At 61.7% G+C, this 115,343-nt stretch carries 98 protein-coding genes, 1 tRNA gene and 1 riboswitch (2 of these 100 running past the window's edge); of the genes, 59 read left to right on the forward strand and 40 right to left on the reverse strand.

Annotation, left to right across the window (positions count from 1 at the left end; genetic code table 11):
- From MTP16_RS22535 to MTP16_RS22555, 5 genes are all read left to right on the forward strand, one after another.
- Positions 1-743: the 3' portion of a TlpA disulfide reductase family protein gene (locus MTP16_RS22535; protein ID WP_243514305.1), read on the forward strand. 403 nt of this gene lie to the left of the window's left edge; only the last 743 of its 1,146 coding nucleotides appear in the window; the start codon falls outside the window, past its left edge; its stop codon occupies positions 741-743.
- 201 nt (positions 744-944) lie between these two features.
- Positions 945-1,424: a DinB family protein gene (locus tag MTP16_RS22540; protein ID WP_243514308.1), complete on the forward strand. Its 480-nt coding sequence runs from the start codon at positions 945-947 to the stop codon at positions 1,422-1,424.
- A gap of 84 nt (positions 1,425-1,508) precedes the next feature.
- Positions 1,509-1,898: an SMU1112c/YaeR family gloxylase I-like metalloprotein gene (gene gloA2 / locus MTP16_RS22545; RefSeq protein ID WP_243514310.1), complete on the forward strand. Its 390-nt coding sequence runs from the start codon at positions 1,509-1,511 to the stop codon at positions 1,896-1,898.
- Positions 1,899-1,961: 63 nt separating this feature from the next.
- The gene (locus tag MTP16_RS22550) at positions 1,962-3,305 is read left to right on the forward strand and encodes an alpha-amylase family glycosyl hydrolase (RefSeq protein ID WP_243514313.1); all 1,344 of its coding nucleotides are present in this window, start codon (positions 1,962-1,964) and stop codon (positions 3,303-3,305) included.
- 55 nt (positions 3,306-3,360) lie between these two features.
- Positions 3,361-4,323: an aldo/keto reductase gene (locus MTP16_RS22555; RefSeq protein WP_243514314.1), complete on the forward strand. Its 963-nt coding sequence runs from the start codon at positions 3,361-3,363 to the stop codon at positions 4,321-4,323.
- Positions 4,324-4,506: 183 nt separating this feature from the next.
- Here MTP16_RS22555 and MTP16_RS22560 read toward each other — a convergent pair whose 3' ends face one another.
- On the reverse strand, positions 4,507-5,532 hold the full coding sequence (locus MTP16_RS22560) for a transglutaminase-like domain-containing protein (protein WP_243514315.1): 1,026 nt from the start codon (positions 5,530-5,532) through the stop codon (positions 4,507-4,509).
- Between the two features lie 214 nt (positions 5,533-5,746).
- On the opposite strand from MTP16_RS22560, the gene MTP16_RS22565 reads away from it, so the two are divergent.
- Both MTP16_RS22565 and MTP16_RS22570 read left to right on the forward strand, forming a co-directional pair.
- The gene (locus tag MTP16_RS22565; RefSeq protein WP_243514316.1) at positions 5,747-6,607 is read left to right on the forward strand and encodes a helix-turn-helix transcriptional regulator; all 861 of its coding nucleotides are present in this window, start codon (positions 5,747-5,749) and stop codon (positions 6,605-6,607) included.
- A gap of 139 nt (positions 6,608-6,746) precedes the next feature.
- On the forward strand, positions 6,747-7,187 hold the full coding sequence (locus MTP16_RS22570) for a DUF983 domain-containing protein (RefSeq protein WP_243514317.1): 441 nt from the start codon (positions 6,747-6,749) through the stop codon (positions 7,185-7,187).
- 83 nt (positions 7,188-7,270) lie between these two features.
- On the opposite strand, the gene MTP16_RS22575 is transcribed toward MTP16_RS22570, so the two are convergent.
- The 3 genes from MTP16_RS22575 to MTP16_RS22585 all read right to left on the reverse strand — a co-directional run bounded on the left by MTP16_RS22575 (position 7,271) and on the right by MTP16_RS22585 (position 10,333).
- Entirely contained in the window at positions 7,271-9,262 is a 1,992-nt protein-coding gene (locus MTP16_RS22575; protein WP_243514318.1) for a M1 family metallopeptidase, read from the reverse strand.
- A gap of 78 nt (positions 9,263-9,340) precedes the next feature.
- Positions 9,341-9,700 (reverse strand): hypothetical protein, encoded by a 360-nt coding sequence (locus MTP16_RS22580; RefSeq protein ID WP_243514320.1) that lies wholly within the window; start codon positions 9,698-9,700, stop codon positions 9,341-9,343.
- Positions 9,701-10,333, reverse strand: a complete 633-nt coding sequence (locus tag MTP16_RS22585) for a hypothetical protein (RefSeq protein WP_243514322.1) — start codon at positions 10,331-10,333, stop codon at positions 9,701-9,703.
- 67 nt (positions 10,334-10,400) lie between these two features.
- Between MTP16_RS22585 and serA the strand changes: the two genes are divergently transcribed.
- Positions 10,401-12,302, forward strand: coding sequence for a phosphoglycerate dehydrogenase (gene serA, locus MTP16_RS22590; RefSeq protein ID WP_243514325.1), 1,902 nt, complete (start codon positions 10,401-10,403; stop codon positions 12,300-12,302).
- Here serA and MTP16_RS22595 read toward each other — a convergent pair.
- Entirely contained in the window at positions 12,299-12,643 is a 345-nt protein-coding gene (locus tag MTP16_RS22595) for a hypothetical protein (RefSeq protein ID WP_243514327.1), read from the reverse strand. The two genes, serA and MTP16_RS22595, sit on opposite strands and share 4 nt — an antisense overlap.
- 169 nt (positions 12,644-12,812) lie before the next feature.
- The gene (locus MTP16_RS22600; protein ID WP_243514340.1) at positions 12,813-14,681 is read right to left on the reverse strand and encodes an FG-GAP-like repeat-containing protein; all 1,869 of its coding nucleotides are present in this window, start codon (positions 14,679-14,681) and stop codon (positions 12,813-12,815) included.
- Positions 14,682-15,048: 367 nt separating this feature from the next.
- Here MTP16_RS22600 and MTP16_RS22605 point away from each other — a divergent pair, with 367 nt between their 5' ends.
- Positions 15,049-16,287 (forward strand): YHYH protein, encoded by a 1,239-nt coding sequence (locus tag MTP16_RS22605; RefSeq protein WP_243514343.1) that lies wholly within the window; start codon positions 15,049-15,051, stop codon positions 16,285-16,287.
- Positions 16,288-16,296: 9 nt separating this feature from the next.
- Here MTP16_RS22605 and MTP16_RS22610 read toward each other — a convergent pair whose 3' ends face one another.
- On the reverse strand, positions 16,297-17,697 hold the full coding sequence (locus tag MTP16_RS22610) for a D-alanyl-D-alanine carboxypeptidase (RefSeq protein ID WP_243514345.1): 1,401 nt from the start codon (positions 17,695-17,697) through the stop codon (positions 16,297-16,299).
- Between the two features lie 304 nt (positions 17,698-18,001).
- Here MTP16_RS22610 and MTP16_RS22615 point away from each other — a divergent pair, with 304 nt between their 5' ends.
- Positions 18,002-19,108 (forward strand): NADH:flavin oxidoreductase, encoded by a 1,107-nt coding sequence (locus tag MTP16_RS22615; protein ID WP_243514347.1) that lies wholly within the window; start codon positions 18,002-18,004, stop codon positions 19,106-19,108.
- Between the two features lie 113 nt (positions 19,109-19,221).
- Here the strand turns inward: MTP16_RS22615 and MTP16_RS22620 are convergent, their stop codons facing one another.
- Positions 19,222-20,085, reverse strand: coding sequence for a hypothetical protein (locus MTP16_RS22620; RefSeq protein WP_243514350.1), 864 nt, complete (start codon positions 20,083-20,085; stop codon positions 19,222-19,224).
- A 249-nt stretch (positions 20,086-20,334) separates the two neighbouring features.
- Entirely contained in the window at positions 20,335-21,525 is a 1,191-nt protein-coding gene (locus MTP16_RS22625) for a trans-sulfuration enzyme family protein (RefSeq protein ID WP_243514353.1), read from the reverse strand.
- 141 nt (positions 21,526-21,666) lie between these two features.
- A riboswitch (SAM riboswitch) is annotated at positions 21,667-21,781 on the reverse strand.
- A gap of 101 nt (positions 21,782-21,882) precedes the next feature.
- Here MTP16_RS22625 and MTP16_RS22630 point away from each other — a divergent pair.
- Positions 21,883-22,152 (forward strand): YidH family protein, encoded by a 270-nt coding sequence (locus MTP16_RS22630; protein WP_243514355.1) that lies wholly within the window; start codon positions 21,883-21,885, stop codon positions 22,150-22,152.
- A gap of 18 nt (positions 22,153-22,170) precedes the next feature.
- On the opposite strand, the gene MTP16_RS22635 is transcribed toward MTP16_RS22630, so the two are convergent.
- The gene (locus MTP16_RS22635) at positions 22,171-23,781 is read right to left on the reverse strand and encodes a Na+/H+ antiporter (protein ID WP_243514356.1); all 1,611 of its coding nucleotides are present in this window, start codon (positions 23,779-23,781) and stop codon (positions 22,171-22,173) included.
- Between the two features lie 102 nt (positions 23,782-23,883).
- Positions 23,884-24,054 (reverse strand): hypothetical protein, encoded by a 171-nt coding sequence (locus MTP16_RS22640; protein WP_243514361.1) that lies wholly within the window; start codon positions 24,052-24,054, stop codon positions 23,884-23,886.
- A gap of 237 nt (positions 24,055-24,291) precedes the next feature.
- On the opposite strand from MTP16_RS22640, the gene MTP16_RS22645 reads away from it, so the two are divergent.
- The 4 genes from MTP16_RS22645 to MTP16_RS22660 all read left to right on the forward strand — a co-directional run bounded on the left by MTP16_RS22645 (position 24,292) and on the right by MTP16_RS22660 (position 30,207).
- On the forward strand, positions 24,292-25,746 hold the full coding sequence (locus tag MTP16_RS22645; RefSeq protein ID WP_243514363.1) for a T9SS type A sorting domain-containing protein: 1,455 nt from the start codon (positions 24,292-24,294) through the stop codon (positions 25,744-25,746).
- Between the two features lie 197 nt (positions 25,747-25,943).
- Positions 25,944-27,590 (forward strand): CTP synthase, encoded by a 1,647-nt coding sequence (locus MTP16_RS22650; protein WP_243514366.1) that lies wholly within the window; start codon positions 25,944-25,946, stop codon positions 27,588-27,590.
- Positions 27,591-27,809: 219 nt separating this feature from the next.
- A complete protein-coding gene (yidC, locus tag MTP16_RS22655; protein WP_243514368.1) occupies positions 27,810-29,591 on the forward strand; it encodes a membrane protein insertase YidC in 1,782 nt (593 codons plus the stop codon).
- Between the two features lie 106 nt (positions 29,592-29,697).
- Entirely contained in the window at positions 29,698-30,207 is a 510-nt protein-coding gene (locus MTP16_RS22660; RefSeq protein ID WP_243514369.1) for a DUF6438 domain-containing protein, read from the forward strand.
- Positions 30,208-30,273: 66 nt separating this feature from the next.
- Here the strand turns inward: MTP16_RS22660 and MTP16_RS22665 are convergent, their stop codons facing one another.
- Both MTP16_RS22665 and MTP16_RS22670 read right to left on the reverse strand, forming a co-directional pair.
- Positions 30,274-31,125, reverse strand: coding sequence for an alpha/beta hydrolase (locus tag MTP16_RS22665; RefSeq protein WP_243514370.1), 852 nt, complete (start codon positions 31,123-31,125; stop codon positions 30,274-30,276).
- 30 nt (positions 31,126-31,155) lie between these two features.
- Positions 31,156-32,850: an ABC transporter substrate-binding protein gene (locus MTP16_RS22670; protein ID WP_243514371.1), complete on the reverse strand. Its 1,695-nt coding sequence runs from the start codon at positions 32,848-32,850 to the stop codon at positions 31,156-31,158.
- Positions 32,851-33,029: 179 nt separating this feature from the next.
- On the opposite strand from MTP16_RS22670, the gene MTP16_RS22675 reads away from it, so the two are divergent.
- From MTP16_RS22675 to lepB, 7 genes are all read left to right on the forward strand, one after another.
- Positions 33,030-33,836: a ParA family protein gene (locus tag MTP16_RS22675; RefSeq protein ID WP_196286563.1), complete on the forward strand. Its 807-nt coding sequence runs from the start codon at positions 33,030-33,032 to the stop codon at positions 33,834-33,836.
- 17 nt (positions 33,837-33,853) lie between these two features.
- Entirely contained in the window at positions 33,854-34,228 is a 375-nt protein-coding gene (locus MTP16_RS22680) for a hypothetical protein (protein ID WP_243514372.1), read from the forward strand.
- Between the two features lie 22 nt (positions 34,229-34,250).
- On the forward strand, positions 34,251-34,592 hold the full coding sequence (locus tag MTP16_RS22685; RefSeq protein ID WP_243514373.1) for a hypothetical protein: 342 nt from the start codon (positions 34,251-34,253) through the stop codon (positions 34,590-34,592).
- 194 nt (positions 34,593-34,786) lie between these two features.
- On the forward strand, positions 34,787-35,767 hold the full coding sequence (locus MTP16_RS22690; RefSeq protein ID WP_243514384.1) for a ParB/RepB/Spo0J family partition protein: 981 nt from the start codon (positions 34,787-34,789) through the stop codon (positions 35,765-35,767).
- 67 nt (positions 35,768-35,834) lie between these two features.
- A complete protein-coding gene (locus tag MTP16_RS22695; RefSeq protein WP_243514396.1) occupies positions 35,835-36,566 on the forward strand; it encodes a DUF5683 domain-containing protein in 732 nt (243 codons plus the stop codon).
- A 136-nt stretch (positions 36,567-36,702) separates the two neighbouring features.
- Positions 36,703-37,422, forward strand: a complete 720-nt coding sequence (dapB, locus tag MTP16_RS22700) for a 4-hydroxy-tetrahydrodipicolinate reductase (protein ID WP_243514398.1) — start codon at positions 36,703-36,705, stop codon at positions 37,420-37,422.
- A gap of 128 nt (positions 37,423-37,550) precedes the next feature.
- Positions 37,551-38,714 (forward strand): signal peptidase I, encoded by a 1,164-nt coding sequence (gene lepB / locus MTP16_RS22705; protein ID WP_243514401.1) that lies wholly within the window; start codon positions 37,551-37,553, stop codon positions 38,712-38,714.
- A gap of 386 nt (positions 38,715-39,100) precedes the next feature.
- On the opposite strand, the gene MTP16_RS22710 is transcribed toward lepB, so the two are convergent.
- Positions 39,101-39,763 (reverse strand): uracil-DNA glycosylase, encoded by a 663-nt coding sequence (locus MTP16_RS22710; protein ID WP_243514403.1) that lies wholly within the window; start codon positions 39,761-39,763, stop codon positions 39,101-39,103.
- Positions 39,764-39,874: 111 nt separating this feature from the next.
- Between MTP16_RS22710 and apaG the strand changes: the two genes are divergently transcribed.
- The gene (apaG, locus tag MTP16_RS22715) at positions 39,875-40,261 is read left to right on the forward strand and encodes a Co2+/Mg2+ efflux protein ApaG (RefSeq protein WP_196286557.1); all 387 of its coding nucleotides are present in this window, start codon (positions 39,875-39,877) and stop codon (positions 40,259-40,261) included.
- A 114-nt stretch (positions 40,262-40,375) separates the two neighbouring features.
- Complete coding sequence (locus tag MTP16_RS22720; RefSeq protein WP_243514406.1) at positions 40,376-41,155, forward strand: O-methyltransferase; 780 nt, start codon at positions 40,376-40,378, stop codon at positions 41,153-41,155.
- A gap of 315 nt (positions 41,156-41,470) precedes the next feature.
- Here MTP16_RS22720 and kdsA read toward each other — a convergent pair whose 3' ends face one another.
- A complete protein-coding gene (gene kdsA / locus MTP16_RS22725; RefSeq protein ID WP_243514408.1) occupies positions 41,471-42,328 on the reverse strand; it encodes a 3-deoxy-8-phosphooctulonate synthase in 858 nt (285 codons plus the stop codon).
- A gap of 6 nt (positions 42,329-42,334) precedes the next feature.
- Entirely contained in the window at positions 42,335-42,943 is a 609-nt protein-coding gene (locus MTP16_RS22730) for a methyltransferase domain-containing protein (RefSeq protein ID WP_243514410.1), read from the reverse strand.
- A gap of 126 nt (positions 42,944-43,069) precedes the next feature.
- Between MTP16_RS22730 and MTP16_RS22735 the strand changes: the two genes are divergently transcribed.
- Positions 43,070-44,020 (forward strand): hypothetical protein, encoded by a 951-nt coding sequence (locus MTP16_RS22735; RefSeq protein WP_243514412.1) that lies wholly within the window; start codon positions 43,070-43,072, stop codon positions 44,018-44,020.
- A gap of 294 nt (positions 44,021-44,314) precedes the next feature.
- Here the strand turns inward: MTP16_RS22735 and MTP16_RS22740 are convergent, their stop codons facing one another.
- The 5 genes from MTP16_RS22740 to MTP16_RS22760 form a co-directional block, all read right to left on the reverse strand.
- Positions 44,315-45,322 carry a hypothetical protein gene (locus MTP16_RS22740; protein ID WP_243514414.1) on the reverse strand — a complete coding sequence of 336 codons (1,008 nt, stop codon included), beginning with the start codon at positions 45,320-45,322 and terminating at the stop codon, positions 44,315-44,317.
- A 258-nt stretch (positions 45,323-45,580) separates the two neighbouring features.
- The gene (gene cphA, locus MTP16_RS22745; protein WP_243514416.1) at positions 45,581-48,217 is read right to left on the reverse strand and encodes a cyanophycin synthetase; all 2,637 of its coding nucleotides are present in this window, start codon (positions 48,215-48,217) and stop codon (positions 45,581-45,583) included.
- Between the two features lie 160 nt (positions 48,218-48,377).
- Positions 48,378-48,448, reverse strand: a tRNA-Cys gene (locus MTP16_RS22750).
- A gap of 140 nt (positions 48,449-48,588) precedes the next feature.
- Complete coding sequence (gene rpsA / locus MTP16_RS22755; protein ID WP_243514418.1) at positions 48,589-50,514, reverse strand: 30S ribosomal protein S1; 1,926 nt, start codon at positions 50,512-50,514, stop codon at positions 48,589-48,591.
- A gap of 165 nt (positions 50,515-50,679) precedes the next feature.
- Complete coding sequence (locus MTP16_RS22760; protein ID WP_243514421.1) at positions 50,680-51,240, reverse strand: hypothetical protein; 561 nt, start codon at positions 51,238-51,240, stop codon at positions 50,680-50,682.
- A gap of 151 nt (positions 51,241-51,391) precedes the next feature.
- Between MTP16_RS22760 and MTP16_RS22765 the strand changes: the two genes are divergently transcribed.
- Positions 51,392-52,228, forward strand: coding sequence for an alpha/beta fold hydrolase (locus tag MTP16_RS22765; RefSeq protein WP_243514423.1), 837 nt, complete (start codon positions 51,392-51,394; stop codon positions 52,226-52,228).
- 72 nt (positions 52,229-52,300) lie between these two features.
- Here MTP16_RS22765 and MTP16_RS22770 read toward each other — a convergent pair whose 3' ends face one another.
- The 5 genes from MTP16_RS22770 to tsaD all read right to left on the reverse strand — a co-directional run bounded on the left by MTP16_RS22770 (position 52,301) and on the right by tsaD (position 56,621).
- On the reverse strand, positions 52,301-53,368 hold the full coding sequence (locus tag MTP16_RS22770; protein ID WP_243514426.1) for a fatty acid desaturase family protein: 1,068 nt from the start codon (positions 53,366-53,368) through the stop codon (positions 52,301-52,303).
- A 61-nt stretch (positions 53,369-53,429) separates the two neighbouring features.
- Positions 53,430-53,921, reverse strand: coding sequence for an HNH endonuclease (locus tag MTP16_RS22775; protein WP_243514429.1), 492 nt, complete (start codon positions 53,919-53,921; stop codon positions 53,430-53,432).
- 190 nt (positions 53,922-54,111) lie between these two features.
- Positions 54,112-54,903 (reverse strand): C40 family peptidase, encoded by a 792-nt coding sequence (locus MTP16_RS22780; RefSeq protein WP_243514432.1) that lies wholly within the window; start codon positions 54,901-54,903, stop codon positions 54,112-54,114.
- A 127-nt stretch (positions 54,904-55,030) separates the two neighbouring features.
- The gene (smpB, locus tag MTP16_RS22785) at positions 55,031-55,492 is read right to left on the reverse strand and encodes an SsrA-binding protein SmpB (RefSeq protein WP_243514435.1); all 462 of its coding nucleotides are present in this window, start codon (positions 55,490-55,492) and stop codon (positions 55,031-55,033) included.
- 109 nt (positions 55,493-55,601) lie between these two features.
- Positions 55,602-56,621 (reverse strand): tRNA (adenosine(37)-N6)-threonylcarbamoyltransferase complex transferase subunit TsaD, encoded by a 1,020-nt coding sequence (gene tsaD / locus MTP16_RS22790; RefSeq protein ID WP_243514439.1) that lies wholly within the window; start codon positions 56,619-56,621, stop codon positions 55,602-55,604.
- A 363-nt stretch (positions 56,622-56,984) separates the two neighbouring features.
- Here tsaD and MTP16_RS22795 point away from each other — a divergent pair, with 363 nt between their 5' ends.
- Positions 56,985-61,598 carry a translocation/assembly module TamB domain-containing protein gene (locus MTP16_RS22795; RefSeq protein WP_243514441.1) on the forward strand — a complete coding sequence of 1,538 codons (4,614 nt, stop codon included), beginning with the start codon at positions 56,985-56,987 and terminating at the stop codon, positions 61,596-61,598.
- 136 nt (positions 61,599-61,734) lie between these two features.
- Here MTP16_RS22795 and MTP16_RS22800 read toward each other — a convergent pair whose 3' ends face one another.
- Positions 61,735-62,322 carry a hypothetical protein gene (locus MTP16_RS22800; RefSeq protein WP_243514444.1) on the reverse strand — a complete coding sequence of 196 codons (588 nt, stop codon included), beginning with the start codon at positions 62,320-62,322 and terminating at the stop codon, positions 61,735-61,737.
- 192 nt (positions 62,323-62,514) lie between these two features.
- Between MTP16_RS22800 and MTP16_RS22805 the strand changes: the two genes are divergently transcribed.
- The 19 genes from MTP16_RS22805 to MTP16_RS22895 all read left to right on the forward strand — a co-directional run bounded on the left by MTP16_RS22805 (position 62,515) and on the right by MTP16_RS22895 (position 85,360).
- Positions 62,515-63,399 carry a cell division protein FtsX gene (locus MTP16_RS22805; protein WP_243514445.1) on the forward strand — a complete coding sequence of 295 codons (885 nt, stop codon included), beginning with the start codon at positions 62,515-62,517 and terminating at the stop codon, positions 63,397-63,399.
- 99 nt (positions 63,400-63,498) lie between these two features.
- Positions 63,499-63,843 (forward strand): DUF3098 domain-containing protein, encoded by a 345-nt coding sequence (locus MTP16_RS22810; protein WP_243514446.1) that lies wholly within the window; start codon positions 63,499-63,501, stop codon positions 63,841-63,843.
- 78 nt (positions 63,844-63,921) lie between these two features.
- On the forward strand, positions 63,922-64,752 hold the full coding sequence (locus MTP16_RS22815; protein WP_243514447.1) for an undecaprenyl-diphosphate phosphatase: 831 nt from the start codon (positions 63,922-63,924) through the stop codon (positions 64,750-64,752).
- Complete coding sequence (gene truB, locus MTP16_RS22820) at positions 64,749-65,597, forward strand: tRNA pseudouridine(55) synthase TruB (protein WP_243514448.1); 849 nt, start codon at positions 64,749-64,751, stop codon at positions 65,595-65,597. The genes MTP16_RS22815 and truB overlap by 4 nt, the downstream gene beginning before the upstream one ends.
- A gap of 164 nt (positions 65,598-65,761) precedes the next feature.
- Positions 65,762-66,709: a bifunctional riboflavin kinase/FAD synthetase gene (locus MTP16_RS22825; protein ID WP_243514449.1), complete on the forward strand. Its 948-nt coding sequence runs from the start codon at positions 65,762-65,764 to the stop codon at positions 66,707-66,709.
- 33 nt (positions 66,710-66,742) lie between these two features.
- Complete coding sequence (locus MTP16_RS22830; RefSeq protein ID WP_243514450.1) at positions 66,743-67,990, forward strand: carboxypeptidase-like regulatory domain-containing protein; 1,248 nt, start codon at positions 66,743-66,745, stop codon at positions 67,988-67,990.
- A 224-nt stretch (positions 67,991-68,214) separates the two neighbouring features.
- A complete protein-coding gene (locus tag MTP16_RS22835; RefSeq protein WP_243514451.1) occupies positions 68,215-70,077 on the forward strand; it encodes a WG repeat-containing protein in 1,863 nt (620 codons plus the stop codon).
- On the forward strand, positions 70,071-71,360 hold the full coding sequence (locus MTP16_RS22840; protein WP_243514454.1) for a carboxypeptidase-like regulatory domain-containing protein: 1,290 nt from the start codon (positions 70,071-70,073) through the stop codon (positions 71,358-71,360). The genes MTP16_RS22835 and MTP16_RS22840 overlap by 7 nt, the downstream gene beginning before the upstream one ends.
- A gap of 31 nt (positions 71,361-71,391) precedes the next feature.
- Positions 71,392-72,093: a CoA transferase subunit A gene (locus tag MTP16_RS22845; RefSeq protein WP_243514457.1), complete on the forward strand. Its 702-nt coding sequence runs from the start codon at positions 71,392-71,394 to the stop codon at positions 72,091-72,093.
- Between the two features lie 60 nt (positions 72,094-72,153).
- Positions 72,154-72,495 (forward strand): hypothetical protein, encoded by a 342-nt coding sequence (locus MTP16_RS22850; RefSeq protein WP_243514459.1) that lies wholly within the window; start codon positions 72,154-72,156, stop codon positions 72,493-72,495.
- The gene (locus MTP16_RS22855; protein WP_243514464.1) at positions 72,488-72,733 is read left to right on the forward strand and encodes a hypothetical protein; all 246 of its coding nucleotides are present in this window, start codon (positions 72,488-72,490) and stop codon (positions 72,731-72,733) included. Before MTP16_RS22850 ends, MTP16_RS22855 begins: the two co-directional genes overlap by 8 nt.
- A gap of 19 nt (positions 72,734-72,752) precedes the next feature.
- Positions 72,753-74,165: a serine hydrolase domain-containing protein gene (locus tag MTP16_RS22860; protein WP_243514466.1), complete on the forward strand. Its 1,413-nt coding sequence runs from the start codon at positions 72,753-72,755 to the stop codon at positions 74,163-74,165.
- A 98-nt stretch (positions 74,166-74,263) separates the two neighbouring features.
- Positions 74,264-74,920 carry a 3-oxoacid CoA-transferase subunit B gene (locus tag MTP16_RS22865; RefSeq protein ID WP_243514467.1) on the forward strand — a complete coding sequence of 219 codons (657 nt, stop codon included), beginning with the start codon at positions 74,264-74,266 and terminating at the stop codon, positions 74,918-74,920.
- A 69-nt stretch (positions 74,921-74,989) separates the two neighbouring features.
- A complete protein-coding gene (locus MTP16_RS22870; RefSeq protein ID WP_243514468.1) occupies positions 74,990-76,150 on the forward strand; it encodes a hypothetical protein in 1,161 nt (386 codons plus the stop codon).
- 359 nt (positions 76,151-76,509) lie between these two features.
- Positions 76,510-78,048 (forward strand): carbon-nitrogen hydrolase family protein, encoded by a 1,539-nt coding sequence (locus tag MTP16_RS22875; RefSeq protein ID WP_380287005.1) that lies wholly within the window; start codon positions 76,510-76,512, stop codon positions 78,046-78,048.
- A gap of 171 nt (positions 78,049-78,219) precedes the next feature.
- Positions 78,220-79,383, forward strand: coding sequence for a DUF4394 domain-containing protein (locus MTP16_RS22880; RefSeq protein ID WP_243514470.1), 1,164 nt, complete (start codon positions 78,220-78,222; stop codon positions 79,381-79,383).
- Positions 79,384-79,564: 181 nt separating this feature from the next.
- Complete coding sequence (locus MTP16_RS22885) at positions 79,565-80,278, forward strand: SDR family oxidoreductase (protein WP_243514471.1); 714 nt, start codon at positions 79,565-79,567, stop codon at positions 80,276-80,278.
- A gap of 365 nt (positions 80,279-80,643) precedes the next feature.
- Positions 80,644-83,826: a SusC/RagA family TonB-linked outer membrane protein gene (locus tag MTP16_RS22890; RefSeq protein ID WP_243514472.1), complete on the forward strand. Its 3,183-nt coding sequence runs from the start codon at positions 80,644-80,646 to the stop codon at positions 83,824-83,826.
- Positions 83,827-83,839: 13 nt separating this feature from the next.
- Positions 83,840-85,360, forward strand: a complete 1,521-nt coding sequence (locus tag MTP16_RS22895) for a RagB/SusD family nutrient uptake outer membrane protein (RefSeq protein WP_243514475.1) — start codon at positions 83,840-83,842, stop codon at positions 85,358-85,360.
- A gap of 85 nt (positions 85,361-85,445) precedes the next feature.
- On the opposite strand, the gene MTP16_RS22900 is transcribed toward MTP16_RS22895, so the two are convergent.
- Complete coding sequence (locus MTP16_RS22900) at positions 85,446-86,165, reverse strand: RDD family protein (protein WP_243514477.1); 720 nt, start codon at positions 86,163-86,165, stop codon at positions 85,446-85,448.
- Between the two features lie 131 nt (positions 86,166-86,296).
- Here MTP16_RS22900 and MTP16_RS22905 point away from each other — a divergent pair, with 131 nt between their 5' ends.
- The 13 genes from MTP16_RS22905 to MTP16_RS22965 all read left to right on the forward strand — a co-directional run bounded on the left by MTP16_RS22905 (position 86,297) and on the right by MTP16_RS22965 (position 100,384).
- Entirely contained in the window at positions 86,297-87,256 is a 960-nt protein-coding gene (locus MTP16_RS22905; protein ID WP_243514479.1) for a stage II sporulation protein M, read from the forward strand.
- 17 nt (positions 87,257-87,273) lie between these two features.
- Positions 87,274-88,230 (forward strand): hypothetical protein, encoded by a 957-nt coding sequence (locus tag MTP16_RS22910; RefSeq protein WP_243514482.1) that lies wholly within the window; start codon positions 87,274-87,276, stop codon positions 88,228-88,230.
- Between the two features lie 42 nt (positions 88,231-88,272).
- Positions 88,273-89,283, forward strand: coding sequence for a hypothetical protein (locus MTP16_RS22915; RefSeq protein WP_243514486.1), 1,011 nt, complete (start codon positions 88,273-88,275; stop codon positions 89,281-89,283).
- Between the two features lie 64 nt (positions 89,284-89,347).
- A complete protein-coding gene (locus tag MTP16_RS22920; protein ID WP_243514488.1) occupies positions 89,348-90,181 on the forward strand; it encodes a DUF4129 domain-containing protein in 834 nt (277 codons plus the stop codon).
- Entirely contained in the window at positions 90,181-91,683 is a 1,503-nt protein-coding gene (locus MTP16_RS22925) for a DUF4350 domain-containing protein (protein WP_243514491.1), read from the forward strand. Before MTP16_RS22920 ends, MTP16_RS22925 begins: the two co-directional genes overlap by 1 nt.
- On the forward strand, positions 91,680-91,952 hold the full coding sequence (locus tag MTP16_RS22930) for a hypothetical protein (protein ID WP_243514493.1): 273 nt from the start codon (positions 91,680-91,682) through the stop codon (positions 91,950-91,952). Before MTP16_RS22925 ends, MTP16_RS22930 begins: the two co-directional genes overlap by 4 nt.
- A gap of 132 nt (positions 91,953-92,084) precedes the next feature.
- On the forward strand, positions 92,085-93,077 hold the full coding sequence (locus MTP16_RS22935) for an AAA family ATPase (protein ID WP_380287003.1): 993 nt from the start codon (positions 92,085-92,087) through the stop codon (positions 93,075-93,077).
- Between the two features lie 122 nt (positions 93,078-93,199).
- Positions 93,200-93,751 (forward strand): NADAR family protein, encoded by a 552-nt coding sequence (locus MTP16_RS22940; protein WP_243514497.1) that lies wholly within the window; start codon positions 93,200-93,202, stop codon positions 93,749-93,751.
- Entirely contained in the window at positions 93,748-95,097 is a 1,350-nt protein-coding gene (locus MTP16_RS22945; RefSeq protein ID WP_243514499.1) for a DUF58 domain-containing protein, read from the forward strand. The genes MTP16_RS22940 and MTP16_RS22945 overlap by 4 nt, the downstream gene beginning before the upstream one ends.
- Positions 95,098-95,214: 117 nt before the next feature.
- Positions 95,215-97,257: a beta-N-acetylhexosaminidase gene (locus MTP16_RS22950; protein WP_243514500.1), complete on the forward strand. Its 2,043-nt coding sequence runs from the start codon at positions 95,215-95,217 to the stop codon at positions 97,255-97,257.
- Positions 97,254-98,744 carry a hypothetical protein gene (locus MTP16_RS22955; RefSeq protein ID WP_243514501.1) on the forward strand — a complete coding sequence of 497 codons (1,491 nt, stop codon included), beginning with the start codon at positions 97,254-97,256 and terminating at the stop codon, positions 98,742-98,744. Before MTP16_RS22950 ends, MTP16_RS22955 begins: the two co-directional genes overlap by 4 nt.
- Positions 98,745-98,886: 142 nt before the next feature.
- The gene (locus MTP16_RS22960) at positions 98,887-99,507 is read left to right on the forward strand and encodes a 3'-5' exonuclease (RefSeq protein ID WP_243514502.1); all 621 of its coding nucleotides are present in this window, start codon (positions 98,887-98,889) and stop codon (positions 99,505-99,507) included.
- 10 nt (positions 99,508-99,517) lie between these two features.
- On the forward strand, positions 99,518-100,384 hold the full coding sequence (locus MTP16_RS22965; protein WP_243514504.1) for a hypothetical protein: 867 nt from the start codon (positions 99,518-99,520) through the stop codon (positions 100,382-100,384).
- On the opposite strand, the gene MTP16_RS22970 is transcribed toward MTP16_RS22965, so the two are convergent.
- The 12 genes from MTP16_RS22970 to MTP16_RS23025 all read right to left on the reverse strand — a co-directional run.
- Entirely contained in the window at positions 100,381-104,235 is a 3,855-nt protein-coding gene (locus MTP16_RS22970) for a hypothetical protein (protein WP_243514506.1), read from the reverse strand. The two genes, MTP16_RS22965 and MTP16_RS22970, sit on opposite strands and share 4 nt — an antisense overlap.
- Positions 104,236-104,313: 78 nt before the next feature.
- Positions 104,314-108,150 carry a sensor histidine kinase gene (locus MTP16_RS22975; protein ID WP_243514509.1) on the reverse strand — a complete coding sequence of 1,279 codons (3,837 nt, stop codon included), beginning with the start codon at positions 108,148-108,150 and terminating at the stop codon, positions 104,314-104,316.
- A 226-nt stretch (positions 108,151-108,376) separates the two neighbouring features.
- Positions 108,377-108,772 (reverse strand): DUF983 domain-containing protein, encoded by a 396-nt coding sequence (locus tag MTP16_RS22980; RefSeq protein ID WP_317244082.1) that lies wholly within the window; start codon positions 108,770-108,772, stop codon positions 108,377-108,379.
- 4 nt (positions 108,773-108,776) lie between these two features.
- Positions 108,777-109,031, reverse strand: a complete 255-nt coding sequence (locus MTP16_RS22985; protein WP_243514514.1) for a hypothetical protein — start codon at positions 109,029-109,031, stop codon at positions 108,777-108,779.
- A gap of 67 nt (positions 109,032-109,098) precedes the next feature.
- Complete coding sequence (locus MTP16_RS22990) at positions 109,099-109,668, reverse strand: DUF420 domain-containing protein (protein WP_243514517.1); 570 nt, start codon at positions 109,666-109,668, stop codon at positions 109,099-109,101.
- Positions 109,652-110,326 (reverse strand): SCO family protein, encoded by a 675-nt coding sequence (locus MTP16_RS22995; protein ID WP_243514519.1) that lies wholly within the window; start codon positions 110,324-110,326, stop codon positions 109,652-109,654. Before MTP16_RS22995 ends, MTP16_RS22990 begins: the two co-directional genes overlap by 17 nt.
- Before the next feature lie 3 nt (positions 110,327-110,329).
- A complete protein-coding gene (locus MTP16_RS23000; protein WP_243514521.1) occupies positions 110,330-110,674 on the reverse strand; it encodes a cytochrome C oxidase subunit IV family protein in 345 nt (114 codons plus the stop codon).
- A gap of 88 nt (positions 110,675-110,762) precedes the next feature.
- Positions 110,763-111,536 carry a cytochrome c oxidase subunit 3 gene (locus MTP16_RS23005; RefSeq protein ID WP_243514522.1) on the reverse strand — a complete coding sequence of 258 codons (774 nt, stop codon included), beginning with the start codon at positions 111,534-111,536 and terminating at the stop codon, positions 110,763-110,765.
- A gap of 22 nt (positions 111,537-111,558) precedes the next feature.
- Positions 111,559-112,149 (reverse strand): cytochrome c oxidase subunit 3, encoded by a 591-nt coding sequence (locus tag MTP16_RS23010; protein WP_243514523.1) that lies wholly within the window; start codon positions 112,147-112,149, stop codon positions 111,559-111,561.
- A gap of 111 nt (positions 112,150-112,260) precedes the next feature.
- Positions 112,261-113,112: a heme o synthase gene (gene cyoE, locus MTP16_RS23015; protein WP_243514524.1), complete on the reverse strand. Its 852-nt coding sequence runs from the start codon at positions 113,110-113,112 to the stop codon at positions 112,261-112,263.
- 69 nt (positions 113,113-113,181) lie between these two features.
- Positions 113,182-114,336 (reverse strand): COX15/CtaA family protein, encoded by a 1,155-nt coding sequence (locus tag MTP16_RS23020; protein ID WP_243514526.1) that lies wholly within the window; start codon positions 114,334-114,336, stop codon positions 113,182-113,184.
- An 84-nt stretch (positions 114,337-114,420) separates the two neighbouring features.
- Positions 114,421-115,343 carry the final stretch of a cytochrome c oxidase subunit I gene (locus MTP16_RS23025; RefSeq protein ID WP_243514527.1) on the reverse strand. Its footprint extends 961 nt past the window's final position, so only the last 923 of its 1,884 coding nucleotides appear in the window; its start codon lies beyond the right edge, outside the window; the stop codon is at positions 114,421-114,423.

Here is a 115,343-nt window from a genome sequence, read left to right on the forward strand (position 1 = left end):
TGGACGCCCGGTACGAGGCCTACATCAAAGACTACCGCGCCCAACCCGAAGCCACCCGCAAAGACCCGGCCTACATCAAGCAGCTCGAAGCCAAGCTCGACCCCATCGAGGCCGAGCAGAAGGCCATCCGGACGGCCTATGTGAAGGCTCACCCCGACACCCGCTACAGCTTGTTTGTGCTGCAGGACGTGGGCGGCTCGGTGCCCGAAGTGACGTCGTATGCCGCGCTCTACCAGGGCCTGAGCCCCAACCTGCGCAACTCGGTGCGGGGCCAACGCATCGACGAGCAAATCAAGCGCCTGCAAAAAGTGGCCATCGGCTCCGTGGCCCCCGATTTCACCCAAAACACGCCCGAAAACGTGCCCGTGAAGCTGAGCAGCCTGCGCGGCAAGTACGTGCTGATTGACTTCTGGGCCAGCTGGTGCGGCCCCTGCCGCCAGGAAAACCCCAACGTGGTGAAGGCCTATAACGCCTATAAGGACAAAGGCTTCACCATTCTGGGCGTGTCGCTCGACAAGGAAGGCGCCCGCGAAGCGTGGATGCGCGCCATTGAGAAAGACGGACTGGCCTGGACGCAGGTGTCGGACCTGAAGTTCTGGAACAACGCCGCCGCCCAGGAATACGGCGTTCAAGCCATTCCGCAAAACTTCCTGCTCGACCCGCAGGGCAAAATTGTGGCCACCAACCTGCGCGGCGAGGAGCTGCAAAGCACCCTCGGCAAGCTGCTGAACAAGGTGAACTAAGCGTTTTTATTGGCTGATGCGTTCGCCGCAAATCAGGGCTTTTTCTTTCGGGATGCGGCGCTGGTTTGCGGCGTTTCTATTTATTATCTGTCATCCTGAGCGCAGCGAAGGACCCTTTCACATTCGCACAAAGCTTTCAAACGTGAAAGGGTCCTTCGCTGCGCTCAGGATGACAGACGTTCCAGGTTTCAAGCCGATTATATGGACCCTGTCTTCTCCCAACAATACGACCTGATTCGCGGGGCCCGTGCGGCGCTGCTGCGCTACTGCGCCACGCTCAGCCCGGCGCACTTTGTGGCGCCGGTGGCTGGCTTCAACCACAGCAGCATCCGCGACTTGCTGGTGCACGTGGCCGAGTGCTACCAGGCCTGGCTGGGCGAGGTGGGCCTGGGCCGGCCGCAGGCGCGCCAGCAGCCGGAAAAGGTGCTGGATGTGGCCGCCGTGCGGGCGCTCTTTGCAAACGTAGACGCGCTGGCAGCTGAGTTTGGGCAGCATTTTGCCGGGCAGTGGCTAACCACGCAGCGGTTTGCTTCGGCGCGCCACCCGGCACCCTTGCAGCTTTCGCCGCTGCAGCTGTTCACCCACGTCATCACCCACGAGTTTCACCACAAAGGCCAGTGTCTGAGCATGAGCCGGCAGCTGGGCTACGTGCCGGTCGATACCGACGTGATTCGGACCTAGCACTTCCGACAACCTAACAGCCGGCGAGCCTTCCGAAAGCCAATAGCGCCCTTGCTGCAATCTTTCTTTCTAACGAATTCTGCTATGCTGTCTTTACTCGGCCTGCACCACGTAGCCCTTATCTGTTCCGATTACGCCGCCTCGAAGCGGTTTTATACCGAGGTTCTCGGCTTGGAAATTCTGGCTGAAACCTACCGCGCGGCGCGCGACTCCCACAAGCTCGACCTGGCCGTGAACGGGCAGTACATTATCGAGCTGTTTTCCTTTCCCAGCCCGCCCCCGCGCCCCAGCTACCCCGAAGCGGCCGGCCTGCGCCACCTGGCTTTTGCGGTGCCCGATGTGGCCGCCGCCATCCGGCACCTGGAGCAGCACGGCGTGCCTTGCGAGCCCGTGCGCGTGGATGAGCTGACGGGCCGGCGCTTCACCTTTTTCAGCGACCCCGACGGGCTGCCGCTGGAGTTTTACGAGGTGTAAGCGTCGGCAACCGTCAGCAAGCAGGCCGCGTAGCGAAACATCGTCGCTACTTCTCCCTTCTCGATGCCTGACCACCCGCTTGCCTCGCGCTTCACCGTGCCCCACCCCGAGTGGGCGGCACACGCCACCATTTACGAAGTCAACGTTCGGAATTTCACCCCGGAGGGCACTTTTCGGGCTTTTGAAGCGCACCTGCCGCGCCTGCAAAAAATGGGCGTGAGCATTGTGTGGCTCATGCCGGTGCACCCCATTGGCGAGGTCGGGCGCAAAGGCTCGCTGGGCTCGCCTTACGCCGTGCGCGACTACTTGGGGGTGAACCCCGAGTTTGGTACGCTGGCCGACTTGCGCCACCTGGTGCAAACGGCGCACGCGCTGGGAATGAAGGTAATACTCGACTGGGTGGCCAACCACACCAGCCGCGACAACGCCCTCATCACCGAGCACCCCGACTGGTACCAACACGACGCCGACGGCCAGTTGGTGCCGCCCGTGCCCGACTGGACCGATGTGGTGGCCCTCGACTACACCAACCACGCCATGCGCCGCTACATGACCGAGGCCCTGGCTTACTGGCTGCGTGAAGCCGACATCGACGGCTACCGCTGCGACGTGGCCGGCCTGGTGCCTACCGACTTTTGGGACGAGGCCCGGCCCGAACTCGACGCCGTCAAGCCGGTGTTTATGCTGGCCGAGTGGGACGAGCTGTACCCCTCGGGCGGGCTGACCTGGGAAGAATTCAACTCCGACACCCGGCTGCTGGAACGGGCTTTCAACATGAGCTTCGGCCTGCGCCTGCACCACCTGCTCGACCGCATTGCCGAGGGCCACGCCGCCCTGGATGACATTGACGTTTACCTGGCCGCCGAGCGCGAGAAATACCCGCCCAGCGTGTACCTGATGCACTTCACCAGCAACCACGACGTGAACACCTGGGACGGCACCGAGTATGAGCGCCTCGGGCCGCTGGCTCTGCCTTTCGCCGTGCTCACAGCTCTGCTGCCGGGCATGCCCCTGCTTTACTCCGGCCAGGAAGCCGCCCTGAACCGTCGGCTGGCGTTCTTCGACCGCGACACGATAGCCTGGAATGACTATCCGCTACAGAATTTTTATACCCGCCTGTTTCAGCTCAAAAAGACACACCCCACTCTGCGCAACGGCGACCCTACTGCCCAGTTCCGGCGCCTGCCCGGCCCGGCCGAAGTGTACGCTTTCCTGCGAAGCAAGGGCGACGCGGCCGTGCTTTGCGCCGTCAATACCGCAGCTGAAACGCGGAATTTGCCCGCCGCGGCCGGCCAGTGGCGCGACTTGTTCAGCGAAGAAACCGTAACGCTGCATGAAGGCCAGCCGCTGCTGGTACCGGCCCACGGCTGGCGGGTGCTGGTGTCCGAAACCGATGGTCTGGACTAACCTTCGGGGCCATTTTTCGGTTAGCAAATCTCATTCTTTGACGCTTCAAACTGCTATGCAAACCCGTGAACTGGGCCGCTCCGGCCTGCAGATTTCGCCCCTCATGCTGGGCGGCAACGTCTTTGGCTGGACCATCGACGAGGCTACCTCCTTTGCCGTGCTCGATGCCTTCGTAGCCAACGGAGGCAATGCCATTGATACCGCCGACGGCTACTCGGTGTGGGTGCCGGGCCACGTGGGCGGCGAGTCGGAAACCATCATCGGCAAGTGGCTGCAGCGGCGCGGCCGGCGCGACGACGTGGTCATTGCCACCAAAGTGGGCTGGGAAGTAAACCCCGAAAACAAGGGCCTCAAGAAAGACTACATCCTGCGCGCCGTGGAAGGCTCGCTCCGTCGCCTGCAAACCGACTACATCGACCTCTACCAGTCGCACAAGGACGACCCGACCACCCCCGTGGAGGAAACCCTGGAAGCCTACGCCCAGCTGGTGAAAGAAGGCAAGGTGCGGGCCATTGGCGCCTCCAACTTCACCGCCGAGCGCCTGCAGGAGTCGCTGGCCGCCAGCCAGCAGCACGGCTTCCCGCGCTACGAGACGCTGCAAAATCTCTATAATCTGTACGACCGGGAGGATTTCGAAAAGAACCTTGCGCCGTTTCTGCTGAAGGAAAACATCAGCGCTATTCCGTACTACGGCCTGGCGGCGGGCTTCCTCACCGGCAAGTACCGCGACCAGAACGACCTGCAGAAAAGCCCGCGCGGCGCCGGCGTGGGCCAGAAATACCTGAACGAAAAGGGCCTGGCCCTGCTCACCGCCCTCGACGCCGTGGCCGACCGCCAGCAGGCCACACCCGCCCAGGTGGCCCTGGCCTGGCTGATGCAGGCGCCCACCGTCACGGCTCCCATCGCCAGCGCCACCAGCGTGGGCCAGGTCACGGAACTGCTCGAAGCCACCGAGCTGCGCCTGACGACCGACGACCTGCAAACGCTGGAGCAAGCCCAGCCGGTGAAGGCGGAATAGTGTTTTGTTCTACCGGAGCGCCTTACCCCCCGGCCCCTCTCCCAAAGGAGAGGGGGAGCCAGACGTCAGCTAAGAGTTAATAGTTAGGCCAATGGCTGCTTTCAACTTCAATCTGAGCCCGAACCGGTGCCCCCTCTCCCTTTGGAGAGGGGGTCAGGGGGTGAGGCCCCACGCTAGAACAACCTATTTCGGCACATCCGCAAACTCATACGTGCGGGCCACTTCCAGCGGTTTGCCGTCGGCTTCGGCGTAGGGGTACACGAAGTAGTTGAGCGGCGGGCCGGCTTGTTTGGGGGCCAGCTCCACGTCGCGGCCGCGGGTGAATTCCACGCGATTTTCATCGTGGGCCCCGAAGAAGTAGTTGCGCTTATCCGGATTCTTGGCGGCTTCGGAGGCATCGACGGGCACCCAGCCGGTTTCCTTGGTGTAGAATTCGGCCCAGCAGTGGTAGCCTTTGATTTCGCCTTTGCCCCGGTCGGCGGGCAGCGGCAGGCCGATGCTGAAGCGCGCCGGGATGCCCAGGCTGCGGCAGTAGCCGATGACGATGGCGTGAAAATCGGTGCAGTTGCCGCGGCGGGCGTCGCAGGCGTAGTAAATGTCGCCGCGGCCCCAGCCCTGGCCGGTCTTGTCGTAGGTCACGGTACTCACCACATGCTCGTAGATGGCGCGGGCCTTCTCCAGGTCGGTTTTGGCGCCGGCCTTGGCCACCACTTCCTGAGCCTGCTGCTTGATTTTGGCGTCGAGCGGCACGAGGCGGTCAGGGCCGAGCCAGCGGGCCAGGTTGGGGTCGGGCTTCTCCTTGACGGCTTTGGCCGTGGGGGCATTGGCGCGCAGGTTGAGGTGCTCGCGGCGCGTGATTTGAGCTGTGAGCTTGACGGTGAGCGATGCCGTGGGCACCGTGGCGGGGCGTAGGTGCAACATCTCGTTGCCGAAGGCGCCTTTCTCAATCTTGTAGGGCACCGGCGACTCTATTTTCAGGTCGCGCACGTCCTGCGAGGCGTCGGAATGCGGGATGGGCAGCCACAGGTCGAGGGCCTGGGTGCCGGCGGGCGCCGCGGGCACGGTGGCCGTGCTGGTGAGCGTGAAGGTGCGGCTGCGCGGGGCCGCGGCCCGGGGCGAAGGCTCGGCGGTGCCGAAACCGGACAGCACCGCGCAGGCGCCCAGCAGCCCGGCCCATCCGGCCGAGCGGTTCAACAAGGAAATGTTCACGAGAACGGGGCAACAAGTCGCTGCTGGTGGGCGTCAATCGAGCTGGATTGCAGCCAAAAAGGCTTCAACTCAACGGCCAGCGCCACGTGCGATGCCCGTTGACGCGACGCCCCGAAAAGCGTCCGCCAGTCAGGGCCAACCAGACCCCAGCAGTGGTTCAAAGGTACGACCGGCGGCCGCGTGGCTACTTTCGCCCGCTAAACCGTCGTTCTATATGAAAGCTACTGGCCTGCCGGTGCTGGCCCTGGCGTCGTTTCCGCCGGCGCAGGCGCCCGTGCCCTACTACGCCGAGCGGCTGGAAACCCACGTGGTGCGGTTTCCGCACGTGAACGTGCCGCACGCCCACGATTTCTACCTGTTGCTCTACGTCACCGAAGGCACGGGCACGCACACCGTCGATTTGGTGACGTATGAGCTGCAACCGGGCAGCGTGTTTTTTCTGGCGCCGGGGCAGGTGCACCACTGGCAGCTGGGGCCCGAGGCGCGGGGGCTGCTGGTGTTTTTCAGCGCCGATTTCTATCTGTTTCGCTACCCCGGCAGCGGCCTCTACGCCTACCCGTTTTTCGACAGCGCGCACCCGCCGGTGTTGGTCCTGCCGCCCGCCGAAACGCAAATCAAGCCGCTGTTTGAGCACCTGCTGACGGAATACCAAACGCCGCACGCTAACCAGGCCGAGGTGTTTCGCAGCTACCTGCACCTGGTGCTGGAACTGGCGGCACGCTACTACCCAGCCCAGCCGGCGGCCGATGCCAGCCTGCCCCTGCAGCAAATCCGGCAGTTTGGCGCGCTGCTCAACGAGCACTACCGCACCAAGCGCAGCGTGCGCGACTACGCCGACCTGCTGCACCTGTCAGCCAACCACCTCAACGCCCTCTGCCGCCGCGTGCTCAACAAAACGGCCAGCGCCCTCATCCACGAGCGGGTTGTCACGGAGGCGCAGCGGCTGCTCAGCCACTCGGCGCTGGGCGTGGCGCAAGTGGCCTATGAGCTGGGCTTTGAGGATGCGTCGTACTTCGTGCGCTACTTCCGCAAGTACGCCGGCACCACGCCCGAGGCGTTTCGGCAGCAGCGTTGATTTGTCCTGTAAGACCCCGAAAGCGGGCTGCGAAGGCGCGCGCAGGGCCCGGTAATTTTGGGGTATCAATGCGGCGGGTGCCGCACGAGCCGCTTGCGCATGGGCGCGGGCCGCTTTCTCCCGTATAGCCTTTATTGCCATGCCTTCCTCCCCCGCCCCGGTCATGACCGAACCCACCGATTTCAACAACTACGAACTCGTCGACTCCACCGCCCTGGCGCTGGCCAAGCTGCGCTGCCCGCGCTGCCACCGCGGCCCCTTGTTCAGCACCTCGGCCTGGAACATCACCAAGTTTGCCCAGATGCCCGCGCAGTGCCCTGTGTGCGGCCAGAGCTTCGAGCCCGAGCCGGGTTTCTACTTCGGTTCTATGTACATCACCTTCGGCTTCAACGTGGGCACCTTCCTGGTGCTGGGCGTGCTGATTTACTACCTACTGGGCAACCCTGACACGTGGGTGTATGTGGCCATCATCACCGGCGTCACAGTCATTTTCACGCCGCTCATCCTGCGCTACTCGCGGGCGCTGATGCTGTATCTGTTCGGCGGGGCGCGGTATAATAAAAAGTGGGGCCGGGGGTAGAATGAGTACCCTGAAGCTCCGCTTCGGCTTGCGTTGAACGATGAAGTTCTGGCGGGCCGAAGCGGAGCTTCGGGGTACTCGTTCTACCGCAGCACCTGCGCGCGCCACACGTTGTTGCCGGGGTTCACGTCGGGCAGCAGCTTGGTGACGTTGAGCTGCACGCGGGTGAGCGGGGTGGTGGAGTTATAGCGAAAGGTCCAGGTGCCGCCGCGCTGCCAGATTTCGACCGGCAGCTTCACGCGGGTGGTTTTGCCGCTGGTTTCGGTCACGTCGGCCGTCACGGGCATGGCGGCCTGACCGCGGTTTTCGATGGTGATGAGGGCGCCTTGGGCGGGGTCCTGGTTCACGTAGGCCACGGTGGTCACGGCTTGGTCCAGAATCCAGTTGTTGTACACCCACTCGCGCCAGAACCAGCTCAAATCCTCGCCGCTGGCCTCGTTCATCGTCCGGAAAAAGTCCTTGGGCTGCGGGTGCTTGAAGGCCCAGCGCTTGATGTAGGTGCGGAAAGCGTAGTCGAACCGCTCCGGCCCCAGAATCTCAGTGCGCAGCAGCAGTAGGCCGTAGCCCATCTTGCTGTAGGCGGCGTAGCCCAGGTGGTTGGGCTGCGTCACGTCGGGCACGGTGTATGGCGGGTCGGTGACGGGGTCGGCCATATATCGGATGTTGCCGGCCACCAGCCGGGCCGTGTCATTCAGCAGCTTGGCGTACTCGCCGTTGTTGAAAGCGTTGCTCGACAGCATGTTGATAAAGGTATTGAAGCCTTCGTCCATCCACGGGTACTTGCGCTCATTCGAGCCCACAATCATCGGGAACCAGTTGTGGCCGAACTCGTGGTCGGTCACGCTGTAGAGGCTGGCCTTGCGCGCCTTCGAGCCGCAAAACACGATGCCCGGGTACTCCATGCCGCCCACCACGCCGGCCACGTTAGTGGCCACCGGGTAGGTGTATTCATACCACTGCTTCGAGTTGTATTCGATGCTTTTCTTCACATACTCGGTGCTGCGGCCCCAGGCCGAGTCCTGGGCCACCTCGGCCGGGTAGAGCGACATGGCCAGCGACTTGCGCCCGCTGGGCAGATTCATCTTGGCCGCGTCCCACACGAAGGCCGCCGAGGCCGCCCAGGCCACGTCGCGCGCCCGCTGGCACTTGAAGTGCCAAGTGAGGCGGCCGTTTTTTCCACTCGGTCGCGAGCCCGCCTGCGTCACCTCATCGGCCGAGCGCACAATGACCGTCTGGTCCGAGCCGGCGGCTTTGGCCAAGCGGCTTTGCTGGGCGCTGGTGAGCACCTCGGCGGGGTTCACCAACTCGCCCGAGCCGCCCACCAGGTAGTTGGCCGGCACGTTCACGGTGTAGTCGAAGTTGCCGTATTCGAGGTAAAACTCAGCCACCATGTAGGGCAGCGTATTCCAGCCCTCCACATCGTCGTACACGGCCATGCGCGGGTACCACTGCGCGATTTCGAAGATTTCGCCGTTCTTGGTTTGCAGGCGGCCCAGGCGGTCGGAGCCGTATTCGGGCACGTTGAAACCGTAGGCGATGTCGATTTTCAGCTTGTCGCCCTTGGGCTTCATCGGCTCGGGCAGGATGATTTGCATGCGCGTGTCCTGCACGCGGTAGTTGGCCTTCAGCTTCTTGCCGTGCAGCTCAATGTTCACCGTTTGGAGCGAGTCGCCGCCCCGAAAGCCGCGGGCCGAGTTACCGAAGCGCCCACCGGCCACCGACGTAGCCGCCGCCCCGCGCGAGTTGGCGCGGTATAAGTTCTGGTCGAGCTGCAGCCACACGAAGGCCAGCGCATCGGGCGAGTTGTTGGTGTATGTGATGCTGGCGGTGGCCGTCACGCGGGCCGCTTTCTCATCGAGGCGGGCGTCAATTTTGTAGTCGGCCGCGTTTTGCCAGTACTGGGCGCCGGGCTGGCCGCCAGCCGTGCGCGTGGGCGTGGCCAACTGCTCAATAAACGAGGGGTTGAACAGCGTGCGGGCGTCAAACGCCGGCCCCGTGGGCACCGGCTGCTGAGGCTGCGCCGCCGCCGCGCCCGCTATCAGTAACGCCGCACTCAGCAGAAAAGAAAATTTCATGAAAAAAGGAATGGAATGATGGTAAAAAGCGCGAGAACCGTCTGTTTTCCTGCCAAAGGTAACGGCGCACCCCTGCCCTTACGCTAGCTTTTGGCGCACCAGTTCCACCAGGCCGTTCAGGTCGGCCGCATTCATCTCTTCCGCTTCGATAAAAGGCTTTAGCGTACCCGTTTCGGCCACCGCAAAAGCGGCCGGCAGCCGGTGGCGCGCCCATGCTGGGTAGTCGCGGATGAACTCGTCGCGGTGCAGAAACTCCACTGGCACGGGCAGCTTCCTGATGAACGCGCGCCACTCGGGCCGCATGCTGGTGGCGCCGTAGGTGACGGCGCACAGCGAGCAGGCGTAGGTCGTCGGCGAGAGGATTTTGTGAAACGTGTCCTTCAGGCCCGCCAGCAGGCCCGCGTCGGCGTTATACACGAAAAGGAGGCGCTGGGGCATTTATTGAAGGGACAGCTTGGCATAGGTGAAAGTATTGCCGGAGTTCTTGCCGGTCCACATGCGCTTTTTCAGCAGTAAGGTTGAATTGGATAGCCAGTGGATTTCGGCCGGCTCCCAGGTAGCGGGCTCTACGGATGGCTCCAGTTTCCAGACCTGCCGCCAGCGGCCGTTTTCCAGCCGATAAAGCTGGATTACATTAAGCATAAAGCTGACTTCAATTCCCGCCGAAAAAGCCACGAAACTGCGCGTATCGGGCGAATATTCCGGTGGGCTGGGCAAGGCCAGTTGCTGGCCGGTATCGGAAACCAGCAGCCATTCACCGCCTTCCCAGTAACGGCCATCCACCAAGTGCATTTTTAACGAGGCCGCATAGCCTTGGTATTCGTACTGAGCTTGGTCGTCGTTATCGGTGCCAACGCCTTTGTCCTGAAAAATCCTTGGTCCCTTGCTGGTCGGAATCACGATGCGCCCCCGCGCTTTCTTCACCGGAAACGTCAGCGTCGGCTTCGTCACAATCGCCGTTTTCTTCGCTTGCTCATAAGCAGCTTTCGTCAGCGGGCTGAAGGTGACGCGTGCGGCCGGCGGCGCGGCAGCGGGTATTTTCAGCAGAAGCGTGAGGAGCAGCAGAAGCAATGGTTTTATCAAAATACTTCGGGCGTAAATGCTGCGCCAAGGTAGCACCGCGCCCATCTTTGCGGATATGTCTGCTCCCGCTGCCCCCCTGCCCTACCTCGTTTTCGATTTCGACAGCACCTTTACGCAAGTCGAAGGGCTGGATGAGCTAGCCGACATCGCCCTGCAGGGCCACCCCGACCAAGCCAAAGTGGTCGGCCAAATCAAGGCGCTCACCGACCAGGGCATGGCCGGCGAAATCGGCTTCCAGGAGTCGCTGAGCCGGCGGCTGGCGCTGCTGGGGGCTAATGAGCGGCACCTCGCGCCGCTTATCGCCCGCCTCAAAACCAGGGTGAGCGAGAGCATCCGGCGCAACGGCAACTTCTTCCGGCAGTTTGCCGACCGCATTTACGTGGTAAGCAGCGGCTTCCGCGAGTTCATCGAGCCCGTGGTGGCCGAGTTCGGCATCGCGCCCGCGCACGTGCTGGCCAACACCTTTACCTTCGATGCCGCTGGCAACATCACCGGCTGCGACCCGCAGAATGTGCTGAGTCGCGACGGCGGCAAAATCCGCCAACTGGTGCTGCTCGATTTGGACGGGCCGGTGTACGTCTTCGGCGACGGTTATACCGACTACCAGATTCGCGAAGCCGGCCTGGCACAGCGTTTCTACGCTTACACTGAAAACGTTAGCCGCCCTACGGTAGTGGCTCAGGCGGACGAAGTTCTCCCGACTTTCGACGAGTTTTTGTACCAACTAAAACTTCCCATGACTTTATCATACCCCAAAAACCGCATCAAGGTGCTTCTGCTGGAGAACCCCGATGCCCGCGCCAAAGAGCTTTTCCTGGCCGAAGGCTATCAGGTCGACACTGTGCCCGGCGGCCTCGACGAGGACGAGTTGCTGGCGCGCATTGAGGGCGTGAGCATCCTGGGCATCCGCTCGAAAACGCAGGTGACGCAACGCGTGCTCGATGCCGCCAACCGCCTGATTGCCATTGGGGCCTTCTGCATCGGCACCAACCAAATTGACCTGACCGGCGCCATGAAAAAGGGCGTGGCCGTGTTCAACGCGCCGTTCAGCAACACCCGCTCGGTGGTGGAGCTGGCGCTGGGCGAAATCATCGTGCTGGCCCGCCGCATCCCGGAGAAAAACCCGAAGATGCACGCCGGCGAGTGGGACAAGTCGGCCAGTGGCTCGTTCGAGATTCGCGGCAAGACGCTGGGCATCGTGGGCTACGGCAACATCGGCGCGCAGCTGAGCGTGGTGGCCGAAGCCGTGGGCATGAAGGTGGTGTACTTCGACGTGGCCGAAAAGCTGCAGCTCGGCAACGCCGTGAAGTGCCGCACGCTGGAAGAATTGCTGGAACAATCCGACGTGGTGACGCTGCACATCGACGGCCGCACCGAGAACACCAACTTCATCGGCGAGAAGGAGTTTGCCCTCATGAAAAAGGGCGCCCTGTTCCTCAACAACGCCCGGGGCCACGTAGTGGACGTGCCCGCCCTGGCCGCCGCCCTGCGCTCGGGCCACCTGGGCGGCGCGGCCGTGGACGTGTTCCCGTACGAGCCGAAAACTAACCACGAAACCTTCGAAAACGAGCTGCGCGGCCTGCCCAATGTGCTGCTCACGCCCCACATCGGCGGCAGCACGGCCGAGGCCCAGCGCAACATCGCCGAGTTTGTGCCCGAACGCATCATGCAGTACATCAACACCGGCAACACGCAGCAGTCGGTCAACTTCCCCAACATTCAGCTGCCCACCCAGCAGGCCCACCGCCTCATCCACATCCACGCCAACGTGCCCGGCGTGCTGGCCAACATCAACAACGTGCTGGCCCAGCACCACGTCAACATCCTGGGCCAGTACCTGAAAACCAACGAGCACATCGGCTACGTGATTACCGACATCGACCGGCAGTACGACCAGGAGGTGATTCAGGCCCTGCGCGCCGTGGCGCACACCATCAAGTTCCGGGTGCTGTACTAGGCTTGCATGCCCGGCGGCAAGGTGAGCACGGCGCCAAGCGGCATCCGGCGCACCTCCGTTTCCGGGATGTTGGCTCTCAGCTCGGCCTGTAGCTCGGCCACCAGCTGGATGGCCACGTGGGCCGGGCAGCGGTGCTTGCGCACGATGTAAGCCGTGGCCAGGTTCAGCCACTGGTCGGCTACTTGCTGCAGTTGCAGCAATTCGGCATCAGGAGCGGTACGTAGTTCCGGCTGCTGAACCAGCCGGTCGCTTTCTTCCAGGTAGATGCGGACGATGTTCATCAGTAGCGTAAACACGGTACGGTCGCGGCGCAGCTGGCGCAGGCGGGGGGCAGCAGGCATAAAAGGGGGTTGAATGCGTAGTACCGCAAAGGTAGACCCATCCAATGGGGCTGCGCCAAGCAGCCCCGCAGCATTATTGACAAAACAGCAAGCATGGGTTCTGCCCAAACGCCAACGGCCCCGGCTTCCAAATCTGGAAACCGGGGCCGTTGGTCTTCTTAAACCAGCCTTACTGGCGGGTCACCTTCTGGGTGAGGGTGCCGGCGGCCGTGGTGAGGCGCAGCACATACACACCGGCGGCCAGCTCGGGCAGGGCGCCCAGGGCCTGCGGGGCCGCGCCCAGCGTGAGCGTGGTGGCGTACACCGGGCGGCCGGTCAGCGTGCTCAGCGTTAGGGCTGCGGCCTGGGGCTCGGCGGCGCCGGGCAGGGCCACGGTGAGGGTTCCGGCGAAGGGATTGGGGTAAGCGTCGAGCGACTTGGGAGCAGTGGCCGTGGCGGCCGAAGTGCGGGTCAGCGTTACGACCGGCGAGTAGGCCACCGTGCCGTCCAGGTCCACCTGGCGCAGGCGGTAGTAGCGGCGGCTGGCGCTCAGGGCCGTGGCCGAGGCATCGAGGTACTCATAGTTGCGAACGGTGCCACTGTTGCCGGCGGCGGCCAGCTCGCCGATGGCGGCGAAGGAGCTGCCGTCGGCCGAGGCTTCTACCACGAAGCTGGCGCTTTTCACTTCCTGGGCGGTACTCCACTTCAGCTGGTTGCCGGTGCTGGCCGCCTGGCCGGCGAAGGACGTGAGCACCACCGGCAGCGGCGTGGTGAGGGTGGGCACGGCGGCCGACTGGGCCTGCTCGTAGCGGTACACCGTGCCGGTGCCGTTGCCGATGAAGAGGTCGAGCAGGCCGTCGCCGTCGTAGTCCGTCACGGCCGGGGCGGCGTAGCCGCCCATGTTGCTGGGGTTGGTGCCGGCATTGCCCATGTTGATGACGCTGCCGGAGGTGCCGTCGGTGCTCAGGTTGCGCACGAAGCTGAAGGTGTAGGCGTTGGCCGTCGTTTGGGTGTAAAACTGTACGTTGCCGGCGTAGTTGCCCACGAGCATGTCGAGCTTGCCGTCGCCGTCGTAGTCGGTGATGAGCGGCTTGCTCACGTCGCCGGCGTCCAGCACGGTGGTGCCGTCGGCCAGCCTGACGTTGGCCGGCGCGGTAAAGCCCGCGGCATTGCTGCTGGTGCTGGCCAGCTGCTCGTAGCGCACCAGCAGGCCGTTGTTAGAGCCCACCACGATGTCAATCAGGCCGTCGCTATCGAGGTCGCCCACGGTGGGGCGGGCGTAAGAGCCGAAGTTGGGTGTGCCTGAAGTAGCGACGCCGTAGGGGTTGGCAAACAGGGTGCTGCCGGCACCCATCTTGAAAGCGTCGGCACCCGTGCTGGCGGCCTGCTCGTAGATGTACACCTTCCCGGTTTCTTCGCCCACAATAATTTCCTGACGGCCGTCGCCGTCGAGGTCGCTCACCGTCGGCTTGGCGTAAAGGCCCACGTCCACGGGGCCGCCGGTGGCGAAGGTGATAAGCGTGCCCGTGGTGCTGAAGAGTTGGTTGGGGCCGGTTTGCTCGTAGTCCATCATGGTGCCGTCGCCCTGGCCCACCAGCAGCTCCAGCAAGCCGTCTTTGTCGAGGTCGGCGGCCACGGGCGTGGAGTAGGCGCCGGCCGCCGTGGCGCTGGTGGCGTTGTTGCTGAGCTGGCTGTAGCTGTTGCTCGAAGACTGGCGCGTCACGCCCAGCTTGGCGGCGCTCAGGGCGGTGCCAGCGGCCGTCGTCAGGCGTACTTTGCCGGTGCCTGCGGCGGCCGGCACAATGAACGTGGCCGTGGTGGCAGGCACCAGCCCCGGGGTGGCACGCACGGCCAGGCCGTTGAGCAGCACCGAGGTGAAGCCCGTGAGGTTGGTGCCGGTGATGGTGACGGTGGTACCGGGGGCAGCCGTCGAGGGCGTCATGCTGGTGATGGTGGGCGCCTGCGCCAGGGCGGCCACCGGCAGCAACAGGCCCAGCGTAGCCAGCATCGAGCGGCGGGAGGAAATCAGGAAGTCGGAAGCGAAAGCAAACGTAGACATGACGTTAATGAGAATTATTGTCGAGTGAATGACCGGCGGTAACTGTGCCGCTTTGGCGATACAAAATTGTTAGGCGTGCCGAGCATCTACTTTCGGTCATCGCCTAACCCCGGTCATTCCTCGCTAAAGCCACGCTATTTCCCAATGAATGAAAAAAGGCCTCAAACAGCCTGTTTGAGGCCTTTTTTTAGTCCCAACGGGCTGAATGGGGCGTCTGCCGTGTACGGCAAACTTTTCATCGGGCAAAAAAGGCGGTTGGTGGGGTCTCAACCTACCAAGCAGGTGATGGGCATGCCTTTAGGAAGGCCAGCCTTGTGTTTTATCCCAGGGTTTTGCTCATCTTGCTGTTCACCTTATTCCCACCTCTATGCTCTGCAACCGCTACTTTCTTTTTCTCTTACTCCTGCTCGCCGCACCGCGGCTGGCGCCGGCCCAGGTCACGCCCATTGTGAGCAGTTGGATTGTGAACACCACCGGGGCCACCGGCTACAACGGCATTCCCAGCAACGTGCAGCGGGTGCAGTACTCGGCGGGCAATGTGTACGTCACCTGCACCGGTGTGCCGGCCTACAGCATTGGCCCCTGGCCCGGCAACCCCAACTCGGCCACCAATCAGAACTTCGTGTTCAAAATCACGCGCACGCCCCAGCCCAACACCGGCCCGGCCACCGCCACGCCCCTGGGCCACACCGGTATCTGGAGCAACGGCGTGAGCATTTTCAACGCCCGGGACGCCATGAGCTACAACAACGCGGGCGTGTGGAACCAGAACGCCATCGTGGTGGAAGGCCCCAGCTTCGATTCCTGCCTGGGCCACCCGGCCGGCAACGGCGAGTACCACCACCACCTCAACCCGCGCTGCCTCTACAACGACCGCGACAGCACGCGCCACTCCCCCATCATCGGCTTCGCCTTCGACGGCTACCCCATCTACGGGGCCTACGGCTACGCCAATGCCAACGGCACGGGCGCCATCCGCAGCATCCGCACCTCGTACCGGATGCGCAATATCACCACGCGCACCACCCTACCCAACGGCAGCACCGCCCCCTCCCCCGGCCCGGCCATCAACGCGGCCAAGCCGCTGGGCTATTACATCGAAGACTTTGAATACGTGGCCGGCCGTGGCGACCTCGACAGCCACAACGGCCGCTTCTGCATCACGCCGGAGTACCCGGCCGGCACCTACGCCTACTTCGTCACCATCAACCGGCTCTACGAAGGCGCCTACCCCTACACGCCCGGCCCTACCTACTACGGCGTGATTCCGGCCGGGGCTACCGGCCCGCAATCCGGCCAGGCCGTGGTGAATGAACCGGTGACAACCTACACCGTGACGGCCACCTTTCTGGCCGCCGGCCTGCAACTCACCACCTACCCCAACCCGGCCAGCGACGTGCTGAACATCGCGCCCGAAGGCGGCGTGGCCAACGACCTCACGGCCCGGCTCTTCAATACCCTGGGCCAGCCCGTGAGCGCCGCCCTGCAGTTGCACCCCTCGGTGCCAGCCGAGTTTAACGTCTCAAGCCTCGCGGCCGGGGTTTATTACCTGAAAGTGGACGGGTTGGGCGTGGCGGCCACCCAGAAAGTAGTAGTGACGCACTAGCCAGCGCCCTTACAGCCGCTCGCGCACCAGCCGCAGCACGCGCTCCACCTCGTTGCGCATGGGGTAGCTGTCCACCACGTGGTTGTTGTTGAGGAAGGTAAAGGCCACCAGGCGGCCGCTTTTGGTGCGCAGGTAGCCGCACATATTCAGGTTGTTGCTGAGCGTACCGGTCTTGCCCCACACCCAGGGGCCGCTGGCGTCGTGGTAGCGCTTGCGCAGGGTGCCCTGGCCCCCGCCGGCCGCCAGCAAGCTGAGCAGGCGGCGCTCGGGCACCTCCTGGTGCAGCCGGAGCAGCAGGCCGGTGAGGGTGCGCGGGGTGATGAGGTTGAGGCGTGAAAGGCCGGAGCCGTCCACCCACATCACCGGGTCGGACAGGCCGGTGAGCAGGTTTTTGCGGGCGTAGCGAATCACGCGGCTGGTGCTGAGCGAGTCGCGGCGACCAATTTTAGTGCTGCACATGAGCAGAAGCTGCTCGGCCAGGAAGTTGTCGCTCACGCGCAGCATGCGGCGGTAGAGCGAGTCGACGCGCAGGCCGTGGAGCGTGCGGATGGAGTCGCCCTGGGCGGGCCGCGGGCGCCACACAGCATTGCTGGTGGCCCGGCGCAGGGTGTCGCCCAACAATCGCAGCATTAACCCGCGGCTGGTGACGAAGGGCGTTTCATCGACCCATTTTTTCACGGTGGGCAGCACGTAGAAGCGGTTTTCGTGCGGGGCGCGAATGATGTGGGTGTCAGGGTCGAGGCCGGGCGTGCGCAGCTCGGCCGGCGCCGGGCCTACTAGCGGCGCGAAGTAGCGCGGCAGCACCCGGATACGCGACTGTGGCACCCCGGCCGGCCGCGTGCCCGCCCGCACCGGCGCAGGCGGCGTGGCGTAGAAGCGCACGGTGTTGCCGTAAATGGGGAAGGCCGCGCGCTCGGGCTGGAAGTAGTAGCCATAGTCGTCCCAGGTCCAGCCGGGACCGTAGGGCGTCACGGTAGCAATGTCGCAGTAGGCCAACGTGCGTTCGGGGCGGTTCAGCAGGAAACTGTAGGCGCGGCGGCTGGGCACGTCGCCGTGCAGCAGTGTGGGGTCGCCGGTGCCCTGGAAAAACAGGGTGTCATGGCGCGAGAAATAGCGCAGGCTGGGCAGCGAGTCGCCGAGCAGGTGCAGGCCGGTGTAGAAGCTGAACAGCTTCATGGTGCTGGCCGGGGTGAAGTATTTGCTGTCCTGAAATCCGTAGAACGGGCGCGTGCTGTCGGCGTAGGCCAGGCTCATGCCCACTTGGTGCATGCGCAGAATAGGCGAGGCCGACAGGACGGAATCGAGCCAGGGCAACGGCTTGCCGGGCACACCGATTTCGGCCGCCGCCGGTTTGTCGGTCGCCGATTGGGCGCAGGCCGGCAGTTGGGTAGCGCCGAGGAGGAGTAACAAGAAGAAATAGAGGGGGCGTCGCATCGGCCGCAACTTACGCAGCAAACGGGGCTGGGGTGGCTTAAAAAAGGAATTTATAACTGGCGCAGCGGACAAAGCCTCACCCGGCCCCGGTTCGCTTGGCGCACGAAGCCATAGGGAAAGAGGGCCACAGTGGCACGGGTGATTTCCGAATTAAAAACTCATCAAGCGCTTTCCTCCCGATGGGAAGCTCGGATGTCAGGGCAACCTCTCAAAAATCAAAACCCGCCCACAGCCGGTTGTTGTCAACTTTCCTTTCTCTACGAATCAACCGCATTAAGAAATGTCCACCAACGCCCTCTTCGCGCCCTTTGCGCTGAAATCCCTGCAACTCAAAAACCGCATTGTCATGGCGCCCATGACCCGCTCCTTCTCGCCAGACGGCGTGCCGGGCGCCGACGTGGCCGCCTATTACCGCCGCCGGGCCGAGGGCCAGGTCGGCCTCATTCTCTCCGAGGGCACCGTGGTGGAGCGTCCGGCGTCGTCTAACGACCCCAACATCCCGCATTTCTATGGCGAAGCGGCCCTGGCCGGCTGGCAGCACGTCATCGACGAAGTGCACGCGGCCGGCGGCAAAATTGGCCCGCAGCTCTGGCACATGGGCGTGATGGCCGAGCACCGCTCCGGCTGGAAACCTTCGGAACAGTTCGAAGGGCCCTCCGGCCTCTTCAAGCCCGGCGAAGCCACGGGCAAGGCCATGAGCGAAAAGGACATCACCGACACCATTGCGGCCTTTGCGCAGGCCGCGGCCGACACCAAGCGCCTGGGCTTCGACTGCCTAGAGCTGCACGGCGCCCACGGCTACCTCATCGACCAGTTTTTCTGGGACGGCCTCAACCAGCGCACCGATGCCTATGGCGGCGACGACCTCACCCAGCGCAGCCGCCTGGCCGTGGAGTTGGTGCGCGAAGTGCGCCGCGCCGTGGGCGAAGATTTCGTCATCAGCCTGCGCCTCTCGCAGTGGAAGCAGCAGGACTACGCCGTGAAGCTGGCCCACACCCCCCAGGAGATGGAAGCCTGGCTGCAGCCCCTGGCCGCGGCCGGCGTCGACATTTTTCACTGCTCGCAGCGCCGCTTCTGGGAACCGGAATTTGAGAGCGAAGGCTCTGATTTGAACTTCGCCGGCTGGGTGAAAAAGCTCACGGGCAAAACCACCATCACCGTGGGCTCGGTGGGCTTGTCGGGCGAGTTCCTGGCCGGTTTCGCGGGCGAAGCTTCTGAGCCTCAGAGCATCGACGAGCTGCTGCGCCGGCTCGACCGGAATGAATTCGACCTCGTGGCCGTGGGCCGCCAGTTGATTGTGGACCCGGATTGGGTGGAGAAAATTCAGCAAGGCCGCCTGGATGAAATGGTTGGCTTCAGCCGCGAGGCGCTGCGCACGCTGGTATAAGCGGGCGGTTTGCGCTTAAAGCACTCGTACCCCGAAGCTCCTGCTTCGGCCCGTTAGAACGTTCTGACGGGCCGAAGCAGGAGCTTCGGGGTACAAGTGCTTTCGGCCCTTGCTTAGGCTTGTAGCTGGCCGAAGCGTTTTTTCAACTCCTCATACGCGGCCGTTGAAATGGCCAGGTGCTGCACCACGGTAGTCGTTGACTGCGTGGCTTTGCCTTTGTCGTCGACTTTCGTGGTCACGTTCTCCAGGGTCAGGTACTGGCAGTTGCCGTCGTTGGGGGCGCGATGCAGCTTAAGGCGGGCAAACGGCTCCGTTTCCGACTGCATTTCGTGCGGCGTGAGGGTGTGGTACTGGCCGGTTTCGAGGGCGGTGCGGACGTGGTCGGCATCTTGCGCGTAGCCGATGGGATGGGGCAAAGTTTCTTCATCAGCCCACTCATTTGTCGCCTCGGAGAAGGGCTCCGTGGCCTGCGAGCGGGCCAGCCAGTAGGCCCCGCCCACAATGACGAGCAGCTCCACCACCCAGATAAGGGCCAGAAACACCCCCGAGGGCGTGGCCCCTTTCAGCGACCAAGTGCCGGTTTCGTTGATTTTGCCAATGGCCTCCCACATGGCGGCGGGGTGGGTGAGCACATCGGCCCACATGCTGGCGCTAAACGAGGTGCTGGTATCGGCATCGCGCCCGGCGCCGGTGGTTTCGGCATTGAACAGCAGCGTGAGGTACACGCTCCACTCCAGGTACACGGCCGCCAGCCCCACCAGCAACGCCAGCAAGCCCACGCCGGTGGGGCTGCGCAGCTTGCCGGCCTTGGCCAGCATCATCAAAATGCCGCCCAACACCAGCCCGAAACCCAGGCACAGGAAGAAGTTGATGTACACAAAAGGGATGTACCAGATGGCGTAAATGTAGACGAACGCCAGCACGCCCCCCGCGAGCACACCGCCCAGCAAAAACAGCAGCACGCCTCCCAGAGGCATTTTGTTGGAAGGTTGGTAATAAAGATTCATGTGGAAAGAAGGAAAAAGAGAAGGATAAGCTCAGCTAAAGGAAACGACGCCGAATGCATCAGGTTGCTCTAACCGACTATTTCCGCCGCACCATTCAACGCGCAAAAGCCCGTCAGGCAGCGTGGCGCGCCGCCCGACGGGCTAGTAATCCGCTAAGTGCTCTACCGCAGCACCGTGCCGTGACCGTGCGTCGGGGCACCATCGAAATGCCGCCTGCGCTTACGCCAGCACCGCTTCCGTTTCCAGCGCCACCGGCTCTGCAACGCCCAAGCCATCCAACGCCTGCGCCAAATCGGCAATCAGGTCGTCGGCGGCTTCCAGGCCGATGGAGAGACGCAGCAGGCTGTCGGCGAAGCCGGCGGCGCGGCGCGTTTCAGCCGGGATGGCCGTGTGCGTCATCGAGGCGGAGTGGCACACGAGGCTTTTGCCGCCGCCCAGGCTCACGGCCAGCTTGAAATATTGCAGGCTGGTAGCCAGCTGCGTGGCTGCCTCCACGGTGTCATCCTTCAGCACCAGCGCAACGATGCCACCGAAACCGTCGGGCTGCTGTTGCTTGGCCAGGGCGTGGCCCGGATGCGACGCCAGCCCCGGGTAGTACACGGCTTGGATTTCGGGCCTGGTTTGCAGGAACCGGGCCACCTGCAGAGCCGTGCGGCAGTGCTGGGCAATGCGCAGGTGCAGCGTTTCGAGCCCGCGGATGACCAGGAACGAATCGAACGGGCCCAGGATGGCGCCGGAGGCGTTCTGGATAAACTGGATTTGCTTGCCCAGTTCCTCGGTGGCCGCCACCACGGCCCCGGCAATGAGGTCGGAATGGCCGCCCAGGTACTTGGTGGCGCTGTGCACCACTAAATCAGCGCCCAGCAAAAGGGGCTGCTGCAGCACCGGCGAGGCAAAGGTGTTATCGACGCACAGCCAGGCGCCGGCGGCGTGGGCCAGCTCGGCCAGCCCGGCAATGTCGGATATTTTGAGCGTGGGGTTGGAAGGCGTTTCCAGCCACACCAGCCGGGTGCGGTCGGTGATGGCGGCCTGTACCTGGGCCAGGTCGGCGGTGTCGCAATACACGATGTCGATGCCAAAACGGCGGTACACGTGCTCGAACAGGCGGAAGGCGCCGCCGTAGATGTCGTCGATGGCCACAATCTGGTCGCCGGTCGAGAGCAGCTTGAGCACGGCGTCGATGGCGGCCATGCCGCTGGCGAAGGCGTAGGCCGAATGGCCGTGCTCGAGGCCAGACAGCAGCTTTTCCAAGGCGCTGCGGGTGGGGTTGGCGGTGCGGGAGTAATCGTAGCCCTTGTTGACGCCCGGCGACTCCTGCACGAACGTACAGGTCTGGTAGATAGGCACGGCGAGGGCGCCGGTGAGCTCGTCGACGGGAAAAGACTGAATGAGTCGGGTGGAGGCTTGCATGGGTTGTTGGCGTTTTTGTGGTTGAGACGAAAACGCACCCGCTTACCTAAGCACTTTCAAGATTTCTCACCGGAAAGGCATAAAAAAAGCCCTTCCGACAAGTCAGAAGAGCATCCCGCTGCAGTCGGGGCACATCTTGTAGACTTATCTTCTCCTGAACCGGCCAAAGCCGACTCAGAACAGGATTTAGCACCTGGCATTGCTGCTGGTTGCTAAGGCATCGCAGGGCCTGTCCCTCCGCCTTTCTTGATAAGTGCTCCGTATGAGGGAGCGCGCTGCAAATATAGCGGGCAAGTAAAACCGCGCAAGTAGTCGGCCTCAAAAATCCTTTTTACTCCGCTTACCTCCGCTGGCCTCATGCGTCCTTCCGCTCCCTCCCCTCTTTCCCTCACCGACCGGCTGGCCCTGCAGCGCACCCGCCTCGCCAACGAACGCACCTTGCTTACCTATGTGCGCACCTGTCTGGCGTTGGTGGGGTTTGGGCTGGCCCTGCTGCAGTTCCATCCCGAGCGCGGCGGCCGACTGGGCTACATGGCCTTGGCCGTGGCAGCCGTGGTACTGCTGGTGGGGCTGCTGCGCTTCCGCGTGCACCGCCGGCAGCTGGCTGCCTGCGAGCGCCCCAATTAGCGGCGCGGCTCCTGCGGTTTAGCGCTCAATATGCTTCACCTTGGCCTCGTCGAGGTCAAGCTGGGCTTCCTGCTGGCGCAGCACCTCGTCGTCGTAGGAGTCGTGGTGGCGCAGGTGCTCCAGCGTCTGGCGCTGCACGTTCAGCACATCGAGCAGCACCATGTGGTACTGGCGTAGGGCGGCGCGGCCGGCGTCGTTCACTTCCAGCGAGTTGAGGGTGCGGGCGGTGAGGTTGATTTCGGTTTGCATGCGCTGCTGCAGGCGGGCAATGAGCTCGTTGGCCTCGGTTTCGGCGGGGTACTGGCGCTGCAGGTGCTTCACGGCGGCCTCGCGCATGTGCAGGCGCACACCGGCTTCCTGCTCCTCCAGGGGCATGCGGTCGTCGTTATCGGCTATTTTGGTGAAGCGGATGATGGCCGGCAGCGTGAGCCCCTGCAGCACCAGCGTGACGAGGATGACCACGAAGGTGATGAACAGCACGAGGTTGCGCTGCGGGAATTGCAGGCCGTCGTTCGTCATCAGCGGCACCGACAGCGCCGAGGCCAGCGACACCACCCCGCGCATGCCCGCCCAGCCCAGCACCAGCGTGCCCTGCCAGCCCGGGCTTGGCTCGCTGTTGCGGATTTTCTCACTCAAAAAGCGGGGCACAAACGCCGCCGGATACATCCACAGCAGCCGGATGACGATGACCAGCCCGCTCATCAGCAACCCGTAGGAAATGGCCTGCTGCAGGGAGTATTCGCCCAGCCCGCCCACTGCAATGGGCAGCTGCAAGCCAATAAGAATGAACACCAGCCCGTTGAGCACGAAGCTCACCGCAGCCCACACGCTGTTGGCCTGCAGGCGGGTGTTGGCATCGAATACGCGGTGCGAGAGGTGCGAAAGCAGCAGCCCGCCGCTCACCACCGCCAGCACGCCCGAAAAGTGGAACTCCTCGGCCAGCAGGTACATCACATAAGGCGCCATGAAGGTGAGGGCCGTGTTGATGCTGGGCGTGGTGGGCAGGTACTTGTGAATCAGAAAGAAGCCGCAAGCCACCACAATGCCCACCACCAGCCCCATGCCACTCACTACCACGAAGCTGGTGGCCGCCTCCTGCCACACAAACGTGCCCGAGAGCACCGCCAGCAGCGCAAACCGAAACACAATCAGGCTGCTGGCGTCGTTAATCAAGCTCTCCCCCTCCAGAATGGCCGTGACGCGCCGCGGCACCTTCACGCCGCGCAGCACCGAGGTGGCCGCCACCGCATCGGGGGGCGAGATGATGCCGCCCAGCAAAAAGCCCAGCCCCAGCGTGAACCCTGGAATGACGGCCTGCGCCACGTAGGCCACAATGGCCGAGGTGAACCCCACCAGCCCAAACGCGAGCAGCCCAATGGCCCGCCGCCAGCGCCAGAAGTCGTTCCACGAAGTCGTCCAGGCCGCTTCGTAGAGCAGTGGGGGCAGGAAAATCAGAAAAATGAGGTCGGGCGCGATGGCCACCCGCGGTAGGCCGGGCACGAAGCTCAGCGCCAGCCCGCCCAGCACCAGGAAAATGGGGTAGGAAATGCCCAGTTTCTGCCCCAGCATCACCAGCAGAAACACCACGAAAAGCAGACCAAGAACCAGCAGCAGGGTTTCGTGTAGCATAGGGCAAGCAGAGGCGTATGAACGCCTCAAAGAAACATCATGCTGCGCTGCGCGCCACACGGCTTTGCTGGTTTCTGCCTTTTAGCCCCACCCGTCACACGCTTATTGCCACAGCTTGCGGCCCATGGTGGGGCGCCGGGGCCGGTCAAAAAACACGATGTAAAGCACCCCCAGCAGGGGCACGAGCAACAGGGCGAACAGCAGACGCAGGTGCCAGTAGTGCACCGGGCTCAGGCCCCAGACGTGGACGAGGTGATTGATGAAACGTGCCATTTATAAATATACGCATTTCTGCAATCGATTTCAATGCTTGGCGTGGGGTGTGGCGTCATTTTATTACGGCAGCTTTGGGGTGCCTATTTGGTGGCAGTAGGAGTGGCGTCAGGACCTGAATTATTTATTACCAATCAGTTCGGCCTTAGATGGAGGCATGAATTTTGAGTAAGAATTTCGGCGCTAATATTAGTCCTTAAGGCCATTGACTACCCGTTTATCATTTATCTTTTTCTTATGCCCCACCTCTCCTCTCCTACTCACCTACGCCGGGCCCGCTTGCTGGCGGCGCTGGGGCTGCTACTAGCTACAGCCGGCGGGGCCCAGGCCCAAACCCCGGCCAGTTTTGCGCCAACCAGTACGTACCCGACTGGCTTGAACACCTTCCCTTACAATGTGGCCGTGGCTGATATGAACGGCGATGGCAGGCAGGATATCGTGACGGTGAATTCCTCAGGGGGCTCCGTGGGCGTATTGCTGGGGCGGTCCGGTGGGGGCTTTGCCCCCATTAACACCTACCTGACTGGTGGCGACCTCTCCTTTGGCCTAGCGTTAGCCGACGTGAACAGCGACGGCCGACCGGACATCGTAGCAACCAATCTCCTAACCAACAATGTCGGGGTGTTGCTGGGATTCGTCGGTGGGGGATTTGCTCCCGCCAGTACGTACCTGACCGGAATTAATGCCAGCACCAGTCCAAATGGCTTGGCCGTGGCCGACGTGAACGGCGATGGCCGACCGGACATCGTGGCGGCCAACACCGGCAACGGTTCGGCGGGAGTGCTGCTAGGGCTGGCCAGCGGGGGCTTTGCTCCCTTCAGCTTTCATTTAACCAGCGCTTACCCGAAAAGCGCAGCGGTGGCCGACATGGATGGCGATGGCCGAGCAGACATTGTCACAAACCACGACGGCAGCGTCGGAATACTGCCTGGACTAGCGGGTGGGGGCTTCGGCCCGGTCAGCACCTACCCAACCATCGGCACTACCCGTCCAAATGGCTTGGCCGTGGCCGACGTGAACGGCGACGGCCGGCCGGATATCGTGACGACCAGCACCAACCGCAACACCGTCGGGGTGTTGCTGGGTCAGGTCGGTGGGGGACTTGCCCCAATCCGCACCTACTCAACCGGGCCCGGCAGCAACCCGGATGGGGTGGCAGTGGCCGATGTGAACGGCGATGGCCGGCTCGACCTCGTGACCGCCAACGCGGGCACCGAAACGGCCGGAATATTACTGGGGCAAGCCGCCGGGGGATTTTCGACGGCAACAACTTATGCAGCCGGCACCGGCGCCGGCTTCACGTTATACGGTGTAACCGTAGCCGATGTGAATGGCGACAGCCGACCGGATATCATCACGGCTAACTTCGGCAGCAGCACAGTTGGGGTGCTGCTCAACACCGGCACCTTCACGCCTCTGGCTGCCACTACTGGTGCCGCAGCGGCCGAAGTTTCCCTGTTTCCCAACCCGGCGCGGGGCAGCTTTGCGGTGCAGTTACCGGCCGCTTGGGGCGCTGCAGGCGTGCAGGTGACGCTGCTGAATGCGCTGGGCCAGGTGGTGCGTCAGCACACCGCCGCGCCGCCTGTCGGGGGCCCACTTTCGTTTGCCACCACCGAATTAGCTCGGGGCGTGTACCAGTTACGGGTGCAGGCAAATGCCTACCTAATAACTAAGCGTGTGGTGCTCGAATAATCTGCGAACAGTGAGTACCCTCCACGATACAAAGCCCCCGCTACCGACTGGTGGCGGGGGCTTTTTTGGCACAGTCCGCAGGCAACCGGAACCGTAGCGACTCAGGCAATTGAGCGCCAAAGTGGCCAGACGACGCGCAATGGCCCGAGTTTTTTCCTGGATTCCCAACTCCGAATGCCGTACTTTTGACTCCCGTCATGCCCGAACGCCCAACCCCCTCCCCCTCCGCGTCGGCAGCGAAATACATTTTCGTTACCGGCGGCGTCACTTCTTCACTCGGCAAAGGAATTGTTTCCGCCTCGCTGGCCAAGCTTTTGCAGGCCCGCGGGTTTCGAGTCACCATCCAGAAGTTCGACCCCTACATCAACATCGACCCCGGTACGCTCAACCCGTACGAGCACGGCGAGTGCTACGTGACCGATGACGGGGCCGAAACCGACCTCGACCTCGGCCACTACGAGCGGTTCTTGAACACGCCCACCTCGCAGGCCAACAACGTCACCACTGGCCGCATCTACGACCACGTCATCCGGCGCGAGCGCGAAGGCGCCTTCCTCGGCAAAACCGTGCAGGTGGTGCCCCACATCACCGACGAAATCAAGCGGCGCATGCTGCTGCTGGGCCAGAACGGCCAGTTCGACGTCGTCATCACCGAAATCGGTGGCTGCATCGGCGACATCGAGAGCCTGCCCTTCGTGGAGGCCGTGCGCCAGCTCCGCTGGGAGCTGCCCGAGTACGATTCGCTGGTCATTCACCTCACGCTGCTGCCCTACCTCAAGGCCGCCGGCGAGCTCAAAACCAAGCCCACCCAGCACTCGGTGCGCGACCTGCGCGAAGCCGGCTTGCAGCCCGACATCCTGGTGTGCCGCTCCGAGCACCCCATCCCGATGGAGATGCGCCGCAAAATCGCGCTGTTCTGCAACGTGAAAATCAACTCGGTCATCGAAAGCCTCGACGCCGACAGCATCTACTCGGTGCCGCTGCTCATGCGTAAAGAGGGCCTCGATGAGCGGGTTATCAAACGCCTGAAGCTGACCGGCGGCGCTCAGCACCCTGACTTGGAAGCCTGGAAGGACTTCCTTGGCAAGCTGAAAAATCCGACCGAGGAAGTGACCATTGCCCTCGTGGGCAAATACGTGGAGCTGCCCGACGCCTACAAGTCCATCAACGAAGCCTTTGTGCACGCCGGCGCCCAGAACGAATGCAAGGTGACGGTGCGCAGCATTCAGTCCGACAACGTGACCCACGACAACATCGCCGCCCTGCTGCACGGCTGCGACGGCGTGCTGGTGGCGCCCGGCTTCGGCGAACGGGGTTTCGAGGGCAAGATTGCCGCCGTGAAATACGTGCGCGAGAACAACATCCCGTTCTTCGGCATCTGCCTGGGTATGCAGGTGGCCGTGGTGGAGTACGCCCGTCACGTGCTCGGCCTGCACAACGCCAACTCCACCGAGATGGACGCCCTCACGCCCAACCCCGTCATCGCCATGATGGAGGAGCAGAAGAACATCACCCAGAAGGGCGGCACCATGCGCCTCGGCGCCTACGCCTGCGACCTGCGCCGCGGCTCAAAAGCCGCCAAAGCCTACGGCAAAAACCACATCAGCGAGCGCCACCGCCACCGCTACGAGTTCAACAACCAGTACCTGCAGCAGTTCGAAGAGTCCGGCCTGCAAGCCACCGGCACCAACCCCGATACCGGCTTGGTGGAGGTGATTGAGCTGCCCACGCACCCCTGGTTCGTGGCCGGCCAGTTCCACCCCGAGCTGAAAAGCACCGTGGAGCAGCCCCACCCGCTGTTTGTGCGCTTCGTGCGGGCCGCCATCCAGCACCGCAAAGGGTAGTTGGGTTAACGAATGTTTGCAGACGCCTGTCATCCTGAGCGCAGCGAAGGACCTTATCACGTCAAAACGGTTTGCGGTAATTCTTTTTACCCAAGCGCGATAAGGTCTTTCGCTGCGCTCAGGATGACAGGCGTCTTCATTTCTTATTCTTCATTTTTCATTCTTCATTAAGCGCAGCGTCCCGCCGTACCTTTGCCCCTTCGCAACCTTTAACAACTGATGGATAGAAATTCAGCAACCGGCCTTTTTCTGATTTCGGCCTTGCTCCTCGTGTACCTGTTCTTCTTCAGCCCGAAGAAAACGGATGAAAAAGCCGCCGGTAAAGAGCCTGCTCCCACGGCCGCGGCCAAAGCGCCCGCCGCTCCGGCCTCGGCCCTGACGCCGGAAGCCGCCCTCGACAGCACGACCGGCCCCGCCCAGGACCTGCACCTGACCAACGCTAACCTCGACGTGACGCTCTCGACGCGGGGCGGCCGGATTGCGGCCGTGCGCCTGCTGAAATACAAGACGTTCTTTGGCAAGCCCCTGGACATATTCGACGCCAAGAGCGCGCGCATGGATACAAAGTTTCGCACCGTGGACGGCAAAACCGTCCGGTTCTCGGATTTGAACTTCCAGGCGGTGCCCTCGCAAAGCACGGACGGCGGCTCGGTGCTCACCTTCACGGCGCCGGTGGGCGGCGGCAGCATCGTGCAGACCTACACGCTGCCCGCCAACAGCTTCGAGCTGAAATACGACCTGCGCCTGAACGGCCTGGACCGCACCGTGGCCCAGGAGCCGCTCACTTTCTCGTTCCTCGACGAGGTACGCCAGACCGAGCAGGACCTCAAGCAGAACCGCAACCACACCACCATCAACCACTACCTGGCCTCCGGTGACCGGGGCGAAATAGCCGAAGCCAGCGAGAAGCCCGAGGAAGTGAAGGCCAACGGCCCGGTGAAATGGGCGGCGCACAAGCACGACTTTTTCGTGGCCGGCCTCATTGCCGACCAGCAGCCTTTCACAGGCGGCGCATTCAACTCGAATGTGAACCTGGGCGACTCCAGCACCATCAAAACGCTGAGCACCACGCTCACCATCCCGGTGGCCGAGGTGGAACAGGGCCGCGGCCAGTACCGCTTCTATTTCGGCCCGAACGCCTTCAGCACCCTGAAAGAGGTGGCGCCGGAGTTCGACCGCAACGTGTTCCTGGGCTATGGCCCGCTTCGGTGGATAAACCGCTTCGTGGTGCTGCCGGTGTTCCACTTCCTGGAGCAGTTCATCAGCTCCTACGGCATCATCATCCTGCTGTTGGTAGTGCTCATCAAGCTGGTAACCTGGCCCTTGACGTACAAAACCTACGAGAGCCAGGCCCGCATGAAGGTGCTGAAGCCCGAGCTCGACCAGTTGAAGGAAAAGTACGGCGACGACAACACCAAGGTGCAGCAGGAAACCATGAAGCTGTACCAGGAATTCGGGGTGAGTCCGCTGAGCGGCTGCGTGCCCACGCTGCTCACCATGCCCATCCTGTTTGCCATGTTCCAGTTCTTCCCCAACGCCATTGAGCTGCGCCAGCAAAGCTTCCTGTGGGCCAAGGACCTGAGCAGCTACGACGTGTTTGTGCAGCTGCCCTTTTACATCAAATGGTACGGCGACCACGTTTCCATGTTCACGCTGCTGATGACGGCCTCCACGCTGGTGATGACCTGGCAGAGCAACCAGATGAACACGGCCATGCAAGGCCCCATGAAGACGTATAGCTACCTGATGCCCATCATCTTCCTGTTCGTGCTGAACAGCTTTGCCTCGGGCCTCACCTGGTACTACTTCGTGTCGAACGTCATCACCTTCGCCCAGCAGGCCATCACCCGCGGCCTGGTCGACGACACCAAAATCCGCGCGCAGCTCGAAGCCAACAAAATCAAGAACAAGGACAAGAAGCCCAGCGGCCTGCAGGGCCGCATTGCCGAAGCCATGAAAGCCGCGCAAGAGCGCGAAGCCCAGGCCAAGCGCAAGTCGTAATAGCTTGTCTTCTCAATAGAACCGGCAGAACGCAACCGTAGGCACGGTTTTCGTTCTGCCGGTTTTTTGTTTGCCTACATTCACGCCTCAACCCCTCCCCTTCGCCATGCGCTCCATTTCGCTGCTTCTGTTGCTCAGCATCTTCAGTTTCTCTGTGCCCGCCTGCGCCCAGAAGGCGACGGTGCAGAAAACCAAGACCAAAAAGGTCAGCAAAAAGGCGACGCCCACCGAAGCCGGCCCCGTGCTCACCTACGAGCGCACGCCCTGCTTTGGCACCTGCCCGGTTTACACCATGCAGGTATACGCCGATGGCCGCGTGGCCTACGAAGGCCGCCACCACGTGCCGCTGATTGGCAGAAAGGAATTCAAGCTGCCCGCTGCCGCGGTGGCCGACATGCTGCGGCAGGCCAAAGAGGCTCATTTCGAGACGTTCCAGGAGCAGTACAAGAGCGGTGTTACCGATATGCCCAGCACCATCGTGGCCATTCGCCAGCCCGATGGCACCGTCAAAAAGGTAACGGCCGAGTCGGCGGTGCCCGAAAACGTGCAAACCTATTTCACCTACCTCACCACGCAGTTCGACCAACTGGTCCAGGCGAAGGGGCTGGAGAAATAAAGACGGCTGAATGACGCTGTGACAGTAGCGCGAACTACAAAGTTCGCGCTACTGTCGCTGTTCCGCTCACTGTTTTGCACCAGTAGCGGGCGGCGCAAACACCGCCCGGAACGCCCGCAACGCCGCCGGGTGGTAGATGGTGGCGTGCGTTTCCTGCGGCATGTTTTCGTAGTGCCAGGTGCCCAGGCGCGCTGCCTGTGGGCGCACCATTTCCACCAGACGCCGGGTGGCGGCCGTGTCGCCGTGGATGCTGGTGGCCAAGTAAACGGCAGTGGCGGGACGATTTTTCTGCAGGTAAGTGCTGGCCTGTGCGGCCAGTTGGCCGTTGTTCCACCACAAACTGGCGTCGAAGGCGAGGTAGGTGTTGAAAAGCGTGGGCTCCAGCAGCAGGGTTTCGACCACGAACAGACCGGCCAGCGACTCGCCCACGATGGCCGTTTCGGCCGTGGTGCGGTAGCGCTGCTTCACCTGCGGCATCAGCTCCTCGCGGATGAACTGCCGGTAGGCCGCCGAGCCGCCTACCTTGGGCGCAATTTTCTTGTCCTCGACGTTGGTGGTGGGACCGGTCAGGTCGCGGCGCCGCTGGGTGTTTTCAATGCCCACCAGAATGAACGGCCGCATCGTGCCATTGCCCACCAATACCTGCACGAGGCCCGCCACGTGCAGGAAATCCTCCTTCAAGCCACCATCAGGCATGTATAGCACCGGCAGCCGCCGCGTAGCAGAGTCGGCGTAAGCATCGGGCAGATACACGTTGATGCGCCGGGCTTCACCCAGCGCTTTCGAAGCAACGGTAAACGTCTGGCCAATGACCAACGGCGCAGCGGCTGACACCGGTCCGGCCTTCTGGCCCTGTGCTGCACCGGTTAGCGGCAGCGCCAGAAGCAACCCTAGAATCTGAGTTCTGAAAGCATTCATGGACCGTAAAATTTAGAGGCCGGAAAATAGCTAATCTTTGTGCACCCGCTCCAACAGCAAGGTGTTCATGGGGTTAGGCGTGAGGCCGCGCACGTTGTTTTGCGTGAGGCGCACCACTTCGTCGTAGTACAGGCTGATGACGGGCGACTCTTCCACCACAATGCGGTCCATAGCCTGGTAGAGCGCCGTGCGTTTGGCCACGTCCTGGGTGCGGCGGGCTTCGTCGTAGAGCTTGTCGTACTGCGCGTTTTTGAAGTGGGTTTTGTCGGGGCCGGCGGGGCTGAAATTGGGGCTGTAGAACAGGGCCAGGTAATTTTCGGCGTCGGGGTAGTCGCCCAGCCAGCTTTTGGCGAAGAAGGCCACCCGGCCGTTGTCCACCAGGTCCTGCTGCGCGGCCGACTGGTTGATGTCAATCTGCACCTGCACGCCCACGTCGGCCCATTGCTTTTGCAGGTACTCCCCTATCTCCTTGCGTTCCAGCACGGTGCTCAGGCGCAGGCGCAGAGGCCGTTGCGGGCTGTAGCCGGCGGCGCGCAGCAGCTGCCGCGCCTTCTGCGGCTGGTAGGTGTAGCCAGGCACCTCTTTTTCGGAGAACGAAGGCAGGGCCTTGGGCACGAAGCCCGAGGTGCCAGGGCTGCCCACCCGGTTCAGCAGGTAGGTCAACATTTCGGGCTTGTTGAGGGCGTAATTCAGGGCCTGGCGCACGCGCTTGTCGCGCAGGGCACGGCCTTGCACGGCTTGCTCGCCGGTCAGGTTGGCCGAGTCCAGCTGAATACCCAGGTACTCGGTATTCAGGTACGGCACCTTCTGCACCGTGAACTTGCCCTTGAAATCCTCCCGAATATTCCCATCCGGGTACATAATGAGGTCGCGCGAGCCGGCCCGGATGCCCGAAAGAAAATCCAGTTTGCCCTGCATGAAGGTCAGGAACTCGGTTTTACGGTCGGGCAGAAAGCTGATGGCCACGGCATCGAGGTAAGGCAGCGGGCGGCCCTTTTCATCGCTCCGCCAATAATCAGGGTTGCGCTCGTAGAGCAGCACATTGCCCTCGTCCCAGAGCTTGAAGCGGAACGGGCCCGTGCCCACCGGGTGTTCACGGAAGTCCTTGCCGTACTTCTCCACGGCCTCATGCGGCACCACGTAGGCATACGGCATCGTCAGAATGCCCAGAAACGGCACAAATGGCTCCTTCAAATGGATGCGCAGCGTGGAGTCATTCGCCGCCACGAAGGCCGTGTCGCTGGGGCTGCCGTCGGGCTTCTCCAAAATCTTGCCCCGGAAAATCCAGCCGCCGGTGCTGGCGGTGGCCGCATCCAGAATGCGTTTGAAAGAATAAACGAAGTCGGCGGCCTTCACCTCGCGGCCCTTGCCGCCGGCGAAAACGTCGCTGTCGTGAAAGCGCACGCCGCGCCGCAGCACAAACGTATAGAGCCGGCCATCGGGCGAAATGCTGTAGCGCCGGGCCAGCGCCGGGGCCGGCAGCAGGGTCGAATCGAGTTCGACCAAGCCGTTGTAAAGCTGGTTCACGGCCCACCAGTTGGCTTGGTTGCGGGCAAAAGCAGGGTCGAGCGAGGACAGGGCCTCGGGCTGGTTGTAGCGGAATACGCGGCGCTCGTCGGCGGCCGGGCGGGTGGCGTCGTGGCAGCCGGCCAGCGTCAGCAGGCCCGCCGAAAGTCCAAACCATTTAGCCGAAAAGCCAGCCCAACGAGCCAAAAAAGGGGCCATGCGAACAGGGAAAGAATGTATCTTTGTGCAATGCTACGGCAAAAGTTATTAGTTATTCGTTGTTGTTTGTTTAGCAGTCGTTGTTAGTGGCTGAGGCTTAGTAAGCCCCAAAAACCCGCAACGAATCCCGAACAACCAGCGCCGAGCAACTGACAACGAACAACGAACAACTAAGTGACATGGGAAAAATCATTGCGGTAGCCAATCAGAAAGGCGGGGTGGGCAAAACCACTACCTCCATTAACCTCGCGGCCTCCCTGGCCGCCCTGGACTACCGGACCCTGCTCGTCGACGCCGACCCTCAGGCCAACGCCACCTCGGGCGTGGGCTACGACCCCAAGGACATCCAGAACAGCATCTACGAGTGCATGGTGGACGGCATCAACGCCCACGACATCATCGTGCCCACCAACATCCTGCCCCACCTCGACCTCATGCCCTCCCACATCGACCTGGTGGGCGCCGAGGTGGAGATGATAAACCTGCCCAACCGCGAGGAAAAAATGAAGGAGGCCCTGCGCCCCCTCGCCGCCGAGTACGACTTCATCATCATCGACTGCTCGCCCTCGCTCGGCCTCATCACCGTCAACGCCCTCACGGCTGCGCACTCAGTCATCATCCCGGTGCAGTGCGAGTATTTCGCCCTCGAAGGCCTGGGCAAGCTCCTGAATACCATCAAAATCATTCAGAGCCGCCTCAACACCGAACTGGAAATTGAAGGCATCCTGCTCACGATGTACGACGTGCGCCTGCGCCTGAGCAACCAGGTGGTGGAAGAAGTGCGGATGCACTTCCAGCAGCTGGCCTTCGACACCATCATCCCGCGCAACGTGAAGCTGAGCGAGTCGCCCAGCTTCGGCATCCCCGTCATCCTGCACGACGCCGAAAGCAAAGGCTCCCTCAGCTACCTCAATCTGGCCCGCGAAATCGTGGAGAAAAACAGCGTGGAAGCTACTGAGGAAACAGCGGAGGACGAGCGGATTTAAGACTTACAGCAAACTAAATGGAGCTAGAAGAAACTGCAGATGCTTATTATGAAGGCGGCATGTTCTTCAAGCCGGGATTTGGCATTGACGAATGGGAAGCGCTAAAGCAGCGTTTACCTGTTGGCTCAATTATCACCGGCAAAGTCGTTCATCAAGCTCTGTTCGGTGTCTTCATTGATGCCGGTTTGGGCTTTCCGGTTTTGATGAGAGTCACTGAATTTGGAATAATCAAACCTAGTGGCCTAACATTTCCCGACGACTATCCTGCTTTAGGGGGTGCAATCAGCGGGCAGTTTTGCGGCTTTGATGAGGGTAATCGGCAGCTTGCTGTATGTCGGCTTGGCTTGGAAATCGTTCACCCCGATGCAGATAGTAATGGGTTCTTACGCTGAGCGCTTACCGCCAGACTTCCGAGTGACCTACAGCCTTTTCAGTGCCGAAGAGGGCGGGCGAACGACGCCGCATTTTCAGCAAATTCGGTGGGATTTCTCTTATGCGGACGAGGAAATAATTATGCGTAACCTGTTATTCATGATTTGGCCGGAGTTTATTACGCCCTCCGGAGAGATGCTGCCCGAAGGTGAGTCAATGCCCCGACACGGATTAGCTGATATGCTTATCATTAATCCAGATTCTCGCTCTTTTCATTGCCAGCATATTAAACGCGGCCTGCGTGGCTACCTGCACGAAGGTCATAGAATTGGCGTCTGCGAAGTCGTTGAGGTACTCGCGCTGCACCAGAATCCTAAGTCGTAATTCGGTTGCCACTACGGTGGATAAACTTTACATCTGGCTTTTCGCCTGGCTCCCCCTCTCCTTTTCGGAGAGGGGGCCGGGGGGTGAGGCGCCCGTCAGAACTCCCCAAAACTTTCCGGCTTGCCCTTCGCCCAACAATCCGTAAATTTGACGTTCGGTTGCCAACTGCCTTTTATGGGCCCGGCCGACGCACTATGCCACTAGAGAAGAACGAAGAGAAATTGCAAGCTGCCCTGGCTGCCGCCGCGGCCGTGAAACGCAAGAGTGGCCTGGGCCGCGGCCTCAACGCCCTCATTGAGGGCAGCTACGAGAAAAAAGGCGAGCGGCCCAACTCCGGCGACCGCCTCGTGTCGCACCCGGTCAACTCGGTGGGCTTCATCGCCGTCGAGCACATCGAGGCCAACCCCTACCAGCCCCGCACCCACTTCGACCAACAAGCCCTGCAGGAGCTGGCCGACAGCATCAAAATTCAGGGCATCATTCAGCCCGTGACCTTGCGCCAGCTCGGCACCAACTCCTACCAGCTCATCTCGGGCGAGCGCCGCCTGCAGGCGTCCAAGCTGGCGGGTTTGGAGACGATTCCGGCTTACATCCGCAAGGCCGACGACCAGCAGATGCTGGAAATGGCCCTGATTGAGAACATTCAGCGCGAAAACCTGAATGCCATCGAAATCGCCCTCAGCTACCAGCGCCTGCTGAGCGAGTGCAACCTGCGCCAGGAAGAGCTGGGCGACCGGGTGGGCAAAAACCGCTCGACCGTGACCAACTACCTGCGCCTGCTCAAGCTGCCGCCCGACGTGCAGATTGGCTTGCGCGACGCCGAAATCAGCATGGGCCACGCCCGTGCCCTCATCGGCCTCGACGACCCCAAGGCCCAGGTGGAGCTCTACCGCAAAATCGTGGCCGAGGAGCTTTCGGTGCGCCGCGTAGAAGAGTTGGTGCGCAACGGCTTCGGCCGCAACAACGACGCGACGAAAGCCGACGGCGAGAAAGCGGCTCCCGCCCAGCCCGTGGTGCCCCCCGCCGAGCTGCGCCGCACCGAGCGCCACCTGGCCGAGCGGTTTGGCTCGCGCGTGCAGGTGCGGCCCACGGCCAAGGGCAATGGCGAAATCAAAATCGCATTCGACTCGATTGAGGACATGCAGCGCATCCTGCACATCCTGCACCCATCGTAAGACCTTACGGAAGCTGGCCGGGCGCGCAACACGCGAAACCCGGGCCTTTTCCGTTAGCGGGTTTCCCATGAAACTATCGTATTCCTACATCGCGGCGCTGTTGCTGGGCCTGGCCTTGCTGCTGAGCGGCCCAGTGGGCCGGGCGCAGGTGCTCGACCCCAATGTTACGCCCACCCGCTCCGCAGCCGAGATTCTGGCTGACACCACCGAGCGGCGCGAGCCCGTGGTGACGCCCGCCGCCAAGCGCCAAAAAGCCGCCGCTGACTCGGCCAAGCGCACCGAGCGCATGTTCCGGGCGTTTGGCTACGAGGGCATCCGCCTCACCCGGCCTGGCAAGGCGGCGCTGCTGGCGGCCATCCTGCCCGGTGCGGGCCAGATTTACAACCGCCGCTGGTGGAAACTGCCGCTCGTGTATGGCGGCCTAGGCGCGGTGGTGGGGGCCGAGGTTTTCTACCAGATGCGTTATCGGGAGTTCGTCGATGCTTACGCCATTGTGACACAATACCCTGATTTGCTCGGCAGCGCTAAGCTGGGTCCGCAGGCCCGGCGATTCGGCAGCGCCCAGGGCATTTACAGCGGCATCACGTACTACCGCGGCAACCGCGACCTGTTTTACCTCTACAGCGGCCTCGCCTACGGCTTGCAGATTGTCGACGCGCTGGTGGACGCCCACCTCAAAGACTTTGATGTAAGCGACGACCTTAGCCTGCACTGGGAGCCAACCTTGTTGCCAATACCGGGCCGGGCGCTGGCGCTGCCCACCGCCCCGGGCATCTCGTTGGCGTTGCGGGTGAAGTAGACACCTTTTATCCGGCTGTCATCCTGAGTTTGAAGGACCGTCTCATGCTTGAGCAGTTGGCAGTGATTAATTACGAGCGCAGACATAATAAGGTCCTTCGCTGCGCTCAGGATGACAGAATAGCGACCCCAATAGCATGAAAATCCTCCTCATCGGCTACGGCAAAATGGGCCAGACCATTGGCGCCCTGGCCGCTCAGCGCGGTCACGAAATTGCCGGCATTGTAGACCTGCACACCAGCCCGGCCACCATTGCCGACTTCACCCCGGCCACCGTGGACGTGGCCATCGAGTTCACCCACCCCGATTCGGCCTTCGACAACGTGGCGGCCTGCCTGCGCCAGGGCTTGCCGGTGGTGTGCGGCTCCACGGGCTGGCTGCACCATTTTGAAGAAGCCACGGCCTTAACGAAAGAGTTGAACGGCAGCTTGTTCTACGCCTCTAACTACAGCGTGGGCGTGAACCTGTTCTTCCACTTCAACGAGTACATCGCGGCCAAGATGAACCAGTTTGGCGGCTACGACGTGGCCGTGCGCGAAATTCACCACACCCAGAAAATCGACCAGCCCAGCGGCACGGCCCTCACCACGGCCGAAGGCATCATGCGCCACTTCCCGGCCAAAAAAACCTGGCGCAACGCCGCGGCCGAGTCGCCGGCCGAGTTGGCCATCATCAGCGAGCGCACCGGCGACGCCGTGGGCACGCACATCGTCACCTACACCTCCGACGTCGACACGCTGGAGCTCACGCACGCGGCCCACAGCCGCGAGGGCTTCGCGCTGGGCGCGCTGCTGGCGGCCGAGTGGCTGCCCGGCCGCCACGGCGTGTTTGGAATGAAAGAGCTGCTGGGATTGTAAACTGTTTCATGCCTCGCTGTGCGCTGCATGACGTGCTGTATGTTTTTTAAACGGCCTCTTAACCAGTAACTCCCCCGCTGCTGCGTTTCTTTGCCTGATTTTAATTTGCCAAGCCCAAGCTTGCCCCCATGTCTTTGCTCAAAACCGACCCCACCGCTCCCCCCAAGCAACCCAAAACGAAAACCCGCGAGTGGGCCGATTCGCTGATTTTTGCCATTGTGGCCGCCACGCTCATCCGTTGGGCCACGTTTGAGGCGTACACCATTCCGTCGCCCAGCATGGAAAACTCGCTGCTGGTGGGCGACTACTTGTTTGTAAGCAAGCTGCATTACGGCCCCATCACGCCCCAAACGCCCCTGCAGGTGCCCCTCACGCACCAAACCATCTGGGGCACGGGCCTGCAGAGCTACTCCGAGCTGATTCAGCTGCCGACGTACCGCCTGCCGGGCTTTTCCGAAATCAAGCGCAACGACGTGGTGGTGTTTCACGTGCCGCACGAAACGCAGTACCCGGCCGATTTGCGCACCAACTACATCAAGCGCTGCGTGGGCGTGGCCGGCGACACGCTGGAAATTCGCAACGGCCAGGTGTACCTCGACGGCAAGCCCGAAGGGGACGTGCCGGGCCTGCAGACCGATTACCTGATGCAGATTGACAACCCTAATGACGAGGTGGCCACGGCCCTGCGCGCCCAGGGGGTGGTCGACTACACCATGCCCGGCGGCCTGCCCCAGCCCGTGGGCAACGGCGACAAGCCCGGCTCGTTCATCTACAAAATCAGCTGCACGAAGGCCGCGGCCGACTACTTCCGCAAGCAGCCCTACGTGAAGGCCCTTGAGGTGTACCAGCCGCCGGTAGGGGGCCTGTTCCCCGACCGAGCCGATTTCAGCAACTCCGACGCCACCAGCATCACCCCGCGCAAGTGGAACCTGGACAACTACGGCCCGCTGCCCATTCCCAAGGAAGGCCAGACCATTGCCCTGTCGCCCGCCAACGCGGCCATCTACTTCAAAATCATCGCCCGCTACGAGCACAACGAGGGCATTACCTGGAACAACCAGGACGGCATGATTTACCAAAACAACAAGCCGCTCACCAGCTACAAAATCAAGCAGAATTACTACATGATGATGGGCGACAACCGCCACAACTCCGAGGACTCGCGCTTCTGGGGCTTTGTGCCGGCCGACCACGTGGTGGGCAAAGCCGTCCTCATCTGGCTGTCCATCGACCCCAACGCCGACTTCTGGCACAAAGTCCGCTGGAGCCGCCTGTTCAACATCATTCACTAAGGCAGGCCAACGCCTGTCATTGCGAGCGAAGCGAAGCAATCCGTTCTGTCAAAATCAGACCCGCCCTTTTACTGGAAAGTCCCGGCACTGCGCAGTGCCGGGGCTTTTTCATGCGTCGCACTTATTCTCGAACACCTTCCACCTTTCTTAAACACCCTCCGCGCAACGCAAAACACCTTCCGCCCTTTCCAAAACACCCGCTCCCCTTCTCCGAACACCTTCCGCGCAAGGCAAAACACCCTCCCCGGAAGGAAGAACACCTCCCGAGCAAGCCCAAACACCCTCCGAGCATGTCAAAACACCTCCCGCCCTAAGCAAAACACCTTCGGCCAAAGGCGAAACACCTCCCACTAAAGGCCCAACCCCCTTCGCCCTGTGTCAAACACCTACCACGCTATCGGCTCCAGCCCTTTGCTTTTCAGCCAAGCGTTGGCTTTGCTGAACGGCTTGCTGCCGAAGAATCCTTTATCGGCTGCGTAGGGCGAAGGGTGAACGGATTTTAAAATCAGGTGCTTGCGCTCGTCAATCAGTTCCGATTTCTTGCCGGCGTAGGCGCCCCAGAGGATGAACACCACGTGCTCCTTTTCCTCCGAAATCTTGCGAATAACGGCGTCGGTAAATTCTTCCCAGCCTTTTTTCTGGTGCGAGGCGGGCTCAGCGGCGCGCACGGTGAGGGTGGCATTTAGCAGCAGCACGCCCTGCTGGGCCCAGCGGTCGAGGTTGCCGTTGGGGGCGGGCGGCGTGCCGGGAATGTCGTCCTGCAGCTCCTTGAAAATATTCTGGAGCGAGGGCGGCGTGCGCTGCCCCTCCTGCACCGAGAAAGAGAGGCCGTGCGCCTGGTTTTTGCCGTGGTAGGGGTCCTGGCCCAGGATGACGACCTTGACGTTATCAAAGGGCGTGGCGTCGAAGGCGTGGAAAATCTGGGGGCCGGCCGGGTACACGGTGGCCGTGGCGTACTCGCCCTTCACGAAGGCAATGAGGCGTTGAAAATAAGGCTTTTCGAACTCAGCGGCTAGCACGGGCCGCCAGCTTTCGGCTATCTTTACCATCGAAGTTGGGAAGAAAATAAACGGGTACCAGTGGCGTTGAAAGGCCGCATTTGCGTAAAACCAATTTCGGCGGGCTGCTGTTAGGTCCGCAGCCCCTTAGTTCCGACACCTATGCCCACCACCACTACGCAAGGCGTCACCGTTTCGGTTACGACCAACTACTTGCCCGACTACTCCAGCCCCGGCCAGGAGCATTTTGTGTTTGCTTACAAGATTGAGATTCGCAACAACAGCGAGTTCACGGTGAAGCTGCTGCGCCGCCACTGGCACATTCACGACGCCAACGGCGTGGTGCGCGAAGTGGAGGGCGAAGGCGTGGTAGGCCGCCAGCCCGTACTGGAGCCCGGCGAGGCCCACCAGTACGTGAGCGGCTGCAACCTGAAATCGGGCGTGGGCAAGATGCGCGGCACCTACCTCATGGAGCGGCTGGCCAACGGCCAGGAATTTACGGTTGAGATTCCGGAGTTCACCCTCATGGTGCCGTACCGGATGAACTAGCTTTGTGCTTGGTTTTGGGTGCTTGGTGCTTGGCACCGGGCGTGCATGGCTTGGCTTTGGGTGCGTAGCCCCCGCCAGTAGCTGTGTTTTGCCAAGCACCAAGCACTAGCAACCATGCACCAAATACTCGCTTACTTCCGCTTCTGGCTGCGTTCGGGCAACGCCCACGGGCTGCACTCGCCCTTCGTGTTTGGCCTCTACACCTCCGTGGTGTGTCACACGGGGCCCTACCGCGCCTACAAGGCCGTGGAAGCCCGGCGCCAGCAGCTACTCAATAGCCCGGCCCGCATCAGCGTCACCGATTTTGGCGCGGGCTCGCACACCGGCGCGGGCCAGCAGCGCCGCGTGGCCGACATTGCCCGCACCGCTGCCAAGCCCCGGCAGCTGGCGCAGATGCTGTTTCGGCTGGCCAACTACTTCCGGCCGGCCACCATCCTGGAGTTGGGCACCTCGCTGGGCCTCACCACCGCCTACCTTGCTTCGGCCGACTCCCGCAGCCGCGTCGTCACTTTTGAGGGCTGCCCCAACGTGGCCGCTGTGGCCCGCGAAACGTTCGACAAGCTGAAGCTGCGCAACATAGAAGTGGTAGAGGGCAACATTGACCAGACCCTTGCCCCTGCCCTCTCGCGCTTAGGCGCCCCCATCGATTTTGCTTTCTTCGACGGCAACCACCGCTACGAGCCCACGCTGCGCTACTTCGAGCAGTGCCTGGCCCACCGCACCGACAACTCGGTGTTCGTCTTCGACGACATTCATTGGTCGGAAGACATGGAGCGGGCCTGGGAATCCATCAAAGCCCACCCCGACGTGACGCTGACGGTGGACTTGTTCTACATCGGACTGGTTTTCTTCCGGAAGAACCAGCCCAAACAGCATTTCTGGCTGCGCGTGTGAGTATCATAAGTTACATCGAACCCTCATTACCACTGCAGTTGTCAAGCAAATAGTCAGCCCAAGCAAAATCAGGTAAAGGGTGCGGCGTTCTTTGATGGCAACTGCACAAGAAATAAGCCCCAGTATGTAAACGGGGGAAATAATTATTCCGATGGCTAAAGGAATGATACTGCCTTCATCTTGGCAAAGGCTATAAATCCAGTAGTACACACCGAGGCCAACCCAACATAATACGTAGGCAATAAAGGCTTTAAAAGCCTTCGAGGCGGGGAGCGGAAGTTGAATATTCACCTTGAGCGTGCATAGCTCGCGCTGCTAAGGCAGCTGATTCAGCACCACTTCGCCCGACGCTTGGATGGCCTGCCGCACCCGCGTGAGCTTCACCAGCAGTGCCTCCAACTGGTCGAGCGGCAGCATGTTGGCGCCGTCGGACAGAGCGGTGGCCGGCGTGGGGTGGGTTTCGATGAACAGGCCGTCGGCGCCCACGGCGATGGCGGCTTTGGCAATGGTTTCGATGAGGGCGGGCTGGCCGCCGGTCACGCCGCTGCTTTGGTTAGGGCGCTGCAGCGAATGCGTCACGTCCATCACCACGGGCACCTCGAACTCGCGCATGGCGGGCAGGTTGCGGAAGTCCACCACCAGGTCGGAATAGCCAAAGGAATTGCCGCGCTCGGTGAGGATGACGTGCGGGTTACCCGACTGGCGGATTTTGTCCACGGCCCACTTCATGGCCTCGCCGCTCAGGAACTGGCCTTTTTTCACGTTTACCACCTTGCCGGTTTGGGCAGCGGCAATGAGCAAATCGGTTTGCCGGCACAGGAAGGCCGGGATTTGCAGCACGTCAACGTACTCGGCCGCCAGCGCCGCTTCGCTCGATTCGTGGATGTCCGTCACGGTGGGTACGCCGATTTCGCGCCCCACTTTTTGCAGAATGCGCAGCGCCGTTTCGTCGCCGATGCCAGTGAAGGAATCGAGCCGCGAGCGGTTGGCCTTGCGGTAGGAGCCCTTGAAGATGTAAGGAATCTGGAGCTTGTCGGTGATGTGCTTGATGCGCTCGGCGATGCGCAGGGCCATGTCTTCGCCTTCGATGACGCAGGGCCCAGCCATGAGGAAAAACTGGCCGGAATTGGTGTGGCGGAAATGCGGGAGCGTGTTGGCGAGGGCCTGGAGCATGGGATGTTATTTCTTTTTCAAACAAATAAACAGCTCGCGCCCCTGTCGGGGTTTGAGCGAGTTGGTGGCCGTTTCGAAATGTTTAAATTCAAAGTACGGCGCAAAATAAGCGTGGTATTCTTCCTTGCTCCCACCAAAAGGCGGCTCCTGTGTGGGGCCGAAGTCGGTATCGAAGAGTAGGCCCATGAGTGTGCCGCCGGGGCGCAGTAAGTGAGCGCACTGCCGGGCGTAGGCCGGGCGCAGCGCGGGGTTGAGGGCGCAGAAAAACGTCTGCTCCACAATTAAGTCGTAGGGCGGGTCGTTGGGCAGCGCAAAGAAGTCGGCTAACAGCAGGTGTTTCTTAGGGAAATTAGGCACGCGGGCGGCCAGGGCATCCAGGGCTTCGGGGGCAATGTCGGCCACGAAAACGTGGCGGAAACCGCGCCGGTGCAGGTATTCGGCCTCGTAGGCGCGGCCGGCGCCGGGAATGAGGATGCGGGGCTGCCGGGCCACGTCGAGCTGGTCGAAATAGGCTCGGAGTGGTGGGGTGATGGCGTGGGCATCCCAGCCGTCGCGGCCGGTGGCGTAGCGGGTCTGCCAGTAGGCCGCGTCGAAGTCGGAAAAAACCGTTTGCATGCCGTTGAAGTATAGTAGAAACTTGCCAGGGCCCGGAAGTCCCCTATTTTTACGCCCAAAGGTACGGGCCGCGCTGCGGCAGGCGCCGCGCTTTTCTTTCGCTTTTCTCGCTTAACCAATTCCCGCATGGACCCCAACGAAACGCCCGAACCCCGCTCCAATAATAGCCGCGTCCTGCTTTGGGTAGCCCTCGTGCTCGTGCTGCTCGGCATCAACGGGGTTCTGTTCTACCTCAACCAACAGAAAGGCCAGCAAAACGAGCAATTGACCACCGAGGTGCAAGCCAAAGACAGCAAGCTGCAGGAGCAAATCAAGCAATACGAAGCCCTGAAGGCTGATTTTGAGCGCCAAAGCCAGGAGCTGCAAGCCCTGGGCCTGAGCAACGACTCGCTCACCGCCAAGATTGCCGCCGTGAACGCCGACCTGCTGAAGCTGCGCTCCTTCCGGGCCGGCAGCTTCTCGCTGGCCCAGCAAAAGCTGTTCCAGCAGCGCGCCCAGAACCTGGAAGGCCAGCTGCGCAAGAAGGACGACGACATTGCCCAGCTGAAAAAGGACAACGAAACCCTCTACACCGAAACCACGACGCTCAAGGAAAAGCAGAACAAGCTGGCCGACACCATCAGCACGGTGGTGCGCAGCAACAAGGAGCTGGCTGAGAAGGTGAGCGTGGCCTCGCGCCTGCAGTCGGAAAACATCAAGGTGGCAATCATCACCTCGAAGAACAAAGAAAAGGACGACGACAAAGACGAGTTCAAAGCCAAGCGCGTGGAAAAGGTAAAAGTGAGCTTTAACCTCGCCCGCAACGACGTGTCGCCCAAGGAAACCAAAGCCATTTACATGCGCATTCTCGAGCCCGATGGCGCCGCCCTCTACAACCTGAGCACGGGCGGTGGCACCTTCACCGTCGATGGCCAGGAGGCCTTCTACACCCAGAAGCAGGACGTGGTGTACGACAACAGCAAGCAGAAGCTGGAATTTGTGTACGCCAAAGGCGCCGACTACAAGAAAGGCCAGCACACCGTCGAGCTCTACGAAAGCGGCCAGCTCATGGGCAAAACCACCTTCACGCTTAAATAGTCAGAACCGCAGATTGACGCAGATTAAACGGATAAGAACGGATTCGGCCGACACCCGGCGCCCGAAACCGGACTTTCCAAGCTTAGGCCTAACAAAAAAGAGCCGCTTCAGTAGCTGAAGCGGCTCTTTTTTGTTCCTTGTAGTTTCTGTTCTATTCCACATCCAGGCGCTGGGACGGGCCGGCGCCGCGCAGCAGGTATAGGCCGGCGGGCAGGCCGCGCAGGTCGAGCGCGGTTTCGGGGCCGGCCGGGGCGGGGTAGCGGCGCACGGGGCGGCCCAGCGCGTCGGGTAGCGTCAGCGGGGCGGTGCCGGGGTGGCCCCCTGGCGGGCCGGGTTAGGGTAGAGAGACGCCGGCTCGCGGGAGTCGGCGGGGGCCGTCAGGGTCGGGTCGGTCAGCGAGGCCAGGAAGCCGAGGTTTTTTTTGGGGTTCGGGTACGGGTTGGTGAGGCTAATGGCGCCGAAGCTGGTCGTGGGGCTATAAAAAGTTCCGGCCACGAACACACTGGTTCCGCTTATGGCCAGCGCGTAGGCTTCGTCAGAGCCCGTGCCGCCGGCCCGCTGCGCCCACACGAAGCTGCCCGCGTCGGTGAGCTTGGCCACGTACACATCAGCCGTGCCCGCAGTGGGCAGCACGGTGGGGCCGAAACCCGCCGTAGGGCTATGAAAAGCCCCCGCCACGTATACACTGGTGCCGCTCACGGCGAGCGCGTAGGCTGCGTCGTAATGCGTGCCGCCGGCCCGCTGCGCCCAAGCGAAGCTGCCCGTGCTGCCCGCATCGGTGAGCTTGGTCACGTACACGTCAGCCACGTACACGTCAGCCGAGCCCGCAGTGGACAGGACGGTGGGGCCGAAACCCGCCGTGGGACTGGTGAACTCCCCGGCCACGTACACGCTCGCGCCGCTCACGGCCAGCGCCTGAGCATAGTCGTTGTCCGTGCCGCCGGCCCGCTGCGCCCACACGAAGCTGCCTGTATCCGTGAGTTTGGCTACGAAAATATCGTTAGTACCTATACTGCCCGCGTTAGTCAAGGTGGTAGCACCAAAGCCTGATACAGCGCCATCGTAACTCCCCGCCACATACACGCTGGTTCCGCTCACAGCCATCGCGCTGACAAAGTCTTGTCCCATGCCGCCCGCCCGCTGCGCCCACACAAACTGGTTGCTGGCCGCATTAAACTTAGTCACGAATACATCACTGCCTCCGACACTGGTCAACGTGGTGCCGCCCAGTGCCACAGTATTTGTGAAACGCCCGGCCAGATACACGTCGCCTGCTGCATCAACGGCCGTGGCTGATACCATTGATAGATTATTTGCGGCTGCTGTCGTAGCTACCGCGACGGCCCGCGCCGACTGCCACGCCGGCGCCTGGGCCGCCGCTGGCAGGCTTAGAGCCAAGAGAAATAAAGCCACTAAATTGCGAATCAACGCGGCGGGTAGTAGAGAGGAAAAGTTGACCATAAAAGAAAGGAAGTTTCAGATAGAGCGCAATATAAAAAGAGGGAGCCGGACGAATCCTACTCCCTCTTTTCCCTCTTTCGTCTTGATTAACAGCGGCTCTTAGCCCGCCGCGCTCGTCTTCTCGAACTCGTCCAGCTTGGCCAGGGTGGCGCTGATGTTCTCGGTGAAGATGACCCCTACCCCACCCTGCGGCGTGTGCTGCAGCAGGTGGTCGATGGCCTCGGGCTCGTTTTCGATGTAGGTGATTTTCAAATCCGGCTTGTCGAGGCGCAGGCCGCGCTCCATGATGTCGCGCAGGAACTCGGCCGACTTGCCGCGCAGGTCCCGGTCCTGGCGCAGAATCACCTCGTCGAAGATGCGGCCGGCGATGCGGGCGAAGCCCAGCGTGTCTTCGTCGCGCCTGTCGCCCAGGCCCGACACGATGCCGATTTTGCGCGTGGCCGGCGTGGCTTCCATGAACTCGGCAAATTTGCTGATGCCGGCCGTGTTGTGGGCGTAGTCCACCACGACTTCAAAATCCGGGAATTTGTAGATGTTCATGCGGCCCGGCGTTTTGGTGGCCGAGGGGATAAACGTGCGCAGCGCCGTTTTGATTTCGTCCTTGTCGAACCCGGCCAGGTAGCCGGCCAGCGCGGCCGCCAGGCTATTCTCGATGTTGAAGCCCGCGCGCCCGCCCAGCGTCACCGGAAACTCGGCGGCCCGGTCGATGCGTAGCTTGTAGCTGTTGCGGTAAATCGTGACGTAGCCTTCCTCGTACACGGCCGCCACGCCGCCGGCCTCCACGTGCTCCTGAATGCGCGGGTTGTCGTCGCGCATGCTGAACAGGGCCACCCGGCAGTCCACGGTGCGGGCCATGGCGTACACCAGGTCGTCGTCGGCGTTGAGCACGGCCCAGCCGTTTTTGCGCACCGTGCGGGGCAGCACGCCCTTCACGGCGGCCATTTCCTCCACCGTGTGAATGTCGCGCAAGCCCAGGTGGTCGGCGGCTACGTTGGTCACCACCGCAATGTCGCAGGTGTGGAAGCCCAGGCCCGAGCGCAGCATACCGCCGCGCGCGGTTTCGAGCACAGCGTAGTTCACAGTGGGGTCCTTGAGCACAAACTCGGCGCTTTGGCCGCCGGTGCAGTCGCCCTTTTGCAGCTGCACGCCTTGGATGTAGATGCCGTCGGTGGTCGTGAAGCCCACCTTGTAGCCCTTGCTGGCCACCATGTGCGCAATCAGGCGCGTAGTGGTGGTTTTGCCGTTGGTGCCCGTGATGGCGATAATCGGAATGCGGGCCGTGCTGCCGGGCGGAAACAGCATGTCGACCACCGGGGCGGCTACGTTGCGCGGCAGGCCGTCGGCCGGCGCAATGTGCATGCGGAAGCCGGGCGCGGCGTTCACCTCAATCACGGCGCCGCGGCTCTCGTTGAGCGGCACGGCAATGTCGGTGGCCATCAGGTCGATGCCGCAGATGTCAAGGCCCACAATGCCGGCCACGCGCTCGGCCAGCAGCACGTTGTAGGGGTGCATCTGGTCGGTCACGTCGGAGGCCGTGCCGCCGGTGCTGATGTTGGCCGTGCTCTTCAAATAAAGCGTCTCGCCAGCCGGCAGCACCGATTCCAGCGTCAAATCCTTGCCGGCCAGAATGTCGAGCGTATGCTTGTCGGCTTTGATGGAGGTGAGCACCTTTTCGTGGCCGATGCCGCGGCGCGGGTCCTCATTCACCTTATCGATGAGCTGCTGAATGCTGCTGCTGCCGTCGCCGGTCACGGCAGCGGGCGTGCGCTTGGCGGCCGCAATCAGCTTGCCGTTCACCACCAGCAGGCGGAAATCGAAACCTTCGATGAATTGCTCCACAATCACGGCGCGCGAGTATTCCTGTGCGGCCTTGAGGCCGGCGGCGGCATCTTCCCAGTTCATGATGCGGATGGTGGCGCCCTTGCCGTGGTTGCCGTCGAGCGGCTTGGTCACGATGGGGAAGCCCAGCTCGTCGATGGCGTCGCGCAGGCCGTTTTCCGAATACACCGTGGTGCCGCGCGGCACGGGCACGCCCGCATCGTTGAGCATGGCCTTGGTGCGGTTCTTATTGCCGGCCACTTCCACCCCGGCGTGCGAGGTGAAGCTGGTGGTGGTGGCCCAGATGCGCTTCTGGTTTACGCCGTAGCCCAGCTGAATGATGTTGCTGTTCTTAAGCGCGATGTAAGGAATGTTGCGCGACGCGGCTTCGGCCACGATGCTGTAAGTGCTCGGCCCAATGAACTCGTCCTCCCGGATTTCGTGCAGCTCGTCGATGATGGGCTTAAGGTTCACCGGCTCCTGCTTGCACAGGGCTTCCACAATTTCCACGGCGGCCTCGGCGGCGCGGCGGCCGGCCCGCTCCTCCTGATAGGCAAACACCACAAACTCCACCCCTTCGTCGCGCGCCGGGTAGCTCTTGCCCCAATACACGGGCATGCCCGCCATGCGCTGCAGTTCCAGCGCCACGTGCTGGATGACGTGGCCCAGCGGCTCGCCGTCGTTGAGCTGGTCCTCATCGAGCGGGGCGTGCTTGGGCGACTGCCGCCCGCTGATGCCGCCCGGCTGCGGCTGCCCAATCTTCGGAAACAGCTCCATGAACTTGGCCGGAAAATCTGCGACGCCGTTGGACCACGTGCCCGCAAATTCCTCCAAATCCACTTTCGTAACGATGAGCTTGGTGTGTTTCACGGACCAGTAGCTGGGCCCGCGCATGGTGCGAATGTCAATAATCTTCATAAACCGGGAAAAAGGCGCTTTCGCAGCAATTACGGCAATTTTAGGTGAGTAGCCGAAATGTAAGCCCAAACCTGCAGGAAAACTTTCGCCGGCTTTTTGGACACAAAAAAGCCCCGGCTGCAGTGTAGCAACCGGGGCTTTCAGAAACAGAGAATTAGAGAGGTGACGAGCGGATTCGAACCGCTGTAGGAGGTTTTGCAGACCTCTACCTAGCCACTCGGTCACGTCACCGTTGTGGTCTTTTGGGAGCGCAAAGGTAGAAAGGCTGATTGGCGTGGGCAAGGTTTTACGCAAAAAAAGCCCCGACACTTACGCATCGGGGCTTTTAGTTGCTTACCTAAAGCCGATTAGGCTTCGGGCGTCAGCGGTAATTACTCAGCGGCAGCGCTGTCTTCCAGTGCTTGCTCGTTGTCGTCACCGGCGGCGGGAACGTCGGCGTCCTGCTTGGCTTTGGCATTGGCGGCGAGCTTCTGCTCACCGGCTTTGCGCTCAGCACCGGCCATCTGGTCGCGCAGGGCGCTCAGGGCGTCGAGGTCGCCGAGGGTCGACTTCTCTTCCGGCTTCTTCAGGTCGCTGATTTTGCCTTCACCCTGGGTGTCGCCAGCCTTGGTGTTGGTTTTCTTCTTGAACTTGGCGTTGCGGCTGTCGTCCTCAGCGGCGGCTTCCTTGTTAAACACGGCCGTGTGCGAGAGCACAATGCGGCGGTCGTCCTTCGAGAACTCCGTTACGCGGAAGTCGAGCGACTCACCGTTCTCGGCGTTCGAGCCATCTTCTTTCACCAAAGACTTGGGGTAAGCGAAGCCCTCGATGCCGTAAGGCAATTCGAGTACTGCGCCACGCTCCGACTTCTCGGTGATGGTAGCCTTGTGTACCGAGCCGGGGGTGAACACCGTCTGGAAGGTATCCCAGGGGTTTTCTTCCAGCTGCTTGTGGCCCAGGGCCAGGCGACGGGCGCCCAGGTCCAGTTCCAGCACCACTACGTCGAGCTTATCGCCCACCTTCACCATTTCGGAGGGGTGTTTGATTTTCTTGGTCCAGCTCAGGTCCGACACGTGCACGAGGCCGTCCACGCCCTCTTCCAGTTCTACGAACAGGCCGAAGTTGGTCAGGTTACGCACGGTGCCGCTGTGCTTGGTGCCCACGGCGTAGGTGGTGGCGAAGTCGCCACGGGTCCACGGGTCTTCGGTCAGTTGCTTGATGCCCAGGCTCATCTTGCGGTCTTCGCGGTCGAGCGTCAGGATTTGCGCTTCTACCGTGTCGCCCTGCTTGATGAAGTCCTGCGGGTTGCGCAGGTGCTGGCTCCAGCTCATTTCCGACACGTGGATGAGGCCTTCCACACCGGGTACCACTTCCATGAACGCGCCGTAATCGGCCACGTTCACGATGCGGCCCGATACTTTCGAACCCGGCTGCAGGTCGGCCGGCAGCGAATCCCACGGGTGGGGCGTCAGCTGCTTCAAGCCCAGGCTGATGCGCTTCTTGGCTTCGTCGAAGTCCAGCACCACGATATTCAGCTTCTGGTCCAGGGTCAGCACTTCGCTCGGGTGAGCGATGCGGCCCCACGAGATGTCCGTGATGTGCAGCAGACCGTCGACACCGCCGAGGTCGATGAACACGCCGAAGTTGGTCATGTTCTTGATGTTGCCTTCCAGAATCTGACCTTTCTCAAGGTTGTTCAGGATGGCCTCACGCTGCTTCTCGAGGTCTTTCTCGATGAGTACTTTGTGCGAAACCACAACGTTGTCGAAAGCGGAGTTGATTTTCACCACTTTCACTTCCATGCGACGGCCAACATAAATGTCGAAGTCGCGGATGGGCTTCACGTCGATTTGCGAGCCGGGCAGGAAGGCTTCCACGCCGTCGAGCTCCATGATGAGGCCGCCTTTGGTGCGACGCTTCACCACACCTTCGAGGATGGTATCCAACTCAAGGGCATCGTAAATAGCCTTCCAGGCCTGCTTGATTTTAGCCTTTTTGCGGCTCAGGATGAGCTGGCCGTTCTGGTCTTCCTGGTCTTCGATGAACACCTCTACCTCGTCGCCGATTTTCAGGTCGGGCAGGTCGCGGAATTCGGTAATGGCCACGAGGCCGTCGGATTTGAAGCCGATGTTCAGGATGACGTCGCGGTCGGTGATGCCTACCACGGTGCCTTTCACCACTTCTTCTTCCTGTACGGTCGTCAGGGTGTCGCCGTACATTTTCTCCATCTCAGCACGCTGGTCCGAAGAATAGTTGCCGCCGAAGCCGGTTGCTCCAACGTTGTCCCAATCAAAATCGTCAACTAATTCAGTTGCCATAAATACACTTTGGGCTTCACTGTAAAAGCGCAGCGGCCGAAGCCCAAGCTGCTACGCCGTTGCTTTTGAACCTCTTGCCGTTAGAGCGCAAGGCCCGCCACCTTGGCGGGGCCGCAAAGGTACGGGTTTTCAGGCGGTTTCGGAAATGCGCAGCAATTGCTGTTCTTACTGACGCAGCTTTAAAGGTTTGTTGGTATGCCTAAAGACTTTTTTCCAAGCTATATGGTCAACATCGCGGGTGCTGCGAAATGTATTCCAGTTCAGTATAGTCAGCGAAAATAATGCTCGGTTACCTTGATGAAATCTAGTAGGGTAAAGCAAAACGGATTTGGACTTATTTACATCGGCTAAATCCTGTTCGTTTAATGAATAAATTCCAGGTTCAGTGGGCCAGTTTATCAATATTAGCCGCTCGTTTCCAATTGGCGTTTCGACTATTGTTGAGTCTTGGCCATTGACCAAACCAATACTTACGCCTGGCCAAGTGGACTTGCCTATTGCATAAAATAGGTTTAGGTCTTCAACGTAGTGCAGTATCTCACGGTCAGAACTGGTTCCACCGCCGCCGATGAATACTTGGTATTTTCCTGAACTAATGTCTTCCGCACTTAGTGACTGGCCTTGCTTATTCGTTAGCACAAACCCAAGTCGAAAAGTCCAGCTAGCTTGGGCAATTGCCTTTGTAGTTACTATTGTGCATAACGCCAGAATTAGAATAATTTTCATGAAGCCGATTATTAAAACACGTTTCAGTTAGCTGCTAAAGATAGTCTTACAACAAGACAAGCCACAATTTTAGCGCGACGTCGCCAAACCCCACACAACGCCACGCCCGTAAGGAGAACGGTAACTATTCACCTCAAAACTCCTTTCACACATGGCCTATATCAAAGCAGGCAACGACACGGCCGGGAACCCGGTCAATATTTTCTACGAAGACTGGGGGCAGGGCGCCCCGGTGGTGCTCATCCACGGCTGGCCGCTCGACCACACCATGTGGGAGCACCAGGCCATTGGGCTGGCCAAGGCCGGCCTGCGCGTCATCGCCTACGACCGCCGCGGGTTCGGCCGCTCCTCCCGCCCCTGGACGGGTTACGACTACGACACCCTGGCCGCCGACCTCAACGCCTTGCTAGAGGAGTTAGATTTGAACCAAGTGACGCTGGTGGGCTTCTCGATGGGCGGCGGCGAAATAGCCCGCTACATCGGTACCTACGGCGACGCGCGCGTGGCCCGCGTGGCCTTCGTGAGCGCTGTGACGCCGTTTATGCTCAAGACCGACAATAACCCGGAGGGTGTGCCCCAAAAGGTATTCGACGAAATGGCCGACGGCATGAAAAAGGACCGGTTTGACTTCCTGCAAACCTTCGCCAAGAGCTTCTATGGCGTGGGCATGATTAGCCACCCCGTGAGCCAGGCCGTGCTGGACTGGAACTTCACAGTGGCCTCGCTGGCGGCGCCGAATGCCACGCGTGATTGCGCAGTAGCTTTCTCAAGCACCGACTTTCGGGCTGACGTGCAAGGCATCAAGGTGCCCACGCTGGTGATTCACGGCGACGCAGATGCCACGGTGCCCTTTGAGGCCAGCGGCGAACGCACGGCCAAGATGATTCCCGGCGCGGAACTGAAGGTGTACAAGGGTGCGCCGCACGGCTTGTTCTTTACCGACAAGGACCAGCTGACGACGGACTTGTTGTCGTTTGTAGGACGCTAGTTTTTAGAATACCTGGATAACAAAAAGGCCCGACGCAGTTGCGCCGGGCCTTTTTATTGTTGGGCGGAAAGTCTATGCAGCGCGGCCCATCTGGCGCAGGAACATCACGTGCGACATCACAGCGGTGCGGGTGCGGGCGTAGTTGTTATAGGTGATGTCAAACTCGGAACATACCTGCTGCACAATCTTGCTGATGGCGGGATAGTGCACGTGCGAAATTTTCGGGAACAGGTGGTGCTCAATCTGGAAATTGAGGCCACCGACCAGCCAGCTTACCACTTTGTTATCAGTGGCAAAGTTGGCCGTGGTGCGTACTTGGTGGATAGCCCACTCGTCTTCCAGCTTGTGGGTGACGGAGCAGGGTACGGGGAAAGCGGCATCCTCCACGGTGTGCGCCAGTTGAAACACCATGCTCAGCACGAGGCCGGCTACGGCGGTGCTCAGCATGAAGCCGGCGAGCCAGGGCAGGAAACCCACCATGTAGATGGGCAGGGCCACGTACAGCAAGAGGTTCAGCACTTTGAAGCCCCAAAAGCTGACGTGCTCGCCGGTGTTCATGGGCTTGAGGCCAATGGCGCCAATTTGGCGGGAGAAATACTTCTGGTAGTCCATGGCGAAAATCCAGGACGTGTAGAGCATGCAGTAGAGCGCCCAGAAATAGAAGTGCTGGTAGCGGTGCAGCGCATGCTTGGGCTGGTCGGGCGTCATGCGCATCCAGGGCTGGATGTTGATGTCGTCGTCGTGGCCCTCAATGTTGGTGTAGGTGTGGTGGATGAGGTTGTGCTTGGAGTTCCACATGTAGGGGCTGCCGCCAAGCACGCCCAGCGTGTAGGCCGCCAGCTTGTTCACCCAGGCATAGCGCGAAAAGCTGCCGTGCGCGCCGTCGTGCATCACATTGAAGCCGATGGCAGCGATGACACAGCCGAGCAGGGCGCATTCCAGCAGGGCCCAGCCCCACAGCGGCGTAAAAAACACCAAGTGCACGTAGAGGCCAACCATCAGACTCACGAGCAGCACGCCCTTGAAAATGAGCTTGGAATCCCCAGTCATTCGCTGCCCCGATTCCTCGAAATAGTGATTTATGCGGGTTTTGAGCTCGGTGTGAAACGAGCGGGTGGCGGCGAAGCGGGGAAGTGCCATAGGCAAGATGAGGGAAAGATGAAGTACGAATGTACTCATCTGCAACCCCACGGGCCCGAACTTAATTCAGATAGGCGTGCCAATTCTGGTCGATGGTGCCGGCCGAGAGCTTAAGAAAGCCCGCCAACGTCGGCTTTTTGGGCTGCTGCCGGATGGTCATACCCGCTTCATTGGGCGTGTGGTGGCCCTTGGCGTGGTTGCAGCGGGCACAGGCCGTGAGCAGGTTGGTCCACGACGATTCGCCGCCGCGGGAGCGGGGCATGACGTGGTCGAGCGTCAGATTTTTAGTCGAGCCGCAGTACTGGCACTCGAAATGGTCGCGCTTGAAGATGTTGTGGCGGCTTAGGGCAATGCCCTTGTAGGGTACCCGCACGTAGCGCTGCAAGCGGATGATGCTCGGCTTGGGGTAGGCTTGCGAAATGGTGCGGAGCGAGCCGTCGGATTTGGCCACCATCTCGGCTTTATCGAGAAAGAGGAGCACAAACGCCTTTTGCACGCTGCACAGGGTGATGGCGGTATAGTCGCCATTCAGCACTAATACTTTTTGGTCCATACACGCTTGGGGCTCGGGTAACCCGCCGAAAGCTAGCGGTTTCCAAGCAGATAAACAAGCGCGGCGGGGTTAAGTTCAGTTCGCAGAACGTGTACCCCGAAGCTCCGCTTCGGCACCGTTGAACGCGCCTGCCCACAATTGCCTAAACGAGCCGAAGCGGAGCTTCGGGGTACACGTTCTATTCCCTCCCCTACTCCGGCAGGAGGCGCTTTATCAAGCGCAGCTTGTGCGAATACTTCTGCCGGTCGCGGTTGAAGATGCCGTTGTGGTCGAGGGGGTCGAGGCGGACTTCGCCGTGGGCGTGCAAAATCTGGCCTTCATCCAGCACCATGCCCACGTGCACAATGCGGCCCTCGGCGTTGTCGAAGAAGGCGAGGTCGCCGGGGCGGGCCTGGGTCACGAAATCGATGGTTCGGCCGTGGTCAATCTGCTGGCGGGCGTCGCGCGGGAGCTGGATGCCCACCAGGCCGTAGAGCTGCTGGCACAGGCCGGAGCAGTCGAGGCCGAACACACTTTTGCCGCCCCACACGTAGGGCGCTTTCAGGTATACGAGGGCCATTTTGCGCAGCAGGGCGGCCTGGCGGGCCGGGTCGGGCGCGGCGGTGGGGTTGGTGGCGGTGCCGTTGTAGAAGTAGGTACGCTCGCCGATGCGCACGTTCATGCCATCGAAAAACGGCAGGCGGCAGCCCAGGGTGAGCGGGATTTTGGTGGTGGCGTCGCTAACGGCCTGCACCACGTCGAGGGCGCGGGGGTGGTCCTGGGCTTTCCAGGCCGCCAGGTACTCCGGCGTCACGGACGTGTGCTGCTTGATGTCCATCCAGCCCACGTAGTCATCGGCGGCGAGTTGCACTTGCAACCAGTTTCCTTCGGTGACGAGAATCTGGTAGCATTCGCCAAACAACAGCTGGGTTACGAGTTCGGCCCGGTCGTTGGGCTCGGCGCGAACGGGGACGGCGCTCAGGGCGCAGATGCCGGGATTCAAGGTGGTGGATTAGTGGATTAGTGGGGTGATAAGTGCAAAGTAAGAACGAGTACCCCGAAGCTCCGCTTCGGCCCGTTAGAACAATTCGTTCAACGCGAGCCGAAGCGGAGCTTCGGGGTACTCGTTCTTACAGCCTTTCCATGTCGCGCTTTTGGGCTTTTTCCTTGAGGTCGTTGCGCTTGTCGAAGAGCTTTTTGCCCTGGGCGAGGGCGATTTCGATTTTCGCAAAGCCACGGTCCGTCACGAATAGGCGCAGCGGAATGATGGTAAGGCCCTGGTCGGTGCTTTTGCCGGCCAACTGCTTCAGCTCGCGCTTATTGAGCAGGAGCTTGCGGGCGCGCATGGCGTCGTGGTTATTGTAAGTACCTAAGGAATAAGGCGCGATGCGAATGCTGTGAATCCACAAATCGCCTTTGTGGTCGAAGGTGCAGTAGCCGTCGCTCAGGTTCACGTTGCCTTCGCGGATGCTTTTTATCTCGGTGCCTTGCAGCATCACGCCCGCGTCGTACTTGGCCAGAAACGTGTATTCGTGGCTGGCGCGGCGGTTTTTGATGTTGATGATGGCGGGTTTATCGTCTTTCTTGGCCATGGTGGTCGAATTGTAGCACGAGCTTTCGCTGGTGCCGGGCGGCGCAGTTCCAGCACAAGCGAAAGCCTGTGCGACAAGGGTACGGCGCAAACGGGGCGCGAAGCTACGCCTACGTCAGCTTCAGGCGCGGGTTGGGGCTGGTAAGCTGGTCGGCAAAGTCGCCGGCTTCGTACTGAAAATGCGCCGTCATGGCCACCATGGCGGCGTTGTCGGTGCAAAACTGAAATTCCGGGATGAACACCTGCCAGCCTTGCTCGGCGGCTTCGGCCTCTAGGGCGGTGCGCAGGCCAGAGTTGGCGGCTACGCCGCCGGCCAGGGCCACTTGCGTGAGGCCGGTGTCGGCGGCGGCGCGGCGCAGTTGGCGCAGCAGCGTGGCCACAATGGTGTGCTGAATGCTGGCGCAGAGGTCGGCCAGGTTCTCCTGCACGAAATCAGGATTGGCGGCGATTTCCTTTTTCAGGAAGTAAAGCACCGCCGTTTTCAGGCCGCTGAAGGAGAAATCGTAGCCCGGCATGGCGCCCACAGGAAAGGCAAACCGCTCGGGGTTGCCCTGGCGAGCCAACTTATCGAGGTGCGGGCCGCCGGGATAGGGCAGGCCGAGCAGCTTGGCGGTTTTGTCAAAGGCCTCGCCGGCGGCATCGTCGATGGTTTGGCCGATGACGTCCATTTCCATGGCCGACTTCACCACCACCAGCTGCGTGTGGCCGCCGCTCACGGTGAGGCAAAGAAAGGGAAATTCGGGCTTGGGGTCGCGCAGGAAGTGGGCCAGGATGTGGGCCCGCATATGGTTCACAGCCAGCAGCGGCTTATCCAGCGCCAGCGCCAGCGTCTTGGCAAACATCCCTCCTACTAATAAGGAACCCAGCAAGCCGGGGCCCTGCGTCACGGCCACGGCGTCGAGGTCGGCCTTGGTAAGGCCAGCCTCCTTGAGGGCGGCCGTGACGACAGGCAGCAGGTGCTGCTGGTGCGCGCGCGAGGCCAGCTCGGGCACCACGCCGCCGTACTGCTCGTGGACTTTCTGGGTGGCCACCACGTTGCTCAGCAGCTGGCCGCCGGCCAGCACGGCCGCGCCGGTGTCGTCGCAGGAAGATTCGATGGCGAGGATGATGGGATGGGCAGGCGTGGACATAAATGGAATAGCAGTTTTGAGGTCAAGAGCTAAGTAGCGCGGACTTTGCAGGCCGCGTGACCGCGCCGTTCGGAGATTGTTCGGATATCCGTCGAGGGCGCCGACCATAAAGTCTGCGCTGCTTATCGATGGATTTGCCGTTCAGGTCGATTTTTAAGCCGATTTTGGGGCGGCGCGGGACCGGAATCGCAAAGTTCGCGTTACGGAATTGATTTCGTTGGCAGAAAGCTGAACCGCACCCCGGCCGAGGCCGTTCCGTTGGCCTAATAATTGGCGGTGCGGCCCAGCGGTTCGGCCAAACCGCTAAAAAACCGCAACTTTGCGGATTAAACCGCGTTTTTCGTCCTCAACTGTCCTGCTCCGGTGCGTCGTTTCTTCGCCATTCTGCTAAAAATACTGCTGGGCCTTGGGCTCCTGGTGGTATTGGCCGTGGTGGGGGCGCTGATTGCGCTGCGGGTGCCTAGCGTGCAAACGCGCATCGGCCACGAGGTGGCCGACGTGCTCACCCGCAAGCTCGGGCAGCAGGTCACCATCGGCGGCGTCGACATCCGGCCGTTTTCGCGCGTGCTGCTCGACTCGGTGAGCGTGAAAGACCGGCGCGGCGGTGAGTTGTTCAGCATCGGCCGGGCCGACGCAGATATTTCGCTGTTTTCGGTGTTCGACCCGCGTCACCTGCACATCGGCACGCTCACGCTGAATGAGCCGCGCTTCGAGCTAAAAAACCTGCCCGGCCAGCCCGATTCGACCACGTTCAGCCAGTTTATGGCGGCGGTGAAGCGCTTGGTAGGGCCCTCGAAAGACACGGCAGCCTCGCAGCCATTCGATTTTAAGGTGGGCAGCGTGGCGTTGCGCAACGGCCACTTTGCCATTGAGAAGAGCGACGTGCCCCGGGCCAAAACTTACGGCCAAAGTATTGACTACGACCACCTGCTGGTGGACAGTATTTACGCCGACATTTCCAAGATTCAGCTGGGCGACACCTTGCGCATGCGTATCAGCCAACTGCACGCGGTGGAAACGCCCTCGCAGTCGCAGCTGCGCGAAATCACGGCCGACATGACGTACGGGCCGCATTTCTGGGAATTCAAGGATTTGAGTTTGCGCGTGGGCCGAAGCCAAATCAAGGATTATGTGCGCTTTGAGTTCCGGGTATTCACCAATTTCACCGATTATAATGACTCGATGAAGACCATTGCGCGGCTGCGCAATTCGAAGGTCTATTCCGAGGACATTGCCAAGTTTGCACCGCAGCTGAGCGAGCTGCACGAGTCGGTGGCTCTTTCGGGCGACGCCGAGGGCTACGTGCGCGACTTCAAAGTGAACAACCTCGACGTGCGCTACGGCTCGGGCACGCACATCGTGGCCAAGCGCGCCCACGCCGACGGCCTGCCCAATTACAAGGAGAGCTTCATCGACCTGCGCCTGTTGCCCTCGGTGGTGAAGACCAGCGACCTGAAGCACTGGCTGCCCGACGCGGCCAACAGGTTTGTGCAGAAGCTGGGCACCGTGAAGCTGCAGGGCCAGGTGCTGGGCTTCTACGACGACTTTGTGGCCAATGCCTCGTTCGATACGGCGCTGGGCTTCGTGGCCACCGACGTCAACCTCAAAACCAAAACCGACCTCACGCACGCGGCCTACGAGGGCACGGTGCGCAGCAACGCCTTCCAGCTGGGTAAGTTCTTGGGCGACGAATCGGTTATCCGGGACGTGACGCTGAACGGGCGCGTGGAAGGCGTGGGTTTCCTGCCGGCGTCGGCCCAGGGAAGGGCCAAGCTCACGGTGCCGGCCATCTGGCTGAGCGGGCACCGTTACCGCAACGTGGCCTTCGACGGCGACTTCCGCCCCCAGCACTTCAGCGGCCACGTGAGCGTGAACGACCCGGCCGTGCGCCTCGTGGCCGACGGCCTCATTGACCTTGAGCGCAAGCACGAAAACGTGGCCGTCAAGACAAAAATCGACCACGCCGACCTGCGCGCACTGGGTTTGATGAGCCAGCCGCTCATTGTGAGCACCACGGCCGACGTGAAATTCAAGGGCGTGCAGCTCGACTCGCTCATTGGCTACGCTTACCTGCGTAAGTCGTTGTTTACGATGGGCAAGCGCCGCCTGCGCCTCGACACGCTGGACGTGGTGAGCACCCGCAACCGCCTGAACCAGCGCCGCGTGACGTTGCGCTCCGAAGCCGTGAACGCCAGCGTGGCCGGCACCTTCAATACCTCCGACGTGGTGCGCGATGTGCAGACGCTCTTCACCGAGTACCGCCTCAACTTTGAAAGCAACGCCACGGCCACGGCCGACTACTACCGCCGCAAGCGCCAGCGTGCGCTACCGGTGTATCAGGTTGATTTAAAGCTCCATTTAAAGAAGCCCAACCCGGTGCTGGGCCTGTTTGTGCCCGACCTGGAAGTGGCCAATGGCAGCCGCATCGACGGCTCGTTCCGCAACGGCGAAACGTCGATTTTCCAGCTCGGCGGGCACCTCGACAGCCTGCGTTACGGCCCGGTGATGACGGTGAACAACGACTTTGACTTCCTGACGTCGAAGCTGCCATACAAGCCCGACGTGCTGGCCCAGGCCAGCGTGACCAGCGACCGGCAGGTGCTGCCGGGCCTGGGCAAAACCGAAAAATTTATTGTGGAAGGCGTGTGGGACCAGCAGCGCATCAACTTCTCGACCTCGCTGGCTCAAACGGGCACCACCAACAAGGCCATTATCAACGGCTCGATGGGCTTTTTGCCCCGCGCCGTGGAAGTGGTGTTCCGGCAGTCGGGCGTACACTTGCTGGATAAGGACTGGACCATTGCGGCCGACAACTCGGTGCGCATTTCGGACTACGGCCGCGAGTTCGATGTTAAGAACCTGACGTTTAGCAACGGCGAGCAGTTTGTGGGCGCGCAGGGCTTCATCTCGCCCGATGCCAGCAAGCCGCCGCTGCAACTGCAGGTAAAGGACTTTCAGCTGGCCACGCTGAACACGCTGACCGGCCAGCGCCTGGGCGGCCGCGTGAACGCCCAGGGCACGGTGAGCGGCATCTACGGGCCGCTCACCATCAACAGCACGCTGGGCGTGGATTCGCTGACGTACGACGGCACGCTCATTGGGCAAGTGGCTGGGCGCGGCGACTGGGACAATGCCGCCAGCAAGCTACGCGTGAATCTGGACGTGGCCCGCGCCGGCCAGTCGGTGCTGACGGTGCTGGGCGACATTGCCCCGCGCGATGACAAAAACCAGTTCAACCTGACGGGCACCCTGAACGACGCGCCCATCGTGCTGGCGCAGCCGTTCCTGGGCGCCATCATGAAAAACCTGGGTGGCACGGGCCGGGGCGAGCTGCGGCTCACGGGCCTGTTTGGCTCGCCCAACCTCATTGGGGCCGTGGACGTGAGCAACGGGCGTTTCACCTTTGGCTACCTGGGCACCACCTACACGTTTGCCGACCGCATCAGCTTCACCAACACCAGCATTGCGTTTCGGAACGTGAAGCTGCGCGACGCGCTGGGCAATACCGGCACCGTGGACGGTGAGGTGACGCACCACGGCTTCCAGGACATGAGCCTTGACATTGCGGCCAACTTCCGCAAGCTGCAGGTGCTCAACACCACGCGCAAAGACAACGACCTCTACTTCGGCACGGCCTACGCCACGGGCACTGCCCGCGTGACCGGCCCCACCAACGACCTGAACGTGACGGTGCGCGCCAGCAGCGAGGCCGGCACGCGCCTGTCGCTGCCCTTCGACAACGCCGCCAGTGCCGAAAAGGCCGGCTACATCAAGTTCGTAAACAACAACCCGGTGGGCGACACCGTGCGGCTGAAAAAGGCCAACCAAGTGGCCTCGGCGCAAAGCAAGGTCGACCTGTCAGGCATCACGCTCAACATGAACCTGACGGTGACGCCGGACGCCTACCTCGAAATCCTGCTCGACGAAAGCACCGGCGACGTCATTCGGGGCTCGGCGGCCGGGCAGCTGCGCATGGCCATCGATACGCGGGGCGAGTTCAACATGTACGGGCAGGTGGAAATTGTGCGCGGCGCCTACAACTTCACCCTGCAAGGCCTTGTCAACAAAGAGTTTGTGGTGCGGCCGGGCGGCATTGTGTCGTGGAACGGCGACCCGCTGGCCGGCGAGATGAACATCACGGCCACCTACACGCAGCGCACCTCGCTGGCGCCCGTGCTACTGGGCAGCACCAACAGCGCAGCCGCCGTGGTACCCGTGACGGCCGTGATGAACCTGACCGGCCCGCTGCTGCTGCCCGCCATCAAGCTGGGGCTGGAATTCAACGACGCGCCGGGCACCCTACAGGGCGATTTGGCCGCCTTCACCGCTTCGCTGCGCAACGACGAGCAGGAGCTTAACCGGCAGGTTTTCAGCCTATTGGTATTTAAACAACTTTCGCCGCCGGGCTCTTTCGGCAACACCATTTCCTTGCGCGGCCAGGACAACACGGTGCAAAACAGCCTGGGCCAGATTCTGAGCACGCAACTGGGCTTGCTCACGAACCAGATTGACCAGAACCTGGAAATCGACTTCAACATCAACGGCCTCACTGCCGAGCAGCTCCAGGCCCTGCAGGTGCGCCTGAGCTACTCCTTCCTGAACGGCCGCCTGCGGGTGACACGCGAAGGCGGCTTCACCAACAACTCCAACCTGGTCACACCGCCCGGCATCGGCACCATCCCCGGCGGGGGCAACACCGCCGGCCAGGCCTCCCTGCTCGGCGACCTCAGCCTGGAATACTACCTGCGCCCCGACGGCAAGTTCCGCACCAAGCTGCGCTACGAAACCACCCCGCGCGACCTCGAAACCGTGAACCAGCCGCGAGCGGGCATTTCGCTGCTGCACACCGAGCAGTTCAACACCTTTGGGGAGCTGTTCAGCCGCAAAAACCCGAAGAAGAATGAGCGCCGCACCCAGCGCGCCCGCGAAGGCAAGGAAGTGCTGAACGTGGACGAGGACCCGCGCACGAATTTGTAGGAAACGGTCTGAGTTAATTAGCAGAGTCACCTAAAACGAGAAAGAGACGCACTGATGCGTCTCTTTCTCGTTTTAGGCTAAGCAAGCAAAAGCAGCCATGCCGACTGGATGATGCTGAGCACCCGCCGTTTGGTCCTTATTGTATGTAGCCCATGTAGCCGTTGTAAAAGGCCCGGCCAGCGCCAAATGATGCCTTCTCGGAACCAGCATCTTGCCCATACCACACTGCTGCTGCATAGGCGGCATGGCCGGGCGCCGTGGCGGCGACAACCTGGCTTGAATTAGCCATAATGTTTCGATAAACAAGTCTTTTAACAGAATCCTGAGCCCGTTCCGGCATCCGGTACAATTGCGGAAAGGCCGCCCTGATTTGCGCCGCCAGGGCCTCCTGGCTGGCATGGTGTGCGTCGACCTGCGCAGGCGTGCGGTAGGGGTCGGTGAATTCGGCGCCGCTTTCAAATTGGGCTTGCAAATCGGCGCGGCGGGCGGCCTTGCCCGCATCCGACAGGTTGTTATAGTAAGCCTCGTCTTCGTTGAGAAAACGCTCGTTGGCCAGCACAAACGAGCGCACCCTTTCGTTGGAGGACATTTCGTCCACCAAATCGGCGTTTGCTTTTTGCGGATTTGATTTTGCCGCTAGCTCCTGAATGGGGTCTTGCTGCTGGCAGGAACCGACCAGCGCCAACAGTGACGACAACGCCATGTATTTCAAACTGTTTTTCATAAAAGTCAGATTTTTTTCTGGCCCCGTTGCCGTTGACCAAACATACCGATAAGTGTTTAAAAAAGTAAGTGTTAAGTAATATTTATTTAAAGCGGAGTTAAAATCATTGAATTTTCCCCAACACCTAATTCCAAACTTCCTCGCTACAACGCTGCTGCTTGGCCGCGGGCCTCTTTCTACCTTTGCTTTTCTATGGCTCGTCCCCTCAAGAAAAAGCTTGGCTCCTATCCCACCCTGCTCGTGGTGTTCAGCATCACGCTGGCCTTAGTGGTGATTGGCTTGTTTGGCCTGCTGCTGGTGCACGCCCACAAGCTCTCGGAAGTGGTGCGCGAAAACCTGGAGGTGCAGGTGTACCTCGACCGCGACCTGCCCGAAACCGAGCTGCTGCGCCTGCAGCAGGACCTGGGCCAGCTGCCCCAGGTGGCCGAGCGCGACGGCAAGCCCCAAATCCGCTTCGTGAGCAAGGAAGAAGGCGCCCGCCAGCTGCTGCAAAGCACCGGTGAAGACTTTCGTCAGTTCCTTGGCGACAACCCGTTGCGCGACGCCTACGCCCTCAAAATCAAGCCCGAATACACCGACACCCTGCACCTGCACCAGCTGGAGCGCAGCGTGCGCACCCAGCGCGGCGTGTTTGAGATGCAGTACCCGCAGGACCTCTTTGCCAGCATCAACAACAACCTGACGCGCATCAGCCTGGTGCTGCTGGGCTTTGCGGCGGTGCTGGTGCTGGTGGTGGTCATCCTGATTAACAACACCATCAAGCTGGCGCTGTTCTCGCAACGCTTTCTCATCCGGTCCATGCAACTGGTGGGCGCCACGCGCCTCTTTATCCAGCAGCCGTTTCTGCGGCGCGCCACGTGGCAGGGCCTGGCGGCTGGGGTGCTGGCTGCGCTTATCCTTATTGCCCTGCTGCAGTACGCCTACCTGGAAGTAACGGAGCTGCGCTTGCTGCGCGACGACGTGAACCTTGGCCTGCTGCTGCTGGGCGTGGTGCTGCTGGGCGTGGTCATCGGCTTCTTCAGCTCGGCCCGCGCCGTACACAAATACCTTAAAATGTCGCTCGACGACCTGTACTAAATCAATTAACAGCAAACAGTTAACAGTGAGCAACACCAATCTGCTTGCTGCCGTCTGAGTAACTGTTCACTGCTCACTGATAATTGCTAACTGAAATTTATGCAACCCATCAAACCTGCTCCGCGCTTCGCTTTCGGCCCGCGCAATTACCGCCTGATGTGGATTGGCTTGGCCGTGCTGGCCGCCGGGTTTATCACCATGATGTTTGGCGACAAGGAAAACTACGGCGAGGATTTCCTGGGCATCACGCTGGGTCCGCTGCTGCTGTTTGCCGGCTTCTGCATTGAGTTTGCGGCCATTCTGGTGCGCGACCCGTCGCTGGCCGTGGCGCCCACGCCCCCCGCTCCTACCTCGGTGCCCGGCCTCAGCGTGGACGCCGCGACGGCCGCCAACGCGCCTGTTGCCCCGGTAGCCCCTACCGCACCGGCCTACAAGCGCCTGTAATTTAGTGGTCAGCGGTTAGTGGGCGATGATTAATCATCGCCCACTAACCGCTGACCACTAGCCACTAACCGTTAAGAAATGACCTATTGGCACGCGCTGCTCCTCGCCATTGTGGAGGGCCTGACTGAGTTTTTACCCGTTTCGAGCACGGGGCACATGATAATTGCGTCGGCGCTGCTGGGCATTCCGGCCACGCCGTTTTTCAAGCTTTATCTGGTGGTGATTCAGTTGGGGGCCATTTTGTCGGTGCTGGTGGTGTATTGGAAACGCTTTTTTCAAAGCATCGACTTCTATTTAAAGCTGCTGGTGGCCTTTCTGCCCATTGTGGTAGTGGGCTTGCTCTTCAAAAAGCACATCGACGCGCTGTTGGAATCGGTGACGACGGTGGCCGTGATGCTGGTGCTTGGCGGCGTGGTGCTGCTGTTCATCGACCGTTGGTTTCCGCAGGAAAATCCGAACGAGGGCGGCCACCCGGTCACCAACCCCAGCTTTAAGGAGGCCCTGATTATTGGCCTGTTTCAGTGCCTGGCGGTGGTGCCAGGCACCAGCCGCTCGGCCGCTACCATCATCGGCGGCCTCACGCAGAAGCTCACGCGCCGCGCGGCGGCCGAATTTGCCTTCTTTCTGGCTATGCCTACCATGGCAGCAGCGGCCGTGAAAGACATTTACGACTACTACAAAGAAGCCAAAACCCACGGCGTGGACGTAGCGCACCTGTTTTCGGGCACGGAGCTGAAAATGCTGGCCCTGGGCAACGTGGTGGCATTTGTGGTGGCACTGCTGGCCATCCGGCTGTTTGTGGGCTTTGTGGCGCGCTACGGCTTCCGGGCGTTTGGCATCTACCGCATCATTGCGGGCGGTATCCTGTTGCTGATGTTGGCGTTGAAACTTCCCCTGAACGTGCTATGAGTACCAAAATCCTGGCCGACTTTGATTTTGAAACGGGCGAAGTCCTGCTACTTGACAAGCCCCTGACGTGGACCTCGTTCGACGTGGTGCGCAAGGTGAAAAATGCCCTGCGCATCAAGAAAATTGGCCACGCCGGCACCCTCGACCCGCTGGCTACTGGCCTGCTCATCCTCTGCACGGGCAAGAAAACCAAGGAAATCGACCTCATTCAGGCCCAGGAAAAGGAGTACACCGGCACCTTCCGGCTGGGCGAAACCACGCCCAGCTTCGACCTGGAAACGGCCGTGGACATGGCCCGCCCCTACGCCCACCTCACCGAGGAGCAGATTCAGGCTGCCGTGGCGCCTTTTCTCGGCCTCATTCAGCAAACGCCGCCGCTGTTTTCGGCCGTGAAAATTGACGGCAAGCGGGCCTACGAAATTGCCCGTCAAGGACTGGAAGCTGAAATCAAATCAAAAACCGTTGAAATCAAGGCCTTTGAGCTGACACGCATTGCGCTGCCCGAGGTCGATTTCCGCATCGTGTGCTCGAAGGGCACCTACGTGCGCAGTTTGGCGCGCGATTTTGGCTTGGCGCTGGGCTGCGGTGCCCACCTCACCCGGCTGGTGCGCACGCGCATCGGAGAGTACCGGGTGGAAGATGCTTTCACGCTGGAAGCCATCCAGGCCCTACGCCCGCCCCGGCCCGAAGACGCGCAACGCGCGCCGCGCGCTGAGCGCCCCGGCACGGCGCCCAACCGCGCTGGCTTGCAATACTTTGCTGCGCTGCAAGCCGATGCGCTGGCCGTGCAGGCCCGCCAGGCCGCGGAGGAGGCTGGGGCAACAGCGGAAAAAGCGCCCGAATAATTGTGTAGCGACGCGACACTTCGGGTCTCGGTGTTCGCGCGTCATTTGCTTGGCTGTCGTTCAATGACGAGACGCGTAGTGTCGCGTCGCTACCTCGTTCAGAACAATGCCCGTTACCTTCGCGGCACAGTTTCACTTCACCTTTTCGCTTCTCCGGCGCCTTCATGCACGTCATCCGCGACCCGGCTCAGTTTCCGTTTCTTGGCAATGCCGTCGTTACCAGCGGCACGTTTGATGGCGTCCACGTGGGGCACCAGCGCATTTTGGCGCGGCTGCGCGAGGTGGCCCAGGTCAGCGGCGGGCCCTCAGTGGTGATTACCTACTGGCCGCACCCGCGGCTGGTGCTGGGCCCACCACCCTCCCACCCCGAACTGCTGGAACTGCAGCTGCTGAACACCTTGGAAGAGCGCATCGCCAAGCTGGCTGAGGCGGGAGTTGACTACCTGCTCATTGTGCCTTTCACCAAGGAGTTTGCGCAGTGGACGTCAGAGGAGTACATCCAGAGCTTGCTGCTGAAAACGGTGGGGGCCAAGCAGCTCGTCATTGGCTACGACCACCGCTTCGGCAAAAACCGCGAGGGCGGCTTCGACTACCTCAGTCAAAATGCCGACCGTTATGGCCTGACCGTGGAAGAGATTCCGCGCGAGGACGTGGACGCGGTGGGCGTGAGCAGCACGCGCATCCGGCAGGCGCTGCGGCAGGGCGATGTGGCCACCGCCAACCGCTACCTCGGCTACTATTACCCGCTCACCGGCCTGGTGGTGCACGGGCAGAAGTTGGGCCGCACTATCGGCTACCCCACGGCCAACCTCGTGAGCACCGAGCCGCTGAAGCTGGTGCCGGCGCGCGGCATTTATGCGGTATGGGCCGTCACGGCGGCGGGCACGCGGCACCGGGCCATGCTCAGCATTGGGGTGCGCCCCACTATTGGCACAGATTTGGAACAAACCATCGAGGTAAACCTGCTCGACTTCAGCGGCGATTTGTATGACCAATTGCTGACGCTGGAGTTTGTGGCCTGGCTGCGGGCCGAAGAAAAATACGACGGCCTGGACGCGCTAACGGCCCAACTGGCGTTGGATGGCCAGGCCACGCGCGCGGCGCTGGCGTAGTTTCTCTGCTTATCCGAATACATGTTCTTCTTTATGAGTTACTTCCGCTTATTGCTAATAGGCTGCTTTTCCATCCTTACCATCAGTGCTGCGCAGGCGCAGGGCAAGCTCACGGGCGTGGTGCGCGACTCGGCCACTAACGAGCCGCTGTCGTTTGCCAGCGTATTTCTGGCCAATACCACGCTGGGCGTGACCACCACAGAGCAGGGCACGTTTGTGTTCCCGAAGGTGCCGGCCGGCACTTACGACGTGGTGGGCTCCTACGTGGGCTACCGCTTGGCCAAACAAAGCGTCACCATGACCAAGGAGCCACAGGAAGTGACCCTGAAGCTGGGCGCAACCGGCAACCAGCTGGGCGAGGTGGTGGTGAAGCCCGCCGCCAACAAGCCCGAGGAGTACGACAAATTCTCCAAGCTGTTTGTGGGGGGCAGCACGTTCTCGGCGCAGTGCCGCATCAGCAACCCCGACGACGTACTAGTGCTCTACGACGACTCGACCAAGGAGCTGACGGCCCACGCCAAGGAGTTTGTGCAGATAGACAACGAGGCCCTGGGCTACCGCCTGAAATACTACGGCCTGCAGTTTTCCTTTAATGACGAGGACCGGTCGGTGTTCTACTATGGCCAGCCCGTGTTTGAGGAGCTAAAGCCGAAGGACGACCGCCAGCGCAAGCTCTGGGCGGCCAACCGCCTCACGGCCTACAAGGGCTCATTTATGCACTTCCTGCGCAGCGTGTACACCGACCGGCTCAAGCAGGAAGGCTTCTACACCCAGCAAATTCGGGTGTTTGACAACCCGCGTTACGTGCGCGCCGAGGAGCGGCGCAAGGCCCTGACCGCCGCCAAGCCCAACGGCCCCTACACCGCCGCCGAGCAGGATTCGCTGGACCAGTGGGACAGCCTGGCGCCGGTGCTGGCCACGCTCAACCAGGAACCGCTGCCCATCGACAGCATCCGGCGGGTATCGCCGGGCGGCAAGCGCACGTTTCTGCGCTTCAATGGCGAGTTGCAGGTAGCCTATTTCGGTGAGGCGCCCGACCCGCAGTATAAGCGGCCCATGTCGCCGCTGGGCTACCCCAAAACGCCTTTTCCGGTGGGCCCGCGGCAGGTGTCGCGGCTGAAGCTGCAGGGACGCGAGGCCCAGTTTCAGGCCAATGGCACGCTGCTGAACCCGCTCGATGTGTTCAACGGCGAGTATTGGGGATTTGAGAAAATCGGGGAGTTTTTGCCGGTCGACTACGTGCCCGGCAGCTTGCCGCCGACCGCCGGCAGCAGCAAATAAGCGGGCTTTTATTTCGCCGGCATTCAGCCGACTTCACCGCTGCCATTGGCACACCCATGAAAAAATACCTGAGCGCCTTATTGCTGCTGCCTGCTTTCACAGCGGCTTGTCAGGCACCGGGCAGCTAGGCGCCGCTGGGACAAACCGCCGCAGGCGCGCCCGGCACGTGGCAAGGCCCGCCCGTACGGCCCACCGCCCCGGAGCAACACGTTACGGCGCGGGTGGTGCCCTTTCGGCACCAGAACCGCTACGGGCTGATGACGCCGGCCGGCAAAGTGCTGACGCCGGCCACCTTCCGGCTGGTGCCCCGGGCGCTGGGCCGCGGCCACCTCTGGATAGGCGACGCCCCGCCCGGCGACCCGCAACGGCTGGTGCTGCTGGCCGAAAGCGGTGAGGTGCTCGGCAAGTTCCAAAGCGTTGACAACGTGCCCGGCAACTGGGGCTGGGTGCAGGCCGTGGGGGCGGGCCGCACCATTACCTTGTTCGATTCGCTCGGGCACGTGCTGCGGGCCACCCGCTACGGCAAGCTGGAGGCGCCGCACGAAGGCCTGATGGTGGTGGCTTTGCCCGATTCCATTTTTCCGGGCAATTCGGGCGCTTACCAGGAAGGCCGGCGTAGCCTGATAGATGCACAAGGCCGCGAAATCGCCCCGCCCCGCTACGACCACCTCGAAAACTTTCGCTACGGCTACGCTTACGCATTTATCAGGGCTACGAAAACCGCACCGGCCCGCTCGGGCGTGCTGGACCACGCGGGGCGCGAGCACTGGCTGGGACCGGAATGGGACAAGTCGCCCTTGACTTACCGCGGTGGCTTTTACACCCGACAATCCGAGGACCGGCGGCAGGCCATGGCCCTGAGCGTTGATGCGAAAGAGCTGGTTCCTTTTTCGGCCGGGTTGGCCGCCATCACCCGCGAAGGCGCGGACTGGACGGACTTTGTGAAAGTGCAGCAACGCGACGTTTCGGTGCCCAACCACCCGCGCGAAACCTGGGGCTTGTACGACAGCTTGTTGCGGCCGCTGCTGCCCCCGCGCTATTCCCGCATCGATGTCAGCAATGGCTGGAGCGTGCTTTACGGTTTCGACCCGGCCTGGCCCGCCCGCACCCCCGGCTACGACGACCCGCGCAAGGGCGCGGCCTGGCGCGGGCAGCTGGTGCTGCCCGCCGAATTTAATTCACTGGAAGTGAGCAGCGACAGCCGCTTTGTGGTGGCCGGCACGTATGCGCCGGCCACGCGCAGCTGGCGCTTCACCACGTCGGAGCGCGGCGGCCCGCCCCTGCCGTTCGACGTAGAATCGGCGCGTTACGTGGGCCACGGGGTGTTTGCCGTGCAGCAGCACAACCGCTGGGGCCTGATGCGCGCCAACGGCCAGGTGCTGCGCCCCTGCCAGGACGAAAACCCCACCACTCAACTGCAAGCCGGCCTGTATTACTCCCGCGGCACCGAGCCGGGCGGCCCCGAAATTGCCGATACGCTGGGCCGGACGGTGTTGCCGGCGGGGGCCAACCAGGCCGCCGGCTTTTTCACCCCCACCCTGGCCTGGGTGAAGCGCGACGGCCACTACGGCGTCTTCAGCCTTCGGACCGGTAAGTTTCTGCTGCCGCCCGTTCTCGACGACTTACCCAAGATGCAGCCGGATGGCACGTTTTGGGCCGAGCACGAGGGCAAAACGTTTATTGGCAGCGACGGCGGGCCGCTGGTTACTTTCGACGCGCCCGGGTTTCGGCCGGCCGTACTGGTTGGCCCGGAGCTGGTATTGGGCACGTGCGGCAGGGGCACCGACTGGGCGCTTTATAACCGGAAAGGCCGGTTGATTTCCACCGAAATCGTGTACGTAGAAGGCACTGTTCGCAATGGGTTAACCGCCTTCGCTAGGTCGAATGGCGTGTTGTGGGCCAAAAATGCGGCCGGCCGCTACGCCTTAATCAATGCGCAAGGCCAGTTGCTGACGCCGTTTAAGTATGACCTGTTCCTCGACTTGCAGGAGAATGCCTATCCGTTTTACCGGGGCCTGGGACTGGCGTACAACCAAGACCGGCAGTTCGTGTACGTCGACTGCCTGGGCCGCGAGTATGCATGGTAAGCCCGCTCCGCAGCGCCGCTGAAGATGTAGTGCGATTGACGACGAGTATCTTCGCCGCCGTGCGCTGCTGCCCTGCTTTCCTGTTGTTGCTTGCCGTGCTACTGCCCGGTCTGGTGCGGGCGCAAAGCAGCCTGAGCGGCGTGGTGCAGGATTCGGTGACGCACGCGCCGCTGGCCTTCGCGAGCGTGTTTTTGGCGAATACGACCTTGGGCGTGACCACCACGGAGCAGGGCACGTTCACTTTTCCCAAAGTGCCAGCCGGCACCTACGACGTGGTGGGCTCCTACGTGGGCTACCGCCTGGCCAAGCAAAGCGTGACGGTGGGCACGGCGCCCCAGCAGCTGACATTGCGGCTGGGCCCCTTGGCCAACCGGCTGGGCGAAGTGGTAGTGCGCCCCAACCCGCACCGAGCCGACGACTACCGCAAATTTGTGGAGCTGTTTCTGGGCCGCAGCACGTTTTCGCAGCAGTGCCGCATCCGAAATCCCGATGATGTGCTGGTCGATTTCGACGTGGAGAAGAACGAGCTAACGGCCTCGGCCTACAAGTTTGTGCAGGTCGACAACCAGGCGCTGGGCTACCGCATCAAGTACTACGGGCTGCAGTTCAACACCAATTTCACCCGGCGCGTAGTCAGCTTCTACGGCCAGCCGGTGTTTGAGGAGATGACGGGCAGCGCCCGCCAGCAGCGCCGCTGGGAAGCCAACCGCGCCAAGGCCTACTACGGCTCGGTCACGCACTTTCTGCAAAGCGTACACGACGGCGACCTCGACGGCGCGGGCTTCCTGGCCCAGCGGCTCCGCATTGTTCCCAACAAGCATTTTCCGCGCGCCGACAGCCTGCGCCGCCAGCTGCTGCGCGAGCGCATGGGCGCGGCATTTTCGCGGGCCGAGCAGGATTCGCTGGCGCGCTGGGCCAAGGTGCCGCGCGCGTTTTCAATGCTCTACACCAAGCCCCGGCCGCTCGACAGCCTGCGGCGTGTGTCGCCTGATGGACAGCACGTTTTTCTGCGTTTTGTGGACCACCTGCAGGTGAGCTACCTGCGCGAGGGCCCTGACCCAAACTATCAAATTCGGACCCTGCTGCCGACCAACGCGCCGCTGCCGCCCAGCGACCGGCAGGTGTCGCAGCTGGCACTGATGGTGCCCGAAATTGAGATTCAGCCCAACGGCCAGCTTGCCAATCCGCTGGCCGTATTTACTGACGAATACTGGGGTTTCGAAAAAATGGGTGAATTTTTACCCGTGAATTACCGTCCGCCGGTTTTGCCAGCTGCCAAATAAAAAGCCGCTCCAAATACCCTCATCCCCACCCATGATAAATAAGACTGTTCCCAACGCCCACGAAGCCCTGCAAGGCCTCGCCGATGGCATGACGTTGATGCTCGGCGGCTTCGGCCTCTGCGGCATCCCCGAAAACTCGATTCAGGAGATTCTGCGCCTCGGCGTAAAAAATCTTACCTGCATTTCCAACAACGCCGGCGTCGATGACTTTGGCATTGGCCTGCTGCTGCAAACCAAGCAGGTGCGCAAGATGATTTCGAGCTACGTGGGCGAAAACGCCGAGTTTGAGCGCCAGCTGCTGAGCGGCGAGCTGGAAGTGGAACTCATTCCACAGGGCACGCTGGCCGAGCGCTGCCGGGCCGGTGGCGCGGGCATTCCGGCCTTTTATACCCCGGCCGGCTACGGCACGGAGGTGGGCGAGGGCAAGGAAAGCCGCGAGTTCAACGGCAAGATGTACCTGCTCGAAACCGCCCTGCACGCCGATTTTGCCTTCGTGAAAGCCTGGAAGGGCGACACAGCCGGCAACCTCATTTACAAAGGCACGGCCCGCAACTTCAACCCCATGATGGCCACGGCCGGCAAAATCACGGTGGCCGAAGTGGAGGAGCTGGTGCCCGCCGGCGAGCTCGACCCCAACCAAATTCACACGCCAGGTATTTTTGTGCAGCGCATTTTCCAGGGCGAGCAGTACGAGAAGCGCATTGAGCAGCGCACCGTGCGGGCCGCCGTATAAGCCGAGGTAGTGGCCGGGGCTATGCGAGTTGCGCTACGGATTCGTTTGTTGTTGGTAGCGGTGGTGTTACTCCTGGCCACGGTGCCGGTGGCTTTCGGCGTGTACATCAACGAAACCAGTCCGGCGCCTACTACCGCCCGGCTGGCCGGCCGCTGCACGCGCTACTGCGAAGCCCACACCTGCCCCCACGCCACGCGCGCCAATAGTTCGGCCTATTTCCAGCTGCGGCCGCTGTATGACGCCACCGTGCGGGGGCTAATGGGCGGCGGGCGGCGATGGTACGCCACCGTCAACATCGCCTTCTACCTGGTATTGGTGCCGTTGCTGCTGCTGGGCCTCACGTACGGGGCGCTGCGCAATGCAGTGCTCATTCGGCAGCTCAAAGCCCAGCGCCATGCATAGCCTGCTAACTTGGGGCGCCCGCTTGGTGCATTTCGCCTACTGGTATTGCACCGATTTCATGGTGAATCTGGCCAATCGCACGCACACCTCCTACCCCGAAGCCAACACTTGGGTACTGCTACTGCTGATTCCCGGGCTGCTGACGCTGCTGCTGGGCGTGCGGGTGGTGCAGTGGCTGCAGCTTCGACGCCTGATGGCTGGCCACCCGGCGCTTCGTTCTTCGTCCAGGCTTCCATAATTTCCAGCATTCAATAGCCATGACTTTAGGTAAGAATTCCCTCACGCTGCTGTTGCTACTGAGCAGCTACGGCGCCATTGCTCAGGTGGCCGCCCCCAGCCGCAAGGCACCGGCCCGCAAGGCCGTCATGGCCATGCCGGTGCCTGGTGCCGCCCCGGCCACCATCGACCCCGCTGCGGCCCAGCGCATCGACCAGTTGCTGCAAGAGTACACCGCGGACCTTCCGGGTAAGGGCCCGCTTGCCAAGGTGCTGAAAGATGGCAGCGGCAACGTAGTATATCGTCCCGACAAGCGTGTGCCCGGCGCCATTGCCCTGGTGATGCGCGACGGCAAGGTGGTGTACCGCAAGGCAGTGGGCTACGACGATTTCGTCCAGCAAACGCCGCTGCGAACCGATGCCATCGTGCGCATTGCTTCCCAAACCAAGGCCATTACCAGCATTGGCCTGATGCTGCTTTATGACGAGGGCAAATTCCAGCTCGATGACCCGATTTCTAAGTACCTGACCGCGTTCAAAAACCCCAAGGTGCTGGCCACCTTCAACGAAAAAGACACGACTTACACCACCGTGCCGGCTAAGGGCGAAATCACCATCCGGCAGCTGTTCACGCATACGTCGGGCCTCGGCTACCCCATTATTGGCAGCAAAGAGGCCCGGGCCATTTACGCCAAGGCGCACATTCCGAGCGGTATAGGTACACCGGCAGGCTCGTTGGCGAAGGCGATGGATGCGCTGGGGCCGCTGCCGCTCATGCACCAGCCCGGCGAGCGGTTCACCTACGGGCTGAGCGTGGACGTGCTGGGCCGGCTGATTGAGGTGCTCTCGGGCCAGCCGCTGGACAAGTACCTGCGCACGCGCCTGTTTGAGCCGCTGGGCATGAAAGACACGTGGTTTTACCTGCCCGCTGACAAGAAGGACCGCCTGGTTCAGCTTTACACGGAAGACGCCAATAAGCAAACCGTGTTCATGGAGCCGCTCACGCAGCCGCTGGGCCGCATGTATCCTAACTACCCGAAGGCGTCGGGCGGCACTTATTTCTCGGGCGGTGCGGGTCTGTCGTCCACCATTGATGACTACGCCCACTTCCTGCAAATGCTGCTGAACAACGGCTCCTATAATGGCCGCCAGTTGCTGAAACCCGCCACCGTTGCCCTGATAACGCAGAACCAAATGGGCGAGCTGAGCCAGGGCGGCAACAAGTTTGGCCTGGGCTTCAGCATCGTGACGCCCCAGATGGCCAAGGCCCCGGGCCTGTCGGCTGGCTCGTTTGAGTGGGGCGGCATCTTCGGCACCACGTACTGGGCCGACCCCAAGGCAAAGCTGGTGGCCCTGATTTACACCCAGAAGTACCCCAACACCAACGGCCGCGGCTTGGCCGACAAGTTCAAAACGGCCGTTTACGAAGCCTTTGTGCCGGAACAGAAGCCGTAAGCCGCTTACAAAAAGTAAAATAGAAGGTCATGCCGCTCTGCATGACCTTCTTTAATAAAACATTATAATTCCCCTCCCACCCCGAAACCCCAAACACCATGCTCGACAAACACGGCATCGCCCGGCGCATTGCCCAAGAAGTGAAAGACGGCTCCTACGTCAACCTCGGCATCGGCATTCCCACGCTGGTAGCCAATTACATTCTGGCCGGCATCAACGTAGAGCTGCAGTCGGAAAACGGCCTGCTCGGCATGGGCCCCTTCCCGACGGAAGACCAGGTCGACCCCGACCTCATCAACGCCGGCAAGCAGACCGTGACCACGCTGCCCGGCTCCAGCATCTTCTCCTCGGCCGATTCCTTTGGCATGATTCGGGGCGAACACGTGGACCTCACCATCCTCGGCGCCATGGAGGTGAGTGAGCGCGGCGACATTGCCAACTGGAAGATTCCCGGCAAGATGGTGAAGGGCATGGGCGGCGCCATGGACCTGGTGGCCTCGGCCAAAAACATCATCGTGGCCATGCAGCACGTGGCCAAAGACGGCAGCAGCAAGCTCTTGGCCGACTGCACGCTGCCCATCACCGGCCTGCGCTGCGTGAAGAAAATCGTGACCGAGCTGGCCGTGCTCGACGTGACGCCCGACGGCTTCGTGCTGCGCGAGCGCGCCCCCGGCGTGAGTGTGGAGCAGATTGTGGCCGCTACCGCTGGCAAGCTGGTGGTGCCCGCCGGCGAAGTGCCGGAAATGGTACTCTAGCGCTTGGTTTATAGCAGCGCAGGCAGGTATCTTCGTCATTGGTTCTTCTTTGTATTTAAACAGTTACCTATGCGTCAACTTCTATTCACTTTCTTGGCGCTGGCCAGCACGCCGGCCCTGGCGCAGGTTTCACCCAGCATCGACCGCACGGACATGCCGGCCGTGAGCACGACCACCCCCGTGGATTCGCTGCGGCTCAGCCAGGCTTCGGCCACGTTGCCCGCCACGGCCCCGCCGCTCACGCGCCGGGGGGCCAACCAAACCTGGAACTACGGCGCCCTGGTGGCCACGTCGCAGACGGTGGACCGCTACATTTCCGTGGCGGCCACGGGTTCGGCCATCTATCAATTTTCGTTTGGGGCGCTGGGCGGCGTCAACCGGGCCACGGTGGCGTCGCCCGAACCCTTACCGGTAGCCATCGGGGCGGCGAGCCCCATCACCGACCCGTACCAGTTTTACGCCGTTTCGGCGGCCGCGGCGGCGGTGCAGGACTTCCGCTCGGTGGGCTTTGGCGGCACGCTGGCGGGGCTGCAGGTGCCCATCACCTACCGAAGCCAGGCCGAGCAGGACATCATTTACCGCTTTCCGGTGAGTTTTGCCAGCCAGCCCGATTCCAGCCGCTCGTTTTTTGAATCGCCCGCGGCGGCCGCTGCCACCGGCTACCTCAACCGCAAGCGCAAGCGCGTGAACCGCGTTGACGCCTGGGGCACGCTTACCACACCCTTCGGCACGTTTCAGACGGTCCGCATCGTGAGCAAGCTCATCGACCACGACAGCATTGCCCTCGGCGGCATGCCCGGCCAGGGCTTTGACTTGCCGGTAACCCGCGAGTACAAGTGGCTGGCCAAAACTCACCACGTACCGCTGCTCACCATCACCACCCAGGTAATTGGTGGCACCGAAATCATCACGGGGGTGCAGTACCGCGACATTTACCGCCGCATTGTGCGCCTGGGCACCCGCGACGCGGCCGTTGATGCGGCCTTGAACGCCTATCCCAACCCCTCGGCCGTGGGCAGCCCGGTGGCGCTCAGCGTGCCGGCGGGCAGCGGGCCCCTCACCGTGACGGCCACCGACTTGGTGGGGCGGCAGCTGTTCCAACGCCATTTCAGCAGCCCGGGCCGCGAGCTGGTGCTGGGCGCGGAGGCCTTTGGCAGCTTCCGGGGCGTGGCGCTGCTCACCATCAGCACGGCGCGGGGCACGGCCACGCGGCGCGTGGTGCGGGAGTAACTCGGGGCAAACTGCACCGTTTTGCGCGCTTTTTCGTTTGCTTACCCGTTGGCTGTCCCGGCCAACGGGTTTTTTCTTGGGTAATTTTGCCCGGCTGATTGTTTCGGCTCGGTCTTTTAGCTGCGCTGTTCAGCCTCTTTTCCGCACTTTCGATTTCGATTTTTATGAGCTCTTCATCCAACGGCAAAGCTTCCTCTGCTGCCAATGGCAAAGCCGCGCCCGGCGGCGCCCACGCCAAAAAAATAGCCACGCCCAGCGCCGCACCGCTGGCCGAGCGCCTAACGCCTACGGCCGTGCCGGCCCACAAGCTGGTGCTGCGTACCCTGCGCCGCTCCGATTTTAAGGCCATCAAGGACATCATGGACAAGGTGTATTCCAATATGGAAGGCGCCTGGGCCGCCGATGAGTTTGCGGCCTTGATTCGCAAGTTTCCCGAGGGCCAGATTGGCATCGAGGACAACGGCCGGCTGGTGGCCGCCGCGCTGGCCATCATCGTGGACTACAGTAAGTTTGGCGACAAGCACACTTACGCTAAAATCACCGGCAACGGCAAGTTTGACACCCACGATGATGACGGCGACACCCTCTACGGCGTCGACGTGTTTGTGGACCCTGAGTACCGCAGCCTGCGCCTGGGCCGCCGCCTCTACGACGCCCGCAAGGAACTGTGCGAGAACCTGAACCTGCGCGCCATGGTGGCCGGCGGCCGCATTCCCGGCTACGCCGCCTACGCCAACGAGATGACGCCTGCCAAGTACGTGGAGATGGTGCGCAACAAGGAGCTGGTCGACCCCATCCTCACCTTCCAGCTCTCCAACGAGTTCTACGTCCGTAAGCTCATCCGCGGGTATTTGCCTTACGACTCGGAGTCAAAGGCTTATGCCACGCTCCTGGAATGGATTAACGTGTACTACGAGGAGAAGGAAAAACTCATCGGCAACCAGAAAAGCAACGTGCGCATCGGCATTGTGCAGTGGCAGATGCGCGCCACCCGCAGCCTGGAGGACCTGCTGCAGCAGATGGAATTCTTTGTGGACACCGTTTCGGGCTATAAGTCTGACTGCGTGATGTTTCCGGAGTTCTTCAACGCCCCGCTCATGGCCCTCACCAACGAAGACTCGCCGGCGGTGGCCATCCGGGCCATGGCGGCCTTCACCGAGCCCATCAAAACCAAGATGATGGAGCTGGCCGTGAGTTACAACATCAACATCGTGGCCGGCTCGATGCCCGTGTACGAGGACGGCAAGCTGCACAACGTGGCCTACCTCTGCCGCCGCGATGGCACCGTGGACGAGCAATACAAGCTGCACGTGACGCCCGACGAAGCCAGCTACTGGGGCATGCGCGGCGGCGACAAGCTCAAGTGCTTCGACACGGACTTCGGCAAAATCGGCATTCTGGTGTGCTACGACATCGAATTCCCGGAGCTGGCCCGCATGCTGAGCGACGAGGGCGTGAAAATCCTGTTCGTGCCCTTCTGGACCGATACCAAGAACGCCTACCAGCGCGTACGCATCTGCGCCCAGGCCCGCGCCATTGAGAACGAGTGCTACGTGGCCATCACTGGCTCGGTGGGCAACCTGCCGCGCGTCGAAAACATGGACATTCAGTACTCGCAGTCGGCCGTGTTCAGCCCCTCCGACTTCGCCTTCCCGCACGATGCCATCGTGGCCGAGGCCACGCCTAACACCGAGATGACGCTCATTGCCGACCTCGACCTCGACCTGCTGAAGGACCTGAACACCAGCGGCGCCGTGCGCAACCTGCGCGACCGCCGCAAGGACCTGTACTCGCTGAGCTGGACGGTGAAGAAAACCGACCGTGATGAGGAGCTGCTGGAGCAGGGCACCGAGCGCCTGCCGCGCACCAGCCGCCGCAAGGCGGTGGCGGCGGGGTAATGACTGCCAAAGCCGGGGCGACCTGGCCCAGCACCAACTTTTGAGGAAGCCCTGCGCATTGTTTTGGTGCGCAGGGCTTTTCGTTTACCTTAGGCGCTCGGCAGTGGCCACGTCCGCGTCTGGCGCGGGGGCTGTTGTCGCCCGGTTGAATTCATCCTTTACCGTTTGGATATGCGCACATCTTTTACTGCTCTATTGCTGGCCACGGCCGGGCTGTTCGGAATCCGGCATCAGGCGCAGGCCCAAACTGTGTATGCCCTCACCTATCCGGTCGATGTCCTTAGCTATTCCCTGCTTTCGTTCGACGCGGTGGTGCCGGGCAACCCGGTTATGCGTGGGCGGGTCACGGGGCTGGTCAGCAATACTTATCTAGTGGGCCTGGAGCTACGGCCGGCTACCGGGCAGCTGCTGGCATTGGGCTATGAGAGCAGTCTCTCGCAAGTGCGCCTCTATGAGCTAAACAAGACCACTGGGGCAGCCACTCCGCTTGGCCCGCCCACGGGCCTGTACCTGGGTAACTTATCTGGGGGAATTGGCTTCAGCATCGACCCTACTACCGACCAGATTCGCGTGGTGACGCCCGTGGGCAACAGCTACCGCCTCAATGCCGCTACGGGAGCCATGCTGGCTGCCGACGCGAGCTTAGCGTATGCGGCCACAGACGCAAACACTGGCCAGACGCCTAATATCCAGGCGATTAGCTATACCAATAATTACAGCGGCAGCCCCGCAACCCAGCTTTTTAGCATCGAGAGAACCGGTAGCCGGCTGGTGCAGCACGCGCCCTCCAGTGCCAGTACGCTGGCCACTGTCGGCCCCTTAGGCGTCAGCCTCCCGGTTAATTTCGATTTTGGTATTGCCGCCAATTCGCAGTCCCAGACCAATCAATTGTACCTGATGACGTGCGCGTCGACCGGCCAGTATACGTACACCGCCAACTGGTACCGGGTAAATGCCGGCACCGGGGCGGCCACTTTAGTAGGTACCATTGGCACTCCTGATTCGTTCACCCGCATCGGCAATGTGGCCGTACCCTATACCCTCGTTTCGGCCACCCGCGACCAAGCCGATTTAGCTACGGACTTGAGTGTGTACCCCAACCCGGCGGCGGGCGCGGCCAGTCTGCGCTTCCGCCTGCTGCGGGCGGCCGCCGTGGAGCTGCGCGTCACCGACGCGCTGGGCCGCAAAATGCCCGCGCCCCCCGCCAGGCCGCTAGCTGCAGGCCCGCAGGCGCTTCGATGGGAAACGAGCGGGATTCGGCCCGGGCTTTATGTGGTGCGTTTGCTGGTGGATGGGCAATTAGCGGCCCAGCGGCGCGTAGCCGTGGCGGACTAGGCTCCCGCGCGGTTGCAAAAGCCTTTTGAGCTGGATGTAACCGCGTTTTTGCGTTGCAGGCGTTTACCTAAAGCCTCCGGTTGGAAGGAAACCAATCCGAGTTACATTCGCTGCCCCAATTGGCTTCACCGACGCTGTCGTTCGCTAGGCGGGGCCTTTTCCGCCAACAATCCCTTCATCCATGCGCGTTTTCATCACCGGAGCCAACCGGGGCCTGGGCCTCGAACTCACCCGCCAGTACCTGGAGCGCGGCGACCAGGTGTTTGCCGCCAGCCGGCAGCCCACCCAGGCCGCTGAGCTGCAGCAGCTGCGCCAGCAATACGCCGACCGCCTCGTGCTACTGCCCCTCGACGTGGCCAAAGCCGACTCCATCGCCGCGGCCGCGCAAGCCGTGCAAAGCCAGACCGATGCGCTCGACGTGCTCATCAACAACGCCGGGGTGTACCCGCACGCGGGCTCGGGCGACGCCCACCAGCGCCTGGGCCAGCTCACCCACGACGACGCCATCGAAACCATGCAGGTGAACGCCATTGGGCCGCTGCTGGTGGCGCAGGCGCTGCTGCCGCTGCTGCGCGCCGGCCAGCGGGGCCGCATCCTGAGCATCTCCTCGGGCCAGGGCTCGCTCACCTGGAAAGCCACCGGCGACCCTTACCACTACAGCGCCAGCAAGGCCGCCCTGAACATGTACATGCGCAGCCTGGCCGCCGAAGTCGGCCACATGGGTCTGCTTTCGGTGCTGGTGGACCCGGGCTGGATGCGCACCGAGATGGGCGGCGACCACGCCACCCAGGAGCCAGCCGACTCGGCCCGCGGCATCATTCGCCTGGCCGAGCAGTTGCACGCCGACGAAAATGGCAGCTTCCTGACCTGGCAGGGCCAGCACGTGCCGTGGTAGGCTGCTGAAATCACAGAAGTAATTAGCCCGTTTTGCTGAAAAAGCCCGTTGCGCCTGCGCAACGGGCTTTTTCTATTCCAATGCGTTAATGGGCAATGGAAATGTAAGCCATACAGTTCAGTAAGAAAATCACTTGTGTAGTGGCTACTCACTTACCAGCTGGCTTTTACTAATTTTTCCTTGCATTGCGTCATTTCTTTAGCTGTTCATTTTGAAAATCTGCATCTGATTAAAAATTTTAATACAATCGCGCTTGTACGTTGTCAAATATCCATTCTATATATTCGCCGTCATTCTCACCATTTTTTTCAGTTTTCACTTTATTTATGAGAAGAAACCTACTCCACCTTTTAACCCCGCTGACGGTGCTTACCACACAGGTGGCATGGGCCCAGGACCGCACGGTGACCGGCACCGTGGCCGGCTCCGACGGCGCATCCATTCCGGGCGTGACGGTGCTCGTGAAAGGCACCAAGCTGGGCACTTCCACCGATGCGGATGGCAAATTCTCCATCTCGGCACCGGGCACGGCCACCACGCTGGTGTTCTCCTACGTGGGCTATGCCACTCAGGAAGTGGCCATTGGTGACAGAACGTCCTTCAACGTGCGCCTGGCCACCGACGCCAAGGGCCTCGACGAAGTGGTGGTGGTGGGCTACGGCACCCAGGCGCGGCGCGACCTGACGGGCAGCGTGGCTTCCATCTCGGGCAAGGAAATTGCCACCGCGCCGGTGCAAAGCTTCGACCAGGCCTTGCAGGGCCGGGCCCCGGGCGTGAACATCACCACCCCCAACGGCGTGCTCAACAACCCGCCGGTTATCCGCATCCGCGGCGTGAACTCCATCAACCTGAGCTCGGCCCCGCTGGTGGTGATTGACGGCATTCCCGCCTTCAGCGGCAACAACTCGGCGCTGGGCAGCGTGCCCAACAACCCGCTCAGCAACCTGAACCCGGCCGACATCGAAAGCATGGAAGTGCTGAAAGATGCCTCGGCTTCGGCCATTTACGGCTCGCGGGCCGCCGGTGGCGTCATTCTGGTGACCACCAAGAAGGGCCGCAAAGGCCAGAGCCGCCTAAACTACGACACGTGGGTGGGCTGGTCGAAGCCGGTGCGGCTGTACGACGTGCTGGGCGCGCAGGACTACGTGACCATCAAGAACGAAGCCGTGCGCAACCTCAACGCCAACCGTCGGGCCATTCAACAGCCAGCTACTAACATCGAGGGCTTCAAGCTGGCCGACGCCAACGGCAACGCGGCCGACACGCGCTGGTACGACTACATCTACCGCACGGGCTTCTCGCAGTCGCACAACCTGAACTTCTCGGGCGGCACCGACAAAACCACCTTCTTCTCCTCGGTGGGCTACACCAAGCAGAAGGGCATGATTGTGAACAACGACTTCCAGCGCATTTCGGCCCGCCTGAACGTGGACCACAAGGTGTTCAGCCGCTTCACGGTGGGCATGCGCGTGGGCTACTCGGGCACGCAGAATTCTTCGCCCAACACGGGCTCGGTGGGCGACAACTCGTTCAACTCGGCGGGCCTGGGCCGGGTGCCCATTCTGCTGCCGCCCAACCTGGCCGCCTACAACCCTGACGGCACGCCCAATGTGAGCGGCACCAGCATCGGGCCCGGCCCCAACCTGAACCCGGCCAACGGCGCGCCCTTCGTTATCGGCTTCATCAACCCAGTGGTGGACATTGCCAACAACCGCTTCACCTCCGACGGCAACCAGATTGAGGGCAGCGTATACGCCGACCTGGAGCTGCTGAAGGGCCTGAACCTGCGCACCACCTACGGCGTCAACAACATTTCCTTCGAAGACAAGGCCTTCTACACCCCACGGGCCGGCTCGCTGACCCCGGCCGGGCAGGCCGACAACTACTACCGCACCAACAAGCGCTGGAACTGGCAAAACACGCTGCAGTACGACCGCACCTTTGGCGAGAACCACAACTTCTCGCTGCTGCTGGGTAACGAGCAGCAGAACACCGACATCCAGCGTTGGGGCGCTAGCCGCACCAGCATTGCCGACGACTTCTTCACCACCTTCCAGGGCGGCTACACCAACATCGCCTCTTCGGGCCAGTTTCAGGGCACCAACTACCTCGTGTCGTTTTTTGGCCGCCTGAACTACAACTACGCCCGCAAGTACCTGGCCACCGTGAACGTACGCCGCGACGGCTACTCGGCCTTTGCCAAGAAATACGGCAACTTCTACGGCGCCTCGCTGGGCTACGTGGTGTCGGAAGAAGACTTCTGGAAGAACTCCTCGTTCTCGCAGGTTTTCTCGTTCCTGAAGCTGACCGGCAGCTACGGCAGCGTGGGCAACAACCAGGGCATCGGCGACTTCGGCTTCTTGCAAACCTATTCCTCTGGCCTGTACGGCAGCAACGCCACGCTGTATTTCAGCGCCGCCGGCAATCCTAACCTGACTTGGGAAACCAGCAAGAAAAGCGACATCGGCCTGGCCTTCGGCTTCTTCCAGGACCGCCTGCGGGGCGACGTGGCCTACTACAACAACCTGGTGGACGGCCTGATTCTGGACGTGCCCCAGGCGCCCTCGAAGGGCATTCCGAACGTGGCCAACAGCGGCACCCCCGCGCCCGGCACGCTGGGCAACGTGCTGGCTTCGAACGTGGGTTCGATGCGCAACCGCGGCATTGAGTTGAACCTGACCTACAACGCCATTCAGGGCAAAGACTTTACCTGGACGGTGAGCGGCAACCTCACCACCCTCAAAAACCGGGTGCTGACCCTGGCCACCGAAGGCCAACGCATCGGTACAGCCACGGGCGGCCTCGAAACCTCGAACTTCACGGAAGTGGGCCATTCAGTGGGCGAAATCCTGGCCGTGCCCTCGCTGGGCGTGAACCCCGCCAACGGCCGCCGCATGATTCTGAAGGCCGACAAAACCGTGGTGGAGTACAACCACCAGGGCACCACCGGCGCGGGCTCAACGGGCTGGACCATTAAGGACACCAACACCAACACCACGGCCCCCACGCAGCTGGTAGACGGTGTGTACTACGGCCCCACCCTGCCCACCTGGTACGGCGGCCTCGACAACACCTTCCGCTACAAGGCCTTCGACCTGGGCGTATTCATCCAGTACTCGGGCGGAAACTACATCTACAACGGCACGAAATCGGGCCTGCACGACCAGCGCTTCTGGAACAACGAAGTGGACATCATGGAGCGCTGGACCGAAAGCAACACCAACGCCAAGTGGCCGCGGGTGGTGTATGGCGACAACGTGTCGAACGGCTCGGCATTGGTGATGTCGTCGAACGTGGAGAAGGGCGATTTTGCCCGCCTGCGCCAGGTGTCGCTTGGCTACAACTTCGGCCAGACGCTGCTCAGCCGCGTGAACGTGGCCAGCGCCCGCCTCTACGTGCAGGTGCAGAACGCTTTCCTGCTCACCAAGTACTCGGGCATCGACCCCGAGATTTCGACCAACGGCGCCAACAACACCGCCGCCGGCGTCGACCGCAACTCCGTGGGCCAGGCCCGGACCTACACCGTGGGCTTCAACATTGGCTTTTAACCGACTTCTTCCGATGCAGATATTTCGCAACAACAAGGCGGCTGCGGCCTTATTCGCAGCATTTTTGGGCCTGGGTGCCGTCTCGTCGTGCCAGAAGGACAAGCTAGACCCGGCCCCCCAGACCGTGTTTTTCGACAAGGTGGTGTTTGATACGCCCGCCCGCGTCGAGTTGCAGGCCAATGCGCTGTACAGCTACGTAAAAGCCGGCATTTTCCTGGGCGGCCGGGTGCAGATTTTTGGCGACATCCGCGCCAACGACTTCCTCAACCGTGCCTCCAACCTTGTGACCGGCACGGCCGTGTGGAACCACACGCTCACCGAAACGTCGCAGAACGACGTCATCAATACCTGGGGCGCGGGCTATGCGGCCATCAACCAGGCCAACGTGTTTCTGGCCGGCATGGACGCCAACGCTGCCAAGTTCGGGGCGGCGCCCTTCCCGGCCGACTTTACCACTAAGGCCAACAACTACCGCGGCGAGGCCCGGTTTCTGCGCGCGCTGTGCTACTACCACCTGCTGCAGTTCTACGCCCGGCCCTACGCCGACGGCGCAGGCAGCAAGCCCGGTCTGCCCTTACGCCTGAAGGCAGAAACCGACGGCACCGGCAACGACCTGCCGCGCAGCACGGTGGCCCAGGTGTACGACCAGATTCTGGAGGACCTGAACTATGCCGAAACCAACCTGCCGCTGACCTACGGCACCACCGCCACTACGGCCAACGTGACGCGCGCCCACCGCAACACCGCCATTGCCCTGAAAACGCGGGTGTACCTGAGCATGGGCCGCTATGCCGACGTCATACGCGAAGCCGACAAGCTGGTGCCCGCCGCCGCGCCCTTCGTGGCCCCCACCGGCGTGCCCAACGCCCTGAACCCATCGATAACCGCCGTGTTTGGCGGCTCGCAGGAAACCACGGAGAGCATTTTCTCCTCGCCCTTCACCGTGGCCGATGGCCCGGGCACGCAAAACCAGCTGGCCTACTACTTCCTGCCCCCCGGCGCCGCCAACGGCGGTAATGGCGAATACGGCCTGAACACCGCCGCGGGCGGCATCCTGGCCAGCCCGGCCTTTGCCGCCACCGACGCCCGCCGCACCAACTTTGTGCAGGTGGTGGGCACGGAGTCGTTTCTGAAGAAGTACGCCTCCGGCACCAACACCAGCTCGCCCTACACCGACAAGGCCCCCGTCATTCGCTACGCCGAGGTGATGCTGAACCTGGCCGAAGCCCGCGTGCGCTCCACCAACAGCGTGGATGCCCGGGCCCTGCTGTTGCTCAACGCCGTGCGCACCCGCTCGAACCCGGCCGGCGCCTACGCTACGTTCGCCTCGGTTTCCGATTTCACCGACGCCCTGCTGCTGGAGCGCCGCATCGAGTTCCTGGGCGAAGGCCTGCGCAACATCGACATCATGCGCCTCAACGCCCCCATTCCCGGCAAGGGCACCATCTCGGCCGTCAACCCATCGGACGTGCTCTACGTGTGGCCCATTCCGTTCACGGAACTGTCCACCAATAAATCGATGACGCGCAACTAAGCGCCCCAAGCGTTTTTGGTTGAAATGAAAAGCGGCTTGCCCAACTTGGGCAAGCCGCTTTTTTTGTCATTATCTGGCTGCTTCTCTACGCGCTGGCGGCCAGGTGGGCGTGGTCGCGGAGCACAGTTTGGAGGAAGGGGCCGTCAGGCAAGTCGGTACGGATGCCGGTGATTTCCTTCACCTTGTTGGCAATTTCATTCAGCACCTCGTAGTTATCGCGGGCTTTGGCTTGCTGCATCAGCTGGCGGATGAGGGCCACGTCGTGGTCGGCCAGCAGCGCCGCCTGCGGAAACACAGGCTGGTAGCCCTCAATCGGGCTGAGGCCGGGGGCCAGCGGCGAGGTGGCCTGCGGGCGCACCTTCACCACGGTGGTGCCGGCGGCCATGTCGCCGAGGCGCTGCCCGCGGCCGTTGGCGGCAATGGTGATGATGGCCACCAGCCCGCCGAACAGGCCGGTATCGACGATGCGCAGCAGCCAGCGCAGCAGGTAGTCGCCCACGCTGGGCGCGGTGCCGTCGAGGCGCATCACGCGGATGTCGCGGGCCTGCTTGCCGATGCTCTGGCCATTGAAAAATACCTCACACACCAAGTGATAGAACACGTAAGGCACCCCAATTAGCAGCCCCATTGAGGCGGTGGCCGTCCCACCCTTCAAGCCCATTGCAGCAAAAATCAGCACGCAGGCGATTGCCCAGGCCCCCAGCACCAGGTTGTCGAGAATGGCCGCCACGATGCGGTCGCCGAGGCTGGCGACTTCGTATTCGAGCGAAACGTTTTGGGCGGTGTGGACGCGGATGGTAGCCATGGCGGTGGATGGGGATTTTCCGACGAAGAAACGCCAAAACCAGCCCCGCGCAAAACTTGGGCGCCGTTCGGCTGGGAGCGGGTGCTTCGGTGGCAACGGCTTCCTATCTTTAAGCCCTTCAACTTAGCCCCATGCGAGAAGCCGTTTTTTTGCGCCAGAACCAGGAGCGCTGGCAGCAGTACGAGAAGCGGCCCCAGGTGGGCCCCGACGAGTTGGCCGCCCGCTTCGTGGCCCTCACCGACGACCTGGCCTACGCTCAGACCTTCTACCCCACCTCTCCCACCACGGCCTACCTCAACGGCCTGGCCGGTAAGGTGCACCAGCGCCTCTACGCCAACAAGCGCCAAGACCACGGCCGCTTCGGCCGGTTCTGGGCCGTGGAGCTGCCGCTGGTGGTGGCCCGGCACCACCGCACGCTGGCTTTCACGGCCGTACTTTTCCTGGTGTTCACCGCTTTGGGGGCGCTGTCGGCGGCCTACGACGACTCGTTTGTGCGCGTCATCCTGGGCGACGGCTACGTGAACCAAACCATCGAAAACATCCGCAAGGGCGACCCCATGGCCGTGTACAAGAAGGAAGGCGAGACACTCATGTTTTTGGGTATCACGGCCAACAACATTTACGTCGCCCTTGCCACGTTCGTGTTTGGCGCTACGCTGGGTGTGGGCACGCTGGTGTTCATGTTTCGGAATGCGCTGATGCTGGGCGCGTTTCAGTATTTCTTCTACCACTACCACGTGCTCAAGGCCTCGGTGCTCACCATCTGGATTCACGGCACGCTGGAAATCTCGGCCATCGTGGTGGCCGGGGCCGCGGGCTTTGTGATGGCGCGGGGCCTCTTGTTTCCGGGCACGTTCAGCCGAAGCGAAGCCTTCCGGCTGGCCGCGCGCGACGGGCTGAAGATGGCCATTGGGCTGGTGCCCATTTTCGTGGTGGCCGGTTTTCTCGAAGGTTTCGTGACGCGCCACACCGAAATGCCGCTGGCCGCCAGCTTGGGCATCATTGGCACGTCGGCGGCTTTCATTGGTTGGTATTTTGTGCTGTACCCGCGCCAGCTGGCGCGGCGGCAGGCCCGGGCTTCCGCTCTCTAGATTTCGATTAGCCACTTATGCGTCAAAGTTTTACCCAAGCCGCCGACTTTTACCGCGAGCGGGACTTCGGCCAGAAAATTGCGGCCACGCTGGAGTTCATCGGTGCCCACTGGCGGCCGCTGGGCCGGGTGCTTGCCTACGTGATGCTGCCCGCGCTGCTGGTGCGCAGCGTGTTGCAGGCCCTGATTCAGCAGTACTTGCCGATGGAGCTTTCGCGGCCCGAGTACACCACGCAGATGGACCAAACCGGGGCGTTGCGGCTGCAGGCCAGCATGTGGAACACCATCTTCACTTCGCCCGGCTACTGGGCCAGCTCCCTGGTGGGCTCCCTTTCGTTTTCGCTGCTGGTGGTGAGCGTGTACGGCTATCTGGTGCTGCTGGCCCGGCGCCGCACGCCCGGGCCGCCGCCCACCGTGGCCGAGGTGTGGGGCGTGGTGCGCAGCGAGTATCTGGGTACCTTTTTCTCGTTTTGGGCCACTGGGATGCTGGTGGGGCTGGGTTTCCTTGTCCTAACTATTCCCGGCATTTACCTCAGCGTGGTGCTGAGTTTGTTTTTCATCGTGCGCATGAGCGAAGGCACCGGCTTCGGGGCCACGTTTAGCCGCTGCCGGCTGCTGATGCGCGGCAAGTGGTGGTCTACTTTAGGCCTTATTACCGTTGCGCTGCTGTTGTATTACGTGGTGCTGGCCGGCATTGGCGGCGTGGCGGTGATGGTTTCGGGCGGGTTCTCGGCCATGGTCCAGGCCGCGCGCACCCGGTCGCCCCTGGTGCAGGTGGTCGTGAGCTGCATCAACAGCCTTTCCTCGCTGCTGCTCTACCCGCCGCTGCTGCTGGCCCTGGCGTTTCAGTATTTCAACCTGGTGGAGCGCCACGACGGCACCGGCCTGCGCCTGCAGCTCGATTTGCTGGGCCAAACGGCCGCGCCGCAGGCAAGTAACGCCGCCTACCAGCCCCACGACGAAGGCGAGTACTAGCGTCAGGCCATCCGCAACACCCTTCTTAATTCCTACTAAGCTGTGACACAAGCAAAAAGCAAGTTTACCCACGAGTCCGACTTCCGCCGGGAGCGGGACTTTGGGGCCAAAATCGGGGCCACATTCGAGTTTGTGGCGGCGCAATTCAAGCCGCTGCTGAAGTGTTTGCTGTGCTTCGTGCTGCCGGGCGCGCTGCTGGCGGGCATTGGCATGGGGCTTATCATGGGCAAGATGCTGGACATGATGCCCAACCTACCCGGCCGCCGCAGCACCTTGGGCGAGCCGGTGGAAGTTGCGCAGTCCTACAATTCCAATCCGTTTGCCAACGCCAGCACCGTTCTGGGCGTTGGCCTGACGGCGCTGGGCGTTTTGGCCGCCGTCATCCTGCTTTCGAGCACCGTGTATGCCTTCGTGCGCGTGCGCATGGCCACCCCGCCCGAGGAGCGGGTGGAGCCCGGCCGCGTGTGGGCGGCGCTGTGGCCCCGGCTGGGCCGCGTGCTGGGCGCCTTTCTGCTGCTGGGCTTCCTGCTGACGGTTGGCTTTGGCGTGGTGGGCGGCGCCCTCAGCCTCATCGGCCCGGGCTTTGTGGTGCTGCTGATGCCGCTGCTGCTGTGGCTGATGGTGTGCCTGTCGCTGTATTTCCCGGTGTTGTGGATGGAGGACGGCGGCCTGCTGGCGGCGCTCCGGCGCTGCTTCTACCTGATAAAAGGCAAGTGGTGGTCGACGTTCGGCTTGTACATGATTATCACTTTCATCACCGGTGTTATCAACTACTTGTTTATCATTCCTTTCTATGCGCTGATGATAAGCAAGATGCTGCTGCACTGGCAGTTCGATACTGAAATTCTGAGCCTGGCAGCCATGAGCTTCTACGCGCTGGGCTGGGTGTTCACGGCGGTGCTGCCGCTGGTGGCCATGCTGTTTCAGTATTTCAACCTGGTGGAGCGCCGCGAAGGCGTGGGCCTGCGCCACCTCATCGGCACGCTGGGCCAAAGCGCGGCGCCGCAGGTGAGCAGCGCCGCCTACCGCCCCGACGAGGAAGGCGAATACTAGCGCCTGGCGGCTAGCTTTGAGCAACTAATAACCGGCTGATGAAGGCCGTTGTCTTGTCTTTGGCGTGCGCAAACTTCCTACGCTTGCATTAAACCGTAACAGCCGGCGCCACCTGCCGTGGGGCCTGCTGCTGGCCGGGTGCCTGGCGCTTTCGGGCGCGCCTACGCTGGGCGCGCCCGAAAGCGCCAGGCACCCGGCCCCGGCCGAATTCCGGGCCCGGCCGCTGCCGCCCGACCGCAGCTCGCCCTTGCCCGCGCGCCGCCTCGACGCGGAACGGCTGCGCGAGCTGGCCAGCCAGCGCGACTTCCGCTACGTGGAGCCCAACGCCCGCACCGACGCCTGGGGCGCCTTTTGGGCGCGCATCTGGCGCTGGCTGAGCAACCTATTCAGCACACCCACCGGCCGCGTGACGTGGAAATACGGGGTGTATGCTGTGGCTCTGGCCGTGCTGGTGTATGCCGTGCTGAAGCTGATGCAGGTGGACGTGACGGCCGCCTTCGGGCGCGCGGGCCGGCGCGGGCAGCTGGAATACGACACCGCCGGGGAGAACATTCACGAAGTGGATTTCCGCACCCGCATTGCCGAAGCCGAAGCAGCCGGCAACTTCCGCCTGGCCACCCGCCTGGGCTACCTCGAAGTGCTCAAGCACCTCACCGACGGCGGCCTCATTCAGTGGCAGCCCGACAAGACCAACCACGCCTACCTGGCGGAGCTGGCGGCCGGGCCGGTGCGCGACGCCTTCCGGGCCGCCACCCGCGAGTTTGAATACGTGTGGTACGGCGACCTGCGCCTCAACGCCTCCCTCTACCAGCAGGCCCGGGCCAGCCAGCGCGCCGTGAGCAGCCTGCTCGCGGGCCGGCCGGCTCCGGTTCCGGCCGCTATTCCCCTGCCCGCCTGATGCCGCAGCTCACCACGTTTCGCCTGTATTTGCTGGGGGTAGCGCTGCTGTTTGCGGGCTACGTGACGCTGGAGTACAACCGGCCCAAGCCCCTGGACTGGTCGCCTACCTACATCAACAAGGACAAGATTCCCTACGGCACCTATGTGCTGTATGACCAGCTGCCGCGCCTGCTCGGCACCGACTCGGTGGAAACCGTGCGCCTGCCCGTGTACAGCCAGCTCACCGGCATGAGCCTGGAAGAATACCAGGGTTCCCGGGGCCCCACGGCTGAAGACCTCCGCGACGGCTGGCACGAAACATCGGCCGACACCTCGGCGATGGTCGAGGCCACGGATTCGGCGGCAACGGCAACGGCTGCCGTGACGGAGCCAACAGATTCCGCAACGGCCGGCGACGCGGACTCAACCGCCACCGCATCGGCCGCCGATTCTACCTCCCGGGCCGACGCCGATGACGAGGAAGCATACGAGGAGGCTGAAACCGAAGAATCGCCGGCTAGCATCCCCCTTCGGGCCGGACCGGCCAACTATTTGTTTATCAACGAGGGATTTGAACTAAGTCAGCTTGATGCCCGCGCGCTGCTGCAATATGTGGCCCGCGGCAACAACGCTTTTGTGGCCGCCAAGTACTTCCGCAGCCAACGCGGGCTGCTGCGCGATAGCCTGGGCTTCCGGGTGAAAGAGCTGGTGCCGGTCACGACCAAGGGCTACAAAGGCATTTTTTCCACCGACTCGGTGGAGCTGCGCTTCACCCATCCGAGACTGACCCAGGTCCGCATCCGCCTGCCCGGCACCAGTGTGGAGCAGTACCTCGAAGTAGATTCTGGCCGCGTGGGGCGCACCCTGGCCACCGATGCCCGGGGCCACGCCGTGTTTGTTCGCATTGATTACGGGCGCGGTCATTTTTACCTGTGCACCGCGCCAGTGGCCTTCACCAACTTCTACCTGCTGCGGCCGCACACGGCGGCCTTTGCCGAGGCGGCGCTGGCCTACCTGCCGGTGCGCCGGGCCTGGTGGGATGAATACATGAAGCAAGGGCCAGTGGGCGAGCAGTCGCTGCTGCGGGTGGTATTTGCCCACGACGCGCTGCGTTGGGCCTACTACCTGTGCCTGTTTGGCGGGCTGCTGTTTGTGCTGATAGAAGCCCGGCGCCGGCAGCGCATCATTCCCACCATCAAGCCCTTGCCCAATACCACGCTGCTGTTCACGCGCACCGTAGCAAGCCTCTACCGCCAGGGCAGCAACCACGCGCTGATTGCCGAGAAAAAGGTGGCGCTGTTTCTGGACTACCTGCGCCACCGCTTCCAGGAAACCAACCCCGACTTTGCCGACGCTGATTTTCGGGAGCGCCTAAGCCAAAAGTCGGGCCTGACCCGCACGCGGGTAGACGAGCTGCTGCGGCTGGTAAACTTTGCCCGCACCGCGCCGCAGATGACGGACCAGCAGCTGCTGCAGCTGAGCAAGGCGCTTAGCGATTTTAAGCGGGAGGCCGGCCGATGAATCCTCACCTGCTTACCGTTGAAAAGCTGGCCATACTCATCAAATACCATTGGGATTTGCGAGGTTTCTACAAGCAGGCCACAGCTGCCGAAAAGGAACTAATGGATGTGGATTGGGATGATTTAGGCGATGTATTACAAGACCTGAAGCTTTACCACCGAAACCTAGTTTCGAAAGAATACGCCAAAAAAATATTCGCTAATCTACACGAGGTCTGCGCCGACGAAGAAACTGCTCAGACATTATTAGGCTACGCCAGCACTTTGTAAATGGAAAACGAAAACCCCGACCTGACCTCCCCTACCCCAGCCGCCGACGCCACCGGCAGTACCTCCGCCACGTCTCAGCCAATCGACGCTGCCACTCCTGAAACACCCGCCGCAACTGAAGCCCATCTAGCTATGGAAGCCACTGTGACCCCGGAAAACACCTTTGGCCCGCGCACCGATTTTGCCCGCCTCACGGCTCAAACCGAGGCCATCAAGGCGGAAATTGGCAAAATCATTGTGGGCCAGCAGGACCTGCTGGAACTGCTGCTCACCGCCATTCTGGCCGATGGGCACGTGCTGCTCGAAGGCGTGCCCGGCGTCGCCAAAACGCTCATGGCCAAGCTACTGGCCCGCACACTGGAAGTACCGTTCAGCCGCATCCAGTTCACGCCCGACCTGATGCCGAGCGACGTGCTGGGCACCTCGGTGTTCCGGCAAAACAAGTCCGATTTCGAGTTTCGGCCCGGTCCTATTTTCGCCAGCGTGGTGCTGATTGACGAAATTAACCGCGCGCCGGCCAAAACCCAATCGGCGCTGTTTGAGGTGATGGAGGAGCGCACCGTGACGCAGGACGGCACCACCTACGGCATGCCGGAGCCCTTTCTGGTGCTGGCCACCCAAAACCCCGTGGAGCAGGAAGGCACCTACCGCCTGCCCGAGGCTCAGCTCGACCGTTTCCTGTTTAAGCTGCACGTGGGCTACCCCTCGCTGGCCGAGGAGGTGCAGATTTTGCAGGGGCATCACGCCGGCTTCGGCGGCACCAACCTGGAGGCCGTGCAGCCCATCCTCAGCGCCGCTGACCTGGCCGCTCTGCGCCAACAAGTGCGCCAACAGCGCGTGGAAGCCAACATTCTGGAATACATCGCCAAGCTGGTGGGCCAGACGCGGGCGCACAAGTCGCTGTACCTGGGCGCCTCGCCCCGCGCCTCGCTGGCCCTGTTGAACGGCGCCAAAGCCCTGGCCGCCCTGCGCGGCCGCGACTTCGTGACCCCCGAAGACGTGCAGTTTCTGGCCCCCAGCGTGCTGCGCCATCGCATTATGCTCACGCCCGAGCGCGAGATGGAAGGCGGCACGCCGGATGATGTGGTGAAGCAGATTATGCAGCAGATTGAGGTGCCGCGCTAAGATGGAAAGAGGTAGAGACGCGACACTTCGCGTCTCGGCGTTGAACGATTCATTGCCTCCTAATCAAACAACATCAGCAACGACGAGACGCGAGGTGTCGCGTCTCTACATCTACCGACTACATGACCTACTCCACCGCTTGGCTTCTCGGCCAGCTGGCCCAAGATGCCCGCGTCAAGTACCTGTTTTTCTGGGGGCACCAGCCCAGCAAGGACGGCGTCATTACCAAGTCCTGTTTGAGTCAGTGGTGGGTAGCCGATTTTAAGATTGATAACCTTACCTACCGCTCCACCGAGCACTGGATGATGGCCGAAAAGGCGCGGTTATTTGGCGATGAAGCCACGTTGGCCCGCATTCTGGAAGCCAAAAGCCCGGCCGAGGCCAAGAAGCTGGGGCGTGAAATTGGCGGCTTCGTGCCCGAGGTGTGGGAAACGCACAAGTACGAGATTGTGAAAACCGGCAACCTGCATAAATTCAGTCAGAACCGTGAGCTGCTAAAGTTTCTGCTTTCCACTAATGACCGAGTGCTGGTGGAGGCCAGCCCGGTGGATACCATTTGGGGCATTGGCTTGGCGGCCGACTCGCCCGATGCCGAAAACCCAGCCCGCTGGCAGGGGCCTAACTTGCTGGGCTTTGCCTTGATGGAAGTCCGCAACCAACTGCGTAACGCATGAGCTTTTTCCTGACCCGGCGCTTTTTTCTGCTCGTGGCCGCGCTGGCCGTGGGCTTCGTGGTGGCTTTTTTTCTGCCGTGGCTGCTGGGGCCGATGCAGATTGTGCTGGGCATGTTCGGGGTGCTGGTACTGCTGGATGCGCTGCTGCTCTACGCGCCTTCGAAGAACAAGACCGTGCCCGTGTTCGGGCGGCGCGTGATGGGCGACAAGCTGGCCAACGGCTCGGACAACGACGTGCAGATTTATCTCGAAAACCGCTACCGCTTCCCCATTCGCACCGAAACGATTGACGAGATTCCGCACCAGTTTCAGCGGCGCGACGTGCTGTTTCGGGTGGCGGTGGCGCCGGGCGAAACCCAGATTATCAACTACCAATTGCGCCCCACCAAGCGCGGCGAGTACGAGTTTGGGGCCCTGAACATCTACGCGGCCTCGCCGCTGGGGCTGGTGCGGCGGCGCTTCCGCTACGAGCAGGGTCGCACGGTACCGGTGTACCCCTCGTTTCTGCAGATGCGGCAATACGAGCTGCTGGCCATTCACAACCGCCTCACCGAAGCGGGCGTGAAGCGCATCCGGCGCGTGGGCCACAGCATGGAGTTCGAGCAAATCCGGCCCTACGTGCCCGGCGACGACCCGCGCAGCATCAACTGGAAAGCCACCGCCCGCCGGGCCAGCACCGGCGCGGCCGACGCGCTGGTGGTGAACCACTTCCAGGACGAGCGCGCCCAGCAGGTGTACTGCCTCATCGACAAAGGCCGGGTGATGCGCATGCCCTTCGACGGGCTGAGCCTGCTCGATTACGCCATCAACGCCACGTTGGTGGTGAGCAACATTGCCCTGCTCAAGCACGATAAGGCCGGCCTGCTCACCTTCTCAAACCGCCCCGGCGCCACCCTGGCCGCCGACCGCCGCCCCGGCCACCTGCTCAAGCTGCTCGAAATCCTGTACCGCCAGAAAACCAAGTACCTCGAAACCGATTTTGAGCTGCTTTACTCCACGGTACGCGCCCGGGTAAAGCAGCGCAGCCTGCTCATCCTGTTCACCAACTTCGAAACGCTGCACGGCATGCAGCGGCAGCTGCCCTACCTGCGGCGCATGGCCAAAGACCACCTGCTGCTGGTCATTTTCTTCGAAAATACCGAGCTGCGCGAATACCTCGACGCGCCAGCGGAAACGACGGAGGACGTGTACAACCAAACCATCGCGGAGAAATTTGCGCAGGAAAAGCGCCAAATTGTGCTGGAATTGCAGCGCTACGGCATTTATTCGCTGCTGACCGCGCCGAAGGATTTGACGGTGAATACCATTAATAAGTATCTGGAGTTCAAGTCGCGCGGCCTGATATAGACCACGGATTCGCTCGGATTTTTCGGACTTCACGGATTTTGTGGACGCGTATTTGTAATCTGCGGCCAGAAAAATCTTTAGCTATACATGATACAGAAGGCCAATAGATTGAAAAAAATGCGCCTTTGGTTGCTGATGTTTCTTGTGCTGGCGGTGCGGCAGAGGCTAGGTCAGTCAGCATCGGCGCTGTTGCCTGTACCCGCCGAAATGCGCTGGGGCCAGGGCCGCCTGAGTCTCAAAACCGCCCTGAGGCCCGGCATGCCATCTACTACCCACCCTTCCGTGATAGATGCGGTGGCACGCACGCTGGCTCGGCTCCAACCTGAAAAAACCACGGGCTCGGCGGTGCTGCAAATCCGCTACGGGCGCGTGGGCCAGCCGGAGAAGTTCGACGAGGAGCGGTACTCGCTGCGCGTGACGCCGATGGGTGTGACCATTGACGCCCCCACCAGCCTGGGCGTGCTGCGGGCGCTGGCCACGCTGGAGCAGTTGCCCATCACCGAAAAAAAGCAGCGCTACCTGCCCGAAGTAGATATTCAGGACCAGCCGCGCTTTGCCTGGCGCGGGCTGCTGATTGACGCCGCCCGGCACTTCATGCCAGTGACCGTCATCAAGCGCAATATCGACGGCATGGCCGCCGTGAAGCTGAACGTGCTGCACTGGCACCTGACCGACGACCAAGGCTTTCGCATTGAAAGCAAGGTGTTCCCGCGCCTGCACACCGTAGGCAGCACCGACGGGCTGTTTTACACCCAGGCCGAGGTACGCGAAGTGCTGGCTTACGCGGCGGCGCGCGGCATTCGGGTGGTGCCGGAGTTCGACATGCCCAGCCACACCACCAGTTGGATAGTGGCCTACCCGCGCCTGAAATCCAACGATTCGACCTACGCGCCCTACACGCTGTGGCGCACCACCAACGTGGCCATCGACCCCACGCGCGAAACCACTTACACCTTTATCGACTCCCTGTTTACGGAGATGACGGCGCTGTTTCCGGACCCGTATTTCCACGCCGGGGGCGACGAAAACGACGGGCGCAACTGGCGCCGCACCCCGCGCATCGTGGCGTATATGAAGGCCAACAAGATGGTGAAGGCCGACGGCAAAACCGTGGACAAGCACCAACTGCAAACCTATTTCAACCGCCGCGTGCTGGCGCTGCTGCAAAAGCGCGGTAAGCGGATGATAGGCTGGGATGAGATTCTGGGGCCGGACCTGCCCAAGGAAACCGTTATTCAAAGCTGGCGCGGCAAAAAGGGCTTGGTGGACGCCGCCAAGCTGGGCCACCCCGTGCTGCTGTCGAACGGCTACTACCTCGACCTGAACAACACCGCCGCCAGCTCTTACCTCACCGACCCGCTGCCACCCGATTCGCCCCTGACGCCCGCCGAGCGCAAGCTCGTGCTAGGGGGTGAGGCCGCCATGTGGGCTGAGTTTGCCGATTCGGTAGTGCTGGATTCGCGTATCTGGCCGCGCGCCGCGGCGGTGGCCGAGCGGTTGTGGTCGCCGCAGGCCAGCACCCAAAGCATGGCCGATTTCTACCGCCGTCTGCCCACCGTTTCGGCCGAACTGGAAACGCTGGGCCTGCGCCACCGCATCGCGCCGGAGCTGTTGCTCAAGCAACTGGCGGGCAGCGCTAACGTGGCGCCCCTGCGCACGCTGGCCGAGGTGCTGGAGCCGGTGAAGGAATACAAGCGGCATTTTCAGGGTTTCAACTACACCACCGCCACCCCACTCAACCGGCTGGTGGACGCCGCCCCGGCCGAATCGGAAGTGGCCCGGCGCTTCGGCGTGCTCGTGGATAGCGTGGTGGCGGGCGGCGCTACGGCGGCGGGCCGCACGGCCGCCTCCCAGCGCCAAATGGCCGAGCTGCGGACTCAGCTGCGCACCTGGCAGGCCAACGACGTGCTGCTGCAACCACAGTTCCTGCTGAACCCGTCGCTGCGCGAGTACGCCCCGCTTTCGACCAACCTGGCAGCTGTGTCCAGGCTGCTGCTGGAGCGGCTCACGCAGCTGCAGGCCGGGCAAGCACCATCGGCGGCATGGCTGGCTGCGGCTAAAGCCACCTTGGAGGCGGCCCAAGCGCCCGCCGGCCAGGCCGAGCTGGCCGTGGTAAAAGCTGCGCGCAAGCTGGCCACCGCCAGCGCCTCTGCTCCGTGATGCCAAGCTTAGAAACCCTAAAGCAAGCGCGCCTCAAACTTCTGCTGCGGCTAGGGCTGCGGCTAGGGCTGCTGCTGGCGCTGGCCCCTTTTCTGCTGCTCACGGCGTTCAACCAGCCGTTTTTCGATGATTTCCGGGATGCCTACTGGACGCGGCAGCATGGCATGGCCGGCGTGCAAAGCTGGCTTTACCTTACCTGGACGGGACGCTACACGTCCACCGTATTTATGACTTGGCTCAACCCGGTTACCTACGGCTGGTTGGGCGGGGTGAAACCGATTACGGCCGGGCTGTTTATAGTGCAGTGGCTGAGCATTGCGCATCTCATTCGGGCGCTTTTTCATTCGGCGTTGCGGGTGGCCTGCTCCCGGGGGACGGCGTTTTGGGCGGCGGGGCTGCTGCTGGCGCTGTTTTGCAGTGCCGCGCCCGCGCCGTTTTCGTTCCTCTACTGGTTTTGCGGCGCGGTGGCTTACCAGGTGCCCATCATTGGCTTGCTGAACTTCACGGCCCTGGCTTTGCGCGTGGGCTGGGGCCGGCCGGCGCGGCCGTGGCGCACGGCGGCCTGGGCCTGCGTGTGGCTGGTATTGGCGCTGGTGGGCAACGAACTGACGCTGGTGCAGGCCCTGCCGGTGTTGGCGTTGCTGGGCTACTGCCTGCCTGCCACGGCGCGGCCCCAGCTCTGGCTGTGGCTGGCGGTGGGCGGCGCGGCTACGTTGGCCGCCGTGGTGGCGCCCGGCAACTGGGCCCGCGTGGTGGCCATGGCCCCGCCCACCGACTCGCTGCACACTTACCGGTGGCTGGTGCTGGGGCCCCGGGCGGCGTATTCACTCGCCCTTTTTCTCATTAAGCCCCAAATTTTGCTGAGCTTGTTGGCTGCGGCCGGCGCCGGCTGGTGGGCAGGCGGCTGGCACCGACGGACGGGCGGCCCAGTCGTTTCGGTGAACCGGAGGCAGTGGTGGGGGATAATTATTGCATTTGGAGCGATGCATTTTGCTGGTTTCTTACTGTTTCGATACATCATCGTGGGGGCGCCACTCATGCGCGCACAGAATGAGATTCTGCTGGTAATGCTCATTTCAACTGCCCTCCTGACGTGGTTGGCGGCGCAGCAAGCTGATGCTTCCTTGGTGGGCAGGTTCCAGTGGTTCCGCTCCGGTTGGTTGCCCACTTTGTTGCTTACTGGCGTTTTTCTGACCGGCCACGTGCCCGAAGCCTGGCGCGAACTGCTCACCAGCGCCGCTTCCTTTGATGCCCAGATGCAGGCCCGTTATGCGGTACTGCGCGCCGCCCACCGCGACGGGCAGCCAACCGTGACGCTGCCGCCCCTGCGCCTGCCCTATGGCCGCGTGCTGATTCCGTTGCGCCAGTTCAACAATGATATCGAGTTTGACATTGACCTTACGCCCGGTTGCGAAGGCAACATTAATGGCGTGATGGAGCGATATTTTGAAGTGTCGGATGTGTGCTGCGAGGGGAGAAGCGAATAGTGTGAAATGGGCCGTCATGCCGAGCGTATCCGAGGCATCTTGCTGAGGGAAACTGCTTAATGCTACACGCGCCATGCCTCGGCTACGCTCGGCACAACGGGCTGTATTTTTCGCATCCCCCGCGCCCGCCTATCTTTCCACCATGAAAACCGCCATCACTCAAGCCCTGGCCAACCTTAATTTCACGGCCATTGACTTTGAAACCGCCAACGAGCAGCGGGCCAGCGCCTGCGCCGTGGGCGTGGTGCGGGTGCGCGGCGGTCAGATTGTCGACACTTATCAAACCCTGCTGCGCCCCCGCGTGCTGCGTGTGGACTGGCGCAACTACCAGGTGCACGGCATTGCCGAGGAGCGGCTACACAACGCGCCCACGATGGCCGACGTGTGGCACGAGCTGCTGCCCTACCTGCACGAGCAGCCCGTGGCAGCCCACAACTCGGCCTTTGACGTGAGCGTGCTAGAATACACGCTGCGCGACTTCGGCCTGCCCATTCCGGCCTTCCACAGCTTGTGCTCGGTGAAGCTGGCCAAGGTGTGCTGGCCCTACCTGGAGCGCCACAAGCTCGACCACGTGGCGGGCCATTTCGGTATCGCCCTCAACCACCACGACGCGCTGTCGGACGCGCGGGCCTGCGCCGAAATCACGGTGCGGGCGTTTCAATCGGGCACGGCGCTGCCGCTGTGCTACAAGCAGCGCGAGCTCACGGCCGGGCTGGCGGCACGGGCGGCAAAGATGACGGCCCGGGTTGGCGCGAGCATTTAACTTTTTTGCCATGCGAACCCGCCTCCGTTTTGCTTGCGGAACGAGCCTGCTCCTGGCCGCCACCTGCTGGGCGGGCTGCCAATCTTCTAAGACAGAAGAGCACGCGACGTCCAACGCGGCCGAAAAAGCTATGCCGGCCAACACATTGGCCCAGCAAATGCTGCCGCTCTTGCGCGGGGCGTGGGTAAAGGCCGATTATTTGAAGGAAGTGCAGCTGTCGAAGTCGCCGCGAAAGGCTTTTGACTTGGCGGGCCCAGTCTCCGAAATGCTCATCAATCCGGCCCGATTGAGCGGCGACAGCTTGGTGGCAAGTCTTGGCCTGGGCAACCACGAGGGCAGCAGCATGACGGTGTATTTCCGGCCAGGGCTGCATGCCAATGCCCTGCCTACCAATTACCGTGATTACGATGCACCGGGAAGTTTTGCGGAGCTAAGCTACCGGACGACGGTCCGTGACACCGCTCTGGTGTTGACTACCTATAACAAGAGCCGCCGGGTTCTTGCCCAAACGAGCTACCAACGCATCCCTGGTGCCAGCCTGACGGATTTGGTGTCTTTAAACCGGGCCGTTCGGCATTTGCTTTTCACGGGCCGCTACGTGGGCACTGATTCTCTGGGCCGCTCTACACGGCTGGAATTCAACGACAATGGGCGCGTGAAAGGCCTTAAAGGCTTCCGCACTTACGATGTCACCACCGATTTTATTGGGGGAGTCGACCTCGATAACCTGGTGTTGGATTTGGACTCGGAACACCGGCGCGAAATGAGCTACGGCCACAGCCACGACACCCTGCGCCTATACGCGGCCCGCTGGGTGGAAGAGGAAGTCCCAACCTTAGTCCAGGGCCGGCTGCTATTCACGTTGGTTCGACGCTAAAACAGCACGGCCACCTGCATCCGGCCGGTGTGCACGGCGTTCAGCCCCTGGGCCTTGCGGCCGTCATAAGCCAGGGTGATGTTCAGGCCGTTGCTGAGGCGCTGCTCGATGTTCAGGTTCCAGGTGAAATTGCTGCCGGGGCGCAGGGCGTTGAGGATTTCGATGGCGACGACGGAGTTAAGGTCCTCGGGCCGGTCCACGTCGAATTTCACGCGGGTGTAGCGTGTAGCAGCCGTAATGGTGCGCTTGTTCACCTGGCTTACGCGGGTTTCGATGCCCAGTTCGTCGAAGATGCCGGGGTTGGTTTGGGCCGGCGTGGGGGTCGGGAATGTGGGCAGGTCGGCGGTGAGGGTATTTTGCTTGTGGGTGCGCAGGTAGGTGCCCGTGAAGCGCAGGCTGGGCGAGGGCTGGTAGCTGATTTCGGGCTGCAGGGTGTAAATCAGCAGGCGGTAGTTGCGGGTGAGCAGGTAGTTGCTGCTGGCTTCGCGGATGTCGCGCGTGCCGGTGAGGCGACCCGTGAACGAGGTGGCCAGCGTGCGACGCAGCAGCAGGCTTTGGGTGCTCAGGTTGCGCAGGTCGCGGCCCTGGGCCAGCAGGGTTTTCTGCTGGGTTTGCTGCACCGTGAACTCGGCCCCGAACACCGGATTGGACCGGTTGAAATACAGCGTATTCCGAAACAGCTGGTTGAAGGCCAGCAGCTGGTCGTCCTCCTTGTCGTAGCTGAAGGGGCTGAGGCGCGAGAGCAGCCGCGGGTCGGTGGTGCGGCGGTCCACGGTGATGCTGGTGAGCGTGGCGAAGCGCGAGGCCGCTGCCTTCCAGCCGCCGGCTTCGCGCCAGCCGCGCGGCGCGGCCGTGGTGAGGCGGTAGCTCAGGCGGTTGGTGAAGGCGGTGATGTAGTCGGTGGTGGGCAGGTACACCTTGATGTAGGTGCGGTATTGGGCGTCGGGCGTCTGCGCTTCAAAAAACTCTTCTTTGTCTTCGGCGCCGTTGCCGTTGAGGTCGCCGGCGTAGTAGTGCGTGCCCTGCCCGGCCGGTACGGCCAGAAACGAGTAGTCGCGCTTCAGCTCGCGGCCGGTAGCCACGCTGTAGTTCAGCTCGGAGCGCACCTGGTTTTGCAGCAGACTGGCGTTGTAAAACACCTGGCCCAGCACAGTGCGGTTGTGGGCCAGGCCCAGCGAGTCGAGGTCGCGGTAGGTGGCCAGCAGGCGCAAATCCTGGCTTTTGCTTAGGCGCGAGGCCAGGGTGCCCTGCCAGGTTTGGGCGGTGCCGCGCAGCTGCAGGGCGTTCTGCTCCTGGTTAGGCGTTTGGTCGCGCCGGTAGCTGTAGTCGAGCCGGAACTGGGTGCGGGCCGAGTCGCGGCTTTGCAGAAACACGTTGTGCTCGTCGAAGTAGTTGGCCGAGCGAATGGTGTCGGTGGTGGCGGAGCTGACGCGGTTTTTATCGAAGCGGTAGGCGTAGCCTGGCACCACGCGCCCGCCCACGAAGCGGCCCGTGGCCTCGCCCCGCGCCCAGCTGGAATGAAAGCGTCCGGCGTCTGAATTTAGCACAAACAACGAGCCGCGCAGCTCCAGGTTGCCCACCTTCTGGGCCGCATCCAGCCAATGCTGCAGGCCGCTCACCTCGCCCGGCCGGTAGCGCCGGCTCAGGCGGTAGTTCACATTATTATTAACGTCCTTCGTTGCGCCCACGCTGAAATTCAGAATGTTGTCTTCGCGCGCCACCGAGGCCACGCCCAGGCTTTGCTGGGTGCTCACGTTGCTCCAGTTGCGCTCAAACTCGATGTCGCGGTAGCGGTCAATCGGCGAGAAATACTTGCCGGTGTATTCGTAATCGAGCGACGAGCGCAGGCGGTAACCACGCAGCGCGCCGCGAGCCAGGGCGGCGGGCAGGCGGCGGTCCTGCATCACGTAGCCTACACGCACAGCCCCGTCCTGGTCGCTGGCCGGGGAAAAGCGGTTGCGGTCGAGCCGCGAGTGGGCCGCGTCCACAAACACCGTGGTGCTGCTGTCTACCTGCAGGCTCAGGCCCGCCGTAGCCATTTGCTTGCGCAAGGGGGTAGCCACGCGCCGCACGGGCAGGTAGCGGCCCAGGCCCGGCCCCACGTACTGGTACACGCGGCCGTTGCTGGTCTGGTCGGCCGCGTTGGTCGAGAGAATATACGTGCCCGCCCCCTGCCCCACGTCGGTAAACTGCACGGCGTACACCCCGCGCAGCGTGTCGGCCCCCACCGCCCGGCTGAAGCGGCCGGTGCCGGGGTCGCGCTTGTAGAGCACGCGCGAGCGGGTGTAGGCCACCGAGTCGCCGCCGGCCACCTGGGCCACGCTCACGTTGCCGGCCTGCGTGAGCTGGCGCACCAGGGCGGTGTCCTGCAGGTTGATGTTGAGGGCGTTGTTGGGGTTGTCGGCTTCCTGGTAGAAATTGCCGCGCACGCTCAGGCGGCCCAGCTGCTGGTAGTGGCTGGCCGTGAGGAGCGAGCGGGCGTAGTTCAGGTCCGAGTACTCAAAATCAATCTTGATGCGCGAGTTGCGCGTGATGAGGTGGCGCGGCGTGAACGTGACCTCGGCTAGGTTGTAATCGATGGTGTAGTCGGCATCGAAGCCCCGGGTTTGCAGGCGGCCGTCGAGGTACACCTTCTCCGAGTTGGCCAGCACGATGATGTAGGGCTCCCCGTTCGGCCCGCTGAGGCGGTAGGGCCCCTGCACGTTGTCGATGGGCGGCACGTCGATGCTGGCAAACTTGCCCTTGGCCACCCCGCCGGCGGCCGACGTCGAGGAACGCCACACCAGCCCCTTGCGCCCCCCGCTGCTGTTCACGGTGGCGCCGGCCAAGGGTGCGGCATCGCCCCGGGGCAGCGGTGGTATCGCGCCGCTGCTGCCCTGCCGGTTGGGGTCCGTAAGCTGGGGCTGGCTGATGGCGGGCGGGTTGAGGGTGGCCGGCGCGGTGGTATTGCCTGGCCCGGCGGGCAGACTGCCATTGGCCAGCTGGCCCTGCACCCCGTTGAGAAACGTGGCGTTCGACACGCCCTGTGCGGCGCCGGTACCGGCCAGGCCAACGATGGGCGGCCCGAAATTGGCCTCGGCCGCCGCGCCCTGAATGTTTTTGTAGTAGCGCAGGAAGTAGTCGGGCTTGTTGCGCAGCACCACGTCGCCGGCCGTCAGGCTCCAGTTGGGGTTGGTGAGGGTGATGTAGATTTTGTCGAACTGCTGCAGCTGCTGGGTGTTGCCCTCGGGCTGGAAGGGCACGTTCTGGTCCGATATGGCGGCCGTGAGGTTGATGTTCTCAGCCAGCTTGCCTTCGAGCTGCAGGTTCAGGGCCGAGTTCACGAACACGTTCTGGGTATTGCCAAAGCTGATGCCCCGGGCCAGGTTACCGGTTTTGTTGATGCCCGGGGTGCTCAGAATCTGCTCTTTCACCGAAAAGTCTTCCATACTCAGCAGGGGCCGGCGGAAGCTCAGGCTGTCCATCAGCCCGATGGGCCGGCGGTAGCGGGCGGCCGAGAGCCGCAACGGCAGCACCCGGTAGCACACCTCCAGCGAGTCAGCCACGGGGGTGCCGCTGCTGTTGCGCGGGGCCGGGCGCACCCAGCGGAACCGGTCGGTGCGCCCGTCGTAGTCCACCCCCCGCCGTTGCGCCAGCACCGAGGAAGGCACCACCGTCAGCGTATCGGTTAGTTGGAAAAAAGTGGTGTCGCGGCCCGGCGCCAGGCGCACCCAGCGGCAGCGCCGCGTGCTGGGCGGAGGGGCGTCGGCTTTGGGGGGCTGGGTTTGCGCCCGGGCGGCTTGGTTTAGAAAGAATAGCGCCGCAACGAGCAGGCCCACGAAGGGGAAGCACAGGCGTAGGCGGCGAATCATGCGGTAAAGGTCGGGTTTGGCGGGTAACGCGGGCGAGCAGGCGTTTCGTGCCCACAACCGCAGGCGAAGGAGCGGCTTTTAGCCCGCCAGCGGCAGCTCAATAAAGAAGTCGGTTCCCTCCCCCACCTCGGTTTCAAACCATATTTTACCGCCCGCGCTTTCAATGCCGCGCTTGGCCACGGCCAGGCCAATGCCCGAGCCGCTGGCCTTGGTGGTGAAGTTGGGCACAAACACCTTCTCGCGCACCTCCTCCGGAATGCCGGCGCCGTTGTCGCGAATGGCCACGCGCACGCTGCTGCCATTCACCGGCGCCAACGACACGGCGATGTGCGGCTCGCGGCCCTCCGGCACGGCCTGGCGGGCGTTTATGAGCAGGTTGTTGAAGGTGCGGACCAGCAGGTTTTCGTCGGCAAACACCACGTAGCGGCCGGTTTCGGCGTCGGGCGGCAGGCGCAGGTCGAGGGCGCCGTCGCTGGCGTCGGGCTGGTGCAGGGCAGCGCAGCGGCGCAGCACGGCGGCCACGTCCAGCCGCTCGGGCCGCATGGCGGGCAGGTTGGTGAAGTTGCTGAAGCTGGTGGCAATGTCGCTGAGCACGTCAATCTGGGTAATCAGCGTCTGGCTGATGCGGCCAATCAGCTCCTCGGCGTTGGCCCGGCGCTCGTTGATGGCTTTCTGCAGGAACTGCAGGCTCAGCTTCATGGGCGTGAGCGGGTTCTTGATTTCGTGGGCCACCTGCCGGGCCATCTCGCGCCAGGCGGCTTCCTTTTCCTGGGCGGCCAGCTCGCGCTTGCTGGCCTCCAGTGTGGTGAGCATGGTGTTGTACTCGCGCACCAGCAGGCCAATCTCGTCGTCGGAGCTGCGATAGTCCAGCAGCTCGTTTTCGCCGGTGAGGGTGGTTTGGGTCAGCTTTTGGGTAATAAGCTTGAGGGGCGCCGTGAGCTGACGCGCCGCCACAAAGGCCAGCCCCAGGAACAGCAAGAACATCGGCGTGAAGATGTTGAGAATAGTCTTGAACAGCTCCGTGAGCTTGGTGTTCAGCTCTTTCTCCGAGTCGAAAAACGGAATGCCCACGTAGCCCAGAATCGGTCCGGTGGGCATGGCCATCTCGTCGGCCGACGAGCCATCGTCGTCGTCAAACTCCGGCGTCTCTGAAACCACGGCTTCTCTCCCTTGACTGCCGTGCGCCAGCGCATGGCCGGCCAAATCGGTGGCCACTACTTCACCCTCGCTGGCCCGCACCGGCAAGTACAGGGCATTAAAGGAAAGCGAGCCGGCCTTCTCGGTCAGCAGTGCCCGGGGACGGTTGCGCTCCCGCAGTGCCACCACGGCCTGCGGGTTCAGCAACGGCCCCAGCAGGCCAGCGTCGAAAATCACTGGTTGGCTGCTGGCCAGCAGTTCGCCGTGGGCGTCGTACAGGTTCAGGTCGGTTTCGGTGAGGGCGGCCACGTTGCGGGCCAGCGCGGCCAGCGTGGGGCGGGCGGTGCTGTCGTTCAGCAGGTGGCGCTGGCGGCGCAGGCTTTCCAGGGCCAGCTGCCCGCGCCGCTCGTAGGTGTGCGCCAAATCACGCTTATAGGAGTCGATGAGCTGGCTGGCCGTGGCCACGCTCACCACCAGCAGCGGCACCACAATGCCCACGTTCAGCAGCAGCTGGATGCGGGTGCTGAAGTTCAGCCGCAGCTGCGGGGCACCCCGGCCGCGCAGCAGCAGGCCCAGGCCCGCCAGCAGCAGCCCGAGAAAAGACGAGAGCAGGAATTGAAACGAGAAGTTGGCCAGCCAGTCACCCACCGCGTAGGTAGCCGTCGTCACCACCACGGTGCGCCCGTGCGAGCCGCTCACCGCTAGGTGGTGGTAGCCGCGCCGGCTCAGTCCGTCCACGTAAATGCGCGAAGAGGTATCGGCCAACAGGCTGGCCGGCAACCGATTGGCATAATCAAAGTCTCCTTCGCTGTACACCAGCCGGCCCCGGTCGAAGCCGGCGTAGCTTAGCTCGGTAGCCAAGCCCGGCTGAAAGAACTTCTGGTCGACCAGCAGCTCAGGCAGCACGCTGTAGCTGGTCAGCTTTTTCAGTCGCAGGTCGACGCGCACCGCACCCAGGGGAAGGCCCACGCCGTTAACGCGCGTTCCCGGCACGGTGATGAAAGCCACGTAGCGGCGCGAGCTGAAGGGATTTTCCGATTTTATTAAGTAAACGCCCAGTTGGTCGGTGGGGGTGGCGGTGCGCGCCAGCTCGGCGCGCGCGGCCACCAGCCCGGGCGTGCCCGGCACGGCGGCAATAGGGTCGCCGGATTCGTCGTAGAGCGTCACTTCGCTTTCGTACTTGTCGAAATAGTCGCTCAGATACTGGCGTGCCACGCGCTGCCGCACCACCTCGGGCCGCCCAAAGGCCGCCGACAGCGAACGCCGCACAAAAGGGTCGGCGGCAATTTCGCGCATACGCTCTCCCAGCAGATATTCACCTTGCAAATCATTGTCAATTAGCATATTGCCAGCCAGGCGCTGCTTATCAACCAGCAATTGCTTTTCGAAATGGGCGTACAGCGCCAGGGCACCGGTGGCCGAGGTGAGCGCCAGCAGCAGCACAATCAGAATCGACGACTGGTAATTGCCGGTGCTCGGAGCCGCCTGCAAACCCGCCGACCGCACCAGTGAGGCAAATAGCAGCAACACGCCCACCAGCAGCACCCATGGCAAGCCCAGCGCCAGCCCCACGCCCAGCACCGGCAGCGCCAGCAGCCCCGGTCCCAGCAGCAGGGCCCTTCGCGGCACGTGCGCCAGCAGGGCGCCGGCCAGCTGCGTCAGCGCCCAAAAGCCCACCAGCCACGCAGCCGTGTGCAGCAGCATCGCCAGGGCCAGCAACAGCCAGAAACCCGTCACCTGCAGGTTGCGCGACACGTCCAGGCTCAGCTGTGCACTGCCGAAAATGGTGGTGTAGTACACAAACAACCCCGCCAGCCAGCCGCAAAATGCCAGTCCCACACCCGCCGCCGCCAGCAGTTGCTGAACCGGCTTGCGTGGCGCCCGCACGAGGCCCAGCACGTTCCAATGCCGCCACAGTGCCGCGCCAGCAGCCGCTACCAACAAGGCCAGCAAGGCGTCGAGCAGCAAGTCGCCCAATGAAGGCGCCCACCACGCCGCAGCATACAACCGGGGGTCAAACAACGGAATTTCAATAAACGAATACGGCAGTCCCAGGTACAGCAGCACCCCGCGCAGCACGGCCAGCGGCACCACCAGCGCCGCCACGGCCGCGCCGGCCCGCTGGTTCCGCCACCAGCCCCAGGCCAGCAGCAGCCAGCCCGCGGCGTAAAGGACGCTGCCCACCGCCAGCAGCACCAGCGGCACGTACTGCCCGGTGAGCGGGTTGGGCTGCAGGCGCTCGATGGAAAACAGGTAGTGTCCATCGGCCGCTTCAAAACGGGCGCGACCGGCGCCGGCGCTATCGGCCACCACTTTCACTTCCAGCCCCCGAAACAGGGCCTGCTCGCTGCCCTCGCTCAAGTAGCGGTTTTTGATGTTGTAGTGCTGCTTCAGCGGCACGTAGGTAAGGATGGTGAAACGCCCTGCCATACGGCGCAGCAGCAGAAATTGCCCCATCGGCGTTTCCACCAATTGCTCCGAGGCAGGCCCCGTGGCTTCGGACTCGGGGCGCAGCGTGGCGCCGGACCAGTAGCGCAACGTCCCGCTTTCGAGCACGCAAGTGGGGTACGTCGTCTCGGCCAGCAACTGCCGGAAGCTGTAGTTCCCGCGCGGCAGCTGAGCGGCCACCGTATCAGCGTCGCGACGGGCCTGGGTTTCGGCCGCGCGCACCAGTTGTTGCAGCCGGGCCACGTCGGTGCGCTGCACCACCCCCGGCGCCTGCGCGTAGCGGCTGGCCAGGTAGCCGCCCACGAAGCACGCGGCGGCCGCCAGCAGCAACAGCCATGGCAACCGCCGCGTTGGACCAGAAGACCCGATTCTGCCGGAAGATGTAGAAGTAAGCAACAAGAAAAGGGACTAATGATGAACCAGAGCTGATATTCACATCAAAGTAAACAGCAAAACCAGCCGTTAAACCTTTGCTCTAAATCAGCTCCCGCAAAATCTGCGCCTAATAAAAATGCCGCTCGAAGGCGGCATTTCATTAAACAGGAAAATCCTTCTTTTATCGCAGCGCATAGCGGGGGTCGAAACGCGCACCGCCGAACCCGTACAGCATAAGGGCCCGTGAATATCGAAACAGCCACGGCGTCAACACGAGTACTGCCCCCGCCACTGCACCGATGTATACCCACAACGGCGGGTCATCCGCCAAATAATACAGCAAAAAGGCAATAGCGAGCAGCAGGGCCGTCGAAAAGCCAGAATTGATGTACATGGCGCCGTAATAAAACCCCGGCTCCGGCTCATATGTCTGCTGGCACACCAGACAAGCCTGTGTCATCTCCGTGAAATGGAGGCTTAGAGCCGAATGCGAGAACAAAGGCCCCATGTGGCAACGAGGGCACCGCAATTTAAACAACGCCAGCGGCGTCGATTCGATGCTTGCAGGCCCCGTCATGGCCTTAGGCCTGCTTGGGCTTGGGGTGGGTGCGGCGGTACCAGAAGTAGCCCACGGCACCCATCAGGATGTAGGGCACCGTCATCATGTAGAGGATGCCCTTGTTGAGGCCAGCGACATCGTAGTCATCGCGCTCCTGCTTGGCCGCCTCCACCTGCGACTTACACATCACGCACTGCGCGCTGGCAGCCAACGGCGCCACACTCAGCAGCACGCCCAACATCAGGGCAAAAACAGCGGAGAAAAAGGTCTTTTTCATAAGAATGGCAACACAGATTATGCAGTAAAGTTCGGTTTGCTAAGCGCGCTTTTAACCAACTCTAACTTTAGATGTAATAAGGCGAAATCATGAAGTAAACGATAACGCCCGTCACTGATACGTACAGCCACACCGGAAACGTCCACCGCGCAATGGATTTGTGCTTGGTATACTGCCCGGTCAGGGCGAAGTAGAGCGTGAACAGCACCAGTGCCACCGTCACCACCGCCAAGCTGATGTGCGTTAGCAGCAGGAAAAAATACACGCCGCGAATGATGCCCACTCCGCCAAAATGCGTGCTGGCTACCTGCGAATGATATGCCACGTACGACAGCAGAAATAGCGCCCCCAGCGCGAAGGCCGTGCCCATCATGGCGCGGTGCTTCAGCACGTCTTTCTGCCGGATGAAGTAATAGCCGGCCAGCAGGCACACCGCTGTCAGCGAATTGAGCACAGCGTTGAGAGCAGGCAAAAACTTTACCTGCGCGCCGGGAATGCGGAAGGTCTCGGGGAAATAATACAGCACCGCTACGAGCAGCGGCACCACCGCGCCCAGCGTGCCGAGAATAATTTTGTAGCGCGTATAGTCGCCGGGTTCTAGCACCGGGGGGTGCAATTGCTCAGTGGGGGTGCTCATAATCGTAAAGCTGCACGGTAATTTCCGTGAGTAGTCGGTCTATTTCGCGGCCATCGTTGCCGTCGTAGATACCGCGCACGCGGCGTTGCTTGTCAACTAACAACAAGCGGCCCGCCGGGATGTTAGCGGTGTATACTGCGCCTGGCAGGCGTTTGGGGTCAGACGTAAGGCGAAACTCCTGCCGCGCTAGGTGCTGCAGCGTGTCGGCAGGCCCGCCGAGGAAAAACCACTTACCGGCGATGGTGCCGTACTGCTCGGCCAGCTTTGAGAGGCTGGCAGCATTGGCCACGTCCCCATTCAATACAAAGGTGACCAGTTTGACCCGGGGCTCGTGCCGGAATTTCTCCTGCACCCGCAGCAGCTGCCGGGCCACTCGGGTGCTGGCCGCATCATCAGCAAAAAACTGCGCGATGTACAAGCCCTGGCCCAGTTCCTGGCTGCTCACCGGCCGCCCGGTGGAAGCCACCAACTGAAACGGCATGACTTGGTGGAAAACAGTATCGCGCCGCCACTCCCCGCCGACCTGCGTGGAATCCACGCGGTCGGGCAGGTAAGTGGGCAGCGCGTAACGGTTTTTGCCGAAGCTGAACAGGAACAGAAAAGCCAGTACCGGCAGCAATAGCAGCAGCCCCAACAACAGGGTTTGGCGGGGCCGCATCGGCTATTTAAACATGTTTTGCAGGACTTCGCCGATGAACGAGCCTTCCGTAATCAACGCCACCAGCAGCCATACCAGCAAGGCCAGCGGAATGAGGATGGTCCAAATCAGGCCCTTCGTTTCATGCTTCAAGTGCATGAACTCAGCCACGATGAAGAACGCCTTGAAGATGGTGAGGATGATGAAAATGCTATTCCGCAGCGTGCTCGGGTGCATCAGGAAAACGAATACGAATTCGATGGCCGTGATGCCAACCAACACGAAGAAGGTTTTCCAAATCCAGCCGGTGTTCGGCTTAGCAATTTCGCCGGGAGCGAGCGTGTGCTCAGTAGTTGCGTGGGAAGCCATTTTTTTAGTTTTGAATGTTGAGGGTTAAGGGTTGAATGTGGGCTGAATTTGAAACTCAGCACTCAACATTCAGCATTCAACACTCGAATTAAACGAGGTAGAAGAAGGTGAATACGAACACCCACACCAAGTCTACAAAGTGCCAGTAGAGGCCGATTTTCTCAATCATCTCGTAGTGGCCGCGCTTTTCAAAAGTGCCATTGGTGGTGGCGATGAAGCACCACACCAGCAGGCAGACGCCCGAGAATACGTGTGTGCCGTGGAAACCGGTGATAAAGAAGAACAGGTCGGCGAAGAGCACCGGGCCGTACTGGTTCATGTGCAGGTTGGCGCCGTAGAGCTTCGTGCCATCAGCCATGATGGTGGGCTCGGCGTGGCCGTGGATAAAGTGCGACCACTCCCAAGCCTGGCTCAGCAAAAAGGTGCTGCCGAACAGAATGGTCCACAGCAGCCACTTCTGCACGTCTTTCTTGTCCATGCGGTGGCCGGCTTCTACAGCCAGTACCATCGTCACAGAGCTCAGAATGAGAATCATGGTCATCAAAGCCACGAAGCCCAGGGGCACGTTGGCCTCACCCATGCCGGGGAAGGCGTTGAAAACGTGGTCCGGAATGGGCCACCACCGCGTGCTGAAGAAGAAATCCTTGGCTTCGCCGGTGAATACCTCGTGCTTGTGGCGAATCATGCCATAAGTGGTGAGGAAGGCAGCGAAGGTGAAAGCATCAGACAGCAGGAAAAACCACATCATCAGCTTGCCGTAGCTCGCCTTGAAGGGTTCGTTGCCGCCATCCCAGTTGCCGGTGCGTGGAGCGTCGTGGGTAGCAGCAGCAGCGGGTGACTGCAAAGTGGTCGAATGGGCCATAGCGGACAGCGTAAACGTCGTTTTAGTGGTTCAAAAGTAAGAACAAATACAGGTACAGCCAAAGGCCGCCCAAGAAGTGCCAGTACAGGGTAGCGTTGCCAATGGAGAGCAGGGCACGCGAATGCACCTGATAATTAAGGGCCCGGCGCAGCACTACCGCCAGAAAAATAAGCCCCGTCACCAAGTGAAAAGCGTGCACGCCCATGAGCACGTATACGAATGAACCAGAGGGATTGGCGTCGGCCCCGCCAAAATAGGTATTGCCAGCCACCAAATCGCCAAAGCTGCGGAACTGGCCTATCAGGAATGCTACACCCAGTACCAGCGTGATGATAAGCCCGGTTTTCAGTCGACTTATTTCGTCTTTACGCGCTGAGAAATAGGCCCATTGCATGCTCGCGCTACTCAGTGCAATCAGAATGGAATTGACGAGCAGCGAAGCTGGCAAGTCAAATTCGCGCCAGTTGCCTTCGTCGCGCCGCACAATGTAGCCGCTAGTGAAGGCCGCAAACATCATGATGATGCTAAAGATGAGCAGAATGAGCAGCACACGCTTCGGGTGCCAACCCAAACCGACTTCTTTTTCGGATAAAATTTCGGGACGTGGATTCATAAAATCGTTAATGATGAAAATGAGTTGTCGGCAGCCAGCTTATAGCGCAAAGTGGTGAAAAACCATTCGTTGAGCTCTCTCGGTCAGCTGCTAACTAATAACCATTTTTTATCAGATTTTGTCCAGCACCAGCGCAATTTGAACGATGGGCAGGTATAAAAAAGAAGCGAACATGATGCGCAGCGCTGCCTTGCGCGAGCGGGTGCGCATTAGTTGTATGGTGAGCAGCAGAAACAGCACGCCGCATACCACTGCCACCAGCGCCGAAACGCGGCCGGAAATGTTGAATTCCAGCGGCAGCAGGCTAAGCGGAATCAGCAGCATGGTGTAAGTCATGATTTGGAAGGCCGTGCGAATGTCGCGGTTGCCCGGCGAGGGCAGCATTTTGAAACCCGCCCGCTTATAATCCTCATCCGCCACCCAGGCAATGGCCCAGAAGTGCGGAAACTGCCACATGAATTGTATGCCGAACAGCACCCATGCCTCCACACCGATGTAGCCCGTTGCTGCCACCCAACCAATGAGCGGCGGCAGTCCGCCGGGTATGGCGCCTACGGCCACGCAAACCGGTGAAATCGTTTTGAGCGGCGTGTAGATGAACCCATAGAGAATGAGCGACAGCAGCGACAAAGCAGCCGTGAGTGGGTTGAATACATAAGCCAACAGCCCCAGCCCGGCTACGCCCAAGAGTATGCAAAACACCCAAGCTTCAGCAGGCGAGATGATACCCAAAGGCAGCGGGCGCTTGGCCGTGCGGGTCATCATCTTATCAAGCTCGCGTTCGTGAACCTGATTGATGATGTTAGCCGAGCCCGTCACAAGCAAACCGCCGAGCATCACCAGCAAGGCCAGGTTCCAGCTAAACTCGCGCGCACCCAGCAGGTAGCCAATTGCGCTGGAAAACGCCACTGTAAGCGAAAGCCGGAACTTGAGCAGCTGAAAATAGGCGCGGGCCTTAACCATCAATACCTCGAATAATGAATTCGCCAGCTTGGCTCCTAAAAACGGATGCAAGCCAAACGGGCCGCAAAGTTACGCAACAACACGTCGGGCGGCATCCGACGTCTCAATAGTTTCCGGAACTTTCCGAGCCCGTGCCACGGCAAGCAGCGTCAAAAACTGAAAGCCAAACAGGACCGTTGCCAACGTCAGGTGCACCGGTTGCACCGCTGCTGGGAAGGCGAACGATGCAAGGACAATGCCCGCCACGATTTCCAGACCAATCATCGCTAAGATGGCTGTTACTAACCGTTGCAGCCGCTGATTGCCCCACTGCCATAGTTCATAGGCCACGTAAATGTTCAGCAGCAGCACTGCGGCTGATACCGTGCGGTGAATGCTGAATATGCTGCCCACTTGGGAAACCCAGTTTTCGCGCCCCGCATAGCCAGCAGCTGCCGATACAACATCAATTTGCTCCCTCACCTGGGTACCAAGCATAATTTGCCAGAAGGTAAGCGCCAGTGCGGCCCACAGCCACAATTGGATGGCCAAGCTCGGTTTCGTGCCAGCCACTACGGCTTGTGCATGAATGGCTGCTTCTCTAGGCACGGCACCATCAATCGCGGCCCCTCTCCTACCCCACCGAGCCCGGTCGACTGCATACAGCAACATAGCCACAATTAGCAGTGCCAGTGCCATGTGTACCGTCACCATAACAGGCAATAAGTTAGTCGATACGACCAACGAGCCCAGATAACCCTGTATGCCGGTTAGCAGGAACGACGCCAAAGCCAGCCAGAAAATCATCCGGTCGCGTCGCCAATAAGGCCATGCAAACAATACCGTCAGGAAAACAAAAATACCAATTAATGCGCCGAGCAAACGGTTTACGTACTCAATCCACGTTTTCACGGCATTGAAATCGGTCTCAACATATTGCGTGGGGTGCGCAAAAATGCTGCCCGCTACCTGAGCAAATCCTAAGCGCTGAAGCGTGCGGGCCAACTTTTGATTTTTAGCAACGCGCTGCGCGGTGTAAACCTCTTTATAGTTAGCCGGCAACTCGCTGGCTTTGGTCGGGGGCACCCAGCTCCCAAAGCATTTAGGCCAATCCGGACATCCCATGCCACTGCCCGTGCTACGCACAACTCCTCCTACCAGAATCAGCAGATAAACGGCCACTACGGTCAGCAGCCCGACAAAACGGAACCGTCGCTCAGCCGGATTCATAATCAAGCTATTCATTGCGTTAAACAATTAGCAGTTAGCAGAAAAAAAGCGGGCCGCCGGTCAGGCGGCCCGCTTCGGGACTTTATCAACTCTGTCAAACTAGTCGGCCAGTTCTTGTTCGTAAGGCAGGTTCGACGACTGCGTTTGCGAGTACGGAATGTGCTGCGGAATGAAATCCACATCCGAACCGGGCTTGCTGTAGTCGTAGGGCCAGCGGTACACGGCGGGAATTTCACCGGGCCAGTTGCCGTGGCCGGGCTCGACGGGCGTCGTCCACTCCAGCGTGGTCGAGTTCCAAGGATTCTGACTAGCCCGACGGCCGCGGAAAATACTGTAGAAGAAATTGAAGATGAAAATGAACTGAGCAAGGAAGGCGAGGATTGCCGCAATTGAGATGAACTTGTTCATGTCAGCAAATTGCGAGAAGGAATCAAAGCCTGTCCAAGCGTAGTAACGGCGGGGGAAACCGGCGATGCCTACATAGTGCATCGGCATGAATACCAAGTACACACCAATGAAAGTCAGCCAGAAGTGAATGTAGCCCAGCTTCTCGTCCATCATGCGGCCGAACATCTTCGGGAACCAGTGGTAAACTCCGGCAAACAAGCCGAAGAAAGCCGAACTACCCATTACCAAGTGGAAGTGAGCTACCACGAAGTAGGTATTGTGCATCTGAATATCGAGCGTAGCATTGCCGAGGATGATACCCGTCAGACCACCCGAGATAAACAGCGACACAAAGCCAATGGAGAAAAGCATAGCGGCCGTAAAGCGGATGTTACCGCGCCATAGCGTGGCCAGCCAGTTGAAAACCTTCACGCCCGAAGGCACAGCGATAATCAGCGTCAGGAACATGAAGACCGAACCCAGGAAGGGGTTCATGCCCGTCACGAACATGTGGTGAGCCCACACCACAAACGACAGCAGCGAAATGCCAATCAGCGAGCCAATCATGGCGCGGTAGCCGAAGATGGGCTTGCGAGCATTGGTCGACAGGATTTCCGACACCATGCCCATGGCCG

Origin of the sequence: Hymenobacter monticola, assembly GCF_022811645.1 — a bacterium.
Lineage (GTDB): Bacteria > Bacteroidota > Bacteroidia > Cytophagales > Hymenobacteraceae > Hymenobacter > Hymenobacter monticola.

Bases quoted from the DNA above. Each gene is read 5' to 3' on its own strand.
- MTP16_RS22540 (WP_243514308.1), top strand. From the start codon at position 945: ATGGACCCTGTCTTCTCCCAACAATACGACCTGATTCGCGGGGCCCGT.
- gloA2 (WP_243514310.1), top strand. From the start codon at position 1,509: ATGCTGTCTTTACTCGGCCTGCACCACGTAGCCCTTATCTGTTCCGAT.
- MTP16_RS22550 (WP_243514313.1), top strand. From the start codon at position 1,962: ATGCCTGACCACCCGCTTGCCTCGCGCTTCACCGTGCCCCACCCCGAG.
- MTP16_RS22555 (WP_243514314.1), top strand. From the start codon at position 3,361: ATGCAAACCCGTGAACTGGGCCGCTCCGGCCTGCAGATTTCGCCCCTC.
- MTP16_RS22565 (WP_243514316.1), top strand. From the start codon at position 5,747: ATGAAAGCTACTGGCCTGCCGGTGCTGGCCCTGGCGTCGTTTCCGCCG.
- MTP16_RS22570 (WP_243514317.1), top strand. From the start codon at position 6,747: ATGCCTTCCTCCCCCGCCCCGGTCATGACCGAACCCACCGATTTCAAC.
- MTP16_RS22575 (WP_243514318.1), bottom strand. From the start codon at position 9,262: ATGAAATTTTCTTTTCTGCTGAGTGCGGCGTTACTGATAGCGGGCGCG.
- MTP16_RS22580 (WP_243514320.1), bottom strand. From the start codon at position 9,700: ATGCCCCAGCGCCTCCTTTTCGTGTATAACGCCGACGCGGGCCTGCTG.
- serA (WP_243514325.1), top strand. From the start codon at position 10,401: ATGTCTGCTCCCGCTGCCCCCCTGCCCTACCTCGTTTTCGATTTCGAC.
- MTP16_RS22595 (WP_243514327.1), bottom strand. From the start codon at position 12,643: ATGCCTGCTGCCCCCCGCCTGCGCCAGCTGCGCCGCGACCGTACCGTG.
- MTP16_RS22600 (WP_243514340.1), bottom strand. From the start codon at position 14,681: ATGTCTACGTTTGCTTTCGCTTCCGACTTCCTGATTTCCTCCCGCCGC.
- MTP16_RS22605 (WP_243514343.1), top strand. From the start codon at position 15,049: ATGCTCTGCAACCGCTACTTTCTTTTTCTCTTACTCCTGCTCGCCGCA.
- MTP16_RS22615 (WP_243514347.1), top strand. From the start codon at position 18,002: ATGTCCACCAACGCCCTCTTCGCGCCCTTTGCGCTGAAATCCCTGCAA.
- MTP16_RS22620 (WP_243514350.1), bottom strand. From the start codon at position 20,085: ATGCCTCTGGGAGGCGTGCTGCTGTTTTTGCTGGGCGGTGTGCTCGCG.
- MTP16_RS22625 (WP_243514353.1), bottom strand. From the start codon at position 21,525: ATGCAAGCCTCCACCCGACTCATTCAGTCTTTTCCCGTCGACGAGCTC.
- MTP16_RS22630 (WP_243514355.1), top strand. From the start codon at position 21,883: ATGCGTCCTTCCGCTCCCTCCCCTCTTTCCCTCACCGACCGGCTGGCC.
- MTP16_RS22635 (WP_243514356.1), bottom strand. From the start codon at position 23,781: ATGCTACACGAAACCCTGCTGCTGGTTCTTGGTCTGCTTTTCGTGGTG.
- MTP16_RS22640 (WP_243514361.1), bottom strand. From the start codon at position 24,054: ATGGCACGTTTCATCAATCACCTCGTCCACGTCTGGGGCCTGAGCCCG.
- MTP16_RS22645 (WP_243514363.1), top strand. From the start codon at position 24,292: ATGCCCCACCTCTCCTCTCCTACTCACCTACGCCGGGCCCGCTTGCTG.
- MTP16_RS22650 (WP_243514366.1), top strand. From the start codon at position 25,944: ATGCCCGAACGCCCAACCCCCTCCCCCTCCGCGTCGGCAGCGAAATAC.
- yidC (WP_243514368.1), top strand. From the start codon at position 27,810: ATGGATAGAAATTCAGCAACCGGCCTTTTTCTGATTTCGGCCTTGCTC.
- MTP16_RS22660 (WP_243514369.1), top strand. From the start codon at position 29,698: ATGCGCTCCATTTCGCTGCTTCTGTTGCTCAGCATCTTCAGTTTCTCT.
- MTP16_RS22665 (WP_243514370.1), bottom strand. From the start codon at position 31,125: ATGAATGCTTTCAGAACTCAGATTCTAGGGTTGCTTCTGGCGCTGCCG.
- MTP16_RS22670 (WP_243514371.1), bottom strand. From the start codon at position 32,850: ATGGCCCCTTTTTTGGCTCGTTGGGCTGGCTTTTCGGCTAAATGGTTT.
- MTP16_RS22675 (WP_196286563.1), top strand. From the start codon at position 33,030: ATGGGAAAAATCATTGCGGTAGCCAATCAGAAAGGCGGGGTGGGCAAA.
- MTP16_RS22680 (WP_243514372.1), top strand. From the start codon at position 33,854: ATGGAGCTAGAAGAAACTGCAGATGCTTATTATGAAGGCGGCATGTTC.
- MTP16_RS22690 (WP_243514384.1), top strand. From the start codon at position 34,787: ATGCCACTAGAGAAGAACGAAGAGAAATTGCAAGCTGCCCTGGCTGCC.
- MTP16_RS22695 (WP_243514396.1), top strand. From the start codon at position 35,835: ATGAAACTATCGTATTCCTACATCGCGGCGCTGTTGCTGGGCCTGGCC.
- dapB (WP_243514398.1), top strand. From the start codon at position 36,703: ATGAAAATCCTCCTCATCGGCTACGGCAAAATGGGCCAGACCATTGGC.
- lepB (WP_243514401.1), top strand. From the start codon at position 37,551: ATGTCTTTGCTCAAAACCGACCCCACCGCTCCCCCCAAGCAACCCAAA.
- MTP16_RS22710 (WP_243514403.1), bottom strand. From the start codon at position 39,763: ATGGTAAAGATAGCCGAAAGCTGGCGGCCCGTGCTAGCCGCTGAGTTC.
- apaG (WP_196286557.1), top strand. From the start codon at position 39,875: ATGCCCACCACCACTACGCAAGGCGTCACCGTTTCGGTTACGACCAAC.
- MTP16_RS22720 (WP_243514406.1), top strand. From the start codon at position 40,376: ATGCACCAAATACTCGCTTACTTCCGCTTCTGGCTGCGTTCGGGCAAC.
- kdsA (WP_243514408.1), bottom strand. From the start codon at position 42,328: ATGCTCCAGGCCCTCGCCAACACGCTCCCGCATTTCCGCCACACCAAT.
- MTP16_RS22730 (WP_243514410.1), bottom strand. From the start codon at position 42,943: ATGCAAACGGTTTTTTCCGACTTCGACGCGGCCTACTGGCAGACCCGC.
- MTP16_RS22735 (WP_243514412.1), top strand. From the start codon at position 43,070: ATGGACCCCAACGAAACGCCCGAACCCCGCTCCAATAATAGCCGCGTC.
- MTP16_RS22740 (WP_243514414.1), bottom strand. From the start codon at position 45,322: ATGGTATCAGCCACGGCCGTTGATGCAGCAGGCGACGTGTATCTGGCC.
- cphA (WP_243514416.1), bottom strand. From the start codon at position 48,217: ATGAAGATTATTGACATTCGCACCATGCGCGGGCCCAGCTACTGGTCC.
- rpsA (WP_243514418.1), bottom strand. From the start codon at position 50,514: ATGGCAACTGAATTAGTTGACGATTTTGATTGGGACAACGTTGGAGCA.
- MTP16_RS22760 (WP_243514421.1), bottom strand. From the start codon at position 51,240: ATGAAAATTATTCTAATTCTGGCGTTATGCACAATAGTAACTACAAAG.
- MTP16_RS22765 (WP_243514423.1), top strand. From the start codon at position 51,392: ATGGCCTATATCAAAGCAGGCAACGACACGGCCGGGAACCCGGTCAAT.
- MTP16_RS22770 (WP_243514426.1), bottom strand. From the start codon at position 53,368: ATGGCACTTCCCCGCTTCGCCGCCACCCGCTCGTTTCACACCGAGCTC.
- MTP16_RS22775 (WP_243514429.1), bottom strand. From the start codon at position 53,921: ATGGACCAAAAAGTATTAGTGCTGAATGGCGACTATACCGCCATCACC.
- smpB (WP_243514435.1), bottom strand. From the start codon at position 55,492: ATGGCCAAGAAAGACGATAAACCCGCCATCATCAACATCAAAAACCGC.
- tsaD (WP_243514439.1), bottom strand. From the start codon at position 56,621: ATGTCCACGCCTGCCCATCCCATCATCCTCGCCATCGAATCTTCCTGC.
- MTP16_RS22800 (WP_243514444.1), bottom strand. From the start codon at position 62,322: ATGAAAAACAGTTTGAAATACATGGCGTTGTCGTCACTGTTGGCGCTG.
- MTP16_RS22805 (WP_243514445.1), top strand. From the start codon at position 62,515: ATGGCTCGTCCCCTCAAGAAAAAGCTTGGCTCCTATCCCACCCTGCTC.
- MTP16_RS22810 (WP_243514446.1), top strand. From the start codon at position 63,499: ATGCAACCCATCAAACCTGCTCCGCGCTTCGCTTTCGGCCCGCGCAAT.
- MTP16_RS22815 (WP_243514447.1), top strand. From the start codon at position 63,922: ATGACCTATTGGCACGCGCTGCTCCTCGCCATTGTGGAGGGCCTGACT.
- truB (WP_243514448.1), top strand. From the start codon at position 64,749: ATGAGTACCAAAATCCTGGCCGACTTTGATTTTGAAACGGGCGAAGTC.
- MTP16_RS22825 (WP_243514449.1), top strand. From the start codon at position 65,762: ATGCACGTCATCCGCGACCCGGCTCAGTTTCCGTTTCTTGGCAATGCC.
- MTP16_RS22830 (WP_243514450.1), top strand. From the start codon at position 66,743: ATGAGTTACTTCCGCTTATTGCTAATAGGCTGCTTTTCCATCCTTACC.
- MTP16_RS22840 (WP_243514454.1), top strand. From the start codon at position 70,071: ATGGTAAGCCCGCTCCGCAGCGCCGCTGAAGATGTAGTGCGATTGACG.
- MTP16_RS22845 (WP_243514457.1), top strand. From the start codon at position 71,392: ATGATAAATAAGACTGTTCCCAACGCCCACGAAGCCCTGCAAGGCCTC.
- MTP16_RS22855 (WP_243514464.1), top strand. From the start codon at position 72,488: ATGCATAGCCTGCTAACTTGGGGCGCCCGCTTGGTGCATTTCGCCTAC.
- MTP16_RS22860 (WP_243514466.1), top strand. From the start codon at position 72,753: ATGACTTTAGGTAAGAATTCCCTCACGCTGCTGTTGCTACTGAGCAGC.
- MTP16_RS22865 (WP_243514467.1), top strand. From the start codon at position 74,264: ATGCTCGACAAACACGGCATCGCCCGGCGCATTGCCCAAGAAGTGAAA.
- MTP16_RS22870 (WP_243514468.1), top strand. From the start codon at position 74,990: ATGCGTCAACTTCTATTCACTTTCTTGGCGCTGGCCAGCACGCCGGCC.
- MTP16_RS22875 (WP_380287005.1), top strand. From the start codon at position 76,510: ATGGACAAGGTGTATTCCAATATGGAAGGCGCCTGGGCCGCCGATGAG.
- MTP16_RS22880 (WP_243514470.1), top strand. From the start codon at position 78,220: ATGCGCACATCTTTTACTGCTCTATTGCTGGCCACGGCCGGGCTGTTC.
- MTP16_RS22885 (WP_243514471.1), top strand. From the start codon at position 79,565: ATGCGCGTTTTCATCACCGGAGCCAACCGGGGCCTGGGCCTCGAACTC.
- MTP16_RS22895 (WP_243514475.1), top strand. From the start codon at position 83,840: ATGCAGATATTTCGCAACAACAAGGCGGCTGCGGCCTTATTCGCAGCA.
- MTP16_RS22900 (WP_243514477.1), bottom strand. From the start codon at position 86,165: ATGGCTACCATCCGCGTCCACACCGCCCAAAACGTTTCGCTCGAATAC.
- MTP16_RS22905 (WP_243514479.1), top strand. From the start codon at position 86,297: ATGCGAGAAGCCGTTTTTTTGCGCCAGAACCAGGAGCGCTGGCAGCAG.
- MTP16_RS22910 (WP_243514482.1), top strand. From the start codon at position 87,274: ATGCGTCAAAGTTTTACCCAAGCCGCCGACTTTTACCGCGAGCGGGAC.
- MTP16_RS22925 (WP_243514491.1), top strand. From the start codon at position 90,181: ATGCCGCAGCTCACCACGTTTCGCCTGTATTTGCTGGGGGTAGCGCTG.
- MTP16_RS22930 (WP_243514493.1), top strand. From the start codon at position 91,680: ATGAATCCTCACCTGCTTACCGTTGAAAAGCTGGCCATACTCATCAAA.
- MTP16_RS22935 (WP_380287003.1), top strand. From the start codon at position 92,085: ATGGAAGCCACTGTGACCCCGGAAAACACCTTTGGCCCGCGCACCGAT.
- MTP16_RS22940 (WP_243514497.1), top strand. From the start codon at position 93,200: ATGACCTACTCCACCGCTTGGCTTCTCGGCCAGCTGGCCCAAGATGCC.
- MTP16_RS22945 (WP_243514499.1), top strand. From the start codon at position 93,748: ATGAGCTTTTTCCTGACCCGGCGCTTTTTTCTGCTCGTGGCCGCGCTG.
- MTP16_RS22950 (WP_243514500.1), top strand. From the start codon at position 95,215: ATGCGCCTTTGGTTGCTGATGTTTCTTGTGCTGGCGGTGCGGCAGAGG.
- MTP16_RS22960 (WP_243514502.1), top strand. From the start codon at position 98,887: ATGAAAACCGCCATCACTCAAGCCCTGGCCAACCTTAATTTCACGGCC.
- MTP16_RS22965 (WP_243514504.1), top strand. From the start codon at position 99,518: ATGCGAACCCGCCTCCGTTTTGCTTGCGGAACGAGCCTGCTCCTGGCC.
- MTP16_RS22970 (WP_243514506.1), bottom strand. From the start codon at position 104,235: ATGATTCGCCGCCTACGCCTGTGCTTCCCCTTCGTGGGCCTGCTCGTT.
- MTP16_RS22980 (WP_317244082.1), bottom strand. From the start codon at position 108,772: ATGACGGGGCCTGCAAGCATCGAATCGACGCCGCTGGCGTTGTTTAAA.
- MTP16_RS22985 (WP_243514514.1), bottom strand. From the start codon at position 109,031: ATGAAAAAGACCTTTTTCTCCGCTGTTTTTGCCCTGATGTTGGGCGTG.
- MTP16_RS22990 (WP_243514517.1), bottom strand. From the start codon at position 109,668: ATGAGCACCCCCACTGAGCAATTGCACCCCCCGGTGCTAGAACCCGGC.
- MTP16_RS22995 (WP_243514519.1), bottom strand. From the start codon at position 110,326: ATGCGGCCCCGCCAAACCCTGTTGTTGGGGCTGCTGCTATTGCTGCCG.
- MTP16_RS23000 (WP_243514521.1), bottom strand. From the start codon at position 110,674: ATGGCTTCCCACGCAACTACTGAGCACACGCTCGCTCCCGGCGAAATT.
- MTP16_RS23005 (WP_243514522.1), bottom strand. From the start codon at position 111,536: ATGGCCCATTCGACCACTTTGCAGTCACCCGCTGCTGCTGCTACCCAC.
- MTP16_RS23010 (WP_243514523.1), bottom strand. From the start codon at position 112,149: ATGAATCCACGTCCCGAAATTTTATCCGAAAAAGAAGTCGGTTTGGGT.
- cyoE (WP_243514524.1), bottom strand. From the start codon at position 113,112: ATGGTTAAGGCCCGCGCCTATTTTCAGCTGCTCAAGTTCCGGCTTTCG.
- MTP16_RS23020 (WP_243514526.1), bottom strand. From the start codon at position 114,336: ATGAATAGCTTGATTATGAATCCGGCTGAGCGACGGTTCCGTTTTGTC.